The sequence below is a fragment of the Paenibacillus assamensis DSM 18201 genome, from assembly GCF_000422445.1.
Lineage (GTDB): Bacteria > Bacillota > Bacilli > Paenibacillales > Paenibacillaceae > Paenibacillus_B > Paenibacillus_B assamensis.
On sequence record NZ_AULU01000012.1, the window covers coordinates 57,672 to 173,014 of the forward strand.

A 115,343-nucleotide genomic window follows, 5' to 3' on the forward strand; every position below is an offset into this window, starting at 1 on the left:
AGACGGTATGTCCGAAGATGACTGGGATGGTTGGAAGTTGCTTACTGAGAAATTGGGCGACAAAGTTCAACTCGTTGGTGACGACTTGTTCGTTACAAACACAGAGCGTCTAGGCAGAGGTATCGAGCAAGGCATCGGTAACTCCATCTTGATCAAAGTTAACCAAATCGGTACGTTGACTGAAACATTTGACGCAATCGAAATGGCTAAGCGCGCTGGTTACACAGCAGTTATCTCTCACCGTTCTGGTGAGTCCGAAGATAGCACAATTGCTGATATCGCAGTTGCTACTAACGCTGGTCAAATCAAGACAGGTGCTCCGTCCCGTACGGACCGTGTTGCGAAATACAACCAATTGCTTCGCATCGAAGACCAATTGGGTGGCGCAGCTCGCTACGACGGCTTGAAATCTTTCTACAACGTGAAAAAATAAGGTGCTGCCGCGTTAGCGGCTCATCTATAAATAATAAGGGGCTGTCCCATAAGCAGAGTAATCTGCTTATAGGGATAGCCCCTTATTTGTATACAGGCCGCAACTGTTTGCTGTTTATAGCCGAAATCAATCGCATTGAGACAATAAGCACACAGCACACAACAGACTTTACTTTTTGCACCTATTTACGTTCTGTGGATGGATGCTTATTCAAATACTCAATAAGGCGACGCTGCCGACTAGTAGCTCCTGCAACGAGAATGCCTAAGCCATACTGCTTCGCAACATGATAATAAGACAAAGGAAGCTCAGTTTGGTGAAGGAAATCTTCTACGGCTGTCAGCACACCGTTACGAGGTCCGCCTTCACCAATAGCATTGCAGAAGGATGCGTTCATTCCATCTTGCGTAAGTTGGGATTGTTCACGCCTCACACCAAGATTGGCATATTTATGCCGGAATGATTCAGGAATCGTTTCAGGAAAGTAATACATATCTCTACGCGCATAAGGCCACTCCACATCATGAAAAAGTACAACCGGGAACGGATCTATTTTTGTTAGCAATTGAAGCTCATGATAAACGGTGTACCAGTTATGATCACCATCAATAAGCACGACATCACAGTGCTCGATCTTTGGAAGTGCATGCAAACTTATATCTAAAATGGGCTGAAATCGTTCTCCATATTGGTCTTGCACAGCTTGGACATCGAACATGGGGGATGGATCGATAATCGTGAGGCGACGTCGGCTAAATGACATATAGCGCAGCAAATTGTGCGTATTCCATCCTTGAGCACTTCCGATCTCCACGATATGGCGTGGACGGAGAAGACGAAGAATTGGATGTATATATCCTTCCCAGAAATATTTCATGTCACTGCCTCCCCTCTAATAATGACTGGCTTGAGAGTTTTGAGGAACGTGTGAGCAAGTACGGCTAATGTTTGTTCAAGGTTAGACCGTACGTAATATCGTATGTGGAAATGCTAGTTTTGGTGTCAGGCGGTGAAAAGAAGGTGTTGTAGAAGGATTGCTTGGGCAGAGCGACTGCCTGCGTTGGGAATTGTAGAAATAGGGTTGTCATTGTGGAAATGATGTTGTAAAATAATGACAACCGCTATTATTCTATAATTACTACTGAATGATAATGGTATCTGGAATAAGGTTGGAGAAGCGAATGAAAGAAATTGTTCAATTTAAAAAAGGCGTACTTGGTTTGTGTGCAATGATGCTGATACATAAACGGGATCGATATGGATTTGAGCTGGCTCAAACGATATCTGAGCACGTAGATGTGGCAGAAGGGGCTATCTATCCGGTATTACGAAGACTTGTTGCAGATGGCCATTGTTCTACTTACTTACAAGAGTCCACGGAAGGGCCGCCGCGCAAATATTATCGTTTAACACCAGAAGGAAAGATCTATATGGAGCAGTTAGTTCATGAATGGGGACGATTTGTGTCCAATATTAATGGGTTGATCGAATCATACGAGACGGAGGTTGAATGATGAACAAGCAAGAGTATTTGGCGTTGTTACGATTCTATTCTCAACAGTTGGCACCAGAGGTGCAGTCTGATCTTCTATCTGAAGTGGAGGCTCATTTTATATACGGTGAGCAGCAGGGCAAGACGGAGGAGCAAATAGCCGAGGAACTCGGCGATCCGATCGAAATAGCAAAGGAAACAGTAGGTCCTTCCTACAAGGCGCCAGACTTATCTGCCTACCAAGAGAAGTGCCCAACGGATGAATCGTTGAATTATTCTTATTCGCATCCCAATTACGCTGACTATTCTGGTTATTCTGAATCAGAGTATCCAACTCAAAGCTCAGGTCTATTCAAAGCCAAGAAATCGTTATTTACGCTCTTATCAGCGTTTACTCTTATAGTGGTGGGTGGAGGTCTGCTCGTTTCCACTGGTGTTGCATACTTTATAGATGGGCCTGATGAAAAAGTAGCTGCGTCAGCAAGCGTTGAATCGATACTAGAAAATGTTGATAAGCAATTAGAGCATTTAGAAGACTTGGGAGAGTTAGTGAGTAAAGAAGATATAAAAGATATCGTTGAAGCTTCTACTACTTTCGCATGGGATGAGGAATATAGTGAGTTCGAAGGGACTCATTATGAGGGCGTAATCAAAATGGGCAATTCGTCAAAATGGAAGGATCTTATTATTGAAACGGATATCGGTGAAGTTGACATTGAATTCAAGCAAGGTGATCGCAATGAGATTGCTTGGAAAGCTGTTACAGCCCCTAGTGTTGGAGAGCGAATGGAAGCAACGCAACTTAAAAATGATCAAATTATTTTTGAGTTGGATGAATCGGATATGTATGCCAATTATCAGTACTCCTTTGTAGTTACGCTGCGAGACAATTATGAGCTCCGCAAACTACAGTTGGAACAGGAGTTAGGTGAGATCAATGTTAAAGGCGGTAAGTTCGAGAGAGTGGAGATCCAAATGGATAATGGTATATTGCGTGCTAGCGATATTTCCAGTCGCTCTATGAACGTAGAGTTAGAAAATGGCTCTACTGAATTTGAAAGAATTGATTCAATAGTGAACGTAGAGTCTGATAATGGTGAAATAAAAATTTTGGAAACGACAAAGCCTGTAAATATTAAATTGGATCTAGGCAGTGTAAACCTTGAGATGAAGCAGCCCCATAATGTGGATGTGAAAACGAATATGGGTGCGATTGAAATTGAAATTCCACAAGGAGCTAAAGGGAAGTACCTGGCCAAATCAGGCTTGGGTGAAGTGGAAGTGCCTGCCTCATACGATAATGGAACATTCCGTGTAAATGCTAAAACAGATGCAGGGACAATTATTATAAAAGAGTAAGATGGAACACGGGGAATACAGATTATAAACCGAGCATGTGGAATGTATGGACAAACGGCTTTCATTTTGTAATGATACGTGTATGACAAATACACACCTAGCCATGGTGTGCCTAATACAGCTCGCATTATGACTACATGATTGAAAGGACGAACGAAACATGGCAGCAATGAAACCAATTCGTAAAGTACTAACATTAGCAGGTTCTGATACTAGCGGTGGCGCAGGTATTCAAGCTGATTTGAAAACATTCCAAGAGCGCGGTGTATTTGGGATGACCGCTTTAACAACGGTTGTAACGATGGACCCAGACAAAGAGTGGGCGCATGGTGTGTTTCCAATCGCGCTATCGACTGTAGAAGAACAGTTGAAAACGATTCTTTCTATCGGGGTAGATGGTATGAAGACGGGTATGCTTGGTTCTATCGACATTATTGAGCTTGCTGCACGTACTATTGAAAAGCACAATATTCCTAACGTAGTTGTTGACCCCGTTATGATCTGCAAAGGCCAAGATGAGGCTCTGCACCCAGAAACAAATGAGGCTTTGCGTGATATTCTTGTCCCTAAGGCGACCGTTGTTACGCCAAACTTGTTCGAAGCAGCTCAATTAGCAGGTACAGCACCGATCAAATCACTAGATGATATGAAGCATGCGGCTGCGCGTATTCAAGAATTAGGTGCAAAATACGTTGTGGTGAAGGGCGGTTCTAAAATTGGCCTGCCAACTTCAGTAGACGTGGTCTATGATGGCAGCACATTTGAAATCCTTGAAGCAGATCGTATTGAGACGACGTATACGCACGGCGCAGGCTGCACATATTCTGCGGCCATTGCGGCGGAATTAGCTAAAGGCTTCACGGTGCAAGAGAGCATGGCAACAGCGAAGCGTTTCATTACGGAAGCTATTCGTCATTCTTTCGCACTTAATCAGTACGTTGGGCCATTGCGTCACAATGCGCTGCGCTTAACTGAGCATGGAGAAGAGCAGTAAGAAGCAGAGTGCTTGTAACCTTTTGAGGGATATGGTACAATAAAAGTACTGTTTTTATAGGCTTATCTCTTTCGAAGTACGATGTGATAGGCAACCTTAGGAGGTGGAAGCATGGAAGGATTTTTGACTGTATTGCTTGTTATTTTTTCAATCGGATTGATTTGCACGGTACTCTTGCAACAAGGGAAGAGTGCGGGTCTATCGGGCGCCATCTCCGGCGGTGCGGAACATCTATTCGGAAAGACGAAAGCACGCGGAGCTGAGCTGTTCTTACAGCGTTTGACGATGGGATTGGCAGCAGGATTCTTTATTTTGTCGCTTGTCGTTGCTTATTTCATGAAGAACTAATACATGACATATAAGAAGCCTTAATCCGATTCGTTCGGGTTAAGGTTTTTTTGTGTAATCATGTATGGAGTGGGTTGTGAAGGCTTGAACGAATGGATTTGCTCCATGTAAATAATGAGTGATTGAATTATTAAGCATTTAAGATAGAATTGATATAATTCTCCTTGAGGTATGATGCGGTGAGTGAATGGGAACAATCATCACAGTTGCGTGTGCCACTAGGGGTACATTTTGAATGCTGCATGAATGAATCAAGATAAAATATGGCTAGTTAAACGATCCCGTGCATTCGTCTTTTTATAAGGTTTATACCATTCGCCGGGATGGCTGCTTTTGATTTCGTGTATACTAGGTTATATATGAATATACTTGTGGAAGTTGATGGAGCAAGTGTGAGGTGAACAACAGATGATAACGGCACAGCAAATATTAGAGTTTATGCAGGAAACAGCATACAGACCAATGACGTATCAGGAGCTGGAGAAGCATTTTGAGATTGAAGATGCACAGGAATTTAAGGCTTTTCTGAAGACGTTGAACGAGTTAGAACATTCCGGACATATCATTCGTACGCGAACAGATCGCTATGGGGTGCCAGAACGAATGAATTTGCTGCGCGGCCGCTTGCAGGCCCATGCAAAAGGCTTTGGGTTTTTAATTCCAGAAGAGACAGGCCATCCAGACGTATATATTCATGCGAATGATCTTCAATCTGCGATGAATGGAGATACGATCCTTGTTCGTGTGACGAATAAAGGCCATGATGGTGCGCGTTTGGAAGGGGAAATTGTCCGTATTGTAAAACGGGCAGTTGAGCAAGTTGTAGGTGTATTTCAGAATCATGAGTCATTTGGTTTCGTTGTACCCGATGATCGTAGGATCAATCGCGACATCTTTATTGCGCGCGAAGCGATGGCAGGGGCGGTAAGTGGACAGAAAGTCGTTGTCCGTATTGTAAGCTATCCAGAGGGGCGTACAGCAGCTCAAGGCGAGGTTATAGAAGTTCTTGGTCATAAAAATGATCCAGGCGTAGACATTCTATCTGTTATCCGTAAGCATCAGCTGCCTGAGGCATTCCCAGATGAAGTAATGGCGGAAGCAGAAGCAGTGCCAGACTCCATTTCGGAAGAGGAAATTATAAGCCAAGGCCGTCGAGATTTGCGCGGATTCAATATTGTGACGATTGACGGCGAAGATGCTAAGGACTTGGATGACGCTGTTTATGTAGAACAGCTAGAGAACGGAAATTATAAGTTGGGCGTGCATATTGCTGATGTGGGCTACTATGTGCAAGAAGGCTCTGCCTTAGATCGAGAAGCGTATGCTCGTGGCTGTAGCGTGTATCTTGTCGACCGTGTTATTCCGATGCTTCCGCATCGATTGTCGAACGGGATTTGCTCTTTGCATCCACATGTGGATCGCTTAACGCTATCCTGTGAAATGGAATTTGATGCACAAGCGAAAGTGGTCCGTCATGACATATTCCCGAGTGTGATTCGCTCGGTGGAACGGATGACTTATAATAACGTCCGTAAAATTGTTGAAGATCAGGATCCAGAACTGTGTGAACGTTATTCCTACCTTGTCGATAACTTTATGTTGATGAAGGAATTGGCGATGAAGCTGCGTGGTAAGCGTATGCGTCGCGGGGCAATCGACTTCGATTTCCAAGAGTCGAAGGTTATTGTAGATGAGGAAGGAAAAGCAGTTGATATTGTGAAGCGTGAGCGTTCGATCGCGGAGCAAATTATTGAGGAGTTTATGCTCGCAGCGAATGAGACGGTAGCCGAGCATTTCCATTGGCTGCGTGTACCGTTCTTGTACCGGATTCACGAAGATCCGGACAGTGAGAAGCTGCTGACGTTTATGTCGTTCGCAGCGAACTTTGGTTATGCGGTGCGCGGTAAAGGCAATTCGGTTCATCCGCGTGCACTGCAATCGTTGCTGGAGGAAATCCAAGGTACGCGTGAGCAGACCGTTATTAGCACAATGATGCTTCGTTCGATGCGTCAAGCGAAGTATGATGCGGAAAGTACAGGCCACTTTGGTCTGGCAGCGGAGTTCTACTCCCACTTTACGTCACCAATTCGCCGTTATCCGGACTTAGTTATCCATCGAATTATTCGAGAAGTTGCCGATAATGGAGGCTCTTTGACACAGAAGCGACATGAGCTGTTGCATACGCGCATGCCTGACGTTGCGCAGCAATCGTCTGAACGTGAGCGGGTTGCGGTAGACGCTGAGCGAGATACGGAGCAATTGAAAAAAGCGGAGTTCATGTTGGATAAAGTCGGGGAAGAGTTCGACGGAATTATTAGCAGCGTAACGAACTTCGGTATGTTTATTGAATTGGAGAATACGGTAGAAGGTCTAATCCGCTTGAGCGATTTGTCGGATGACTACTACCATTTCCATGAGCAGCATATGATGCTGTTGGGTGAACGGACAGCCCGGATGTTCCGTATCGGTGACGAAATACGTATTGTGGTTGCAAACGTCAATATGGAGGACCATACGATTGACTTTGCACTGGTTGGTCAAGCTCAACGCTTTGGCAGCGGCCGTCAAGGCCGTGAATTTGGCTTTGAGCGCAAGAAACGCGGACGCGGCGATAGCCGTGATGCTGGACGTGGTGGACGTGATGCAGGCCGCGGTGGTCAAGGTGGCCGTGGAGATAGAGCTGGCAGCGGCGGACAAGGTGGACGCGGCGGCGATGCACGTGGCGGAGCTGCGAGAGACGGACGACGAGGTCGAGACGGTGAAGCGTTTGGAGGCCGAGGTGGCCGTGGTGGACAAGGCGGCCGTGGAGATAGAGCTGCTAGTGGCGGGCAAAGTGGACGCAATGGCGAAGTACGCGGTGGAGCTTCAAGAGATGGACGTAGCGGACGCGATGGCGGAGTTTACGGCGGAGGCCGTGGCGAACGTCAACATGCTGGCCGAGGCGGTCAAGGACAGGGACAAGGCGGGCGCAATGAACGCTTTGGCCGTGGCGATGATCCGCGTGGTGGAAAAGGACGTCGCGACCGCAATGATGGTCGAGATGGTCGTTTGCACGATTATAATGCACGCAATGGCCGAGGAGACGGGCCAGGAGCATCTGAATTGGATAATCAGGGAGGACGTTTCCTGTATGCTGGTGCTTCCCCTCAACAAGGTGGCTCTGGTCACGATACTGGTCGTCGCGGATATCAAGATGGATTTGATGATTGGGGCTCCAGCAACCAGGATGGCAGACAGCATGACCACGAAGATGGCGGGGCAAGACGTGATGAAGAAGTATGGTATAACCAAGGGGAATGGCGTGAACGCAATAAGCGCGGTCGTAACCGTCGCGATAGAGGCGATTCAAATGTTAACCCTTATGCTAGACCGTCCCAGCGTCAACGTGGTCAAGGCGGTATTACTTTCGGCAGCAATGAAGCGGGTGCCCGCGACAGTGGCAGTCTCCGTAAGGAAAGAACAGATGCCAATGATGATGCGAACTGGGTAGATCGCCTTGTGAAGGATGCAGAACGTGAGTCTGGCAGCAATCGTTTTGATTTCGGCTCGGGCAAAGGCGGATATGGTCGTCCTCGGGGATCTTCTTCAACTGGCCAAGGGGGCAGCAGAGACGCTGGCTTCGACCGAGGCGGTGACTTCCGATCAGGTCATGGTCAATTAGGCGGCGGCAAGCGAGGCAGACGCAGTATTTCTGAAAGTGGTGTGTTCGTCGGTGAGGATTCGCCTCAAGCTGCACGCAATCGTTCTGGTGACGCCGAGCGGGCAGCGCATAAGCGCGGCAAGTCGAAGAACAACACAGCAAAATTCGTGCGTAAGAAACGATAGCGGCAACTGCTGTATATATTTCATTGCATGAATGGTGTGTAGTAAGGTGCTGTGCCACTGGAGAAACGTTAATGAAATGTCCACTCGAATGTCGGTAAAATAGCGGCTCACTAATGTATATCTGCGGGGCATTGATTGGAAGTTTCTTGATTGGATTCGATTGGTGCAGGTTGATATGGGGTATATAGTTAGTGACCTTAAGTAATAAAGGATTGATGTAAAGAACCTTCAGTTCCACTTCTGTACTTCTGTTGTGGTGTCGAAGGTTCTTTGCATATTGTTATAGGGCTTTCGTAAATGCAGGAAATACATTGAAGACGTTGAAAGTCTTTATGAGCAAATCTTGTAATCGGTATATATTACGAAATTAATACAGGTACTAAATCATTAAATGGATTAATCATTACGATCATATATATGGAAGCAATCATACATATAATAAGAGTGAGAAAAGGAGCGATGCAGCAATGAACCCATGGGTTATCGATTGGTGGCCGTTGACACAGCGACTCGTACTGGCTGCACTGCTAGGTGGTATTATCGGATTGGAGCGGGAACGCAGCCGCCACGCAGCAGGCGTACGTACGCACATGCTCGTAAGTATGGGCTCCGCACTTATTATGCTGTTATCTTTATACGGGTTCTCTATGTTCGTGGACGAAGATAATGTACGTATGGACCCGGCCCGTTTATCTGCGCAAGTAATAAGCGGTATTGGATTTCTTGGTGCAGGGACGATTATTCGCGACGGATTATCTGTAAAAGGACTTACGACAGCGGCATCGATCTGGGTTGCGGCTGCGATTGGATTATCAGTTGGAGCGGGCTTTTATTACGGTGCTTTACTGACATGTGTACTTACGATTATTGCACTCTGGCTGATGAATAAAATGGAGTTTCAAGGTCGTGCAGCGAGTCTGCATTATACGTTTCGCATACGTGGTATGGATGATGGAACATTGCTCCCCTCGATTCGTGAGACACTTGCTTCGATGAAGGTAGAGATCGACCGAGTTGACGTTACGAAGGAGATTGGCGCGCAGTCGCGTAAGGTGTGGCAACAGAGTGAGGTTGGAACTGGTGTCGTCGAAGTGCCGTCTGGAGTAGTTGGAGCAGATGGAAAAGGGACAACAGGCACACAAGGTGCACAGTCTGGAAATGTGGATGGGGTTGAGCTTAAGGAAACGGTGACGATGAAACGTCAAACCTCACTTAAGCTGGAGGTTGTCATTCCACCGAAGGTTGATGCGGTCGATGTGGTGGAGCGCCTCGCGGCCATGGACGAAGTTATTGAAGTCCGCGGCAAGTAAGGGTTGAGGTCATCGAGCTTGCAGGAGGTGTCATTGGGGCGTCTTTGGTTGGCGGTTGGTCTGTTCAGAAGAGGAATAGGACAAGGTTTCGCTTTGAGATGTACTTAGATGTTGTAGGCAACCCCATCCATTTGGTATAATATTATTCTACACTTTGCTGGAGTATCTTTTCTGGCGGGTGATGATTATGCTCAGCAATGGAGGGTAGGTTATGTCGAAGAAGGTTGAGAGCAAGCCGCTGGCTCAGAACAAGAAGGCGTCCCACGATTATTTTATTGAGGATACGTATGAGGCGGGTATCGTGCTGACAGGTACGGAGATTAAGTCTTTGCGCAATGGCAGAGCGAATATGAGTGATGCGTTCGCGACGATCCGAAATGGCGAAGCATTCGTTAACAATTTGCATATCAGTCCGTTCGAGCAGGGCAATCGCCACAATCCGACGGACCCTACACGTGCGCGCAAGCTGCTGCTGCATAAGTCGCAAATTATGAAGCTGCTTGGCCAGACGAAGCAGGAAGGCTATACGCTTGTGCCGCTTAAGATTTATACGCGCAATGGTTATGCGAAGCTGCTGATTGGCCTTGGCCGTGGTAAGAAGAACTACGACAAGCGTGAAACGTCCGCGAAGCGCGATGCACAGCGTCAAATCCAGCGTGCGCTGCGTGAGAAGCAGAAGTATTAAAGGTGGTTGCAACTACCATTCAGTGTTGGTTGGGTTAGATGGGTTAGCATCATGGATATAGAAATGATTACCCCAATCACATTTAGGAAGCTTCTCCAAGGAAGCCTGTAGCAACGATGGCAAGAAGATCATTAACACTTATGATGAGTTTGTGTTATAATAAATTTATCGGCGGCGGTCAACAGAACATGCTGAAGCCGCTGGTACCTTGATAATAGAATAAGGTTTGAGTTTGAACATACGATACATTCTATCGATGCTTCGACTTCCTTAATCTAAAGACGGTAACCCCAGATGGGTGAGCCAGTCGCTTACACTATGGGGGCGTTTTTGGATTCGACGGGGATAGTTCGAGCATGGGTAGCGGGTAGTGGGGACGCGTCCGCTTCATCAACGCTAAAGCCTATTAAACGGCAAAACACAAAACAACTACGCTTTAGCAGCTTAATAACCTGTTAGCGTGCCTCTACTCTCCATCGCCCATGTGGCGGGATAGGGGCTCAACTTTAGTGGGATACGCTGTCACATCTCCGCCTGGGGTGTGCTGAAGAAGATAATCAGGCTGACCTGAAGGGAATCCGGTAACAGGGAGTTCCTAGGGTGACATCAAAACTGTTACTACACCCGTAGAAGCTCATGTGCCGTTATCTTCGGACAGGGGTTCGACTCCCCTCGCCTCCACCAATATGAAAAAGGACACCTCAGAGGTGTCCTTTTTGCGTTGGAGGGGAGTTGAAGGGAGACGAACCCCTGTGAGGGTTCGTCCGTGCACAGGAAGCGGTTGAGAAGCTTCAGAATAACCTTAACATGTTCCTTATAGATGATTACTTTTTCTACAATGTTTAGGCAACATAGATTCCACTGGCATGGTGAGGTTGCTGATCACAAACTTCCACTTCCGTACTTACCCCATTGAAACAGTTGGTTTTGCCGAAATTGGTTGGGACCTTCGTGATTTTACACTGGTAACAACGAATGCGAGTCAAAGATTAAAGAGTGGCGATGTCAGGGTAAGAACTAACTCTCCCTGCGTCAACCCGCGTCAACCCAATCTACTTAATGAATCCTCTAATCATATTTGGACTAATAAGAGGGAGAAGATGTGCGATAGGCGATGCAACAGTTGTGGCAGAGCGATCTGTTACAGATAGAGCTTGATAACATTCAAGGGACCAGCGATACGAACGGAGCCATTGCTGCCAAAAGCCGCTGGTTGGCGGAGTTAATACTTTGTTAATAGTTCATTTATAATTATTCAATAGGCTTCCTGTAATATAAAAGACGAGGAGACGTATCCCTCAATACATATACAGAAGAAGGAGAATTGAAATGAGCCTTAGCAAAAAATCAATGATTGCACTCTCGTTTACGATAGGGGCTTTCATATTCGTTACTACCGCTGTTGCCGATACGATGATTGGTTCCGACTACGACCGGTTCAAAGGGTCCTTACAACATACGACAACGCAAATGGAGAAGGGATTGGACAACTATACAGTTGAAGCGCTATTTACGCTGAAAGAGAATAACAAAACACTGTATCAGTCCACCACGACCAGCAGAAACGATATGGTAAAGCAGGCATTGGAAGAGATTACTTTGACTCAAGGATTAGATGGCAAGACTACACCGAGCTACTCGTACAGGGACAATAAGGTTGCGATAGTTAAATACGGTGATAATGACAAGTATGAAGCACAGGAGACGGACAAAAATGTTACTCGGGGAGAATTGTTTAACTTCACAAACACGGTTGAACAAGATAGCGCGACGCAAATAGTGAATATTATTGATTCTGTGGTCGGCAATCTGAATGATGACGTACAAGTGGAGGAAAAACCGGACGGTGGAAAGGTTTACTCTGGAACTTGGTCGAGAGATCAGGTGCCTGTTTTAGTTGATGCTTTCTCCTTAATAAGGTTTAAGGCCGCGATCGAAATGATGGGATTGGAGTCGGGAGCATCGGTAATTGAGAGTGACTTATTTATTAAAAAGGTTACGGGCACGGCAGTAGAAAATAAAGCTGGATTATTGGAAAATGTCACGGGTAATGTCATTGTGTCAGGGAAAGACAAAGACGGAAAGCAACAAGATCTGACGTTGGATGTGGTCGTCAAGCTTACTGACATCGGAAATACGAAATTTACGATGCCAGTTCTGACAGATACTAACGTCGAGTGGCGAAAACCAGAGTACGCTTTTATTAACAAGAGCCATTATGTAGGGAAATATAAAAATGACATCGTCGTGGATAAAAAAGGTAAGATTGGCGAAAGAACGCTTGAAATCACGAGTATGGAAATGGATAAAGTAGCAGGTAAGTATTACGAAACGGTTAAACCTGGTTACGAGGCACATTATCCGGAAGAAAAGTATAATTTTATATTTGAATTCAATCCTAAAGAGACGGGCAGTTTCTTCACTTATACGAATGCCAAGGGTATGCAGGAAAGTGGGCAGATGGGTGCGGATGATGAAACTATGTACCTTAATCTGAATATAGAGATTTTCGACAAATCCTCATTTAAGCAAAATCCACCTGCTAATTACAACGGTGAATTTAAACGTGTACTTGAACAGTAAAAGCAAAGATGGAAGCCGCACGAGCGGCTTCCATACCATTTGTTGAGGAGTTGCTATCGTTGACAAGTAAGGCAATAGAAATAACTAATTTATCAAAGATATATAAAAACGGTCGCGGTATAAGCAACTTGAATTTGACCGTAAATCAAGGTGATATATTTGGCTTTTTAGGTCCAAATGGCGCAGGAAAGACGACAACTATGCAGATGATAACAGGGCTCGTAAAGCCGGACCGCGGCGATGTGAACATATTCGGCAACAGCATAACAGAAAATTACGTGGATGCGATGAAACATATCGGTTGTATGATCGAGACGGCGGAGTCGTATCCTTATTTGACAGCGTATGAACACTTGCAGCTTGTCGCCAGATTTTATCCTCAGGTGGATCAGCGTAGAATTGATAAATGTATGGAAATTACCGGTATACTGAAATATAAAAATGAAAAAGCTAAAAAGTATTCAGTTGGAATGAAGCAAAGGCTAGGCATAGCGGCTGCAATCCTATCCAGGCCAAAGCTTTTGATTTTGGACGAGCCTCTGAACGGGCTTGATTTCGAAGGAATATTCGATATACGCAGGCTAATTAAGGAGCTTTCTATGGAGGAAGGTACGACTTTTTTTATTTCAAGCCAATTCACTCACGATATGGAACTGACGTGCACAAGGATCGGTGTCGTATATAGCGGCACGCTTGTGAATGAAGATTATACGCAGAACATTCTTTCTAACTACCCTTCATTTGAAAATTATTATGTTAGTGAGGTAGGCAGGAATGAAAGGGTTTAATGCTGCATTTGTTAATGAAGCCGTCAAACTTTTGAAAAAGAAAAAAATGATCTCGGCCGCCATTTTATCCATTCTTGCCGTTTTGGCCGGCCAAATTGCGGTAACGCTGATCAAGAATGATCTCGGCATCAGGGTTGTGGGAGGAAATGAATTTCCGTTATTGGTTCTCTCGATCATTACTTATACGATTTTGCCACTGTTTGTAACTCTTGTGGTGATCGATATGTTTAACGGCGAATTTTCATCCAATACGATGAAATTAACGTTGTTGAATCCTGTTTCCAGATTAGGCGTATTTAGCGCGAAGGTGCTGAATTTAGCTTTGTTTATTTTTGCTAACCTAATGTTCGTCATGATCTTTTCAATGTTTGCTGGGTTCCTGTTTAATTCTGCATCGGTCAGCTTAGTTGGAGTGATCAAGATCATTTTGTCATATTTGTCCACATGTTTACCTGTCTTCGTGTTTGGCCTTCTCATTGTACTGTTGTCTAACGTGTTCGAAAGAGGGTCGGCGGTATTTTTTATGTCCATTATTATTTTTATCGGATTTAATATTTTTGGCTTCTTATTTTCATCCTATTCGAGTTTTTTTATTACATCGATGTTTGATTGGTATACGCTTTGGTTATCCGATTCAATTAATGTGTTCAAAATTATACGACAGATCTTAATCATGTTGGGCTGCGGTCTCATGCTGTTCACCGCCGGCTTTTACCTGTTTGACCGAAGAGATATCCACAACAAAGGTTCGGAAAGGTAATCTCATGCATTTAACCAAACGTTTTTTTACAATGAACGCACTCGCTGTACTGCTTTCTGTTGGCTTGACGGCTTTGGCTGTTATTATTTTTGTTGCCGTCTATGCGAAAATTTTCGGTCACGGTGCAGATATCGACGAACTGAAGCATGCCTTCGAGGTCAGAACCGGGATCAATGAGATTAAAATGAATGCGCAGACGATGAAGTTCGAGCAGCTGTTGGACAAAAAATATAAGGAGGAACTGTCTGCTCATGTCAGGGCATTGGATGCGAATGCGGTAATTTTCAAAAATAGAGAGGTCGTTTATTCCACTAGGAAATTCAATGATATCGATATAGAAAAAAGTCTCGTGCTATCCAGCAACATGCCCGACCAAGATACAATGGAGCTTGATGGCAAAAGCTATGTATTTGCCCGGGCTGATTACAAACTAGAATCTGGCGATACAGGAGTATTATTATTACTTGCACAGGTGAAGCTGAAAACGGACTTGTATATGCTCATTGGCTATTTTACGATCGGCGTGTTTATTGTACTGTTTTTACTTATGAACTTCTGGGTATCGTATACTTTTTCACAAGCGATCATTCTCCCGGTTGCCCGATTGAAAAACGCTGCTGTTAAAATCAGCGAAGGTGATTTAAACGGCGAAATTGCCGAGGAGGGCGAAGGAGAGGTGCGGGAGTTGTGCAGAACGTTGGAGATCATGCGGATTAAGTTGAAGGAATCCATTTATTTGCAGCAAAAATATGACGATAACCGTACCTTTCTCGTGTCGAGCATTTCGCATGATTTGAAGACACCGGTCACTTCCATTATTGGTTATATCGGAGGAATTATCGACGGGGTTGCCAAAACACCTGAGAAAATGGATGAGTATCTAGAAACGGCCCGCACAAAGGCGATTCTGGTCAATGCGATGATCGATGATCTACTGCTGTATTCCAAGCTCGACTTGAACCACCTTCCTTATCATTTTGAAAAAGTGGATTTGGAATCCTATTTCGAAGACTGCGTTGCGGATCATAAATACGAATATGACAAAGCTAGTTTATCGCTTGAGCTTGTTAATGAATTAAATGAGTCTGTTCTTGTATTAATCGATCGTGAAAGGTTCAGGAGGGTTGTTCAGAACATTCTAGATAATGCCGCTGCGTACGTCGATAAGCCGAATGGAATGGTTGTCATTATACTAAGGGAAACTAAGAAATGGGCCATTATCGAGATAAAAGACAACGGAATAGGCATTCCCGAGTCGAAGCTTCCTCATATTTTTGACCGATTCTATCGGGCGGATTCTTCGCGAAGTAATACGGAGGGCAGCGGACTTGGACTCGCCATTGCTAAGCAAATTGTGGAAGGTCATGAAGGGGATATTTGGGCTAGAAGCATTGTAGATGAAGGGACCCGTATCATGATATCGCTAAAAAAAATGTAGGGATGCTGTTCGACGATTAGATTTAAGGATGTGGCTTCCGTTGGACAGAATTATTAAAGATAGGGGAGTAAAATGAAAAAAATACTAATTGTCGAGGACGACCAAAGCATTGCCTACTTACAGAGGGATTATCTTGAGATGAGCCATTATGCGGTGAAAATGGTGAACAGCGGTTCGGAAGCTTTGAAAGTGCTTCGGCAGGAGCAGATAGACCTTGTTATATTGGACATTATGCTTCCGGATATAGACGGCTTCGAAGTGTTGAAAACGATACGGGAGCAGGAGGACATTCCTGTTCTTCTTGTATCTGCTAGAGCGGAGGAAATTTATAAAATTAACGGTCTCGGCCTCGGTGCGGACGATTATATTACAAAACCGTTCAGCTCTGGAGAGTTGGTCGCCCGGGTCAGCGCGCATCTGAATAAATTCGGACGGATGAAGCAGCGATTCGGACAGAACGAAGGAGATAAGATCCAGATCAGAGGCCTTGAAGTTCAAAAGGATTCCAGACGGGTGTTTGTCAACGGGAATGAAGTTACGCTAGCTCAAAAGGAATTCGACCTCCTTCTGTTTTTGCTGCAGCATGTCAATCGGGTATTCGGCAAAGAGGAGCTGTTTGAGCGCATATGGGGAATGGACGCGATAAGCGACGCTTCTACTGTAACTGTACACATTTCTAGAATTAGGGAAAAGATCGAGGAGAACCCATCCAAACCACAATATATAGGGACGGTTTGGGGATCGGGGTACCGGTTTATGGTTTAATCGTTGTTTGATCATAAATGATGACTTAGTGTGGAATGTTTAATGCGCGGTTCTTATTATTGAATTTATCCTATGGAGAACCACCAAACAACCCAACATCACGATTAGGCGAATGGTAGTTTTGCAAAACCGTAGTTCGCCTCCACCATGAAAAACCCGACCGCATGAGGTCGGGTTTTTGTTATGCTTGCAAGCACTTGGGTATGAAGAGCTATAAATTTTGATAATTAGAGAAGATTTTATGAACGCCATTGTTCAGATGTTGAATTTTTCCATTGGTTAGAGTATTCTCTTTCTAGACGCTATCGTACAGAAGAGGAGGTGAGTAGGATTCCAAAAGTTATTGTCACGGAAATTCAATGGATTGAAATCGGGATGAGGCAATTTGCACAAAGCGGAGTAAATGGCTTAGTCATTGAAAAAATGTCATCAGAATTAGGTTGCAGCAAGAGCAGCTTCTATTGGTACTTCAAAAATCGGGATGAGTATATCGCGCGGTTGATAGATCGGTGGGTCGAATTATCGACAGAACAGGTTATCCTAAGTTCCTCTGGGCCTGAGAAGGTAGAGGATCAAATTACGAAGATGCTGATCGAAATGTTCTCTGTGACACGAAAAGGCGATTTCTTGTTTTATTTAAGGAAGCTGAGTGAGGAGGTTCCAGCCTTTTTTACAGTGCTTGAGACGATCGAGCAAACGAGAATGAGCTATGCTGCGGAACTCTTTAGAAAAGTTGGAATGGATCCCGAAGTTGCTGAGCAAAAATCTCATATTTTATATCACTATTATTTGGGCTGGTATGAACGATTCAAGAAGGATCCAGTTACAGATGAAGAACTAGATCGTCATCTTAGAATGCTGAGGGTACATTTATTGGGACTGTAAGGGGTGAGTACGATGGCGAGTGTTTTTGCGGGGATTGTAGGCGTAATTCTGTTTTTACTGAGTGGAATTCATCTGTATTGGGTGGCAGGCGGTAAAGGAGGATTTCTAGCAGCGATACCAAGCGATGGTTCAGAATTAAAGTTTCGACCGACGAAAATGGCTACAAGTGTTGTGGCGGGGGGATTAGCTTTAGCAGGTTTGTTTGTGTTAGAGCTTGGAGAAGTCATGGAGGGGCTGATATTCCCTGATTGGTTATTTCTTTATGGGGGATGGATTTTATCAGGTGTATTCATTTTACGAGCTGTCGGGGATTTCCGCTGGGTTGGCTTTTTTAAGAAACAGAAAGGAACCTTATTTGCCAAATGGGACACATTATTGTATTCGCCATTATGTCTCTTCATCGGGATATGCTTGATTATCGTAACCATTAGTTGATGGGGTGGTTTCTCAGGTGAAATTAAAACCATAGCCACCCCGTAGGAGCCTGTGTGGCGTTATTCGGACAGGGTTCGTCCGCGAGAACAAGCATCCTCTTGTAAAATGTTTCTAATTGTGTTGATTATAATCATGTATTCATACGAGAGTATTAAATACTGCTAGCGCCGGTATCAGGATTACATAATGAACTGTGGATTGGCTGGTGAATCTGAATGAGTGAAAAAATCTGGTTAGTGGTACAATATCCACTGAAAAGTGCCAAAGGCAGTCAACGTGATCACTGGTTAAGAGCTAAAGTAATGGAATACTTGGAAATAGCTCTAGCAGATGCTGGCTTAGGCTATGTTGATGGCTCAGATATGGGGAAATGCATTTCTGACCCGAAAAAGTATGCTCTGAATATATTTTGTGTGGTTACGGAAGAAGAACGGAGTATTGCCTTGGTAAAAAGAGTTTTGAAAGAGAGCAGGCTTGATTATACTCGTATCAAAATTGCTACAATGCCTTATGGAAAAGAAGAAACCTATACGTTGAAATATGCATATAAGAAGGGTGTTACCGACTTTTCTCTATAGGATGACATCAAAACGGTGGCTGCTTCCTTAGAAAGTGGCATTGTCTTATCTATATCGTTTACAATAGGGGTAACGTATAAAGGTAGTGGGGGTACTAGATGAATATGAATACTAGATATCGAATTACGAGAAATGCCGATGGTAATCAACCTGACCAAATGATGTCTGTTGATGAATGTAAAAGCTATTTCGAAACGCAACCAGATTTTGAATATACAAAGGAGTATTCCTTTAAATCGGCTGAAACGACCATGACGATCCAAGGAGATTTTTTTCTTTGGCATGTAGGAGAGGCGACAATTCCATTCCGCTATTATGAGGGAGATCTGTATGTAGCGGTATCGCATGAGATTATTTTTCAAAAGATGTTAGAAATAGCAGATCAATTCAATGCGCAATATGTAGAAGGCTAATGGTAGCTGCGCTTTAGACGGAATCTGAAGTAACGAATTCATTTGGTACGACAACTAGTAATGAATTGACGGTGACGGTTAAATAGCAACATCTTACTAAAAAGAAGACGTATAAGCTTCGAGATGATGGTGGTCTTGAAGTTGTACGTCTTCTTTCCAATCAAGAGTCATTCAAAGGGTCCAGAATCCAGATCTGGGAAGCGGCAGCTCGGTTCAAATTTAAAACAGTTTTTTAATCGATGATAACGTATCTCCTGCTTTATCTAACGTTATTTTTCCTTTCACACCTTCGATTAGTGCGTTAATTTGGTCATTTGGAAGGTCGATACCTATAACAGATTCAATGGCTGAAGCAGGATCATTCATAAATGTAGAAGAGAAGTCTTTATCATTTTTTATTTTAGTAACGATTTCCTCGATTTTAGCTTTAATATCCATGTAAAAATTCCTCCTAGATGTGTACTACAGTTATCCTATCCAAAATAATAAAAACTAATTAATTGATGGAGGATACAACTTTGAATACATGTAACCATAGTAAAGAAACAGAGAGGTTGATTGTAAGATCGCTCCAAAAAGAGGACTATTCCTCTTGGCTTGCTGGATATGAGGGGAGGTTGCCATCACAGCACAAGTATGATGAAGGTCAAATCGACACGAGTATTTGCACGGAAGAATGGTTTAGCGAATTTGTGGATAAGCATCAAAAATTAGCTATAGAAGACAAAGCTTATGTTTTTAACATATTTCGAAAAGAAGATCATGCTCATGTGGGAGAGGTCGACTTCTCCACGTTGATAAGAGATGATTTTCAATGGGCTAGAGCTGGCTATAACATTCACAATCAATTTTGGAGAAATGGATACGGGCAAGAGGCGGTAAGAGCAGCATTAAATATTGCCTTTGAACAATTGTATTATCATCGCATAGAGGCGCACATTAATCTTGATAACACCCCATCTATAAAATTAGCAGAAGGAGTGGGAATGAAGTTTGAGTGTGTAAGACAGGGGTTTATTTATGAGTTTGGCGAATGGACTGATAATTTAATTTATTTTATAAACTCAAAGCAATTGGTGTTGAGCCAATGGGATTGCTAGCATTTCGGTAGTTATATGCTATATCTACCTTCTTGTGTCGTTGGTTTAAGATAAATCTTTAGCAAAGGTAATGAGATATGAAAATTGGTTTGTTTAAACGCCGACCGCATGAGATCGGCGTTTTAGTGCTAAAAAAGAATCACTGTAGCGTAAAGCTTGTTTCGTTACACTACTAACGTTTCATCTCAGACTCTATAATGCCATCGAAAGTTACATATCCTGAATCAAAAGAAACATTCGCGTTGATTGCTATAACGTGATCACCATTACGAGTTGCTCTTACAGCAGTAGTAAATCCATGAGTACTTCCACCATGTCCCCATACGGATGAACCTTCATAGAGCTTGAACTCTTCGATTCCTAACCCGTAGTTCGTATCCCAAGGTGTGTTAACAGTTGTTAGCATTTCTTGTAGTTGCTCAGGCTTTAGTAGCTTTCCTCCTAATAGAGCTTCATAAAAGATAACCAAATCCTCTGCTGTCGAGATCATTTCCCCAGCTGCATTCAACCAAGTAGGGCTATGTTCTGTATAGTCATAGAATTGTTCCTCGAAATGTATGTATCCTCTGGGATGTGCGCAATCAATAATAAGTTCATAGTTCGGTAGATACGTGCATGTAAGCTCCAGTGGGTTAATGATTCGCTTTTCTATATGATAACGATAGGAAAGACCTGTTGATTTCTCAATAATGAGCGCTGCTAGTAATGTATTCGCATTAGAATATGACCATGACGTCCCTGGTTCAAACAGTGGCTTAGAAGATAACGCTTCTTTGATAAGCTCTTTCATCGTAAAGATATGGAAGCGATCCTCAGCAATTTTTTTATAAATTTTCTCGTTGAGATAGTCGGGAATTCCGCTCGTATGATTTAATAATTGCCGAATAGTAATTTTATTACCGTCATAACCGTTACCCTGAACAACTCCTGGGAGCCATTGTTCTACCGTATCTCCTAAGTTTAGTTTCTGTTCCTCTACTAATTGCAATACAACTGTAGCTACAAAAGTTTTGGTCACACTAGCTATTCGAAAGGCGTGGGTTGTCTTAATTGGTTTTTTATCCTCGATGTTTGCTTCCCCTGCTGCATAGGACGCCAACTCGCCATTTTTCTTTGCTATGGCAATAACTCCAGGAACCTCTATTCGATTAGCTACTTGCTCAATGCGTCTTTGAACGAGTTCGGTGCCTGATAACTGAGGAAATATTTTATATTTCTTTCCTATTTGTTTAGAGATAGCTGACTGGTGTTCATTGATGGGAATAGGAGAATTACCGCTGAATAAAAACAGTGAGGCAATTAGCAGTATAATAGATGTAACAGCTCTTCTTCTTTTCCTGAGTTTTTTGATGTTTTTATGTGGTAACGGTAGATCTCCCATTTGGCGCTTCTCTCCCTTTTGCTAGTAGCTGTTATAGGGTAACTTGCTTCGTATCGTCCAGGACTGTAAAATAACTAAACACTAGTTCATATAATCTCCTATTTTGTGGGAGTTAAATAATCTGTAAATGATTCTAACGTAATAGTTCCTCTATTACCATATATACAAAATGTATTATGTTCTTTTTTATGTAGGGTAGAAAAGGGATAGAATCCTTACTTGATTTTCGTCTAGTGAAGGGTAATAAGGCTGAGATGCCTTGCATAAAGAACCCGACCTTGTATAGTCAGGTCGGGAACAATTTTAACTGAGTTACTATTTAGCGTTTTTATCTGGCTGATGAAGACCAAATACATTTCCTTCTGTGTCAGTATAGTAGCCTTGCCATGCCATTCCTGGAAGTGCGTACTTTGGTAGTGCAACTGTTCCCCCAAGATTAACAATCTTTGCTTCAGTAGAATCATAGTCCTCTATTCCAATTGTACATGCATAACCATTCATAGCCTGACAAGGTTCTGGAGGCGGACCTTTCCGCTGCATCAAAGCACCATTGATGCCCATCTCATTTGCTTCGCCTGTCACAGCGCCAAAATACGGTGTCCCCGCATACTCGCTCCAATCCTCAAATGTCCATCCGAATACTTCACCGTAAAACTTTTTAGCACGCTCCATGTCGTCTACATGAATTTCAAAATGAACGATTCTTCCCATAATGTCCTCCTATAGTTTGGCTTCCTTACTAGTTTCCTTAATAAGTTTCTCCTTTCCTTCTATGTTTTATAAAGAATTTTGCAAGTGTTTGAGTATAGCAGCTACGTTCACGTATAGATATCAGTACTAGGTATTTCAACACGTTTAATCCTATAATTTTTATTACGTTAATCACGCAACTTAACCATTTTATGGTATGTTATCATTGATATGGATTCCATGATATGGGAGATGCATAAGCATGATAGGGAACACGACAGAGAAAGAGCAGACGATATTTGATCATGTTGGTAATACAATTAAAACAGATGATCGCGAAATTCGAATTGTTGCGAAGTATGAGGAACCACTGGTTGTTGTATTAGGGAATGTGCTTAGCGATGAAGAGTGCGATGAGCTTATTGAACAATCAAGGGAGAGATTGCAGCGTTCCAAAATAGGTGAAGATCGCTCAGTCAATCAAATTAGAACGAGCAGTGGAGTGTTCTGTGAAGAGAGTGAGACGGTTGCGAGGATTGAAAAGCGCATCTCTCAGATTATGAACATTCCTATTGAGCACGGCGATGGTTTGCAGGTTTTGCAGTATGCACCTGGTCAAGAGTATAAACCTCATTATGATTATTTTGCAGAGACGAGTCGAGCGAGTGGTAACAATCGAATCAGTACGCTTGTCATGTATTTGAATGATGTAGAGGAAGGCGGCGAAACGACGTTCCCTATGCTTAATCTGTCTGTTTTCCCTAACAAAGGTACGGCTGTATATTTTGAATACTTTTATAGCAATCAACAACTGAACGAGTCTACGTTGCATGCAGGCACACCCGTAGTTAAAGGTGAGAAGTGGGTTACAACAATGTGGATGAGAAGACAGACTTTTCGGTAATTAAAAATAGGTGAATATGATTGTGAATAGGGTGGTTTTGAGTAGTGGATAGTCAGCAGTTATTGCTAGTATTAACTTGCTGGGCTATCATCTACTTGCTTGAAAAAAGTGTATAAATGGGAAGAAGTTGATTTTGTTGAAAAAGAAATTGAAATCAGCATTCGTCGCAACTGTCATTTGTGCTACCTTTTTGTCTTCATCAGAAGCATTTGCAGCTACCATTTTATTCACCAATCCAGACACAACAAACAGCAGCTTTAATCGGTCTGCCGTTTAACGGAACAAAAGGGAAAGCTGATTGCACAATTCGAAGAACCGAAAATGCTTAGCTCAGTAAGTGGTGAAGAACTGCTTAGGACGTTTTATGAAGAAACCTATAAATTGAATCAGAAGCTATACCCTGAAAACTTCAAATAATCCCATTCCACTTATCCGTAAAAATAATTAAAACCCCTTCTAGAGACCTCTATAAAATTTCTCTTTTAAAATGATAAAGGTGTAGTTCCTCATATTTTGGGAGAATTGCGCCTTTTTATTTCATAAGCTGTAGTCTTTCATATAAATAAGACCGCTCCGCATGGAACGACATCCGGATAATTAGGCAAGCTAACCATGGGGATGTCGTTCACATAACGCGGAGCGGTTCAAGAAACGTATAACCTAATCCATTCCATAACACTAGCAGTCTACATTAGAAAAGGAGAGAAGACCGAATGCAGATGCTGTCACGATGTTAGTGGACTAATAATATGAATTGCCTAACAGCAATTATTGATTCAAGTTCGGTGCATGAACAGGAACTGTTCTTGCATGTGTTGCTTGCTCGAAGGAGTAAGCAAGGTTAAGCAATTTTTGCTCGCTGAACGCTGTACCGAAGAAGGAAATCCCTACTGGCATGCCTGCTTCTACAGTTCCTGCTGGAACAGTTACTTCAGGGAATCCTGTAGCAGAAGCCATATAGCCTGCTGCATATGTATCATATGCGTTACAAACGTATGTAGGGTCTACTTTATCGAATGTGTTGGAAGCTGGGCAAGACATTGTAGGGAATACAATTGCGTCCAAATCGTAGTCATCCATAATTTCTTCGATTTCTTCACGCGTCTTAGGTACTTCACGTTTCACGATCTTTTTGTACTCTTTGGAGTTCAACGTATCAGCTTTCTCCAAAGCTACTTTCAATCCTGCTACTCGAGCTGGGTTAGCAGGTGTAGCAGAGTTCAACACTTCTGGGGATTCAAGAATAGCAATAACTTCTGCAAGCGTTTTAGGGCCGCCAGCTGGAAGTGTGCTCAAGTATGTTTCGAACTGGCTCTTGAATTCAGCAGTGTCGATTGGTCCAAGAATTGGAGTCCAAAGGTAATTGGTTTGCTCAGAGAATGTTACAGGTACAACTTCTGTTCCCATGCTTTGCATTTTTGCAATTGCTTGGTTTGTAACTGCATCTACTTCAGCGTTGTCACCGAAGAATTCAGTTGCTACACCGATGCGAGCGTGCTTTAACGCATTACCGTTCAATTTGCTAGCATAGTCGCGAGCGTAACGGTTTGCGTGCTTTGTAGCTTTGTCTGCTTTATCTTTTCCAGCCATTTCTGCAAGTATAATGCTTGCATCTTCAACGCTACGAGCCATTGGACCAACAACGTCTAAAGAAAGGGAAGAAGGAACTACGCCAGTACGGCTAGCCAATCCCATAGTAGGGCGGATACCAACTAGACCTGTCGTATGAGCAGGGCCACGCACAGAACCGGAAGTATCTGTTCCAAGACCGAATACAGCGAAGTTAGCCGCTACAGCTGCAGCACTGCCGCTGCTGGAACCGGAAGCATCACGGTTAAGGTTGTAAGGGTTAAGCGTCTGACCGCCAAAAGAGCTGTAGCCCAATCTTCCGTAGGAAGCAGCAAGCTCAGACATGTTTGTTTTACCAATTACGATCGCACCAGCGTCGATTAGCTTCTGTACAACGAATGAATTTTTGCTCGGATATTCATTCTTAAGTGCTACAGAACCTGCTGTTGTCGGCATGCCGACAACGTCGATGTTATCTTTTACTACGAAAGGAATACCGTGAAGTTCGCTTCTTGGTCCTTTCGCCTTGCGCTCAGCATCTAGTGCTTTTGCTTGTTCAATTGCGTTATCGTTAATCATTGTAACGGCGTTAATAGTAGGACCTTGATCATCGAAAGCTTCGATACGCTTCAAATAGTACTCTACTAGTTCTTCCGAAGTAGTTTGATTATTGTTCAATGCATAAGAGACTTCATTGATGCTTTTCTCAAATGGATCAAACGCAGCTTGCTTGCCTTGGGCACTTGCAACGTTCCAAGGTAGAATGGTAGCAACTAGCATGATAGCTAGAAATGCTTTGAAAGTTGTGCTTTTTTTCTTCAAGTGTCTAGCCTCCTGATGTCATTTTTTTGAATAGGTCATAGTACTCATTTTTCTCCCCTATATCCATTATCGTTATTTTCATGGAAAAAATGAATAGAATCCGACAAAATACCTTTTTTTTCGTATTTTTTCGCTTTTTATTTCGACAATATCTAACAAATACGGTTCTTTTGCCGATAGTAAGTAAGAGACCATACTCTATAGAAAATAAAAATGGGGGAGAACCAAGTTGAGAAAGAAAATACAGTGGAATTTAAAGCTTCAGCTACTGATTACGATGGTGATTCTTGTGTTGCTATCAACATCATCGCTAGGCCTCGTAATAAACCAGAGAGTTAGCAGCGATATGAAGGAAGACTTCTATGAAGCTACTCAAAAGGAAATTAAACAAGTCAGCAGTGCAATTGATCTGTACTTTACGACGATAAATGAATCTGTTCAATATTTTGCAAAGAGCCCGCTCGTTAAGCAAATCGACAGTTCTATTACTTCTTATGTAAATATGGTAGGAGCAGATGGTACGATTCAAATGACTCCAGCTAAAAACGGAGGCATAGAAGCTCAAATCTATAAATTCTTCTTGGAGTATTCCAAGACGCATCCAAACGTACATTATATTTATATGGGTACAAAGGATGGAGGATACATACAATGGCCGGATGGTACTTCTGTAGACAAGTTTGATCCGAGAACGAGATCATGGTACACCCAGGCTGTTGCGAATCCCGACAAAGTTCAACGTTCGGGCGCTTATGCAGCCCTTACAACAGGGGTTCCTATCGTCAGCTCTTCTGTGACGATTAAGGATGGCAAAGGAAATGTTGTGGGTGTTCAAGGTGTCGATGTAAGCTTGGACTTCTTGACGAAGACTATTAATAACATGAAGATCGGTAAAACGGGCTATGTGATTCTAGCTGACCAGACGGGTACGATTCTTGCTAACCCTAAAAATCCCAAAATGAACTTTAAAAACCTTAAAGATATGGGTGTTACGGAATTAGCAGATATCGACAAGCAAGCAGGTAAAAACTTTGACCTTACTATGGATAAGGAAGAGTACACGGCTAGTGTATTCGTTTCACCGGAAAATGGCTGGAAGTACATCGCGGTTATGGATGAAAGTGAAATACAAGAATCCGTTGATGCCATTCAGAATATTATTTTAATGGTTATGAGTATCATTGCTGTTATCGCTATCATTGCGGCGCTATTTGTCGCAAATGCGATTACGAAGCCAATTAATGCGGCTGTTGAGTACTTGAAACAAATCGGAAATGGTAATTTGACGATTGATATCCCGGCATCGATGTTGAAAAAACGTGGTGAAGTTGGCGAGATGGTACGTGCTATTAAAACGATGAAGCAGGATGTCCAGCAAATGATTGGTGGTATTTCTACTTCAGGACAGATTGTTTCTCAATCAGCGACGAATCTGCAAGACAGCATGGATCAGACGCAAAAGGCTTCTTCCCTAATTACGGAATCGATCATTCAGTTAGCTACTGCTTCGAGCGAAGAAGCCAACAACGTTATGGAAGGTTCTGAGAAAGTTGAGGAACTTGGTGGAGCAATCGATCAAGTAACCGCATCTGCGTCAGAAATTCTAGAAATTGCACGCCGTACAGCGGAGTTGAACCAACGCGGTATTTATATCGTTCAAGAGTTGGTTGGTAAATTCAACACTACCCAAAAGTCATCTGAAGATACAGCACAAGCCATTAATCAAGTGAGTGCAAGTGCGGGTGAAATCAGCAGTATTCTAACGACGATTGTCGAGATCTCACGTCAGACCAACTTGTTAGCACTAAATGCATCGATTGAGGCTTCAAGAGCAGGTGAGCACGGACGAGGTTTCTCAGTGGTAGCCGCTGAAATTCGCAAACTTGCTGAGCAGTCTGCTAACGCTGCGAATAATATCGGCAACATTATTTCGAATGTAAACAGTCAGGTAGGGTCAGCTGTTAAAGCAATTGACACATCGATTGAGCTATTTATGGATCAGGAAACAGCCGTTCGTGAAACGGAATCGATCTTCAATGACATTAAAATATCTGTAGATGCTCAAATGAATATGTCAACAGATGTAGACAATCATATTAAATTAATGATTGAGAAACGTTATGAGCTTTCTGATGTATTTACGAATATTTCTGCGATTACGGAAGAAAACGCTGCAATTACGCAAGACGTGTCTGCGGCAGCTGAAGAGCAGTTGGCTACGATTGACGATGTAGCAGGTTATCTGACTCAGCTTAAGGAACTTTCTGAAGACTTGCAGGAAAACATTAAGAAGTTTACGATTAGTAATCAATAAGGAATTTCTGTTCAGTGCAGGAAATCTTATAGGGGAGCAAGATAGCCCTACAGAATCGTATACGATAAGTATCCAGTCCGGAGGAGCTCAGACTTCTCCGGGCTTTTTATATATGAAGACGGATTTTCAACATTTCGGCTTGTTGAACTTTTTTTCTATAGTAAGAGGGCACGGAGAATGCCTAGGCGCTAAGAGCTAAGAGCCGATAAAGAACGTGGTTAACGACGAAAATGACTGCGAATGTGCATCTTTTTATGCCTCATTTGAGTTAAATATGAAAATTGGTGCAAATGTGCAGGTATTTTGGCTCATTTGCTTTTCCTGATGCTCGAATTCGAAAAAAACTGCATATTTGCAGGCATTTTCTTTTATCATCTAATATTAGCTTTGAAAGCATGCATTTTAGCAGCTTTTCAGAATATTACACTTCGTAGCGACTGTTTTCATCCCCTTCAATCATCTTCTCCAATATGTTTTCTGACAATTGTCATATGCACGTTCTGACAACCTACACTAATTGCCCTTGCCATACTTTTACTACAATAAAGACATGAAGAACAACGACGAACACAAAAGCAAAGGCACGCATCGAGACGGATGCAAGATGTGCCCTTAACCATAACCATTACATAGCGAAGGATGATAAATGATGATACAAGTAAATGCGATTGAGTGCAGAAATTTAGTAAAGCAGTTCGGTGACTTCCGCGCCGTTGACCATATGAATCTAAACTTTGAAAAAGGTAAAATCTCTGCTCTTCTCGGGCCAAATGGTGCAGGCAAGACAACGGCTATCTCGATGATGCTCGGATTGATGAGACCAACCTCTGGCGAGATTCAAGTACTGGGTATGTCAGCTGGCACGAAGGAACTAAGGCAGCGGGTTGGAGCGCTGACTCAAGACGTAAGGGCAGCAGATGGACTTACGGTAAAAGAAGTATTGGAACTGTTCCGCAGTTACTACCGGAATCCGATGTCGCTAGAGCGTTTGCTAGATATCTCGGGCCTACACGGTGACGTGAAGCGAAGAGCAGCGTCTTTATCAGGTGGGCAACGTCGTAGGCTGGCATTCGCACAGAGCTTGGCAGGCAATCCAGAGCTTATCTTGCTTGATGAGCCTACAGTAGCGATGGATGTCGAAGCAAGAGGTCGCTTCTGGGAGACGATTCGAGCGCTAGCGAGCGATGGACGTACCGTTTTACTAACGACCCATTACTTGGAGGAAGCGGATGCTGTAGCGGATCATATCGCGGTCATTGCCAAGGGACGAGTAGTAGCAGAAGGAGCACCAGAGCAATTAAAAGCCCAAACGGCGCTGCGTACGATTTCGTTCCGAGCGACGAATGCACCGGAAGAGCAAGTATGGCTCACGCTGCCTGGCGTAGAAAAGGCGGAGTGCAACGGAGAGCGGGTTCGCCTTCATGCACAGCAAACGGATGAATTGCTGTTTACATTGATGCAGTCGAAATGGGGAGTTACCGATATCGAGGTGCAATCGGCAAGTTTGGAAGATACATTCCGCAGCCTTACAACTTCTTAGGCTGGACATAGGTTAGGCAACATAACTGGCGAGCTAGTAAATAAATAGAAAATATTCTAGGAGGAATATAGATATGTTGAAGATGTTCATCGCCCAAACGAAAGCAGAAAGTATTCGAATCGTACGCAGCCCATTTTTCTTACTCTTTTCCATTGCAATGCCATTGGCCTTCTACTTCTTGTTCACAAGCATGTACGGCACAGATAAATCGATTGAAGCGACAACATGGGGTGTGTTCTCTCTTATGTCCATGACCGCATTTAGCTTGATTGGCACAGCAGTTAGCCAATTCGGAATTCGTCTTTCTTTTGAACATCAAGATGGTTGGGTGCGCTTGCTTCGCCTGACTCCGCTAACGCCAGCAGTGTGGCTTGGTAGTAAGCTTGTTGCGCAAATGGTCATCCACTTAGTTGTCATCGTCATTATCTTCTCTTCTGCTGGTGTTGTTCATAATATTCAACTTACAGCGATGCAGTGGATTACTTGTGGATTGTGGTTATGGATCGGCAGTATTGCTTTCTTGGCACTTGGCGCTTTACTAGGGACACTAAAAAATGCGAATACATCTGTAGCAATCGGAAATGTGCTGCAAATGGGTCTTGCGATCCTCGGTGGATTGTGGATGCCGCTTAACGGTTTGCCTACATGGATGCAAGCAATTGGAGAATGGCTTCCGTCCCACCGTTACGCGAATGGAGCATGGAATATGGTTGCTGGACAAGCACTAGAAGTGATAGATTTCATAATTTTGGCAGGATTTGGGGCCGTGTTTATGGTAGTATCGGTTTATATCTTCAATAGACGGGAAGCGGTATAAATGAACAAAGAGAGATGGCGCCTGTTTCCGAAGTCAGAGGGAACAACTCCCTATTTTTCACTAGCCAATATAATTATCCCAACTTACTTTCTGTTACAAGAGCCACCGAACTTACGGTGGCTTGGTTTTGTTCTATTTATTTTATACGTCGTTCTGTTTCGACAAATGCACTTCTATACCAAATGGGCTGCACATCTCCTGTTTGCTCAGGTAGGCGTACTGCTTGTTCTAGCAGCTATGCTCCATCCTGTATATGTGTTTCTCGGATTTATGATAGCCCCGTCGCTTAGTAAACTTAAGCTGCCGCTATTAATTGCTACCACCGCTGCGTTTGTTATCGGGTTAGGAGTGAGTATAGCTCCTTATTGGGAGCAAGGTGGCGTCCAACTATGGATTGGATTATTTACACCGCTATTTGGCGTCTGTGTGCTGCCTTATATGATTCGAGCGTCCAACCTGTATCAGCAGAAGTCTTCAAGACTGAGAGCGGATGCGGCGGGTCGAACGGCACAGCAGGAAGAGCGTCAGCGCATTGCTAGTGAATTGCATGATACATTGGGACACACGTTGTCTTTAATTGCTTTAAAAGGGGAAGTTGTTGAGAAGCTAATCACTCGCAATCCTGAGAGGGCACTGCAAGAAGCGCGTGAAATACGTGAAACGGCACGTGGGGCACTAAAGCAAATGCGTGAACTAGTTACCGAGATGAAAGTGGCATACTTCGTTGATGAATATTATCATGCCTTATCACTTTGCTCGGCAGCAGGAATTTCATTAACCTGTTATTATCAATCCGTATCAAACGGAGGCAATACCTCTACGTATATGGGAAAAGAAGCGGTCGCGGAAATAACGTTACCGTTAACTCCTCTTCAGGAGACGATATTGGCAATGTGCTTCCGAGAGACAGTAACCAATGTAGTTCGTCATAGTCGAGCTTCAAGTTGTCAGATTCATCTGGAAATTGACGACGGGGAAGTTCGAGCAATTGTAAAAGATGACGGGGTCGGGGCTGATCCGGAGAAACTTTATACGAGCAGCAATGGGATGGCAGGACTGCGACAGCGGCTCCTTTTAATAGATGGCCAGATGTCAATGACTTCATCTCCAGGGAAAGGAACAGCAATCACGTTACATATTCCACGAGTCATTCGCAACGAGAAGGTAGGTGCAGGGTAAGTGATTCGCATTATTTTGAGTGAAGATCAGAAGTTATTGCGGGGAGCACTGGCGACGCTGCTCTCTTTGGAAGATGATATCGAAGTTGTCGGACAGGCTGAAAATGGGGAAGAGGCACTTTCTCTCATCACACAGCATCAGCCAGATGTGGCGGTTATGGATATTGAAATGCCGCTAAAGACGGGATTGGATGTCGCAGAGGCCATTCAGAAATTGGGCTCTGATTGCCGCGTTATTATTTTAACGACGTTTGCTCGTCCCGGATATTTTCAACGAGCCATGCAGGCAGGGGTGTATGGATACTTGCTCAAAGATACGGGCAGCGATGAGCTGTCTGATGCAATACGCAAGGTGCATCAAGGGAAGCGGGTTATTAATTCCGAGTTATCACTCGCTGTATGGGAAAATCCCTGTCCATTGTCGCCTCGTGAAAAAGATGTGTTGAAATTAGCCGCTCAAGGTCTAACTCTTCAGGAGATCGGAGCGCAGTTGTTCCTTTCGTATGGAACGGTCCGCAACTATATGTCTGAAGCGACTGGGAAACTAGGAGCAAACACGAGAATTGAAGCGATTGAAATGGCGCGCAGCAAAGGATGGTTGGACTAAGAAAAGGATGGAGCATCCACAACCGTCGTGAACTGCTTTCCAATGTTAGATGGTGATTAACAATGGGGCAGCTCATATGGTTGTGGATTTTGTTTACTTTATAATGTTTTCTCAGCGATAAACTTTTTTATATCTTCAAGTGTTTTTGCGTGAGCGAGAGAGGTATAAGTATCTTTAGAGAAAATAAGCCCCGCATCTGTTTGTAGGAAAGCAAATCTCTCGCCATCTAATAATCCGTGACTGCTAATATCCTTGAATACGAGTGTTTCCCCGTTTTCTTCTCTTTTCTCTGTCCCATCATATTTAACAGGCAGAAAAATGCCAGTCATGCCTACTCGCATGGCAGAAACCACGTTAGTATCTTCAACCCATATACCGGTACCGATAGAAGTAGGCAAGAGAACTTGGATCAGCTCCCCAGCTTTTTCATTACCTTGATACCTCTCTTCTACTTTGATCGTGGCAATTGCATGGTAATATGCATTCCCTTTTCCGAGTTCGACTTTTATGTTTTGTATGGTTTCAATTGTACCTTTGAACATAGACAAGTTGGATTTGTTGAAAATTTCGTCCTCAGTAAGCGGCACTAAGATGGTACTGACTTGCCCCATAGGGGCATCATTTACATAGTGGGCAGTGACTCCACCGGATGAATGATGCAAGGGGATACCTGAACCCTCATTTAAAAGGGAAGTCAACAAAATGAAGGCAACAACCGCGACTGACGCTAGAGCGGCGCCCCAAATGTTCGTTCTTTTTCGTATAGGATGAACCTCCTTACGTTGAACACGATCGTTAGATTTGGATTGAAGCAACGCTAGTGTTCTTTGCTCAAAGTCTTTACTGGTTCGTAAGCTTTCAAGTCCAGCTTTATAGTAAGATTCATTCATGTACAATACCTCCTATTTCCGTCTTTAATAAATGCCGCCCTCGGGCAAGCCGTGTTCCGATCGTTGAGGCATTGGTCTGTAAAATCTCCGCGATTTCTTGTATCGAATATCCTTCGTAGTAAAAAAGGTGCAGGGGGATACGGTATTTTCGATCTAATAGCAGGACAGCTTGCAATAATTCGCCTTCTTCTTTAGGGAGATAGCTGAGATCGTCCGGTATCGTTTTCTTGGTTCGAAACCATCCAGATTTCAAGAAATTTTTGCTTTTATTGATAGCAATTCGAATGAGCCAAGCTTTTTCGTGTTCTTTATTTTCGAATACAGGCTGCTTTTGCATGTACGTTAAAAATACATCTTGTGCGATATCTTCTGCATCTTGCACATTTTTGACATAAGCAAATGCAATGCGAATCATATTTTTGGAATAAGTCGCGACAGCTTGTTGAATGGAATCATTGAGCTCAAATGAATCATTCAAAGGTTCACCCACTCCTTTCATTTACAATACAATTCGGAACGTCATTATTTCTCATAAACGTTTGAAAAGTTTTATTAGGCGATAAAGCGGCAAGTGGGGGATAAGCGGAAGAATAGAAGGATAATTTAAGTTGTCATGAACAATCGAGGCTCCATGTGACAAAGGTAGATAGATTACGACACAATCTTATTTACTAGTTAAGAATGAAATAGTTCTAAAGACATTTGATTAGGATGAAATCGATAGATTACTATTTGTGTATTACCAAATGAAAACCAATTTGAATGGTAGTTTTCAAATTTGGTAATCATCCTTTGTTTATTATACAACCTCATTACTCCATCTTTTAACGATTACGCCTATCATATAGTTGCCCTTTTTAACCTCTATAGGCAGGATCCCACTATACTTTCACGATGAAGCGCAGTGTCTTCCATTATGCAGTCATACAAAGCCGATATGAGTTGGATTCAATTATGGATTCATGATTATCAGAGATATGGTAGTCAAGTTTGAGCTGCAAGAAAAAGCTATGCGCCTTAGTAAGTCAGCGAAGCTGATTTTATGAAAGGGGGCGGTTTCCATGTGAGGTTCAGGGTATGTACCAACAACAGGAGTGAAGTAAGCAGTCCTATTCGTTCACAACTAACTATTTGAAAAAGGAGAATCGAACTTATGGAAACGATCCGACGTGAGGGAAAGATTCGGAACAAACTGGCTAAAATGATGTTGATTCCTACTGCGATGATGGTTATATCATTGTCCGTTACCCCTCCAGCTTCAGCAGCCTCCGTGAGCTTATTAGGATGGGATCTAGTTGACTCAGGAAAACGCATGGACTGGGATGGAAGTTCAGCTTATATATCTCAATTCAATTCAGGCGTTAGCATATGGAATAGCTACAAGAGCGGAGTAATTCGTAAAGATACGATTACAACGATTCAAGATGTAGCTATTTCCGATTATTATGAGGTCAGTTCGACTGCAGGTGTAACGAGCTCAGCAGGCACGATCCGATTTAATAACTATCAGATGACGGGCTACACTTCTACCAAGAAATTAAACGTAGCGATTCATGAGATTGGACATGCACTTGGGCTTGGACATAACACAAGTGCAGATGTCATGTACGCTTATGTGTCCAATAATACATCGTTAAGTGCAAATGACAGAGCATCTTATGATGCGGCTTACTTAACTTATTAATAGTGAGGGGGATAAGTATGATGGTCATGAAACCTAAAAAATGGCTGGCTCATCTATTGTTGGTTGCAGCGATGTCAATGTTGTTCGCTGGTTGTACAAGTAATGGACAGGAAAAAAGCGTGAGCAACCTCCCAATCAATTATTTGCATGGTACCTTCTCTATTGATGTACATGATCCGAAGGCGGTTGTGGGCGATGCTGACTATGTATTTGTTGGGCGTGTCGATAAGCTGGTAAATACGGAATATAAACATGCGGTAACCCTAGAAACGGAAGCAGGCACGAAAGAAGTGGCAAGTCCGTATACGAACTATTCCATTACCGTTCTTGAAAATTTGAAAGGTGAATTGCAAACAGGGGTATCGAATCCGGTGCAAAAGTCCGGCGGAGTAAATGAAGACGGTGCTTCAATCGTACTATATGAGGAGGACATTTTGCCACAAGTTGATAACGTTTACATCTTTGTAGCCTACGCACAAAAAGATGGTTCTTTGCTCGTTTCAGGTCCTAACTCTACGATTGCTGTGCCTGCAAATGGTACATTCAGTGAGACTAACTTGGCACAAGTTGCCGAGACGAATGAGTATCAGACGTATTCGAACGCAGTTAACAATGAAAAGGATTCGGTTCGTGAAAGATTCGTTTCAAAGTTTGATACGCAGAACAAGTAGTTCACAAGGATGAAACCTTCGCATTTGCGAGGGTTTTTTTGTTCGTGTAACCTGTTGTTAAGTGGCGAGGAGGATGCGCGTGTGAGGTAACTTCTGCTGTGATGGCCTATGGAAAAAATGGTTTTGGGTTTAAGTGCATTTTAGGCATCACTTCTATGGATAATGAGCGATCCATACGATTACTTGAAAAGCTAGGGATAAAAGATGAAGAAACGGTTCAATCCCTAGTGATGATGAGGAACTGAGCTGTATATCTCTAATGTGGATTAAGTGGAAATATAACCTACATAAAACCATTTTATAGAAAAGAGCCAAATAAAGTAATAAAAAGCGAACTTGCTCTATATAATTTCTGTGTAAGGCATTTACAGAAAAGGAGTGGTTGTTTTTATGAAATTGGTGAAAAAGATTGCAATGGGTGCAACGGTTTCTGCTTTTGCTCTATCTTTGATGGTTTCGTCGGCGCTAGCTCAATCTGGTCAGTCTTCTCAAGCTAGTAATGATGTCGGTGCTTTGAGCCCGATTATTTTTGAAGGTGTTACTTATGCTCCTGGGAATGTAAAGTTCAAGGAAGTTCTGAATAAAGTGAATCATACCGTTGTTGAGAGTGACGGCACGGCTTATGGCTATGTGAACGCAGCTGATGCAGATAAGCACGTTAACGAAATCGTTGCCAAGTTAAGTGAGGAAGTTGGCACATTGGAAAGCAATTATATCTCATCTTTCTGGTGGGATGCGAATTATTCTGGTGCCACATTTGAGCTTGCAAGTGGTCGGAGCTTACCAAGTTTAGGAGCTTGGAATGATGAAATTTCCTCTGTAAAATCAGCAAACCTGAGAGGAACAAGATTATACCAACATAGTAACTACGGTGGTGACTCCATTTACTTAGCTCCTAATCAAAATGAAAACAGACTAAGCGAACGTAATTTTAACGATAAGGCATCCAGCATTAAAGTATATTAATACGTAGAAGATCCCTAGCTTAATAATGTGCACCTTTTAGAATCGGCATTGGAAGCCCTTTGGTTTAACCGATGAGTTCTAGGAGGTGCACTTTGCTGCTCTACCCGCAATATATGACGGCTATGTCAGCTATTTACAGAAAAGGAGTAGATATATGTATGAAAATATTGAAAAAGCTCGCAATGGGTGTGACGTTATCTGCGCTTGCTCTATTTTTGCTGGTATCATCAGCGCTAGCTCAATCTGGTCAGCCATTGAAGGGAAACAATGATGATAATGTTCTGATTTCAATTAATTTTGAAGGTGTTACTTATGCTCCTAGCGACGCCAAGTTCAAGGAAGTTCTGAATAAAGTTAGACATACGGTTATAGAACGCGATGGTAAAGCGTATGGCTATGTAGACGCAACTGATGCCGACAATCATATTAGTACAATCGTTGCTGAGCTAAGCGAAGAAGTAGGTACATTAGCGAGCGACTATGTTTCAACTTTCTATTGGAATACGAATTATTCTGGTGCTCGATTAGATGTAGAAAGTGGTCGTGGTTTAGCTACTTTAGGGATTTGGAATGATGAAATTTCCTCCGTTAGAACAGCAAACTTGAGAGCAACAAGGCTATATGAGCATATTAATTACGGGGGAGTATCCATATTCCTGCCCCCAAATACAAATATAAGTAACTTAACAAGCCTTAACTTTAACGATAAGGCATCTAGCCTTAGAGTGTATTAATCATTAGTAGAACTCCCGGGCCCAGAAAGCTCGGGAGTTTTTTTAGGCGAATAAATATATGTGCTGCAGTTACGTGTGTAGACATTGATATATTTGGTCCCTCTTATATTGGATAAATTCAGGTATACAATATATTTTACATGCTGGGTCTCCCTTGTTGATGCTATGCGTTACATATTGATAGGATCGTATAGGCAAGGACGAGGGAGTTTAGGAGCTGCATATTTGATATGACCTATCGAGGAGGATGCCCGTCAGAGTGTCAACGGATACTTTTTTCATTACTTTCTGAATTTCTTAAATAGTTTTCATCAATTTATCATTACATTGTCATCTTGTTTTAATCGCTCTGTTACTACTCAACGTGAAATCGTTGATATATTTAGGACACAACAACGTAGATGTTAACAACTAGGAGGATACATAAACATGAACAAGAATAAACAAAAGGTTATCGCTATCTTGACTGCACTAACATTCGTACTTCTCGCGGGCTGCACAGACAACAAGGCCGCAGAAACACCAAAGACAACAGAGAAGCAAGTAGAGACACAAACACAGGGGAATCAAGGGACATCTGAAAATAAGAAAGAAGAGCAATTGCAAGATGGGCATGAGAACGAAGCTGATCTTAAAACATTTATCAGCAAAGAAGGTGGATTCTCGTTGGTTCAACCGGAAATGTGGAATGACAACGTGGCTGCGGTTGAAGGCAAAAATGCTGAGATGAAAGCAGAATGGGAAACTTCATTCCACATTCTAGTGGATGGCAAAGCAGATAAGGAATCCAGTGCTCTGATGACGATCACAAAGATGACGAAAGCAAACTATGATGCAATATCTAAAGAAGAAGGCCCTACGATTGGTGACAAATTAGGCGAGAACGATAAGTTCGTTTGGGTGATGTCTACACCACAAGCAAATCCTTACGAAGAGAAGTCTGATGAGTTCAAGAAATTCAACGACATGATGCTGGACTTCGAGTTTGTTAAGAAGAATTTCAAAATGAACAACTAATTGCTATTATTGATCGAGTCTGATACAATCAATTTTGCAAACATCGACATAAAGCAAGTGGTTTCTAACTGCTTGCGTCATATAAATTGGGGGCAACCCCTTATAGCAGAAACTCCTTTTTATGAACTTCATAAGAAGGAGTTTTTGTGTTCTCTGGATAGTGTATATTGCATTGCTATGGTTGTTCACCATTTACACACCAACTTTTAATAGAACTGTTACAACTGATATCCATTGTGTTGATATAGTATTGTATATGAAATGTAAGGAGAGCAAACTATAATGAACAACATGAAGCCCCATCTTAAATCAATTATCGCTATCTTGGCTGTATTGGCGCTCGTACTCGTTACAGGCTGTACGGATGATAAATCGGCTAAAGCTTCACAGATAGAGAATAAGTTATTGAAAGACAATAGCCACGCAAGCAATGAGGAACAGCCTGAAAATAAAGTACAAATTAAGACGTTTGTAAGTAAAGAAGGGGGCTTCTCCTTGAAGCAGCCTGAAAAATGGAACGGTTATGTTGGTGCAATCGATGAGAAAGGTGATCCTATTACAGGTGCAGCATGGGAAACTTCCTTCTATCTCTTAAAAGACGGAAAGCCGGATATAGATGCTGGATCTATCATGACCATAACCAAACTGCCGCGATCACAGCATGAAGCTATCGTAGCGGAAGATGGACCATCCACATCACATATACTGGGTGAGAGTAAAGAGTATGTCTGGGTAATGACTACGCCTCAATCCAATCCTTATGATGAAAAATCAGAAGCATATAAGAGTTTTAATACGATGCTTGTGGATGGGGACTTTATTAACATGCATTTTAAAGTCAATGACTAATATATTTTATTGATGTAATCGAGCTGTTGCTGCCCAACTCCTTCTTATGACTACATAAGAAGGAGTTTTTATTTTTAGTGCATGTGAGAGGAGAGCTATGAGTGATTCAATTTCAGAGTGAACAGGTAACGGTGTTTCAGAGTGTGTTAGATCAGGCAACTTCAACGGTTATCCAAACGATTATAAGAAGAGCGTACGTGTAAAAAAAGACACCTATCCTCCACATAGATAACTTGTATCTGACCGATATTTTTCTCTATGAATGAAATCAACATCGCTTTTATGGGGGGGTAAATCAGCCCATAGATAGTGATCCATGTAAGTATATGCCTAGCAAGTTTTCTTTAAGTTCTTCCTTGAAGCAAGCTACAATTTTGTCCAAATAAATTTGAGTATCCAAGTATATTCCACCTTTAAACATGTTGAAGGACACCATCGTAGGTGTCCTTTTTACATAAATGTGACTAATCTCTCTTCACTAGCAAACCGTTCAATACAATGGCAAGGCTCTGGATAGCCTTAGTCAATTCGTCGTTAGGATTGTCAGAATTAGCGATCCAAAAGGCGCTGTCCATAAGCCCTCCATTTAACATTCGTGCTAATGCTTCATGATCCGTCGTTATAATGACTTGGTCGTTCATCAATTTCTGTAGTGTATTTGCCATCGTTGCTAGACAGTGAGACTGAGAAGATTGCGCATAGGCATTGCCGAGTATAGATGGCGCATCTCTAAGCACAATGCGTTGTATTTCTGGCTCAAGTGCCATAGCGAGATAAGCCTGACAGCGCTCAACGAAACCTTCCCACGTTCCTTCAGCTGCATCTGAAATTTGACCTAATCGAATATCCATTTCTTCGTCGATTTGTTTGACTACGGCTTCTAACAGCCCTTTTTTGTCCCCGAAGTGATGATATAGTGCTCCTCGTGTCAGACCGACTGAAGCGGTAAGATCATCCATCGATGTATGAGCATAGCCAGTTGTCCCAAACGCCCCTCTTGCGGCACTAACTAACTTGGTGCGTGTTTCTGCGATCATTTCCGAACGTGCTTTGCGAGCCATTTGTACACCTGCTTACCTAAGTTGATATTTGAAATTATTAAATTGCACATTGACATACGTGGCGTATGTAATTATATTAATTCACATACGTAACGTATGTCAAATGATTGGAATATCAGCATAGAGGGGAGTTAGAGGAATGAGTATTGTTTTTCTATTTGGTTTCTATTTGGAGGTGCGTCATGGCTAATCCATACCGTGAAATATTCGATGCCCCTGGTACAAAGGGTTTCTCTGCGGCGGGCTTTATCGCCCGGATGCCCATATCGATGATGGGGATTGGTATTGTTACGATGCTGTCTCAACTGCGAGGTGAGTATTGGTTGGCTGGTGCTGTAGCAGCGACTTTTGCGTTATCCACTGCTTTGATAGCTCCCCAAATTTCTCGTCTTGTAGACCAGTTGGGACAATCTCGAGTACTGCTGCCAGCGGCAGGCTTCAGTGTAGCATCGGTTATTTTACTGTTGCTGTGCACGAGATATGAAGCGCCGGATTGGACACTTTTCCTATTTGCGCTGCTAGCGGGATGTATGCCGAATATGTCAGCAATGGTTCGAGCGCGTTGGGCTGAGTTGTATAGGGGTTCGCCAAAATTAAACACTGCGTTTTCTTTCGAATCTGTCATTGATGAACTATGTTTTATTGTTGGTCCTATTCTATCGGTAGGGCTTAGTGTAATGATGTTTCCCGAAGCGGGCCCACTGGTATCATGCGTATTTCTGGCGATAGGTGTATTGTTGTTTACGGTACAGAAGAGCACAGAGCCTGCTGTGCATCCGCTTAGTAGCAACAACACAGCAACTGTTATTAAAATTAGCTCCCTTCAAGTGCTGGTATTGACGCTTATTGCTATTGGAACCATTTTTGGTACGGTCGATGTAGTAAGTGTTGCTTTTGCAGAACATCAGGGGAATACGGTAGCTGCAAGCTTTGTACTTTCTGTATACGCGATAGGTTCTTGCTTGGCAGGACTCATTTATGGCACGCTTCGGTTGAATACACCGCTACAACGCCAATTTTTGTGGGCAGTGATCTTATCGATGATCACGATGTTTCCATTATTGCTCGTAGATAGTATAGGGAAATTGGCGGTAGCCGTCTTTTTTGCTGGGATATCCGTGGCCCCTACCATGATTATTACGATGGGGCTGGTGGAGAAAATAGTACCCGAATCTCAGGTGACAGAAGGGATGACTTGGGCCATTACTGGCTTGGGCATTGGCGTGTCTCTGGGCTCAGCTGCTGCGGGATGGATTGTGGATGGCCTTGGTGCTCGAACGGGGTTTGTCGTAGCTATTGCAGCGGGAATGGTTGCAGTGGCAATCGCGCTACTTGGTTATAAGCTACTGCGTTCAGCATACGATCAAGTTACTCTGAACTCGGATGTTAGTTCGGTAAAGTGCTAGTGTTCCCCACTTATAATGGTTCGTGTTTAGATAATTATTAATTAATTTACAAAAATCCCCTTACTTCGACAAAGTTATTGAGGTACTCTTAATTTGTGGAAAAAAATCATAATAATTAGGAGGTCAGTATGAAGTTGAAGAAAATATTGATGGCATTAGGGCTTTTTGCAACTGTATTTAGTGCATCGGCGATACCTACAATTTCTGCTAAATCAGGATGGGCGGACAATCATTACTCTGCTCAGCCATTGTTTCCTAATCAGGTGCAACTTGGATATCTGGATCCGGGTGGCGACGTGGATTTTTATTCTTACTATAATAACTCAAATGAAATGCAGAATGTTCAATTCGGTGCGAATCCATATGGAAATAACAGCCCTTCTCTAGACTTCGACGTAGTAGCTCACATTATCAACCAGGCAGGAAATACAGTTCACGTATATGAAGTGTACGATAATGGAACAGGTTATGGTGACTGGGCGAGCACTAATCTTTATCCTGGTTGGAAAGTAGCGTGGGCAATAAAACCTAAAAATTCCGCTAGTACAGGCTCACACAATCAATATCGCACACTTGTAAGACTTTATTAACTCCAGAATTTAATAGGCAATGATAGCTTTAGAGTAGGATAAAAGAAGATTTTGTGAGTATAGAGAGTACCTTATGAGGTGCTCTCTTTTTTGTATGAGCGGAATGGAACTTAAAGGACCGATCCTTGTTAAGCAACCAGTCCTTGCACGGGATATTGATGAAGCTGTAATTGCCTCGTAAAAGCATTATTTCAGCGGCACTGTAAACCAAAAGGAATGCTCATTTCCTTCTGAGTGTAATCCTGTTCTACCACCCTGCTGTTCTATGATTTCCTTTACCAGTGACAACCCTAATCCTGAGCCACCTGTATCTCTGCTGCGAGACGAATCCAGCCGGTAGAAGCGCTCAAAGATAAGAGATGTTAGTTCATCTGGGATAGGTTGACCTATATTGGTGACGTTAATTTGATAATCGGTATGGGAGTCGTTCAACTTCCCGACAATGGTCACCCAGCCCCCCTGGTCGTATTGAAGCACATTTGTCAAAAGGTTATGCAGCACTTGTATGAGCCCATCCTCATCTCCGATCACTTGCGCAGATTCCATCTTGTATTGAAGAGAGATGCCTCTATCTTTAAAAGTTAGTGCAAAGTGATCGATGCAGGATTCAATCACTTTATGTATAGGAAGTACCTTTTTCTCGTGCTCATTGGAAATCTTCTTAGCTTGCCATACATTTAACTGGTGCAGTTGCTCAACTAAACGGGTTATACGTATCGATTCTTCATGAAGAGACTCATACATCTCTTTACTGCCTTGAATAATTCCTGTGCTTAAAGCTTCCAAATAGCCATTCATATTCGTCAGAGGTGTACGCAATTCATGGGCAATATCGGACAGCATTTTCTTTCTTAGCTCATCCACCTGTCGCAATCGCAGACTTAAATGATTAAAGTCTTCTGTTAATTGTCCAATTTCGTCACGTATTTGCACGGATAATGGTTCAGGCATCTCGCCTTGGGCCATTTGTCGCGTAGCTTCGCTCAACTTTTTTAGAGGAAGAAGAAGTTTTTTTACAAAATAAAAATGGAACACGCCTGCAATGACAACGGCCAACAGACTGGCCTTGATTAAGAAAGCTTGCATCGTTTGGGTAAAGGCAATGCTGTCTGCTGGACTTACAGAAGGGTAGTTGGAAAATAATAGGCAGGCATAGTCTTTTACCGAAACCCCTGCTAGCCAGATAGCGATACCAATGACGGCTACATTGATAATAATCAATTTCCACATGACATTGATTTGTATCGGATTATTTTTAAAAGGCAACAAAGCGATACCCCATTCCCCGGATGGTTTCAATGAGTTCGCTGTCCCCATCCCACTTCAATTTTTCCCTCAGCTTGCCAATATGCACATCGATCGTTCTTTCGATAACGACCTTCTCATTATTGGGATACAGTTCATTAATAATTTGTTCTCGTGTCAAAATATGATTCGGATGTGTCATTAAAAAATACAGTAGGCGAAACTCATGTTGTGTCAGCACAATGGGCTCTCCGTTGTAGTGGACTTCTCCCCTTAATGTTTTGATCGTGAGGCCACGATATGTAATTTTGCTGCAGCGCTGACCCGTTCTCCTTAGGACAGATTCTACGCGGGCAACCAATTCAGCAGGACTGAATGGCTTCGTAACATAATCATCGGCCCCAGACTTCAATCCATCGATCCGATTATGCTCGGCTACTTTAGCGGTTAACATAATGATTGGAATCTGTTCTTTTAAATCTGCCCGAATACTTCTACAGACTTCCTCTCCACTAACTTTGGGAAGCATTAAATCCAGAATGACAAGACAAGGATCGTGCTTTTTAAAAAGTTCGAGGGCTTCCTCCCCATCTCCAGCTTCATATACGTCATACCCTTCCTTTTGAAGATAAAGGACGATGAGCTTACGGATCTTGATATCGTCCTCTACCACCAGTATCCCTGTCCCCATTGCAGTCATTCTGAATACCTCCAACTTTACTAATTTATTTCAGTAATCATCTTTTCCATCATTTCATAATGCATCGGTCCTGTAATCTTTTGCTGAATGATTCCATTTGAATCAATGACATAACTTGTCGGAAGCATATAGGATTGATATATTAAGGCTATTTCACCTTTAGGGTCTAATGCAACGGGGAACGTAATCCCCATTTCATCTAAAAATGTAGGAATGTTATCTACATTCTTCTCCGTTTGCGTCATATTTACAGCTAGAATGGTCACATTTTCATCTTTGTAATTATCGTATATTTTTTGCATATCTGGCATTTCAACTCTACAAGGTGGACACCACGTTGCCCACATATTTAAGATTACCTTTTTTCCTCTATAATCGGAAAGCTTGATGCTTTCGCCTTCTAGTGTCTTGAGCTCAAAGTCGGGGGCAAGGTTGCCTTGGTTAATGCCAACTTCAAGCGAAGACTCATCCACTTTATTTTTAGCCTGCTCCGTGTTAGCGAGGCTTTCCTGCTTCATATTGTTTTTCTTGATTGTATCGTAGATACCCCATGAAACTAATCCGAACAGGATGGCGACAATGAATATAGTCTTTTTCATAGATGTTTGCATCGTATAGTTATCCTTTCTAGCTTAAAGAATTGGCGGCGCAATAGCGGCGAGCCAAGCACTTAGTTTTTGTAGTTGTCCGGTAAATAGCAGCAAGCCCAGCACGATTAGAATCCATCCGTTTATCGCAGACAGCCGCGGAAGCAACTTGTTTACCTTTGTCATGACTTTAAGAGATTTGGTCAGCAGGAATGAAATCAGTAGGAAGGGAATGCCTAAGCCTAATGAATAAAAAAGCAAAAGGAGGATTCCGCTGGACATCGTTTCTGTAGATCCTGCTAGAAGTAGAATCGAAGATAAGGCCAGTCCGACACAAGGTGTCCATCCGGTTCCGAATGCCAGTCCTACGACAAATGAATGCCAACTTCCTTTTGAGCCTTTCGTTTCCCACTTCTTTTGAAACATAAGAAAGCGAAGGTTTAAGAGCCCTGCCGTTTGCAGGCCGAACATAATAATGAGTAGTCCGCTGACCTTTTCAATGATTCCTCGATTTGCAGCGAAAGCTTGTCCAATTACACTAGCCGAAGCACCCATCATCATAAATACCACAGTAAAACCGAGAATAAAGAGGATGGAGCGCATAATAAGTGTTCTTTTGGAAATAATTAATTTATCCCCGCTCACATAGGAGCCTGTCAAATTAGCCACATAGGCAGGCAAAAGCGGAAAAATACAAGGCGAAAGGAAAGAAAGCATGCCCGCTGCTACAGCAAATAAAATTGAGATATCATTCATTTATATATCCTCCAGCTAAATAATCCTGTGACGAAAGAGCGGTGCTACTTAGAAACATGAAAGTCGCTCTTCCTTTTGAAGTTTTGCAAAAATAAGCAGCTCAGTACAAGAACGAAAAAAATAAGCTGTTCTATGGATAATCCCATAAACACGGCTGCCCGATAATCTTGTAGAAAGGCACTGAGTATTTGGCCGATACTGAACCAAACTATAAGCTGATACATTTCAAAGGGTTGTCTAAAGTTCTCTTTTCTGATGTACAGCCAAATGAGTAGTGTGAACGATATAACGAAAGGAACGAGATCCGACATTATCGATTGTGTCGTGCTGCTGAACAAGAGCTGGAACAGAGCATCCATCAGTTTGTAGGTTAATAAGCCAGTCGTTACTGTTGCGATATAGACCCAACCTGAAATTTCTCGTTTTTTCGATTTAAAGCTGAGGAAGATAAGGGCCACGATAGCTGCCAGCCATATTCCGCGTTCGCCTCCGTTAAAATAAAGCAGGTAGTAAGGGTTCTTGAAAACTTGAATGGGGTTAAAAATAACCACACTGAATTTCCATAGGAATAAACTCCAAAATGAAACGTTAGTAATATCATCTAGAATGGGAGTACTTACTTCATTCATGTCTTTCAACCAATATTTCATGGCGGTGTAAGCAGCTAGTGCAGAAAGGGCAAAAACGATATACGAATACTTAATAATAAATGGGCCCAATAAGAAAGCATCTTGCATATTCGTCCTCCTTGTAATATTATGTACTTGCAACATTACAGTCTGATTGTTAAGTTTCGTTAAACTTGAACAGGCTAAGAACATAAAATTTTACGATTTTGTGGTCTTTTATTTAATTCCAATATCTATTTTCGTGGAGATGTGTTATGATAAGAATAATGATATAGAGACCCAAACGAATTCACATAACGTAGAGGGCTATTGATACTTTAATAACCTTGTACAGTATGTGGATTTTTATTTTTTGCATAAAGAATAAGAATGTCATATAACATTTAATTAAAGGTGGTACTTATCAATGGAACAAGGTATCGTAAAATGGTTTAACGCAGAAAAAGGTTTCGGTTTCATCGAAGTTGAAGGCGGAAACGATGTATTCGTACACTTCAGCGCAATCACAGGCGACGGCTTCAAGTCTTTGGACGAAGGTCAACGCGTAGAGTTCAACATCGTACAAGGCAACCGTGGTCCACAAGCTGAGAACGTTGTTAAACTTTAATTTTTAAAGATGAAAAAGCTCTGAACTTCGGTTCAGGGCTTTTTTATTTGCTCATTTCTCATCTCCCATCAACAAAGTATTCCATTCACGGTCTCCGATACGGTGTAATGCTTGAATCGTTGCACCAACTTCACAACAGACACATACAATAGCCTAAATCAAAAATCATGGGGGATAACGATGATTCTGATTCATGGTGTTAGTGCTGAACAAATCAATATGCTACCTTTATCTTTCTTAGAAAGAAGTATATTGAACAAGAAACAAAACAGCCCTGTCGTTTATCGTTACGATTCCCTTGGCGCTCTCCATTTTGAACTAAAGACAAGAGCTAGTATTGTGGAAGCGGCCAAAGCCCTTGATGCTAGTGGCGCAGACTTTGCTGACTTCGATAAATCGCGATGCAATGAGCAATTTTGGACTCGTATGGAAAATGGGGGGTTCCAACTGCGGAGCGATGTACTGCCTTCTGATGGAATTAACGATATTTTCCGAAATGGCAAACGATATGCATTCGAATGTTCGATGGCTATCGTGATGGTGTTATATAAAGGCATATTAGATATACTTCCGAAGCAAACCTTTAATAGGCATTTTCAGGATATCATTTTATATGGCTGGCATTATGACAGGGATTTGCCGTTGCGGAAAATAGAAAGTGGTCTAGAGGTTTACCCTGGCGACGTCCAATATTTTAAAAATCCGGACTATGATCCTGAAACACCGGAATGGCAAGGAGAAAATGTGGTTGTGCTTGCTGACAATTTGTATTTTGGGCATGGTATCGGAATTCGAACATCGAGAGGGATGATCGATGCTTTGAATAAAGCAAGACGACCATTTAGCTACACTTCAGCTTACCTCATGGATGAAGTCGTTATTTTGGAATATGAGTTGCTTCGAACGCTTCCATTGAGGGAGGAGCGTACCGAAACGGATAACGAAGATGTAGTTATTGCGCATATTGGATCAAGGAAGTGTAGTTATCCCAACCGTTAGTTCTAGGTATGGGTATCGTTAAGTTGCTTATAGTCTATGTACCTTCAAGTACGTCATGGCGGCGTATTTGAAGGCTTTTTATTTTCTGAAATACAGGCAATTATCCATAACTTTACCTTAATCCGTTCATCTACTGTAGAAGTGGGAAAGGAGAGGTAGGCATGGTGAAATATTCAACTGGCATTTTACGTAAGGCACCAAGGACGAACTATGCTTTGGTAGATGTGGTGAACGTAAATAATCGTCATAGTCGAAGCGTTACAGTTCAAGTGTTTGATTGGTCGGACGGAAATCCTGTTCCGTTAAAGTTAGTTCCGTATAGTTTGAGAACTTGCAGGATTAGAGTTGGACCTAATAAATCGATATATGTGTACGCGGATGTATCAAAGGTAAAATTTAAGTACGAGGTTCGTATCACACAGTCAGATGCGCGTGATTTGATTTCCAACGTAACAGGCGTTACGAAAGTTACCTTTGCCCCACAGGCAGGAGACACCGTGCTTCAGCATAATTTGGTGCGGATTTCATCGTGAAGGTTGGTTGGAGCTAGTATCTAGACCGGTTAAGTTCGGCATTCAGAACAAACCAAACACAGCAGAAACTGGCGTGTTGATTTAAATGCTGTGTTTGGACTGTTCTTAGGTTACTGCAAATGTTTATTGATGTGTGTTGGTTATCATAGTTGTGAATGGTATCGTCCATCTATCTTAATTTGCTAAAAAACGTTCGTATTTTCTCCGCAAGCATTCTTGGCTGCTCAGCGGCTACGAAATGTCCTCCTGTATGCAGCTCCTCCCAACTCAAAATGTTAGGAAACATTCGCTCCACGTATTCTTTTGGAGGACGTTCATGTGCTTGTGTTGCGGTTAGAGCAACACCAAGTGGTACTTGAGAAATGTCATGCTCGTCTGGCCATTTCGTATGCTTGCCTTCAAAATAAAAGCGGTTGGATGCATTCATCGTTTGGGTGAACCAATACAAAGACACATTTGCCAGTAAGCTTTCTTTATTAATATGTTGCTCTAGATTTGCGTTTTGTGGCCCTGTCCACAAGTACCATTTCTCTAAAATAAATGCAGCGAGCCCCACAGGGGAGTCATGGAGCGAGTAGGCTAATGTCTGTGGCTTTGTGCCAAGTATATGCGCATAACCGCCTTCTTCGTTATACCACTGCTTACAGCAATCAAGGTATTTTTGCTCCGCCTCAGATAGAGCGGTATCCTTTGCTATGTAAGGGCTTGGATTGCCTGGGGAAGTAGTGTGATAGCCGATTACGTATTCAGGATAGTCCAAGCAAAGTAAACCTAGAATGCTCGCTCCAAGATCATAGCCATGGGCAGCAAACTTATGGTAGCCCAATCCGTGCATTAACTTTACAAGGATATCTGCTGCCTGCCGATCCTCAAACCCAGATGATACAGGAATGTCTGAGAATCCATGCCCTGGAATGGAAGGGATTACCACATCAAAGGAATTCTCGGGATTGCCGCCATACCGTTCAGGATTAGTCAGGTAAGGGATAAGATCTAGCATTTCGTAAAAGGTGCTTGGCCAACCATGAGGAAGCAAGATCGGCATCGGATTACGACCGTTTCCGCGAACATGGACATAGTGTATTTCAAGCCCATCAATTGTCATTTTGAAATTAGGATGCGAGTTGATTTTGGATTCCACTTTACGCCAGTCGAACTCATGTCTCCAACAGCTGACCATTTCTTTTACCCAATTTAATGGAGTGCCGTATTCCCACTGAGAGTTAGAGATTTCATCTGGCCACCGAGTTAGATCTAGGCGTTGATAAAGGTCGTCAATTTCTTTGCGATCGATGTTTACCGTAAAAGGTGTACCGTTCATAGATGACACTCCTTGTCCATATGAGGTTGTAAATGATGATAAGAAAATCTGATATTTCTGAAATTAAAATACATAGACATATGAAACTGAAAATTAGGTTGAACGCTGTGATAATCGGGAGTACTCTGATAAACTTTTGTTACATAGATTCGTAAGATCTGCTTGTGTAATTGCTGCCATTAAGATGAGGAGATGCTTCTAGTTGTGGGCGGCATGTTGGAAATCGTTCATTCATTTACATGTTATTATATGACCGTTTAAATTAATTTACTGGTTAATTAACCGTTAAAACTATTTTATTGGTTAATGTTGGGCTAGTCAATAGAGGTGTTGACGATGAATACAGCGTATAAGGAACTTGAGCTTCTCGCGGATTTTTTTAATACATACGATAGAAGGACGCGCTTTGAAGGGGATGTTGGAGTAGAACATTTGCAGCATTCACAGCACTTATATGCTTGGTTGCTTGAGCATCAACTGATTGGTGAACAGGATGAAGTGACGGAGCAAGTGCTGGAGCGGGCATTGGAATTGAGAATGAAAGCTAGAAAAATGATCGTAAACAATGAGTTCGACCAGGCAGGGGATGGATGGGAAGCTGTGAATGAGCTGATGCACCAATTTGCGTTTACGATTCGTTTCTGTAAGGATTCTGCACAGCTGCATCCTGCTCACCATGATGGAATGAATGGGGTAGCGAGATTAGTCGGGCTTATTTTTGAGCTAAAAAGAAAGCAGATGTGGCATCGAATTCGAGTATGTTCGGCTCCGGACTGCCAGTGGGTATTTGTAGACCATTCACGTCCGGGAACGGGGAGATGGTGCACGATGAAGGCCTGCGGCAATCGTGCGAAAAATAAGGCATACCGTGATCGCAGTAAGCAATTGTAGGATGAGTATGAATTGAGCACTGCCTGTGAGCTGACTTCATACTTTTTTACTTCGAGAAATCACGCACTACATATGGAAACTTGAAATCTTATGCTATTTTAGTTACAAAATAAAGAACAACCGCCTGCTGTGTAGTAGCAGGCGGTTGTGTTATGGAATGAATATTATGATTTCAGCCATTTCTTGCGTGTTACTAGCAATGCAGCACCGAGCAGCATCAATACGAAGCCTGCTAGCTGCATAGGCAGGGAGCTTTCTTCTCCTGTCTTAGGTAGTACATGGTTAGAAGATTTATCTTTCGTCTTGTCAGGTGTTTCGTTTTTACTCGAACCACCGTCAGAAGGGTTGTCAGTACTGTTGTCTGAACCACCGTCAGAAGGGTTGTCAGTACTGTTGTCTGAACCACCGTCAGAAGGATTGTCAGTGCCGTTATCTGAACCACCGTCAGAAGGGTTGTCAGTGCCGTTATCTGAACCACCGTCAGAAGGATTGTCAGTGCCGTTATCTGAACCACCGTCAGAAGGATTGTCAGTACCGTTATCCGAACCACCATCAGAAGGATTGTCCTTATCGTTGTCTGTGCCACCATCTGGTTGTTCTGGTGTCTCTTCACCACCATCTACTGGTGGGATAATGATTGGCGGCTGTGGTGGAACAGGTTTGCGTTTGTTCTCCACCGTCACAATTGTTTCTTGTTCAGAAACAATTGTGAATTCCGTAAGTTTCTGCTCAATGAGATAGCCTTCTGGTGCTTTAACCTCTTCAATAAAATATTTCCCAGGCTTAAGCGTCGGAATGAGCAATTGCCCGTTCTTGTCTGTAGACATGAATGCGAGCGGCTGACCAGCTTGGTCTGTTACTGGCTGTTGATTCGCATCCAGTAATCTGAATTGTGCATCTGCCAGTGTAACCATCGGTTTGCCTGACTCTATCTTGATGAGCTTCAACGAACCTGCAAGCGGTTCGAACTTATTCTCTACCGTTACAACAGTTTCTTTTTCACTTACGATCGTGAACTCGGTTAATTTGTTCTCGATGAGATAGCCTTTAGGCGCAATTACTTCTTCAGCAAAATACTTGCCAGGCTTCAGAGCAGGAACCTTGATTACTCCATCAGCATCGGTTGTCATCAACGCAAGCGGCTGCCCAGCCTTATCAATAACTGGCTGCTGATTCTCATCCAAAATTCTGAACTGAGCGTCCGCGAGTGTAACCGTTGGCTTGCCCGTTTCAATCTTAATGAGTTTCAAGGAACCTGGAAGCGGCTCAGGCTTGTTCTCAATGTTGAGAACTGTTTCTTTCTCGCTAATGATAACGAATTTTGTTAACTTCTGCTCAATAAGATAGCCATCTGGTGCTTTTACTTCTTCCACAAAATACTTACCTTGCTTCAGGGCAGGAACCGTTAGTTCTCCGTTAGTACCCGTTGTCATAAGTGGAAGCGGCTTGCCAGCCTTGTCGGTAACTGGCTGTTGATGCTCATCCAGCAATCTGAACTGAGCGCCTGCAAGTGTAACGGATGGTTTGCCCGTTTCGAACTTGATGAGCTTCAGGGAACCTGGGAGTGGTTCACGCATATTTTCTATGGTGACCACCGTCTCCTTGTCACTCACAACATGGAACTCAGTCAAGTTTTGTTCGATGAGATAGCCTGTTGGAGCTACCACTTCTTCAGCAAAGTACTTACCTGGTTGTAGAGCAGGAATTGTCAGCTGCCCATTCGTGCCCGTCGTTAGTAACGGAAGCGGCTTACCAGCCTTATCGGTAACTGGTTGTTGGTGCTCATCTAGCAATCTGAACTGAGCGCCTGCAAGTGTGACCGTTGGTTTACCAGTCTCGATCTTGATTAATTTCAAGGAACCTGGAGACTTGTTATTTTCGATAGTGAACGTTAGCATCTGTTCATCCACAATATTGAATTTCAATGGTGTTGGATCCAGAACATATCCAGTTGGCGCTTTCGTTTCTACTAACTGATAGCTTCCTACAGGAAGATTGCCTATAGGGAGTCTCCCAGATTGAGCAGTCGTCAATCCACTGCGCAGCGCCTTACCAGTACGATCTTGCAGCTGGAATACAGCACCAGCAAGTGTCTTGCTAGTATCGCTCGCATCGACTTTCGTCAATTCAACAGAGCCTCTGATCTGCTTATTTCTAGCTGTTAATGTCTTAGATTTTTGTTGATTGGAGTCAATGGTAAACTTGATTGGTGTGTTATCAAGCTTATAGCCTGTTGGTGCCGCAACTTCAATGAGTTGATAGTTGCCTGGCTTTAAGCCTTTTACGTCAATCTTACCTTTAACTGTTTTCAAATTCGTATGGCCAGCTACATCTTGATAGCTGCCGCTGCCATCGTCTGCTTGAAGTTTGAACACGGCGCCATCTAGAAGCTTCGCAGGTGCATCGGCATCAACTTTCGTCAACTCAACTCCCCACTCATCTTTCGTGTTCGGCACTGTAACTGGTACCAATGCTTGGTTTACTTGAACGCTCTTTCCTGTGCCCGTATATTGTGGATTTAATATATAGCCAGCCGGAGCTTCTAACTCTTTAATGATATACTCGTTGTATTTAAAGTTGGTAAAAGTAGCTTCGCCATTTGCGTCGGTTACGACTTCTTGCAGCAGCATGCTGCCGCTCTTATCATAGAGACCGAACTTAGCACCGGCTAGTGGTTGCTTCGTAATTTTGTCTTCTTTAAGGATTTTGATATTTCCTTTTTGAACAATGGTACCGCCGCCGCCAGCTCCGGAAAATTCAACCGTTATATTTTCATTTTTGTCCTCATTAACGGTTCCTGTAGATTGTCCCTTAAAGGAAACGTTATTTTTAATTTCCTCTTTATCACCTGCATTAATAAAGGAGGTATATTCGAGCAAATAAGCAGTTTCCATATCTTTGTTGAACGTAAGTGACAGCGTATTGTCTTTTACATCTAGTGTGTAATCAGCAAGATTAACGGCACTTCCTTTAGTTACGTTTCCGTTGCTATCTACTTTATAATGATAAAGTTTCACGCTGTCGGGTAGTAAAATCTGATTTGTTGACAACGTATCTGTCAACGTGGAGCCTGCCGTAATATACGATTGGCTGCGGTTAATATGCACTTGCCAGTAAGCGAACTCAGACTTAGCATCTTTGCCCTGCTGGCCGTTTTTGAACACATATTCTTTTTGGTGCTTCGGTGTAACTATAGCTGTTTTTTCAAATAAATTTTTTGTTGGGTTGGACCCATCATGCAAGGTAGCCTGGTTACTGTATGAACCTTCAACAGCAAGCCCTTTAAGGCTTGTCTTATACGTAATACGGTAAGCAGAATGAATCGGCTGATTGAATCGCAGTTCAAAGCCTTTATCACCAGCTGCATTTGTCACCGTGCCATCAAACGAATATTCGGAAGGAGGCACGAGTGCTCCCGGTGTAACCGTATTTTGATTACCGGACAGTGTTAGGTGCTGCACTTTGAAAGAATCCTGCAAGAACGTTTGCTTGCCTTTATAGAAGTCGCGAAGAACAGGATCGTTAACCGTGTGGAGATTGTAGTTAATATCAATCGTCCACGTAATTTCTTTGGTTGTTGCATCATAAACGCCTGTCTTGTTTCCGTTATCCTGTGTATAGCTGTCAGGTGTAACGGTAGCCGTTTTCGTAATGGAAGGCTGTGAAGCGCCGTTTTCTTCCCAACTCAAGGTAGCTTTGTTCGAGTATCGCAACTTGTTGGCAGTCGGATCAAACTTTGTCTTATATTTGATTGTAAGTTTCTTATCAATCTGTTTAAGGAAAGTAAGGGTAAATCCTTCTGAATACTGCGCGTTAGGTGCGATAGTATAATCTTTATTTTTCGTAAAGCCTGATGCAGTCAAGCTATCGACTAGGCTACTCTCAATGAACGTCAACTCTTGATTAGGGAAGCGGTCTGTAATGACCACTTTATCCATCGTTTTTTCATCAAAGTTCACCTGAAGCTGCCACTCAATCGTTTTGTCCGCATAGTTAGTGCCTACCGCAGATTTATGGAAGATGGCTTGAGTGAGCGTTTCTCCCGCCGTAATGTTGTCATTATTGTCGGGAATTACAACCTTGTTCGTAATGTTTACATCTTGGTGTACACGATGGATTGCCTCTGTCTTGTACTTGATTTCATAGGCATGCTCAATGTCTTTAAGGAATTTCACAGTGAAGCCGTGACTAACTGTGTCATCGACGACGTAGTCCGTCCCTGCGACGAGCGGAGCGCCAACTTGTGTCGCTTTGCCATTGTCATCAATGATCATCTGCGTAACGACTACATCGCCTGTTCGCTTCATCTTCGTCTTGTCAAAATGATCTTCGATATAGGCTTTCGCTTGGCCGATACGCTGCTCATTGTAGTTATATTGGATGGACCAATTAACCGATTGCGTATCGCGATCGTATTTTACCTTTGTTTTGCCGAGTGGCTTGCTGTACTTTACCTCTACAGTTGATGTTCCCACTAGCGACTTACTCAGATTTGTGCCCGTAACCGTTGCCTGATTTTTATAAGAGGCATCTACCGTTCCGTCAATTTTCGTTGTATACGTTACGCGGTAAGCATTATGTATATCGCCTAATTGTAGTTCGAAACCATCTGCCGTTTGCTGTGGCGTAATGCCTGGAATCGGATTTGTCTCAGGAGTGAGCGTACCGTCCAGCTTAACATCCACTTTGTACAAGCGAATGGAACTGAGGTCGATCGTAAGGCCGGCAGGCAGCTTATCTGCAAATACAGCTTGATCGATCTTTTGCTCGCCAGTGTTAATATCGACGATCCAGTTTATCTCGCTGGCGTTCATACCTTTGTTGCCTTTTCCTTGCTTGTTCATATCCCCATTGTCTTTACCTTTGAAATGAACGGGGATAATGATGGAATCCGCTTCGAATACAAATTCAATATTCTGATGCGTCCCACCTGTAAACTTGTCTTTGTTGAAATATCTCCATACAAAGAAGTCACCTTCTATCTCCTGACCGCCTTTAATGAGGTCGTTAAAGGTGAAGGTTACTTTTCCTTCAGGTGTTACGACATACGTTCCGACGTTACCGTCCAATTGACCTTCTAATTTACGATCTACTTTGAACTTGTCTGGAAGTTGGAACGTAAAGGTGGAACCATTCCCGTATGGATGACCAGCAGGGAGCTTCCAAGTTAGATCGACCTGTACTTTTTCATCTAGGTTAGGTCTGACTTGGGTAATATTATTCCCGTTCTCATCGGTGATGGTTACTGAGGTGATGATGTTCGTAGAAATAACACCATAGGTACTGCCTGTGACACTAGTATGGTTGCCGTAGGTTGCATTCGAAACCGATTGATTAGAATGACTGTTTGTTGGGAATAGGGAAGTACCCTGTCCTGAGTTTGCAACAACTAGTGAAGGAGGCAGCACAAGATTCACCAGAATTGAGATGACCAGTAGGCCACAGAAAAACGTTCTAGTGTTGTGCCTATGCATAGATTCTCTCCTTTTCTTGTGTAGTATTTTATATGAAATTGATCAGTGGTTTTTCCAGTTGATCAATAACTATAACGGATTTCTATTGTGATCGGATGGATATGGGTTTGTCAAATTTAATCGATTTTTGTCGAATTAGTTTCTTCTTCCATAAATGCTTTTACGATCAGTCTGTGGGTGGCTGTATCAATCGGATCACACGTAATGAGTGTTAATTCGCGTTCGTGTGTATTTTGGTCTAGCACAGACAAATCCTCTGGAGTGACAATGCTTTTGGAACGAACCGTATAGGTGAACGTTCGATCGGCGGTCTCGACTTGAATGGAATCTCCAATTGCAAGTTCATCCAATCGATTATAATGCCGTCCGAACTTCAAGCTGCGATGGCTTGCCAAGACGTAATTTCCTAACTCGCCAGGCGCCCTGCCAGGCACAACGCTTCCGCTGCCTACTTTTAATGATTGTGGGGTAGCGCCTTCTACGATCGGTTCGCGTAGGTCGATCTTATCGATGGCAATCGTGCCGTGCACAGGAATTCCATCTAGTAGCTTTGGCTCCATAGCTACTTTGGTTGTAGTCGTGGATGTGGTCTGCGAAGCATTAACAGATTGTCCTGCTTGGGGCTGTTCTTTCAAATACGCATCCCATTCCGTCAGCAGCTGTAGTTCTCGTCGTTCTTCCATATAGGTATTCCATTTTGGATAAATGATTAGGAGGAGTCCGCTAAGTAAGAGCATCAGAGCTGTTAACGTCAAGACAGACTTCTTGATTTGATAATACTTTGAAATAGTTTCACTTCCTTTCTTTCATTTTCATGTTTGTAGTTAACGTACTTTATCGGCTGTTGTTGCTGGAAAATGTATAGTTAACGAAGAGATCGAAAATCTCTTTTGATTATAATTGCTTCTACTGAACGATTTCTAAACAATTAGCAACTGAGTCTACTGTTCATAAGAAAATGTACCGGAGTTCTCGCTCATGGACTTTCTACTGAAGTGAACACAATAAAAGGCTATCCAGTGAAAGCTAGATAGCCCGCTTATACCCTTACCCCGTTGTTCTACAAGATAAACAAGAAAATGCACTGCAAATTCCTATTTTACACTAGTTTTTCATGTAAAAGGTTAAATAATGTTATGAAATTTCAATTGATTGAGCATATAACGGGCACGCTCTTTGTAGCTATGCTGCTGTACAGCATGCATACCTTGCTGGCGGATTTGCTCGCGTTCGTTAGGACGATTTGAATAATAATGGATTAGCTGTCGTGTCTCGAAAGGGGAGCTGGATACAACGAGATCTCTACCGGGCATAAATAAGCGACGAATTTCTGGCGTATCGCTCGTTATTAAAAATCCTCCGGAACCAAGAATTTCGTATGTTCGCTGCGTAACTTGAGCTAGGTGATTTTGTGGGCCGATAATCATGTCAGCAGAGCTGTATACTTTTCGTGCTTCTGTATAGTGCAAATAGCCGTGAATCCAGGCAGTGGGCACTTGAATGCCGAGAATGGGCTTCATTTGACTCCAATGTCTTCCCCAAAAATCAATTTTTGTTCCATCTTGCAGAAGAGGTACGATTAAATGCTGCAAGGAATGGATTCGATAATGATCAGGGTACTGCTTCAATATTTTTGAATAACCGTTTGCGACAACTGCGATGCTGCTTTTATATTTTGTCTCGATTTTTCCACGCTGGTGAACGCTGTGATGAAAGCCGAAGTCCATGTGCGCCGCAGGAATTCCCATATGGATATAGTCGCGCACTTTTTCAGCACTAATCGTAAATACAAAGTTCGGCCGAACTGCGCTTACATAGGGAGCTGAAAAGGTATGGTGATGGGTCGGATCTTCCGTCGCCCAGAAAACATGCGGGACTCCTGATTTTTTAACATATTGATGTACCCATTTTCGCTTTATTGCACTGTGCTCGGCTGTCCATCCTAGGCTAACAATAAGGTCAGGGCGAAAGGTGCGAAGCAAATAAGGGATTTTGTTTTTTGTCAGCACGCCCGAAATTTTTACGTTGTGTCCTAAGTCACGGAAGCCGTTCGGCAGACCATGAATCCACATCGGATGATTTTCTAGAAATAATACCTTCATCTTATCATCCTCCTTGTCTTGTCTACGTTGAGAAGAAGTTAAATGACTCCGTGTTTTTTTAAAATGGAAAGCATGTAGCGTGCTCGATTCGTATAGTTATGCTTGGATATTGTCTGCCGTCCATTTCGCTTTACTTGTTCACGGGCATGTGCATTTGCCAAATAGTAGCGGGCAAGCTTCAAAGTTTCCGCCGGGGAAGAGGATAAGGCGGCATCACGGCCTGACTTCAACAGTTGTCTCGTAGCTGTGGTGCTGTTTGTTAATAGAAATCCACCCGAGCCGATTGCTTCATAGGTGCGCTGTGTGACCATGTCCGTATAATTTTGCAATCCTAATATAATTTTTGCTGAGCTGTACACTTTATTTGTATCTTTGTAGGGAATTGGGCCTTTGAGGAATTTTTTCGGAATCGCTTTGCCAAGATACGGTTTCATCCGTGCCCAGTTGCGCCCATAGAAGTCAATTTTGGCACCACTTTTAAGGAGCGGTTTTATAAGGATGTTTAGGGATGTGCGACGATATAATTTGGGGTATTTGAGCAGTACATCTGGATAAGCGTTGGCGACTACAGCAAAGTCTGCTTTATATTTGCGAAGGAGCTGTAGTCTTCGATGTACGTTAGGATGGAAGCCGAAATCCATATGGGCTGCTGCATAGCCCTTTTTACGGAACACGTCGACGGTTTGAGGTGAAATGGTAAATACGAAGTCGGGCTTCAATCTGCTTAATAAAGGCAGCGTGAACACTTTTGTGAAATTGGGGTCCTCGGTAGACCAGTAAATCAAAGGTATTTTGAATGATGTCGCTAACTCTCGCATCATGCGTTCGTTTTTTGGTGTATGGTCAAGACCCCAGCCAACATTAATGAGGAGTTCTGGTTTGTAGGTGGTCAACAGAGCAGATAGAGATTGCCTTGTAATGGGGCCTGATGTGCGTACTTCATGTCCAAGATCTCTAAGACCGTCGGGTAAGCCATACGACCATAGCTTTCCGCGTTCTAGAAATAAAATTTTCATGACAACCACCTTTTGTCAGCCATAGTTGCGCGATAATCATTTTGAACAGCGGGCGTAATGACATGCTTTTGCTATCACTATATTCAGGTATCCAATAAGGGAGCAGGGCTTGAACCTAGCAAGGGAAAAACGCATATGAAAAATGACCACATATAGGTACCTTTATGTATACAGTAATTTTCCAAGGGCTAAAGAGATTGTTGCTGGTAAAATAAGATAGGCTCCAATTTGCCGAGATCTACGTTAAGCGATATAATTGGGGTGACTGTGCACATTTAAATGTGGAAAGAGAGCGAGATTAGTATGGGTCGTAAATGGAACAATATTAAAGAGAAGAAGGCATCTAAAGATACGAATACGAGTCGTATCTATGCTAGGTTCGGTCGAGAAATTTACGTGGTCGCGAAGCAAGGGGAACCAAATCCTGAATCCAATCAGGCGTTGAAGTTCGTTATCGAGCGTGCCAAAACATACAACGTACCAAAAGCGATCATTGACCGTGCTGTTGAGAAAGCGAAAGGCGGCTCTGATGAGAACTATGAGGAGCTTCGCTATGAAGGATTTGGGCCGAATGGTTCGATGATTATCGTAGACGCATTGACGAATAACGTGAATCGTACCGCATCTGAGGTGCGTGCTGCATTTAACAAAAATGGCGGCAACCTTGGTGTTAGCGGATCTGTAAGCTATATGTTTGACCAAACAGCGGTTATCGGCTTTGAAGGCAAAACAGCGGACGAAGTATTGGAACTGCTTATGAATGCTGACCTTGATGTTCGTGACATTCTTGAAGAAGATGATGCTGTCATTATTTATGCGGAGCCCGATCAATTCCATGCGGTGCAAGAGGCGTGCAAAGCTGCTGGCGTTACAGAATTTAGCGTAGCGGAATTGACGATGCTGCCGCAAAACTTTGTTGAAATTGATGCTGATGCTCAGCCGCAATTCGAGAAGTTGATCGATGCATTGGAGAATTTGGATGATGTGCAGCAGGTATATCACAACGTAGAGGGCGACGAATAAGTCGGCTCGCTCATGTGTGATGAGATAAGATCAAGGATTTACTGAGAAGATTGTCCATTACAAATTCGAGAATCAACACACCTTATATAGGTTGATTCCGTCGTACAGAGTGCACTTTACACGCGAGATGACCGCCATACTCGCGTGTGCCTCTGCTTCGATTTCACTCCATATTCACTTCCTTTTCCTCTAATGATACCAAGGCTAATATCCCCTAAAAATTTTTAATTAAATCAACGACCTAAGAAATCAACAAAAAAGCAACCGCGTGTTATCGCGATTGCTTAAAAGATATGCTTGTCTTTATATAGAAAAGCTAAAGTCTCAATTATCTTGATGACCAGTCGCTCGTCAAATATTTCTCAGTCAAAATAGACAGCAATTGAATGCCGACTTCATTTTCCCCGCCTTCTGGGATAATGATATCAGCATATTTTTTAGATGGTTCGATAAATGCCTCGTGCATCGGTTTAACCGAGCGCAAGTATTGCTGATGAATGGACTGGATCGTACGACCGCGCTCCTCAATATCACGCAATACGCGGCGAAGAATGCGAACATCCGGGTCTGTATCAACGAATACTTTAATATCGAGCAGTTGACGCAAGTTCTCGTCGGACAATACGTGGAGGCCCTCAATGATGACGATATTGTTCGGCTTAAGTGCGACAGTCTCGTCCGTTTTGCGGGAGTGTGTCGTAAAGTCATAAACAGGTGCATAAGCAACTTGGCCTGACTTCAACACATTCAAGTTCTCAATTAATACCTCGTTGTCAAAAACGAATGGGTGATCGAAGTTGATCTGCTTGCGTTCTGACATGCTGAGGTTAGAGTGGTCCTTGTAATAGTTATCCTGCGATATAAATGTCACTTTGTCTGAACCAAGACGATCAATGACGGATCTTGCTACAGTTGTCTTGCCTGAGCCGGTGCCGCCGGCGATACCAATAATAAGCATGGTGTTTGAGTAAACCTCCCTAGTGATGACTGCCGATACGAATTGTGAGCATTCAGATCCTTTACTCTAAAAAGAGCTCGTACTGAATGCACAATTATAGTATTTTAGCACAGCTCACGTTTATTTTCATCTGTGAGGCCTTATAGCTGCTGAGTTTTTCGATATTCATTAGGCGAGACACCAACTTGTTTCTTGAATACTTTGCTAAAATATTTCTCATCTGGAATACCTACCATAGCCGCAACTTGTGAAATGCGTAGATGCGGGTTCATAAGCAGCAGCTTCGCTTTCTTCGTGCGTATCGCTGCGAGATAGTCAGACAAGTTAATACCGAATTGCTGCTTGAACTTACGCGAAATATATTCGCGGCTTACAAAGAAACGCTGCGCCATCTCTTGCAGCGAAATGTCCTGCTGGTAATGCTGCTCGACATATTTAGCGATGTCGAAGATGATGTGCTGCTCTTGGCCCTGCTGCATATAGCAGGCATCGGCCAACAGCGTTAGCTCTTGCAGCCATAAGCGCTGCCATGCATCCAGCGAAAATGGCTCTGCGATATGCGGTGAAGCATGCGCTTGCGCCGTCTGCGACGGATATTGTCGCAGCAGCTGTTCTGCGGCTTCACCAACTGCTTCATGAGCAATATTGGCGCGAATTGTTTCCCATTCGCGATAACTGGCATGAAGCAGCTTCGGGGTTAAATATCCCGAAGCCCGCACTGCTTCCATAAAAGGCTGCACGGCCTCCGTCATTTGAGCGGCACTGCCGCTAAGCACGGCTAGCTTCCAGCTCTCTTCGTAGGCGGATAAGCGAATTGACTTCACGCTCTCTGCAACATGCCCGGATATAGACGCAACTGCTGAGTCTGCTGCTCCTAGTGCGCTGGTCGCAATACCAACGTGTGAGCTGCTTGCAGGTATCGTTCCACTTCCAGCAGTTGCAATGGTGGAAGCTGTTGCTGGGACGCTATGAAGATAACGGTCCCCAAGCAGCAAATTGCGCTCAAGCAATGCTTGCTTCGCTTCGTCATAACATTGCGCCATCCCTGCTGGGAAATGCCGAACGCCGCTGCATCCAAAATGCAGTCTGCGATGCAAAGTCCTGTATAACGCTTCGTTTATATCTTGCAGCAATATGTCCAGTACTTCTGTTTGCTTCCATAGCACGATTGCGATCTCACCAGGGGAGTTCCAGCGGCGAAACACAACGCCGCGCTGGCAGCTGTCATTTACATACTCAGACATAATGTTGACGAGTGAGAAATACAGCAGGTCGCGATGATGCCGGAAGCGATGTTTGAAAGCTTCGTCATCTGCGTCTACATACACAAGAGCTAAGCGGATATGCTCAATGTCGAAGGGCAGTTCAAAGCTCTGCTGAATACGGCGTACCGTAGACAGTTGTGCATGAGCGCTAGGGTCATCAATTAAGCTTGACCATAGTTTCTCGCTGACGACCGGTTTGAATTCATTCATTTGAATTTGCTGCTGATTGCGCTTGCTGCGCTCTGCTTCTTCCTTATTCCATGCCTCTACAGCTCTTCCGATTGCTTCATTAACGCCATCTGGTTCGATCGGTTTCAATAAATAATCGATTCCCCCGTGCTGGAGCGTGTGGCGCACCAAGTTGAAGTCGCCATGTCCACTAATCGCTATTAGTTTGGTAGTAGGACTATGCTCGTTAATCCACTCCATCAGCTTCATGCCGTTCACATTTGGCATCATCATATCGGTCATAACAATTTGCGGTTTGTGCTGCTCTATATAGGCAATGGCCTGTTCCCCATCAGCGGCTTCATCAACTTGTTCAATACCGTGCTTCTGCCAATCGACGAGCAGGCGAATCGCAGCTCTTACATGTGTTTCGTCATCAACGATCAGTACCTTCATGCCGTTTCTCGTCCCACTTTCAATAAGATCTTTACGCTTGTTCCGTGCGGAATGACAGCCTCCAACTGCATGGATGCAGGGTAGCGATTAAAGAGCTGGAGCCTTGTCATTACGTTAACAAGACCGATACCGCTTACGCTTTCTTCGGATGAAGCATCGCCATCCATATATAAAGACTTCTCTTCTTCTTGGCTAGAGAGTAGATGATTCGGCTCGTACATAATGGTGCTTCGTTTCGTTGGTACAGGTGCGCCTGCTGCTTGCAGCTTCTCATTAAGAAGCATGAGCTTTTCTGGTGCAATGCCGAAGCCATTATCTTGCACGCTAATTTCTAATGTATCAGAAGTATGCCATCTGCTTGTTATTCGCAGCAGTCCACCTTGGACCGTACGATCGAGACCATGTTTGAAATAGTTTTCGACGATTGGCTGCAACGTCATCTTCGGTACGATGACTGAGAGCGTGGACGGATCAATAGCCATGTCTACTTCAAATGCATGCTCAAATCGTTGTCCTTGCAGCTGTAAGTAGGCTTTTACATGCTCGACTTCTTCACGTAAAGAGGCCGTACTTTCGTCATTATACATGCTGTAACGCATCATCTTCGCTACCGCTGACAGAAGAGAGTAGATGTGCGGCGCATCATGCTTCAGTGCTAATGTACCGATTGATTGCAAGGCGTTGTTCATAAAATGCGGATTGATTTGCGCTTGCAAAGCTTTGAGCTGATTCGTTTTATTCGCAAGCTCCAGCTTATATTCTTGAACGATCAAGTCGTTAATCGTCTTCATCATATCGCGGAACCGTTTGGACATCATGCCGATTTCATCATGGCTGTCCACTTGGATATTGACGTTCATTTTGCCTGCTTGAATTTGATTCATATAGCGCATAAGCTGCGCAATCGGCTTCGTCATTCGAATCGATATCCATAGGGTAGCTCCGATAATAATAAGCGTGGATATCGATAGCAGGGCCATATTAAACATCAGGGTCCGATTCGTATTTTGAAGCAAGTATTTTTTCGGCATTTCTTTTACTAATGTCCATTGGGCGATGGGTGAGTCTATACTTTCATGGACAAATAAAGCGTTATCATGTTCAAAGTTGCCTTTCGATTCAGCTGTTAGCAAGTTATCGCTTAGCCATGGCTTTTGCAGTGGCTTACCGAGCAACGTCTCGTCATCTGTGTACAGCACCATGCCATTTTGATCAACAATATAAAGTTGTTCCTTGTCTTTCTCATATAGCTGGTCAGTTATTTCTGATATAGCCTCCAGCTTCACATCAATAGAAAGCATGCCTAATTGCTTCGTAGACGGCACCTTGTAAATGGGACGGTGCAGCGTAAAGACGGGAACGCTTGGCTTCCACTGGGTAGAAGGTGCAAAGCCATAGGTCTCACTCCTATAAGTTGGCTGAATTTGAATCCCTTGCTTCGCATAGTTGGCCGCAGGCTCATACGGTTCTGACTCGTATTTGCGGTGAGGCAGGCTTTGGGCGACTAGAATGGCTCGCTTCACCTCATTGCGGTACATATACACCTGATGGACGTGGCGCATCGAAGATTCTATATTTTGCATGACGGCATAAGCTTGCGCTTCCATATACGTATCATCATAGCCTCGTTCTAGCATTTTAAAAAATTCAAAGTTCGTATAGACGAACAGGGAAGATTGATTCAAATCATGCAGCATATTTTGCAAATTGTGCTTTCCTTGATAGATGAGCTTCTTGTTCTCTTCCAATGTACGCTCTTGCAAAGATTGATAGTTATTTATGTAGGTAATGACCATCGTTGACATCGTCGGTACGATCGTGGCGATGAGCAGCAGCGTGATCAGCTTTGTGCGAATACGGTTCCACCTCATGTTCGAACCCCCGGTCAATATTTTACACCAATCCGTTCATATCCATCGGTGTTGTCTCATTCTCCATCCATTCATAATGAGAATATCACAGGATATTTGAAAGGATAAGCAGGAAAACGATCAACGGTAAATTTGGATCGTATCGTCCTAGTTCACAATAAAGGGGTGTAGCGGATGTCACGCAAAGCTTGGTCACAGCTAGGTCAACAATTGTTCTTCGTCGGACCAGCAACCTTCTTCTTTATGATTATCGTTGGAATTCCATTCTTAATGGGAATGTACTACTCGTTCACCGATTGGAATGGTGTAGCTGGAACGGTAACTTGGATCGGGCTGGATAACTTCAAAGCGATCTTCAGCAGCGATTCCGATTATTTTGCAGCGTTTTGGTTCACGGTTACATTTACGGCAGTCGGTGTTGTACTTACGAATGTGATGGGTTTTATTATTGCCTATGTGCTTACGAAGCCGCTTAAAATGCGAAACGCACTGCGAACGATATTTTTTATGCCCAATGTCATTGGAGGCCTGCTGCTCGGATTCATTTGGCAGTTCATCTTTGTAAAAGGATTCGCTACTCTCGGTGAATTAACCGGTTGGTCCTTCTTTAATCTGCCGTGGTTAGGAGATGAAAAGACAGGTTTCTGGGGTATCGTTATCGTTTTTGTGTGGCAAACAGCTGGATATTTAATGGTTATTTACATTGCAGCATTAACCAACGTACCGCGAGATGTCATGGAGGCGGCAGAGATTGATGGTGCATCTCGTATGCAGGTATTGAGAACGGTCATTATGCCGCTCGTTATGCCAGCGGTTACGGTATGTTTGTTCCTTGCCATTTCTTGGTCGTTTAAAATGTTTGATTTGAACTTGTCGCTTACGAAAGGTGGACCTTTCAAGTCTACAGAGTCGGTAGCGCTCAACATTTATTTGGAAGCGTTCCAAAATAACCGCTACGGCTTAGGTGCAGCGAAGGCCTTTATCTTCTTCGTTATTGTAGCGCTTATCACGCTTATTCAAGTACGCATCACGAAGAGCAAGGAGGTTGAAGCGTAATGAAAAAACTGCGCAGAAACTATTCGGGCAAAACGTTTATCGTCGAAATCATCATGATTTTAATGGGGCTGCTGTTTCTCGTTCCGTTCTATTTCCTACTCGTCAATTCGGTAAAGTCGTTCGGTGACTTGCTGACGAATGCGGCTAGCTGGCCGACAACGTTCGAATGGGGCAACTATAAGCGCGCATGGGAAATTACAGATTTCCCTGAAGCTTTTATGAACTCCTTGTTCATAACGGTAGTAAGTATATTGCTCATTGCTCTGATAAGCTCGATGGCTGCGTACCGCATGGTGCGACATAACAGCCGTTTCAATAAAGTACTGTTCATGATTTTTGTGGCTGCAATGGTCATTCCATTTCAATCTGTGATGATTCCGCTCGTGAAAGTAACGGGCTGGCTTGATTTGGCGAACACTCGCACAGGGCTTATCATTTGTTATCTTGGATTTGGTGCTCCGCTTTCTATTTTCTTGTTCCATGGATTTATTAAGTCCGTGCCGCTAGAGGTAGAGGAGGCGGCAGTTGTAGATGGCTGTACGCCATATTCGGTCTACTGGAAAATCGTATTTCCATTATTAAAGCCGATGCTCGTCACCGTCATTATTTTGAACAGCCTCTGGATCTGGAATGATTATTTGCTTCCATCCTTAATGCTGCAAAGTGATGCGCTGCATACAATTCCGATAGCGACATTTGCACTATTTGGGCAATACACGAAGCAATGGGATTTGGCGTTGCCAGCATTGACACTGGGTATCCTGCCGATTGTTATCTTCTTCCTAGCGATGCAGAAGTACATCATTGAAGGGATTACGGCTGGTTCGGTAAAAGGATGATACGAGTGCAAAGTCGGTAAACGGTTGGATCGTACACGCTGTTAATTTTTTAGCATATTAATCTTTTGATTAAACAATCCGATCAATGATTTACACCTTAATGGTCAATTCTGTTGGTGTAATCGCTTTCAATAGAGCAGTTATACTAAGTTTGTAAATAAGATTTGTATTTATCGGAGTTGCCATTTTATTGGTTTACTAAATGGTAGTGCAAAGAAGTCGGCTGCCATAAGCAGTTGAACGGGAGGGCTTACGGATGAAGAAGTTCGCAAAATTATCGTTGTTAATGCTTGTAGCAGTTTCGGTCATGTTAGCAGGATGTGGATCGAAAGATTCTAAAGAGAGCACAGCAAATAACGGAAATAGCACGAAGACGGTTAACATATTCCAATTTAAAGTGGAAATCGCGGATGCGATGCAGCGTATGAAGGCAGAATTTGAGAAAGAGCATCCAAACATTAAGCTGAACATTCAAGCCGTGGGCGGCGGTGCCGATTACTCTGCTGCTTTAAAAGCGAAGTTCGCTGCTAATGATGCGCCTGATATTTTCAACAACGGCGGATTCCAAGAGATGGAGACGTGGATGGAGCATTTGGAGGACTTGTCCGCAGAGCCTTGGGCGAAAGACGTCATTCCACTTGCGAAAGAGCCCATGACGAAGGATGGCAAGCTTTACGGGCAACCGATGAACTTGGAAGGGTACGGCTTTATTTATAACAAAGACTTGTTTGCCAAAGCAGGTATTACTGAGCTGCCTAAGACATTGTCCCAGCTAGAAGATGCAGCGAAGAAGCTGCAAGCAGCAGGCATTACTCCATTCGCCAACGGTTATCAGGAGTGGTGGATTCTAGGTATTCACAACTTAAACGTTGCTTTCGCGCATCAACAAGATCCGAATGCATTTATTCAAGGATTGAAGGATGGTTCTGCGAAAATGACGGGCAATAAAGTGTTCCAAGATTGGACGAAAATGCTTGATTTGACGATTCAATACGGCAATAAAAACCCATTGACGACAGACTACAATACGCAAGTTACGTTGTTTGCGAAGGGCGAAACAGCGATGATGCAGCAGGGGAACTGGACGCAAGTACAAATCGACGGCATTAACAAAGACTTGAACTTGGGCGTTTTGCCAATGCCAATCGATGAAGATGCAGCGAAAAATGACAAGTTGCTTGTAGGTGTACCGAACAACTGGGTTATTAATAAGAATTCCAAAGTGAAAGAAGAAGCAAAAATCTTCTTGAACTGGCTTGTATCTTCCGAAACAGGCAAGAAGTATATTACGAAAGAATTTAAGTTCATTCCAGCATTCTCTACGATTACAGCGACAGCTGAGGACCTTGGCGATATCGCAGCTGATGTGATGAAGTACAGCCAAGAGGACAAAGCATTGAGCTGGAACTGGTTTAAATACCCGGACGGTGCAACGCAAGAGTTCGGCAGCATGATTCAGGCGTATGTAGCGGGTAAGGATGATCAAGCGAAGTTGTTAGAGAACTTCCAGAAGGCATGGGATAACTTGAGCAAGAAATAAGTGCAGCACAGCTATCCACGATTAGTGGGTAGCTTTCTTGCATTTATTAAGGGGGATAATGCATGTTGTTATCAATCAGACCTGTAGTAAAATGGATATAAATATAACAGTAAATGGGAGGAATGTTTGATGCGAAAGATGCGGCATGACGTGCTTCGTACACGAACAGAACGCTTATTAAGTCGTTTTAAAACGGTAACCATACTCGTTGTTCTACTTGCAGCTCTCTCAAACCATTCTGGTGTACATCGTGCATATGCCTCAGAGAAACATCTTGTTCACACTATAAGTAATACGAAACAAGATAATAAAGGCAGCATAGACATAGCAAGTAAAGAGATCGATCCAGAGCGTAAGCGGCAGCTTTTGGAGGAGTATGGTTTAGAATCAGAGCGGCCTTCGAATAGCTTTCAAAGTGGGGACTTTGGATTCTCCGTAAGCGATAATCCGAATCAGGATACGCTCGTTATGTATCTGCTGAAGCTGCTTTTCAGCTTCATAAAGTCGCTGTAACCTTTACGTATTAACATACAAGATTGGATGAATTTACATCATTTCTGATCAATAACTTGCCTACTGAACCATAGGTCACTATACTAAAGATAGTGTATACTTTTACACAAATACTAGATTTCATTGAGGAGGTGGCGTCAGTTATGGACGATGAGCCAGGGGAAGCGGGTAATAGGATTCAGGCATTATGTGTAATCAATAAGATCAAGATGCGTTTAAAAACAAGCTATTATCGCCGGAATTAAATCATGTATTCCAAACTCATGGATATCGATGGTTATAGGAATACTTGAAAATGATGATGGAGGATGAATAGTGTGTTTACGGAAATTTTGATACTTTTGATACTCATAGTGCTAAATGCTTTTTTTGCAGCCTCAGAAATTGCTCTTATTTCATTGAATGACAACAAAGTTAAGTCTATGGCGGAGGCAGGGCATAAAAAAGCAAAACTATTGCACAGTCTTCTGAGCGAACCGAGCCGTTTCTTGGCCACAATCCAGATCGGTATAACGTTAGCGGGGTTCATGGCGAGTGCATTCGCCGCTGAGAGCTTTGCTGGCAGGTTGGCACAATATCTTTATGAAGCAGGGGTACCTATTCCGAGAACGATTTTGGAGACGGTATCAGTCATTTTGATTACGATTATTTTGTCTTATTTCACGTTGGTATTTGGTGAACTAGTACCGAAGCGATTGGCGATGAAAAAGTATGAGCCGATTGCGATGTTCGCAGCTGTGCCATTGACGGTTCTATCTAAGGTTACTGCGCCATTTGTTCGATTACTTACAGGATCAATGAACTTGATTGTACGTATCCTCGGTGTTAACCCGGATGAGAACAAAGAGCAGGTAACAGAAGAAGAAATTCGAATGATGGTCGACGTTGGTAACGAAAATGGTACGATTCAAGAAGATGAGAAAATGATGATTAACAACATTTTCGAGTTGGACAATAAGACAGTGACGGACATTATGACACATCGAAGCAGCGTGATCGGCATTTCGATGGATTCCTCACTTAAAGAAGTTGCGAAGCTAATTAATATTGAAAAATATACGAGATATCCTATATATGAAGGTGACATCGACAATATTGTCGGTATCCTGCACGTGAAAGATATTATTAAATATCTTGAAACAGACGCAGATGATTCCTTTAACCTGAAAGATCTCATTCGCGTTCCTTATTTCATCCCGGCTTCTAAGCGTATCGATGATTTGTTCAAAGAACTGCAGAACAATAAAGTTCATATCGCTGTGGCAATTGATGAGTACGGCGGTACAGCAGGAATTGTAACAGTCGAAGACTTGCTGGAAGAGATCGTGGGTAACATTTTTGACGAACACGATGATGAGGAAGAAGAAAAAGAGATTGAGCAGGTTGAAGAGGGCGTCTGGGTTGTAGACGGGACGATTCAACTGCGAGTGCTTAATCCAATCATTGATGCAGATTTCCCTACGGATGATTACGACACATTAAGTGGCTTCGTTATTGGTCAGCTAGGAAGAATTCCTGAGCAGTCGGAGAAACCTATTGTTACGTTTGACGGCTTCGTATTTGAAGTGCTTGAAGTGGACGAGAAGCGAATTCATAAATTGAAAGTGCTTCGTTCAACTGCGGAAGTATCTTCTGTTGCTGAGCCGATATTGGAAACGTAATGAAATAGCTATACGAAATAAAAATACCGCCATTGCGCAATCCAAGTGCAATGGCGGTATTTTTGTGAACGTTTTACACAAACACACTTCCTGGTCTGCCCATCCATACATAAATAATCATTAGTGTGAAGAGTAGGGCACTGAAGTTGATGGCTATAAATGTACTGCGTACCTTTGGCGAACGAAGAAACTTGAACTTGAGCATCGTCTTTGTCTCGTCTGCGCCTTCAATGATAAACATGACGAGAAGCGTATGTACAACCATATGTCCTACGATTTCTTTTAGGCCAAATACTGTTGTAGTCATAAGGAATACGCTTGTCAGTACGAGTGCGGCAAATCGATTCATCATTCCTACAATAAAGGCCCAAGCGATTCCAATCTCAATGAAAGCGCTAATAAGAACGAAGTCCTCAATCGTAAACCCTAGGGAAGGAAGTCCGTAATCATGAAAAAGAGAGCACGCGAGTTTAGCTATAGTAATTTTCTCAATCGCAAGCCATGCCAAGGATAGTCCTGTGCTTATAAAAAGGGCAGATGTTGCTGTGTGGCTCCATTTTGTCTGAATAACGAATAAATAATAGATGATTCCAATATAAAACATATAATCGAGTGCATGAAACAGGCCGTATATCATAACGGCATGGATGTAAAGGAGTGTGAGGGCGGATGCACTGATGAAGAGTGTTTTGCGATGCAACAATCCTAATAGGGCGACGGTAAGGACGACGTAAACCCACCATTGATTCGAAACAAGGTCGGGTGCCAAATACGATCCAGTACTAAGTTGTAGCAGCAGCCCAATTCCGAGTCCAGCACGCAGAATAATCGAATTAAAGCGTTTTAACCCATGTAGATGACGATGAATGCGGCTTACAACGCCGACATTTCGAATTGATTCATTGAAGAAAGCTAATATAAGTAAGACTATGGTGGTAAAGATAAGCCAGAACAAAAATGTAGGGGTAATTACATTGGCAATAGGTGAAGGGATCCAATCTTGATCCTCAGTAAACCATTTTACATGCATATACTTGCTGCTCCACGAAGGAAGCCATGAATTCATAAATTCGCCTCCATTTGCTATTTAGTAGGGTAAAGATAAGTAACGGAATGTTCACCACCTTTTTATCGTATACCTGTTGTAGATGTAAAAGCAGCACGCCCTCAACATCTACGTATCGCATGGATACTTGTACATAATGATACTATATATTCCAATTCATAGTACCACATACCAACAGATTGATCGACAATTTTTGTCTTTTATCGGCTATCTTCAACATTTTCTTTATAGTTCCTTATGAAAAAAATTAAGGAAAAAAAGGTTAAGCGTATTTATTTTACCATTGTTCAGGAATATATGGATGAGATGAATGTATTTTGTAAAGCGCTTACAATACATTCATATTACTAACAGTAACCGTAGTTTCATGACTATTGATATTTTATTGACTTCTTAAACAGGTGAAGTATTATGTTAAAGCGCTGATCTAATTAGAGCGTTATAACATTGTCATGAAAGCGATTAAGATACCGTATCCTTGGTATGATATAATACATTTAATTATTGTAGGTTTTGGAGGATTTCACATGCTTAGTTATGAAGAAAAATCCGCAATTGCGGACTCATTCACCGAATTGGAACGCAGACAAGTATCACTAGGTCGCGCCAATTACCATTATGAACAGAGTGTATACGACAAAAAAACAGTCGTATATCATTTGCACCCGAACGGTAATGGATTTGTATACGCGGGTTTGTTGCAAGGTTATGAGAAGGATGATAAGGGACTTGTTAATATTCGTGATTTCACAGCTGATGAGCTGCGCACAATTATTGAGCAATCCATTCACTCCTTGTCTGCAATACCTCAATCCCTTGAGTCCGTTGACTCTCATGACTCCGATGAGTCTACAGAGGAAGAACATTGGACAAATGCAAGTAATCAAACGCTTACTCTGCAATTCGAAGATGAAGATCAAATGTGGTACATTTATGCAGGTTTAAACTTAGATACTGTTTTTGAAACGTATGAGGAAGCGAAGGAATATCTCGAAGAAGAAGGCTTCAGGCCTGCAATGAAAAAGTAATGACATCATACGAATAGAAATGGGTGCGCAATGACGAAGAAAATTGCTTGGATAACGGATAGTACCGCTTATTTGCCGGATAACTTGAAACATAACGAAGATGTGTTTGTCATTCCAATGGGCATTGTATTTGGCAACGACGTTTTTGACGATGGCATCGATCTCACGACAGAGGAGCTCTACCGTCGTATTCGCGAGGAAAAGGAAATGCCGAAGACGTCTCAGCCGCCAATCGGTAGATATGCGGCGTTATTTGAACAGTTGAAAGATGCTGGTTATGATTGCGCAATTGCTATTCATGTATCAGAAAAAATAAGCGGAACGTTGGCATGTTGTCACTCTGCTGCAGACCTTGCGTCGTTTGATGTCGAAGTTGTCGATTCGAAGGCGATGTCCTATGTTCTTACCACGCTTCTCTACAAAGGGCTGGAGCTTGCTGAACAAGGCTTCAGCTATCAAGAGATCGCAGCTCAATTGCGGCAGGAAGCAAATAAAGCAGAGAATTATATTGTATTGGGCAATCTGGACCAATTCTACAAAGGTGGAAGAATGTCAGGTACGCAATACTTAGTCGGTTCTCTTCTTCGTATTAAGCCAGTGCTCCGTATCCATGACGGCGCGTTCGAACTATTTGATAAAGTACGTTCTGAGAAAAAGGCATATGCACGCTTAGTTGAGTTATTTCAACAGGCTTATGAACGGAATCATGTCCAAAGCATTCAAATTATGCACGGAAATGTGATCGATAAAGCAGAATCATTGAAGCAGCAGCTCCAAACGCTTTTCCCTCAGCTTGAGGTTGTAATCGGTGAAATCAGCTCTGCCATTGCTGTACATGCTGGCGAAGGAACTGTGGCTGTTATTTGGCATAATGAGCCGAAGAACTCATAATAATTTATAAATTATTACTCCAATATGCAAGTACGCAAAAAAGACTGTTCTCAGGCCGCAAAACGGACATGGGTTCAGTCTTTTGTTTCATTCAGGGAACCATACCTCTTTTAAGCGCTGTATTCCTTCATCTATTAACTCCACTGGGATTCCGCCGAAACCGATTATGAAATGAAGCTCATTACGTCGATAGGGTATCCACCATGTAAAAGACATAGGTGTTACTCGTATATCGGCTGCTTTAGCTAGCTCAACAAGCTCTTCTTCTGAGCGCTGATCATGAACGTTCAAAAGAATATGAAAGCCAGCGTCTGTTCCTGTTACGACAGCACGACCTTGAAAGTGCTCTTGAATTGATCGGATTAAGATATCGTGCTTTCTCTTATATAGCTGACGCATTCGTCGCAGGTGCTTCTCGAAATGTCCTTTTTCCATAAACTGATGTAGAGCAAGCTGATTGATTCTAGAAGCGGAGTGCTCTAGGTACAGCTCCCATTTTAGTTGATGGTAAGCAGGTAGTAAGCGATTAGGCAGAATCATGTAATGAATGCAAAAAGTAGGTGCAATCGCCTGAGAAAAGCTCCCTAAGTAAATGACGGGACTATTTTCGATCAGCCCTTGGATGGATGGAATGGATCGACCATGATAGCGGAATTCACCGCCATAGTCATCTTCAATGATGAAACCTTGTGAATCGTTGGCCCATTCCAATAGTTGAATGCGCTTAGTGATTGATGTCATCAGCCCTGTTGGAAACTGGTGCGAGGGGGCTGTGTAGACGATATTTATATTCGAATTGTACAATGGCTCGATCTGAATTCCGTTTTCTTGCAGCGGGATGGGGACGATTTCATATCCATGATTTTTAAAAGTGGCTGGCACCAGATGATAACAAGGATCTTCGATGCCTAGTCGATTGCCACTGCCGCTATGTTTGAGCAGTAAGCTCAACAATGAAGTAAGTATGTATTGGTCCGCACCGACTATGACTTGGTCAGGCGTGCAGCGAAGTCCTCGGTAGCGGCGCAAGTATGTCACAATGCTTTGTCGCAGTGCAGGTTCTCCTTGTGGATTACCATACTGTAAGCCATCGGTGTGATCGATTGCATCGTGTAATAAACCCCTCCAAACACGATGCGGAAACGTGGAAAAGTCATTTTTTGATATATGAAAATCATAGCGATAACAGTGAGGATCTCGTGCTGTTATCCGATGCGTTGATGGTTGTTGAGCAGATGCTGCGTACTTATGGTAGATAGGGTGCAGCGCTTGAACATAGTAACCACTCTTTGGCCTGCTCTTTATAAATCCTTCTGCCACTAACTGCTGAAAGGCAAGCTCTACAGGAGTCGTACTCACATTAAGCTGCTCTGCAAGTTTACGCAAAGAAGGCATACGAGTATTGGGGGATAGATTTCCTAGTCGTATTTCTTGTTTGAAGAACTCGTATAGCTGAAGATAAAAGGGCGTTTTGCTTTGCTCATCAAGCTTAGGAGCTATGAACATGAAGTTGTCCTCCATCTGTCCTTTTTTTTTTAACGATTCTGTCTATTTAGAAGTATACAGTTGTTCACTACGATAGGTATATAACGAAAAGGGGGATTATGATGACTATCGCTACAACTCAACCCAAATTGCTGACAGGAAGCCGTGTATATTTGCGTCCCATTAATGCGGAAGATGCAGGAATGTATTATGAACAACTGTATGTGGAAGAAACGAGAAGACTGACGGGTACGCATAGGTTTGCAACCAAGGAGCAGATTTCTCGTTATATCGAGGCCAAATCACAAGATAATTCAAGTGTATTGCTGCTAATTGCATTAAAGGAATCAGATGAAGTCATAGGTGATATTGCGCTTCAAGATATTGATACCATTAACCGCAGTGCGGGCATTCGCATCGCGATTAGTTATGAGAAACATCAGGGTCAGGGATTTGGACAAGAGGCAATGCCATTGCTGCTCGAGTATGGATTTGGTGTGCTCAATTTGCAGCGAATTGAACTCGAAGTGTTCACTTTCAATCCACGCGCTGCGCATGTGTATGAGAAATTGGGCTTTGTACGTGAAGGGATTAAGCGTAAGGCACTCTATTATCATCATCAATACCATGATGTTATTACGATGAGTATGTTAGCAGATGAATATCGTACGAAGTATGGCCTATCAGAGTTATGAAATGGTTGTATAAGGAGATAGTATCTCAGCGTTAAAGGGCGGCGAATATCAGCAAAAGTATCAATATTAGTTAGGAATTGATATTTGTAAGTAAATGTTCATAAAATAGACACAACTTAAGCAGGAAAACATGAAACATTTTCCTTACTTTTCGACTCTTTACATATAGGTAAAATTCGCCTTATTAAGTCGATCAGGAGGATGCAAGTATGAGGAAAATGCGAGTTCTGTTATCTGCGTTATTAATTGGTAGCTCATTATCCTTATTTTCAGCGCAAACACATGCCGCACCAGCTATAAAAGTTTATATTGATGGGGAATATTTATCCACACCTCAGCCGCCTATTGTGGTAAACAGCAGAACGCTGCTTCCACTCAAATCCGTATTCGAGGGGCTAAATGCAACGGTTCATTATGATGCTAAGACAAGAACAGTAACATCAAGCAAAAGCGGAACGACTGTTGTATTAAAGCTAGGGTCCAAGATTGCAAAAGTAAATGGTAAAAATGTTACGATGGATGTACCTGCGCAGACGATAAGGAACAGAACGATGGTTCCTGTCCGGTTTGTCAGCCAATCCTTTGGTGCGTTTGCTGATTACGAGCCATATAGCAGAACGGTACACATCACGACTTCGGATGGTTCTGGCAGCAACCCAGATCCAGGCACGCCGCAAAATCCAGACCATACTTCCTTCTCGGCTGTTCGAAATGTTAGAGCTGAGATTACAGGTAAGTCAGGTGACGCAAGCGATATTACGGTTCACTTTGATAAATCTTCCACCGAGGCAAATGTGAAGAACTATCGTATTTTAGTTGTTAAAGCTGACAATTCTAGCAGCTTTAACGAATCGAGAGCGAAGTCAGCATCGCATGGCAATTATACAGAAGTGAATACACATGGCATTAACCAGTCCGTTAATTTGCCAGCAAGTTTGCGTGATGTTGATGGAGATGTTATTCGATCGAATCAGTCCTATAAGGTGTATATACTGACGCAAGGTTTGAATCAGAGATCTGGGCTATCGTATGCGTCTTCTACGGTGAAGATCCCAGAGAGTGCAACAGGAATCACGGTTACAAATGTGAAGGCAACGGATGTAAGTGATTACGGAGATGGACGCGATCTATCGGTTAGTTTCTCAAGACCGTACAATGATGACCTAGTGTCCAATTATCGCGTAATGGTTGTTAAGACGAAGGATGCACATCGTTTTGATCTCAATGCGGCAAATGCCGTTCCTAGTCAGCATTACAGTACGGTATATAAGAATGGATCTACCCTTACGGAGAAGTTGAATTCGACAGCGAAGGATACAGCAGGCGATTACATTCGTAATGGTGAATCCTACACGGTATTTGTATTGTCAGTGAGCAACAATTCCTACGCTTCGCCTAACAAATTGTCTACTGGATCTGTGATTACATTGGAAAGTGCTTCTGGTCTGCCAGTCATCACTAAGGTTGAAGATGTAAGCAACTATGGAGACGGGCGTGACTTAGAAGTAAGCTTTAATCGTGCCGATGATGAGTCTACCGTCAGTCAATATCGTGTCTTTGTGGTCAAGTCAAGAAATGTGAGCAGTTTTGATCTTGCCCAGGCAGGTAAAGTATCGTCTGGTAGATATATAGAAGTAAGTAAAAACGGCTACTATAACTATAAAGTGAACCTTACTTCTAGTGCGAGAGATGTGGACGGATCATATCTTCGTAATGGGGAAAGCTATCACGTGTTCGTCATGGCGGTGTCTTGGAACAAGGATAGATTGTCTGCTCCATCTCAAATGATGACGTTATCTAATAATAATCATTCGAATGCTCCGACTAATGTAACAGTAAGAGATGTAAATGATTATCAGGATGGTCGAGATTTAACGGTTTCCTTTAATAAAGTGTATGATGAGTCCAGTTTTAATCACTATCGAATTTATGTAGTGAAGTCGACACAAGCACATCATTTCACTTTACATCAAGCGAATAGTGTGGGAACAGGTAACTTTACGTACGTAAACAAGACGGGTGGAAATATTAGTCAAACACTGACTTCCTTTACACGTGATATCGACGGTGTACCGATTAAAAGTGGAGAGAGCTATAAAGTGTTTGTAATGGCAGTCAACAATAATCAGCATTACAACGTTTTATCCACTGCTTCCGATTCGATTACGTTGTCGGGCAACTCAAGTGTGCAAGCAGCTTCAAATGTTCATGTACGTGACATTAGCGATTTCAACGATGGACGTGATGTGCAGGTTTCCTTTAACCGCGCGGGGGATGAGTCGAATATCAATCACTATCGCGTTCTAATCGTGAAAGCTCACCAAGCTGCAAATTTCACATTGGCTCATGCGAACAATGTAAATAGCTCTTATCAAGCTTATGTGAGTAAGACAGGAAAACATATTACACAAGCGATGCTTCCTGATATGAAAGATGTTGATGGAAACCCAATCCGAAGCGGTGAAAAATATCGAGTTTACATCATGTCCATTGGTTTATACGGCAACACGTTGTCTGCACCATCGGGTGAATTTACGTTATCTGGTACGCTGAACACTAGCCCTGTAACAAATGTAACGGCTCAAGTTGTGAACCAGCATACGACAAATCGTAAAATTGATATTAGTTTCATTACGAACGGCAACGAATCTAATGTGAAAGAATACCGGATTGTGCTCGTTCGTGCTGAACAAGCACATGTAATTAATGCGACGACTGCCCTGAGTGTCGGGGAGTCCAATTTTACGAGAGTTGCTAAGCAAGGTGTATATGCAAAGCAGCAAATTTCAGATACGGCTAAGGATATGTTTGGAAACCCACTAGTGAAAGGTATTTCGTACCGTGCGTATGTGCTTACCGTTGCTAGCAATAATCCACATCAAACAAGTTCGCTGTCTAATGGTTATGCTGAGTTTACGTTATCTGAGCAAGCAGTGCCTGCTGTAAATTATGTAGCTGCATATTCAGATGGCAATGGATATAGCTTTAAATCTGTATTTGAAAAACCAACGAACTCCAATCAAGTCGCTTATTATGCGGTGATGGTCGTTCCGACATATGCAGCAGGAAGCTTTACGTTGGAGCAAGCTAACCAAGTTCATTCTAATCGCTATAAGTTCTCAAATGGCAATGGAGACAACACGATTACTTGGTCAACGAGTGACGTTGACATATATGGAAGCTCTATTCAAAGGGGCGTAACATATAAAGTGTTTGTGTTATCTATTTCCAACGGGGCTAACGGAACAGGCAATGCATTGTCTTCCGCTTCTAATGAGATTGTGTTGTAAATAATAAAAGGGCTCTCTTGCCGTCGCAATTGACGGACTAGAGAGCCCTTTATATGTTCCCACTTGATAATTAAGCTTTCATGGTGTGTAGTAAGCAGTACATAGTGGCATGTCAGCATCGATCTTTGCATAGTTAAACTACAGTAGGTACGATCGATATAAGGACGGCTAGAAACACCGTAACAACTGCTAAACAACCTATCGTAATGAACACAAATGGAGATTGTTTCTTCTGATAAGCCATAACCATCAGAGCGGCGAATAGCATAGCTATGATGGTTAGTATTAACGTGTAACTATTAAAGGCTAAGTCCACCCGCCAGTAGATGCTCCAACCCCCTTGGTGCAGCAGTTCAAACCATTGCGATACACCATCCGTTTGGAGTACTTGTGCTACATCACGGGGTGAAGCGGAATGCGTCATAAATGCGGTCACTAGCAAAATAATAACAACGACGATTGTCTCTGCGCGCAGCCATTTTATATGCATTTTCTTTCTAAGTAAAAATCCATTGATGAATGCTAGGCTTATTAATACAGCATATAAGAGATGCTTCAACAACAGTGCTTGTCCGTAAGGCAACAGCCAAGAATCCCAATAAGCCGGCGTAATATATTCCATTAGGATAAGGCCTGCTGCTGTAATGGCAGTCATACATCCAATGGCTAATGGTGAGTACCAGTTCATGAATGTGTTCCAGCGTGATTCGCTGGTAGAGAACCAACTAACTATGAGCAAAATGCCAAACCACAGGCATACGGCGGCAAAATGAACCCAGTGCGCAATAAATCCTCCTATCGCATCCACGGATGAAGCATGACTCGTCCAAGCGATTAGGACACTCAGTAGTAAGCTCCAGACGAATGCAGTAGTAGCTGCACCTCTAGAAGCTTTTATATCGATAAGCTGAATAAATACTGCTAACAGGATCGCAGCTAAGCCAAGTGTCAACCATTGAATCCCCATATCGGAACTCAGAAGATAACGGAATAGTGAGAACGTTTGCCCCGATTGTTCCGCTAGAAAATCCAAAATAGGAATAAGTGGTGTAAATGATAACAGAGCTATTAATAAGCTGCTGCCCGTTAATAAACAAGTAGGCAGTGTATAGGATGGACGAGTGCGTTCGGGTAGACAATATAGAAATAGTCCCCCAATTAATATAGCGAAGCACACGTATAAAGCTGCTTCGGTAACGGTCAACAGCCCAATCATGAATTAGCGTCTTTCTTTTTCATAATAAAGAACAATACGATAACTGCGATTCCGAGCACGACGACGATAATAGGGAGCAATAGACTGTCACCGTCAAGTTTGGATGTATTTTGTTGCTCGTCTACAGAGGTAGCTGCGTCTGTAGTGGTAGTTGTCTGTTTCTTATCATCGTTAGCTGCGGTTTGCTTATTTTGTACCGTAAATTGGTAGTTCCCGTGGATAAGATGACCGTCTGCTCCGATGATAGACCAGTTTACTGTTATTTTTCCATTAGGCAATGGAGCTGATGTCGTACCTTTCAAATGAGGTCCATCAATTTGAATCGTGTCTACAGCAATGGTTTGCCCAGCTTCATTTGCAAGGGTGAACGTACTTCCTTTGAGTATGTCTGTATTAAACGTTAACTGAAGTGCTTTGACATCTTCCTTCACGACTGCATCTATAGCAGGAATCGACTCCGTAAGATTACTGTGAGCCCATACTTGAGTAGGAACTAGAATAAGGTAGAGGCTTAGTATACATGCAAAAAATTTTCTCATCTGTCAATGCATCCTTTCCTTGTGTGTGGTCATGATGTATGATTCAAACTTGTTGGGAACGTATTCATTTTAACGAAAAATAGGTGGGATGAACACCTTTTTCACATTAATCCTATCCGAATAAAGGAAATGTTGTGACAGTATATTCACATTCATAATAGAGGCTGTGTGTAGTTCAATTCCTTAGTGTTAAACAACTAAGTATGCATGGAGGTTTACGTGTGGTAAGGTAAGGCGATAAGAAGTAAGGAGTAATGTTTACGTAAAGGAGAATGAGTGTGGCTAAGCAGAAGTATTATGTCGTGTGGGTTGGGAACACACCTGGTATTTATACGAACTGGAATGAATGTCGAGTACAAGTTGAGGCATTTAAAGATGCCAAATATAAATCGTTTACGTCTAAAGAAGAAGCAGAACAAGCCTATAAAGATGGATGGGCTCGTCACTATGGGAAGAGTAGCAATCAGGCATCAGAGAAGAGGCGGTCTGCTTCATCTGTAATTCATACGACAGCCGAAATTGATTATAATAGTATCTCGGTAGACGTTGGCACGAAGGGCAATCCGGGCCCTATTGAATATAGGGGTGTAGATACGAAGACAGGGGCAGTTCTATTCGCTCACGGCCCCGTTCAGAACGGGACGAACAATTTGGGGGAATTTTTAGCAATTGTTCATTCATTGGCATACTTAAAGAAACAAGGCAGCAACAAGACGGTATACAGTGATTCTCAAACTGCTTTGAAGTGGGTGCGTGAGAAGAAGGTAGCTACGACACTGGAGCGGAATGAATCAACAAAGGAAGTGTGGACGTTGGTGGATCGAGCACTGCAATGGCTGCAAGCAAATAGCTATGAGAATAAGTTGCTGAAGTGGCAGACCCAACAGTGGGGTGAGATTAAAGCGGACTACGGTAGAAAATAAAATAGACACAAAAAAACACGGATAATTAGAAATCCGTGTTTTTTGTTGAAATAGCCATTTAGCGACGGAGTTGTCCGCGAATTTCTCCATTCGGATGCTTAACTGTGTGAACGTTAACGTAAGCATTGCCGCTTTTGATCTCAGCGATTAAATCCGCGATCGTTCTGCCAGCCAGAGGCCCGACTAGATCGTTGCTTGTTAATACACCTGTAACGAAGCCCTTTTTAACCGATATTGGATACTTGGTAGTGCCGAATAAAAATGCGACAACCGGTCCGTTAGCTCCTTTTCGTCCAAGATGAATGTGTGCATCACGCAATTTGGAAATGTTTCGAACGGCAAGACGGAACCTGATTTGTGTTCCACTGTTAATCACCTTAAGTACTGCAATTCCTGATGCTTTCGTTTTGACTGGTGGAACTTCGTTACGCCCTTTTAGGACGGCCTTGAACGCTTTCGAATGTTTTAAAGTACCGATGAGTACCCACTCCCTTTATGTGAAGTTGATTTAACTTATTCTGTAGGAAGCGGGAACGGCTGTGTTTCTGACTAGAGAAATGAAATAATTACCGAAAAGCTGTCATGTTTAACGAAGCATGTGCATATGATATCAGTAGTGGCCTCAATCTCATCGCTCCTGATCATGCAAAAGATTGGTTGCCATAAAGGGCGTTGGAAAAATTTTTTTCTACTGTGAAAGATTTGCGCTCAAATGTGTTATAATACAACTATCGAAGTTATTGCACGCTGAAGTAAGTGCCCCGAACATAGCGTTTGGGGCACTTATTGTATCGCATGTGAATCTTGAAAAGAAAGAGGGATGGTTCATGTATAATTCACGTAAGAAACCTCAAGATGACATTCCTGAAGAAATCACATCCATATGGGCTTGTACAAGTGAGGACTGTAAAGGTTGGATGAGAGATAATTTCGTCTTCTCATCTGAGCCAACGTGCGTTCAGTGCAACTCTCCAATGGTTAAGAGCGAAAGAAAGCTGGCCGTGCTGGTGAATACAAGTCCGAGTCAGTCAAAGAAATAAGATAGAAGGTTAGTTGGTACTGTCCTGTAGCGAGGTGATTGTTTGTGCAGTCAATTCCATGTGGGTTTGGTACCTAAAGTTTTTTTTAAAAATCACCCAGTAGGGTGGTTTTTTTCTTTATAGATAATAATCATAAGAGAATGAAAGTCTAGACATACTGTCTCTATATGCATGATGAAAAATGTTAAGAAGTGCTTGAACTTGATATCTAAAAGGAGTATATTGGAAATCAAAGGGTGTAACAGGATATAGAAAAGTATCCAGTAGTTTTATGAATGTTCTCATTTTGGATGTAATTCGCATCTAATTACCAATTGAAATGGTGAATGGAATTTGGATCATTTCTCAGCTAAGTAAAATGATAACCCTATCTCAATCCCTAATGTAACATCTTGCTGAAGGAGTTTTTTTGTAACTATTTATTGATGTATACATATGTATTTAATTAATAATATCATTCTTCGCATTTGATACTCCGATAACGCTTACTACCTTTTCGTTTTTTTAATGTTGGTACGACAACTACGTTCAATTGTAATTGCATCATAATATCTTCTCTTACTCCACTGCCTATGTCATTTGTATTAGAAACTAACCAGTTTTAATTTCGTGCTTCTATGGCTGCTATAATCTATAGTAATTCGGTACGCTTTCATCCAAATATTGATCATAAATACTAATTACAATTTTTATACCACTATGTACATAAATGCTTTTCAAACTAACAGTGGCGTCTCCTCTTCTGGTGGCGGTGGAGGAAGCTACTACCTAGATACGATTCGCAAAGGAACATTCTCCTATCAACTAGCGCATACGTATGCATTTCTTCATGGTCATATGGAGAACTACCACTCTTGTAGCACCATCGTAGAATCTGCAATGCAGACTTAGGCGTTTTTTATGGCAATATTGATTCAAAATGTAATAAAGATGATATCTAGCCATATCATAAATTCATTATGAAGGAGATTAGTAGATGAAAAAAATACTGTTCTTAACATTGTGTGCATTGATGTTAATAGCTGCTCCACTACAGGCAGCAGCTGGTTCTACGAATCAGCAATTGGATCAAATCGTGTCCTTGCATGGAAATGGTCTAACCAAAGAAGATTTGAAACAAAGTATTGTGGAGTTAACAAAGCACTCAGGTCTATCAGAACAGCAAATTACTACTCAAATTTTGAATGAACTCTTAAGTCAGCCGGAAGATGTTATTGCGTATGGTTCACCGGTTGATGGTGGAACTATTCAGTTGGATCCAAGTGCTAAAGGTAACTTGTTCTATCAGCCAGCTTCCTTTGCTGGCGTTGAGCATGGACATGTAGGTTTGTACTACACTCCTAGCACGATTGTTGAATCATCTAGCCCGAAATATGGTGTTATTCTTGCAGCGGTAGCCGATCGTAAAGTAAAGAGTGGCGCTCGCATTATGCAAGTAAACGTCACATCTACTGCACAAAACCATAGTGCAACAGAATGGGCAAAAGGAAAAGTGGGACTGGATTATGACATCCAATTTTTCCACAACCGTTTCTGTAACGTTAATTCCTTCAACTGTTCCCAGCTTGTATGGTGCGCTTTTAAAAGCGTAGCGAATATTGATCTCGATAAAAACGGCGGTTTGGGTGTATATCCAAAAGATATCCGTGACTCCAGCTTAGTTAAAACGCTTAAATTTTATAATTAATCCTTCCTATAGCTATATGTGTGAGTACAAGCAATGAAAGAGGTTCAGTAATTATGAACCTCTAAATCTACATTCTGGGAGACTGCTAATACAAATGATATTTCAAGCGAAACGAAGGTCTTTTCGGGTACGGCTTACTTTGTTGATTGCTATCATGCTGCTCATTGTGACGGCTTGTACAGACTCTGCTACGAATAAGGAGGTGGCTCCAGAAACAGTAAAGCTTAAAGATGATCCGCATGCTATTGTTTATTATTCTACCGACCTTCCGCATGAGCGAATAGGAGATGGCTTGAGTTATTTGTTTCTGATTGATAAGCAAGGAAAGTATACGAAGATTAAGAAGCGAGGCTTGGAGTTAAATTCAGTCATTCCGCTCGGGCAATCGTTACTGCTTAATCAGAAGGAGCAAATGCTGACTATTCAAGCTGATAACAATATTCAAACAACCCCATACAAAGAAGATTGCAAAGTGCCGGCAGGTTACGGGCAGTCATCAGGGAAATTAAATGGCGGAAAAACGTACTATTCCATTTTCAATGGAAGATTTAGTGACGACATGAAGTATTACATTTCTAAAGTACGTTGGGGAGACGAAACGAAGCATTACTGTAAAGACATTCGTGAATTTGTTGAAGCAACAGGAAATGATGGCAAGCATATTTATTATATTTCCTCTGATGTGGAGGATCCTTCTAAGAAGTTTTTCCATAAAGCTTCAATCCAAGGCGATCAGCTGAAGTTCGACAGTAAAACACTTCTAGAAAAAAGCACCGAGGAAGGCAGGTTTATGTTCACCAAGCTGATTGCTGTGGGTGATGACATGGTAGGTGTCTACGCTGATCTTATAGGCAATAAGGTTGAGCTGAATCTGATGCAAGTAGCGAAGGACAACAAGACTCCTTTTAAGAAGCATCCTTTACTTCAATACGATGGTTCTAACACTAAGTATTATTTCTTCAATAAGGAAAGTATTTACCTCAAAGATGGACAGGTCTATTTCGTTGATGGATATGGGGACGTGTACACCTACAACTTAGAAACGAAAAAGCTAAATAAAAAATTCCACCTCAATGATTATCAACGTGATGAAAAACTCCAGGATGAAATCGTCTATTTCCATAATGATCATTTGTATTTCTATCACTTCCATGAGAAGAGCAAATCCCATCAGATTGAAACGTACAATTTGGAAGGCAAAGTAGTAAATACTTTGAAATTACCCGATTTGAAAAAAGAAATAGGAAGGGATTCTGTTTATTTATATGATTTCAAAATTTTACACCACTAAGTCTAAGTGTATCTAATGGCAAGAACCATTACATTATTTAACTTGTATCGACTATAAAACGGAGTGAGGGATTAATATGAACTTTCAAGAACAATTTGATGCAGAAGTTATACAGCACCTTAATAGCTTGCCGGATACGCTAAACGAACAGCTTCGTCACGATTTTTCAATGAATGATATGGTCGTATTCGAGGCGATGTTGCCGGAATCATTACGGATCAAAATGGAAGATGAGGCGTTATCGATCCTTCACCACTATGGTGTGCGGAGGGATCTCGTTATTAAAGAAACAGGAAATACGCCGCGCAATTTTAATAGTGTAGGCCGAGATGCGATTGCTCAGCATGGTCAGTATATTCCGGCTTTCTTTGCTTCGGAGCCGATTAAGCAATATCTCGCATCTATTAATAATAATCAAGCTATACTTCCAGTACCGTATCAACCTGAAGAATATATTATTAATAGTCAACAAGCGACAGGTGATACACATGGCTGGCATTGGGACGACTACACGTTCGCGCTTATCTGGATTGTCGAAGCACCGAGGCCAGAAGAGGGGGCTTTAATCGAATATATTCCTCACACGGAGTGGGATCAAACGGATAAAAAAAATTGTGTGCAAAAGATATTGGATACACATACGGTAAATTCCAAGTATATCCCGCAAGGGAAATGCTACTTTATGAAGGCGAATACAACTTTGCATAGGATAAGTCCATTGGTAGGATCATCTAGACGCACCGTTATCGTATTCACATATGCGACGGAAGAAGATATGACCAAAGATATTTCTCATGAAACCATGGAACAAATTTGGGCGCAAGAAATTAAACAGAATGATCCTCAGCCTATTGGTAACTAGAGAGAACGGTTAGGTTGGCAAAATAGAAGTAGACGACTTTTAGGCTCAATGATGAGTGTGAAAGTCGTCTTTTTTTACATTCATGTTTGCTTTCTGCTCAAAAAAGTAAGTTCTTCAGTCTCTCCTCTTAGGCCCTTCCTTTTTTACCGTCTCGGCTCACATGCCCAGTCAGCTTCATAATTTCAGCAAGTTCTTTATCAGTCAAATCACGCCATTGTCCTTTTTTCAGGCTGCCCAGATGAACGTTCATAATACGGATGCGTTTCAGCTTCACGACCTTAAAGCCGAACACTTCGCACATGCGGCGAATTTGGCGATTCAATCCTTGCGTCAGCACAATATTGAACATACGCTCACCAATTTGGGTCACTTGGCAAGGCTTTGTTTTTGTACCTAGAATTCGAACGCCACGGGACATGCCGTCCACGAATGTTTGATTAATAGGCTTATCCACGGTTACGATGTATTCCTTATCGTGATCGTTCTCTGCTCGTAAAATTTTGTTGACGATATCCCCGTCATTCGTAAGCAAGATCAACCCTTCAGAATCTTTATCAAGACGTCCAATCGGGAAAATGCGCTCTTTGTGATTTACGAAGTCAACGATATTGCCTTGGACATGATGCTCGGTTGTGCTCGTAATTCCTACAGGTTTATTCAAAGCGATGTATACGGTTTTTCTTTTATTTCCGATTGGCTTGCCATCTACACGAACATCATCGCCGTCTTCTACTGTGCTCCCTAATTCGGCTACCTTGCCGTTAATCGTAACACGCTTGGCATCTACCCACTTGTCAGCTTCGCGTCTGGAGCAGATGCCTGTCTCACTAATAAATTTATTAATTCTCATCGGTAATCCCTTTCTATGTCGCGGCGAATTCGTATTTGCTCCTAACGTCATATCGAATTCCCTTTATATACAGGTTTGAGTAACGATCATAACTTCAACATGCTCTATTATACTATATTTCTTGCTCGCGGGACGGTTATACATTTGAGCCTTTATTAGGCAAGTTGTGCGAGTGGACATACACATTTTCACGATCTGAGATGGCATGCTGCACATAAAAAACCTTCACTCCATATTGATGGGGAAGGTTCAGTATGTTTATTTAACAATTTAAATCGAGCGCTGGTGTAAGCAACCCTTTACTCCTCTTTCTCACCTGTAAAATACTTTAGGCTATCGAGAAACGACAGTAGCTCTTTGTTGAACTTCTCGCGTTCATCGTAGAAACTGCCATGCCCGGATTGTACAAATGGGACAAGATGTGATCCCTCTATACCTTCATTCATGACAGTAGCCAGTGAAAACGGGGTGATTTTGTCCTGCTTGCCGTGGAAAATAGCAGTCGGGACATAAATCTTGCTGAGATCGTCTCGCAGATCCTCATCTCGTAGCGACTTTAACGTTTCATAGGTTGCATGAGAGTCAGCTTCTAGCCCGAGCATTTGGAACCAATTGCGGAAGCTGTCGCTGATCGGCTGGGCAAAAAAGATATTTCCGAAGTCGCTCAGTAGTTGCGGGCGGTCTTTATCCACTTGCTCCAGCAGATCATCAATTTCAGCTTTAGGGAGCCCATGAGGGAAGTCAGGCCTTTGGGTAAAGGCGGGAGCAGCAGCACCTGCTAGTACAAGCTGTGATACTCTTTTCCCTGCATGGCGCGCCATATAACGAATTGCTATGGCGCCTCCCATAGAGAATCCAATGAGCCTTACATTGTTCAATTGGAGGCTTTCCAACACTTCATGAATATCATCCGCCATCCGATCATAGGAATAGCCATGCCATGGTCGATCAGACTTGCCGAATCCTCGCAAATCAATACCTATTGTCCGATAGCCGTGCTTAGGCAACTGCGAAGTTTGGTACTCGAACATATGGTGATTGACAGGCCATCCATGGATAAAGACGACTGGAGTGCCGGCGCCAACATCCTCTACATATACATTTACATCTTTTTCAACGGTTACGTAATATCCCATCGTGAATCACTCCTTTGTTTTGTTACATGCATGATGTTTTCAACTTATAAGAAAAAAGGATTGTAATAGGTTTTATCTCAAGTTGAGCCATTCTTCCGATTCGACTGCGGCACAAGGCAAGGAAAACGTGAAGGTCGAGCCAGCACCAACCTCGCTGGATACGGTAATCATACCGCCCATTAACTCTACAAGTTTTTTGCAAATGGCAAGCCCAAGTCCTGTTCCGCCATATTTGCGATTAATGGCAGGGTGTAGCTGGGTGAAGGATTGGAACAGCAAATGCTGCTTGTCCATATCGATGCCAATCCCTGTATCCTGAACGGAGCAAATAAGCAGCATGTCACGATCATCCGCGCCTCTCGCTATTTCGATGGTAATGCCAATGCTTCCTGATTCAGTGAACTTGATTGCATTGCTCGTCAGGTTGAGAAGCACTTGCTTAATCCGTGAAGCGTCTCCTAAGAACAACGGGAGATCGCTATCGATGGAATACGTTAAGCCAAGTTGCTTCTCTGCCGCTCTTGCACGGAATAAGTTCATAATCGTATCAATGATCGATTGCATGTGTACCGGCTCATGATGAAGATCCATCTTGCCGGCTTCAATTTTGCTGAAATCAAGGATCTCGTTAAGCAGGTGGAGCAGGGTGTCGCTGCTCTGTTTTACGATTTCGGTATACATGTGCTGTTCTTCTGTTAACTGGGTATCACTTAGTAAATGAATCATACCGATAATGCCGTTCATCGGGGTGCGCAGTTCATGACTGACAACCGCTAAAAATTCAGATTTGGCACGATCCGCTTGTTCAGCAGCCTCCTTCGCCTTAAGGAGCTCTTTCGCATTCGTAACATCGTGAAATGTCACGACAGCCCCTTTGCGTTCACCTTTGTCATAGATCGGTGTAACTTGATAACTGGCTAGGAAGCTGGTGCCATCTTTGCGCCAGAAGACCGCTTCATTTGCATCTAGTGATATTCCTTGGTGGAGCGCTAATTCGATCGGCGTCCCATGAACAGGATAATAGCAGTTATCCTGACCTATTTGCTCGATCCAGCCAAGATGATTGCTTCCGCACCACTCCTCTTGGGTGAAGCCAAGCATGGCTGCGCCAGAAGGGTTAATAAACATGGAGCGACCATCCAGATCGAGTCCAAATATGCCTTCCGTTACGGAGTTGAGAATTAGAGCATGCTCATTGCTCAACTTCTCTATTTGCTCGATATAACGCATTCTTTCAGTAATATCTGTCGTAATACCGTACACGCCGACAATTCGATCATCCAAAATAATCGGAACATTAATAACATCGACATCAATTCGATGACCGTCACGATGCTTAAGCCCAATCTGATACATTTGCGGCAGTCCTTGTTTGGCGAGATTAAAGTGATACGATGTTTTTGCTAAATCTTCCGGGTCAACGAGCGGTCCAAAATGACACTCGATTAGTTCCTGCTGCGTATACCCTGTCAGCATTTCTTGACCATAATTCGCGCTTAACAAATTGCCTTCCAAGTCAAGTGAAGCAACACCTGACGGATTGTATTCAAATAAGGACTTATACTCTTGGAGTTGCAGGTCTAATCGCTTGCGTTCCGTAATATCACGTGAAATGGCGATTAGTTCTTGTACTTGTCCATGCTCATCATACATACATTGACTGGTCGTCTCGAACCACATATACGAACCATCATGACGACGGAAGCGGAAAGAAACGGGTTCAGATTCTTTTCCTTGCCCAATGTCCGATAAATAGTTGCGGAACGAATCTGCATCTTGGGGATGAACATAGCTTGTCCCTGTGGTGCCTATCATCTCTTCTGGCTCATAGCCTAGCATGCGCCGACAGATTGGCGAAGCATACAGAAAAGTCGCATCGTTATCAGGTGCATGACGGGAAATAAAGTCGAGCGCATATTCAGATATGCGTCGATAGTTCTTCTCGCTTTCCTGCAGCCGTTTCTCTGTTCGTACCCGTGCTGTAATATCTTGAACCATCCCGATGAGTTGAATCGGTTTGCCGTTCCCATCCTTGAGTATTTCCCATTGCGCATGAACGGTCTTCGTGACTTGTCCGGGAAGGTTGATGCGATGGACAACATCACCTGATTTGCCGTGAACAATTGCTTCATGAATACAATGTTCGATATTGGCATAATCGTCAGGATGGACGAACTGCGAGAAAGGAATTTCATTGAAATAAGTTGATTGAAGCATATGATCAAAAATAAGCCGAGCTTCCTGAGAAAAGTGCAGGCGATCATTGGTCAAATCCCAGTACCAGGAGCCCATATTGGCAATGCGAAAGGCTTGGGACATAGACTGGTACAAGCATTCGTCATCTGTATATATTGGTTTCGCAGATTCCAGGTTCATTTTTCGGGCACTGATATCAACGGCTTCTTGAACCAGATACATAGGAACTTCCGATTCGGGATTAGTAAAGATCGAAACCGTAATAGCTGCCCATACTTCATGCCCATCCTTATGCAGGTAGCGCTTTTGAAACGTATATTTTTCTTTTGGAGAGGTTCGAATCTGAGCTAATATAGATTCCACCTCGCATCGGTCTTGATCATCAGGATGCGTTAGCGTTTTGTCTGTTACACTCATCAGTTCAGTTGGCGTATAGCCAAGCATATTACTGTATGCAGGATTGATGCTGATCCATGTCCCATCGGTAGGAGACAAGAGCGCGAGACCGTTCGAAGCTTGATTAACCATATAAGCAAATACTGTACTGTCCATTTGACCTGTCATGATTGGGCTGCCTCACTTTGAAAGTTGAATAGGTATAGACTTCTCATTTACGTGAATAGGGGTCCGTCCGATTGGTTCATTTCATGAAAATGAAGTCGATACGTATTACTTAACCCATTTACTTGATTTGTATCAGCAGAAGCAAAATAGATAAATAAGAACAAGTAGAAGAAAGGATCGCCTATGAAGCATCTATACTCCATAAACGATCCTGCTACAACGTCTTTATGTTGTCTCCGGGTCAAGATTCCATTGAATGAGGAGTCCAGCATACGTTAACCCGCCACCGAACCCGAACAGAATGAGATGGTCCCCATTTTGCAGTTTACCCTGTTCAAGCCCAACTTGAATAGCAAGTGGAATCGAAGCCGTAGAGGTATTTCCGTAATATTCAATGCTTGATAGAAAGCGCTCGATCGGAACATCGATGCGCTCGCTGATCGACTCTAAAATGCGTTGGTTGGCGCTATGTGGGACAATCCAGTTAATCTTTTCTAAAGAAAAATCGGCTTGTTGAACAAGCGCTTGAATGCCCTCTGATACGGTTGTCGTTGCCCAGCGGTACACTTCTCGTCCATTTTGCCACATTTTATTCGGGCTATTCATGGGCTGTCCGTCGATCGTCTGAGACAAGCCTGATAAATATACATGCTTACCACCTTCACCTTTTGTTCCTTGAACCGCGCTAATGAAGCTAGGATGTTGGGCATCGCGCTCTACAAGGGCAGCACCAGCTCCGTCTCCAAATAAAATGCAAGTCGTACGGTCTGTATAATCTGTAATCTTGGTTAGTGTTTCTGCTCCAATGACGAGCACTTTGTTGTGAAGTCCTGATGTAATTAAAGAGTTAGCTAAGTGAAGACCATAAGCGAATCCCGCACAAACTGCATTAATATCTAATGTGCCGCAGCGCGAAATGCCAAAGTGAGCTTGCACACGAGCGGCTACACTTGGAAAGCCATAGTCAGGTGTTATCGTACATACGAGAATAAAGTCAACGTCATCCACTTGCTTTTGAAATCGATCGATCAGATTTTGAACCGCGCGAATGCTCAGGTCGCTCGTATATTGATGCTCATTAGACTTTCGTCTCTCCACAATTCCCGTTCGTTGTACAATCCATTCATGTGAAGTGTCGACCAGTTGCTCCATGTCAGTATTCGTTAGTCTTTGCTCAGGAACATAATAGCCTAGAGAAGTGATTCTAGCCTGAGATAAGAGTTTCGTCATATTTCTACTTCCTTTCCCTGCCCATTCAGAATGGAATGGTTTATCTATTGTAGAAAAAAAGCTTGCGTGTAGGTTAAATTCATGATTTTTTTCTTGTTCGCTATTCGAGAAATATCATAACCTTTATATGGAATATTGGGCAAGCAGATAGACGTGAGTGTATACTACGATTATTTTCGTTTACTTAATATAACTTAATATAAAAGAAGCAAATATTCATTGTTTAAAATGGGTTGACCTTTACGCAGCGTCAATGTGTAGGATGAAAACATCACTAGTGAGCAGCGAATTACAATTAGGCGTTAGCAGCAGCGGGTGGCTCACAAGCGCATCTATTTGCATCTATTCGTACTTTCGGTAAGATAAAGGGATAGAACATGCAGTCATATGCAGACATTTAAGGAGGTACTATGCTGCACCGATTCGGTTATTCCCAATATGAAAGTAAAGTGTACGAGACGTTAGCTACGAGCGAGCAAGCGATGGATGCAACGTCCATTGTGAAGTATTCCGGTGTACCAAAGGCAAAAATATATGAAGTACTAAGCCGTTTAGCAGAAAAAGGGATCATACTTGATGCAATCTCAGGTAAGAAGCGTACGTATGCTGCACTTCCGATTCAAGTCGTTATAGATAAGCTGACTCGTGAATTTGAGCAGGATATTACGCAGCTTAAAGCAAGTGTCGTACGTCGCAATTATGGTGATGATCAAGTATGGACCCTGAAGTCTCAAAGCTCGATCGCTGCTTATTGTAAAGAAATGATTGCTGGGGCACAGCAGTCGATCGTCGTGTCGATGTGGGCGGATGAGTTTGCAGGTTATGCGAGTAACTTTGAGCAAAAAGAGCAAGAAGGGGTTCAAGTCGAGGCGTTGGTCATTGGTACTGATTCTGTAGATATCGAGTTATCTAAGCTGCATTTTCTTACACCTGCAGAGGGAACGGCCCATATGGAACGGTTTACTCTAGTCGTAATTGACGGCAAGCAGGTATTGTTTGCAGGCATGGAGGATGGCAGCTGGCAGGCAATACGGACTCAGGCACAGCCGTTTGTGAAGTTCTTTACGGAGTTCTTCTATCATGATGTAGCTCTTGCGAAAATATCACTCAAATATGTAGACGAGCTATTGCAGGATGATGAAATGCGCTCGCTGCTCATGCGCCTGCGCTATTAATTAGAATCGTAGTGATCGGTACTTACGGTGCAGAGTGAATGGAAATATGGTTTTGGTAAATGAAAAACAGGTCCTGCTATTCGTATAAATTGATGTGAATAGGGGACCTGTTTTTATTATCAATCTACACTTTAGCTGCAAGCTCCGTCGTCGCCAACGGCTGCTTACCTGCACGTGAACGGCGGCTAAGTGAGAATAATGCGCTTGCTAGTCCAAGCATGGCGATGCCTCCGCCGATCCAAGGGTTCATTGCGACAGATGCGTTATTAATCGCGATCCCTCCAATAAAGGAACCACAAGCAATACCAAGGTGCATGATGGACGTATTCAAGCTGAGCTGAATGTCCGCTGTTTCAGGCGCCGATTGCATCAAGTACGTTTGCTGTGCTGGTGAGATGGCCCAACTCAGTGCACTCCATACCATAACGACCGCCAAGAAGACGTAGAAGGAAACCTGTGCAGCCAATGGCAATACAAACATAGACACAGCGAAGCTTGGTACGATAATCAGAAGTGCTTTGTGTGTACCTATACGATCTGCAATCCATCCGCCGATGCCGCCGCCAGATACGGCTGCGATGCCGAACAAGAAGTAGATAATACTCATCGTGCTTGCACTAACGTTAAAGTTCGATTGTACATAAGGTGCGAAGTAAGCATACAGCGTTAGATGACCCGTTAACAGCAGGAATGAAATCAATTGACCGCTGACAATTTTGCTGTCCTTTAACGAAGCAAGCTGCTTGCGCAGCGGAATAATCGGATTCGGCGCTGTCTTTTCCATCAGCAACTGTATACAAATCATCGCGATTGCGCTTAGTGCAGCAATGAAGAAGAATGGAGCTCGCCATCCGTAAGCATTGCCTAATACCATGCCAAGCGGGACACCTAGTACAAGTGATCCACTAATCCCCATAAAGATGGTGCCGATTGCACGTGCCTTATGGGAAGGTGGGACAAGTTGAGAGGCCATCATAATCGACAGTACGATGATGATCGATCCACTCATGGCGGAAAGGGCACGAGCTGCAAGAATAATATTGTAGCTGGAGCTCATGGCAACGATTAGATTGGCGATCATGAACACGAATAGGGAGATCACATATAGCTTCTTCCTGTCCATTTTCGCCGTGACATTCATTAATATAGGGGCAGATACAGCAAAGGCTACTGAGAATACCGTTATAAAATGACCAGCTGCACTAACGGATACGTTCAAGTCAGCTGCGATCAGTTCAAGAATACCACCGACGATGAGCTCCACTGTGCCGACAACAAAAGCTGCAATAGCTAAAATATATACGCGAAACGGCAAAACGACACATCCTTATCTTTAAAAGTTACTACTATTATAGTAACCTTTTTGGAATGGATCAATGTTTTATTTTAAATTGTGAGGAATACGAGCGGCATGATAATTATAGGTACAGTATGATGAGGAGGATAAACGACTATGATCACTAGGTTACATACTTCACCGGAGGTGAAGTTAGCATTTTATCGATCCGAGCATTTAGCTTCATTGCAGCAGTTTAAGCTGCCTAAGGAGCAGGAGAAATTCACGGCATTGCCAGTAGATATGTTGGAAGTAGTGACGGAAGGACAATATCTTGTCGTCATTGAGCATGCCTCAGATGCAGTTGGTTTTTTTATGCTGCATGCGACGAAGCGAGTGATGCAATATACTGACAATCCACACGCGATGCTGCTAACCGCACTATCGATCGATCATGCTCAGCAAGGAAGAGGGTTTGCGAAGCGGGGAATGAAGCAATTAAGTGCGTTTGTACAAGAACATTTTCCAACCTGCAATGAGATTGTTTTAGCTGTCAATTATCGAAATACGGCCGCACAACAGCTTTATTTAAATGTGGGGTTTGAGGATAGCGGGAGGAGAAAGGAAGGTCCACTAGGAGAGCAGTGGATTATGAGTTATTTGATTATTAGGGAATGAATAGACATATGACACACAAAAAAGGCTGCCATTGTATGAACGTTTCGGTTCGTTAGATACTTCTAACGATTTGGATGTGTTCATAAACATGGCAGCCTTTTCGTTTGCGACTATATAGATTGCAACTAGCTTGGCCTAGCAATGCCGCTTTGCTTCATTAATTTACTCATCAGTGGGCTGCTTTGGTTCAGCAAGCGTGTATGTCTGCTCACCGATACGAATACGTGTACCAGCTTGCAAATCCCTCTTCTCTGCAAGTGGAAGCTTCACTTGATAGGGTGCTGCATCACAAGAAGCTGTCGGTGTCCTGATGGACAACGATTGCTCTTGAGCTTGCTCGTTGACAGGCAATATACTTGCGCTGGCAGGCTTAGATTGCTCTAGCACTTTGCAAGGTTCGGTGGTATCAAATTCGAATACAAGCTGTGTTGTATCGTTACTCGTAGCTGTACTCGATTCGCTTGAATTGCTACTCGTATCGTCCTTTACCTGTTCCGCATACACGGCAGAAAGACCTGGTATATCAGACGGTTCAGTTGTATGAGCTGAATCCGTTGGAGTCGCCGGATCGCCTGTATTGGGGTCCGCGGGTTCTGCCACAGCTCCGAGAGCAGAATCTGTTGTTGCAGTTGGAGCTTCAGTAGTTCCAAGCACACCACCAGCATACAGCGCTACAGCCGTACCGACTACAACCACAGCTGTACCGACCGAGAACAAGACAACATTTTTTCGGTTGCTAAACAGTCTAGCCAAAGGCGATGACAATTCATAGCGTGCTTTTTCATATACAGGTTCTAATGCTGGTCCAGCTTGTTCAAAATATTGCTTCCGATATTGGCGAGACTTAAACGCATCGCGATCATGACGTTTAAAGTAAGTAATAATTGCTGCCGCATAGTTCGGATGGAGCTTGCGAGCTCTTATAAAGCTTGGGTGCGTTTCAGACCAATTAAAGAACTGGTATAACGTCTCCCGATCTTTTGCATGTGTATGAATAAACTGCAGCATCGTTCCATACTCCACAACGCCCTCATCGGTATCCTGACAAAATGCCAATACGAGTTTATCGAATTGTCCGTTTTGTAGATCTTGCTGAAGCCAGCGCTGTCCAAGCTTTTGAACATGGTCAAGTTCAGAAGGGGACAAGTTATCAAATATCGTTGCGTCTGGCTTGGTAAACGAGAACCACTGATACGCTGCCAACATCACAGCAGCCTTAGCGCGTATACGTTGGTCGTAGCGAGTGACCCAGGCGCGGAACTCAGCGGCTTCCTCTAGGAAGCCTACTTGCAACAACTGCTGCTTGGTTACCTGATCCAAGTCCAGCTCTGTGAGCAGGAATTGGTTTGCAGCATACAGCAGCTGTAGCAACAATGGACTGCTGCCTTCCTGTTCGTGCTGCTCTGTTTGCGACGGTTTAGTCGACGCAGCATGAACTTGCAGCATTTGCTCTAGTTGGTGGATTTGTTCTAACACACTGTTCACAGCTGTAACGAGATCTGGAGCGTGACGAAGTTTATCCTCCAAATGATAGTGAGCCATCTCGCTATAAGCAGGCAAGCTTAGCAGTTGATAATGTCGTAACGTCCAATCGTGCAAGATCTGCACGGCTTCCTCCGCTGAACTCGTCTGCTGAAGTTTATGATGAAGAAATGGCATAAATAAGCTTCCTGCCAATCCTCCGTTCAGCACTTTATCAAATAAAGGCTTGCTTATCTCATTACTGCGCTCAATCAACGCATAGATAGCATTCGCTTCTTGCGTACGTTGAGCTGCCAAGGCATGATTAAGGGCGCTAATTAAGAAGCCGATAAATGCTTCACGTATAGAAGTTCCATTTCGCTGGTCGTATTCTTTAAACCGCTCCACAACAGCAAGTTCTGGAACATGACGCTGCTTAACGGCCTCGTATTCGCGCTGAAATAGCTGCACAAATAGGTTGTTGAGCTGCTGTTTCTTCTGTAGAGCTCCTTCAGGTGCCAAATAGTCCAGTAGCGTCTGCAGCACAGGGATTCGATTCTGCTCATAAAGTGAATGTTTGCCTTCTTCGATTTGGAACAAGACCGCCAATTCATGATAGCTTGCTAATGACATTCTGCGTGCTGGCCCCATGTCGGCGAGCATATGCTCCGCATAGGTGTAGAAGCTTGCAGCGCGCTCTACGCGATCAAGATTTCGCCAAGCGAAGTCAACATACGGCTGCTGCGCGAGATCGGCTTCTACGTTCGTAACGCGCTGAGCTGCTAGATCAAACGTATAGTCCTTTTCAATTGCACGATCTCCTGGACGCAGGCTGCCCTTTTCTACGAACATCACATGAATGCCTTTTTTGCTCTGCGGTTCTTTCGCATAGGATAGGAAGCCAAGCTGTGCACGGAAAGCATACGGCATACTTGCATATAAAATGCCCAGCAGCTTCCTAGCAATAGCCGAAGTCTGGCTAATGGGCACGTCCAATGCGATATAGACCTTTTTCTTGTTCGCAATAGCTGACATTACCGCAAACAGCATCTGCTTGAACATGGTTTCGTCTATCCCCAGTTTAGCCAATACAGAGCGCATGGCGGCAGGGCTTGCGATGTTCCATTCCTCTTGCACTTCTGCGGCGCTCGCAGTTGGCAACTCAGCAAGTTCAGGCAGCTCGGAACCATTTTCAAATTGATAACCGCGAACGAATGTTGCATTCAACCAAGATACATAGTCGGTTACAAGTTGTTGCGAGCGCTCCGCAGGAATGACATAGTTATGTGTAAAAAAAGCACTGCGCAGACCTGTAAAGTCCGCGGCTTGATAGACGCTGCAACCAAGCACAATCTGACCGCCCTCCGTATGGACCAGATGGACAGCTTCAGGATATTGCGATTCATCCTTTTCCCCGACATTGCTTAATTGAGCGGGTGCATCGTACATACAGAACGGATGCAGAATCTTTTTAATAAAAGCAGGGTCTAGACCATTGGAACGGGCAATCGTATCATAGCCTTCCGTCGATCGGAAAATGCCGCTCCGCTCACGAGTGTACATTTGCTGCTGAATCAACGGGGGAGTGGACCGATTCAATGTTCTTCTCTCCCCTCAATATAGTTGAGCTTGTGCAGCAGCCAGACGAACGGCTCATCGACCCGAATTGGGTTGACGACGCCTTGCAGCTTCTGATTGACCGGGTTGCTGCCTAGTGCAGATACGGCGAAATAGGACGTGTTCGTAAAGTAAACGTCCATCGTGCCTTTGAATGGGCGATCTACTTTTTCAATAAAGCGACGTACTTCGCCATCGATATTCGCTTGCTCTGTCAAATTAAGATATTTACGATGAACCATGTTGTTGAAAATATTGCTGTTTGGCTTCAAATAGTCATCGCCTTCATCCGCCAGGGTATGGAGCATATCGCTCTTTGTTAGTACAACAGCCGTTGGGATATCGGTCTTCGTATTTTGCTCATACGCAATAAAGTCGCCGAACATCGTTAGTACAACATCTCGCGGCTCATCATATTGAGATACCCATTCACCAGGGTTGTCGCCAATGTTGATACGAATCTTCTCGCGAATCGAACGAATTTGCAGCGGATCGACCATAAATAAAATGCCCGCTGAGTTTTTGATGTGCTGACCGTGCAGACCAAGATAATCTTGATCAACCATACCTTCTCCTGCAACATCGAAGAACACCAGCGTTAGCGGCGGTTTCGTTTCATCTTTGAATACGAATTGGAAAATGAACGGCTCCTGCATCTTCTCTTTTTGAGTCGACGCAAGCAGATCTCCACGCTCGAATAACGGCTCTTCGTACATCGTACGGAACTTACGGCTAATTTCCGCATTGAGCGGCATACAAGCGGCATCAAAATGATCGGCCGTTCGGTGCTGCAATGTATGGATGAGCGATGTCATATACACGGACTTACCAACTTGGGAAGCACCGATAATAGAAATAATATTGCTAGGCACTTTGCCCGCCGTAATCGGCAATTCATTGTGACACGTCGGACAAAGCCTGCGGCGAGTCGTAACTCCATAACGATCGTTGAGCCCCAATAGGACGTGATCGGAATAAATATGATGCTCCTCTGGAATATCACGTGGATACAGGATTGCCTCCATGTCGTAGACGGAATCAAGGCCGAATCGCTCCCTGTATTTATTCAACGGTTCATCTTCCCGAAGGGCATAATCTTCATCGTCTTCGCGATGGTGAGTCGCACGGAATACAACCTCATCAGGTGTGAATTTGCTGAAGCAGTAGGGACATACAATATCGTAAAAAAGCGGCTTAGGCGCAGCTTGCGGTTTCTTTTTGAAAAGATCAAAAATACCCATGTTGTCTTCCTCCTTATTCCGGAATTAGTTCATATACCTGACCATAGTGGCGTCCGTCGGTAAAGAAGAGCCGGATGTAGTCGTCCTTGCCAACTTCGATAATTGGCAGTATGGTCTTGCCTGCAACGAATGACTCTACGAACGGATAGACGGTGCCATCTTCTTTGTTGACAGGGGAGCCGCCTTGCTTTTTGACATAACAGAGGACGTCTTTGGCCAAGGGTACTTCGGTTGTGACTTGAATTTGCACGGTTTTGTAGCGCTTGAACCATCCGCTGCTCTGGCGTATGGAGTAATAGATACGAGCTTTGCCCGTACTCATTAAAATACGGTTTCGTCCGTCAGGCTGATGAACGAGTGTTATTCCTTCGTCAGTATTTAGGCTGGCGTATACCGTGTAGGATAGCCTTCCGATTTTGTCGATTCGTTCATGATAGCCGTTGTTGGCTTTGTATTCATTTTTCGTGTACAACTTAAGGCTGCTTAGCGACGGAGCTTCCTGTTCTTGTCCGTCAGCAGGCGCTCGCTGAATATATACCGCTTGAACACCGTCAGGCCAGAGCCAGCGCAGCGTACAGCGGTCTTCATCTATTTTGTAGGTAAGTTCACGGATGACGGGTGTCGTTGAATCCGCATCAATAACGTGCATATGTGTTAGCCCCCTGCATATGACAGTGTGACGTGTTTTTTTATAGAGCAGCTTTAGAGCATCCAGCATCTAGCTTCTTTTATAACATTGATACAGCAAAGGAATCCATTTCATAAATCGTACAACCATAACTCGCATAAATTACGTAATTCGCATAACCTGCGTAACCCGTATAACCCGTATAACCCGTATAACCCGTATAACTCGTATAACCCGTATAACTCGTATAGCACGTATAGCTCAAATAATCGGCATAACTCACATAACTCGTCATTCGCATAACCGACAGTGGAATGGACAAAAATGCAGTTATTTTAAGTGCGAAACACGTTTTTTGGGTATGTTTGGACAAAAGTGCAGTTATTTTTCTCGATTAGGCACGTAAAAGGGGCTAGGGAACCCAAATAACTGCATTTTTGCCGATAATACCCCAAATAAGCATGATTTTCGAATCAATAACTGCATATTTGTCACAATCAATACGAACAGCCGCCCACTTCATACAGCCCGTCTGGCTGCACGAAGCCGTTGATACGAATGTATTGACGAGTATGCGTGTGCAGATACGAATGACATTGATGACATTGATATAAAGTCTTATTTCATTCGCTTAAAATCCGTGACTGCGGCTGTCTCTTGGCTTCTCAGTAAACTCTTCACTGGCGCCTCTGCCTGCCGAACGGCTTGGACGGTGCGTATTATCGCGCAGTGTGTAATTTTCCTTAATCGGAACCACTAGCGTGAATACGGAAATGATGCCAGCCAGCAGCAAGTCAGCAATCAATCGGACCACACTATCTAGCACGATAATACCTGTTAGGCCAGCCTCCAGAACGAGTCCCGCGAATAGGCCGGCGACTGCACCGCCAATAGCGAAGCTGCGCGCCAAATAGCGATTGTCGAACATAAGCCCGAGCGCTAGGCCAATCGCTGCCCCAATCAGCACGATCGCAATGACGCGTAAAATGCTGTAGTAGGTGTTATCTGCAGTCGGACCTGTACGCTCGGTAATAAGCGTGCGATTGTCTATTTTCTCGTAAATGTCTTGGAAAACGAATGATAGTTGATTCGCTTCGGAAACATCATAGTATTGGCCGCCTGTACGATCCGCAATTTGCTGCAGCAGGTTAGAGCCTGCCTTTTCAACGAGACTAAGTCCGATTGTGTTTACAGCAATATGCTGCGCCGCATACTCGGAAGTAGCAGCATCCAAGTTCATTTCACTCACACCATCTGACAATAGAACGACCATCGTACCACGCATACTGTCAGCTTGCTCTTTAATATGCTGCATCGCTTCATCGAGCGCACGCGCAATGTCTGTTCCACCATCTGTCGTCTTTTGCGCATCCAGTGTGGCATAGATGCTATCTTTGGCTGCTTGATCTTTCACTTGAATAAATGGCTGTAGAACATCCGCTTGATCGTTAAATTCTACGATCGCAACTCGTTTATCTGCATCCATTTGTGCGATCATGCGCTTGGCCGCTTCATTGCGATCGTTGTTTGGGTCTGTTCGGTTCATGCTGCCCGAGTTGTCGATGACGAGCACGATGTCGTTGACCTTCTTAGCGCCTCCGAGTTGAAGCCCATAGATAAATTGTAGGGTAAGTCCAACAACGAACAACAGAACCAATGTAGCTGGAGCGATATATTTCCATGACGCGCCTGCATAGCGTTGGCGCCATGAGGCACCGTTAAGGCGAGGGGACATCAGCTCAGCAATAAGGGCACCCAGTCCGATACATAACGCGAGTACGCCAAAGTACAAGCCGACTAGCACCGCGTTCGGTACTTCACCAGACAACTGGTACAACAGCACCTCACCTAAAATGAAGCCAACGCCGCCGCCGATAAGGCTGAACAGCACTAGCATCAAGTTCAATTTACGCTGCATCGTAACATTTCCTCTCTATTGAATAATGGCGAGAGCAGGGAAGACACTGTGAAGCGCCGATCCTGCTCTCGCTGGTAAAGGTTGCATGTATTCGCTTTATGCCTATTTAATAGAAGGCACACAAGTGTTATGACATAATGATCAATCGGTTAGCTGCTGCTATCCATCGGCGGATCGACGCACTGTGCGAGCAAGCTAGTATCTTCACGTGTATTTCCTCTAATTGTGCTCGACACTCCATATCATGCTTAACGAAGTGCAGGAAGATTGGCAGGATCGATGCCGTGGAAAGTATAGCCGTTCTGCACGTAGCTGTCGTAGTACACTTTACCGTTTCGGTAATACATAAGATCCTCCACATGGAAGCCGCCCATCAGATTCAACTTCTCCACGCCGCTGCTGCGCTTCTCGTGTACAGTTCCGAGCTTATACAGCCTTGACCCTTCGTCTGCTTGCTGCGCGTAACGGATAAATTCGCTCGTGCAATCGCCGAAGAAGTATTTCTCTTCATAACGATGCTCATGCGTGTAATCTAGGAGGCGAATATGAATGTTCGCTTGTTCCTCAAGTGTACGATACAGGCGCTTAAACAGCTCTTCTTTCGAAAGAACGTCCTTATCATCGTACGAAATCGTGACATTGGAGCGGCGCAGCAGCTCTTCTTCGAACGTTTGATGGAAGGGAGTTGCCGTTAAAATATGTGTACGGCATACTTCCATCAGCTTGAATAGGAGATGGTCGCTCCCAACATGGAGCAAGTCAGGCAAATGTCCTACGTATCGCTCATCAAAAAATATCATCGCGCCGCGCTTGGCTTCAATTTCTTGCATTACATCTGAAGTAACTCGCTCATAGTACTCCATAATGTTCTGCCCGATATAGTCATCTGCGGTTCGAATGCTCTCCAGCGCTGCTTCATGGAGCGTGCGCTCCAATTTCCGCATTTGCTGTACTTGGTGAGCCGATTCAGTATGAAGTTGCTCTAACTCTGCTTCATAGCGGCGCATGAACTGCAACTCGGTTTCGGTATAAAGCAGTTCCAGCTTCTTGCTATAAATCGTCTGGCAGAAGCTGCGCACAAAGCCGCGTACATTGTGCTTGTCCATGAACGGAAGGCGCTGGAAGGATAGGCTGTCTGCCTTCTCCGTATAAAGCTGATCAAGCTCGGCTTGAGCCAGCTCTAGCTCACGAGATAAATCGCGAATGCGCGCACGCACGTCTTTCCATACACTTGCCGTTTCTTCTTGCTCATTCGTCCATTCATACCAATGAAAGACGTTAAGATTCGGGTGCTCGGCAGCTTGCTTTTGCATCGTAGTCCGCAATTTGGTACGTACATCCAACTGCTCCATATAGCTGCTCGCCGGACGGACAAAGTTGTCGCGGAAATAAAGCTTGCATCCATCACCGAACAACGCTTCCTCTGCTTCTCGCAGTGATAGCTGCTTCAAACGGGAGAAGCTTACCTCATGTGTCATGATGCCATTCATATCGTTGATGCGGCTAGCATCTGGAATGGCTTCATTGACTTGGCTAGCGACCTTGTCGGGTGACAGTCCGAGTAAGGCGAGCTTTTCACGGCTGCTCCAGTCAGGTGCTGTCTGCAACCGCTCCAGCAGCTGCTTGTAAAAATGATAGAGCACCGTCAGAGCGATAGATTCATTAGGCCGCTTTACTTTGGCGAAGCCAGCTGACACGCAGCCTTGACGTCCATCTTCCGTCATCATGTTATTTTTAAATGCTGCGTTGTTATAGCTCGTTGCAAAGCTTGCATATTGATCATAGGCGGCATCTTTCGACTTGCGGTTTTTCAACAAGCTCATATGACAAATCATTTCATAATTATCCTGCATGTCAGATGCTGCTGAAATACCTCGCTCATTCTTGTCAGACAAGACGTAAACAAGATCGAATAATGGTGCAGGCCCGTGCGAAATAGGAATGCGAATGCCGTCTTCCGTAACATGAAGCGGAGCGGACAACGCATAATCAGCTGCCTGCATATGCTCCAGTTCACGCAGGAATGCCACGCCATAACAACTGCTTGTACCGAAAGCATCAATCTGATCACGCTCGCTGAGAAGCGCGTACATGTCCACTTGAACGGACTTGAACGATTGGCTGAAAATCGACTGTGCCAATAGCGTCATTTCCGGGACGAGCACATTCATAGGATCATCTACTCTTGTAACGACTGCCAAATGGATGCGGTCGAAAGAAGAGTAGAGTCGTCCATAGTCTGAAATGTGACGGCTCACTTGTCGCAGCGTACGATTCATCTCAAATAGCTGCTGTTCATCTTGCTGCCAATCCCCATAAATGGCTGGGCGCAATGACTTGGCTTGATTGTGCTGCAACTTATCAAGAGGCAGCGTAATACGACGTATACTTGAGCCGATTGAATCTTGATTAAGCTGATCCTGGCGAGGAGCCAGGAGTTGAGCCTGATTTAGGCCCAACTCTGTTTGCTCCTGTCCTTGATCCATCTGTCTGTCTACGCCTCGTGTATGCGAGGGCTCATATCGTCCATGTTCCCGCTGTCCGCGACGCTCCTCTTCCTGCTCCGAAGCAATATGAACATACATAACGCCCGCGCTATTGTCCCACTTCTTTGCATTAATGCGTGCGATCTGTTCAACCGCTTCTGCCGACTTGTCACCGATGAACAAGAACAGCGTAGGGTAGTGAATGCTGCTCTGATCATCGGCCAGTCCGCTTAATTTTTCTTCTGCACTTGCATATTCATCAGCAAAACGCTGTAATAGCTGTTTCATAGGCTTACTTCAACTTTCTACGAATCGTATTCAGCTTGCTCGTAAGCTGCTTGTAGAACTGGTACGCTTCTTCACCATTCGCCAACTCGATCTTTTCATACTCAAGACGATCACGAGCGTCAAGGAAAGCAGAATACAAATCCTCTAACTTCTCTAGCAGCGGCGTTACGTCTTCCGATCCAGTTAGCTCTGCATCGCGACGGGAAGCTTTGCGCAGCATGGTACTGCGGCTCTTATCATCGAGCTTGCGGAACTGCTCGAAAATTTCGAACTCCACATAGTCGCGAATCTTCATTAAATTAGCGAATGGCTCCCATGCTTCCTCTTCCTCATCACGGTCGTAGACAAAAAGAGCGCCTTTCTTCGTAATCGTGCCTGTGTACATCACTTCGATGAACTGATCTTGCAGCTTCTCTTCATCTTGATGAAGGCTTAGCAGCTTATCGAATTCAGCCACTTTGCTTGCAATCGCTTCGTACTTCGCAATTTCCTCACGAACACGGCGAGTCAGCTCAGGGGTGCGAATCAAGTTTTCCTTCGCCAATTCTTCATTAATACTGCCGAAAATATCTTTCGAAGCCTGCTGCGGCAATCCTTCTGCTAACAGACGCTTCAACTCAAGCTGTGCGCGCTTCACTTCGCCAAGATTCGGCTTCGCTGCCTTCAATTGCAGATCATAGCCGCTCAACAATTGCTCTAGATCGAACGAAGGTGTAAGCACGACCGCATAGCGGTTGCTCGTATTGTGGTCGATGTCTTTTTCCACCACGATCTTATAGCCTTGTGCCTTCTCAAATTCACGACGTACGCGTTCGTTGTAGCTGCGTACACGAGCATTGGCATACGTATCGCCCCAAGACTGCTCAGGAATCGGTGAAGGCAAGTACGTCCAGTTAACCTTATCCGTCTGCACGAGATGGCGTCCGATACCTTCTTTATCAAGAATCGTGCGCTCATAGCTTTCCTCGTACACTTTAAGCGGTGTATAAACGAACAACGGCACACCGTTGCGCGTGTTGAGCCAGAAAATACGGTTCTTCACTTCGCTCTCTTTTACCGTAAAATGAGACTTACCAACCGCATTATTTTGATAGTTTTTAATACCCTTCAAAATGCTAGGTGCCTTAACAGGTACGGATACGAAGCCCCAAGAAGGGAAGTACATGCTGCCAGAGCTGTTGCTCAAATGGAATACAGGCACCGCTTCGTCATCCAGCTTGCTAGCAATATTGCGCTCTACAAATTTCTCAATCGACTCTTCTTGACCGAATTTCATAATCAAAAATTCTTCCATCGACTGTGTAATCAAGTCACCGAACTTGTCGGACAAGAAATCGGAAATAGAGCTGACAATATCAATCTCATTCTCCTTAATCCATTGATCGGAACGGTTCAGCAACTCCATCGTAAAGTCGCGAATCAGATCGTCAACTTCCTTTTGCTCCATTACTTTGCTTATCACTTTAGAAACGTCCGGTACACTAACGATATTCCAGTAGTAAGAGCGATTACCTTTATAGTCGGTTTGCTCATCACCGTTAATCAGAATATCCCCGTTTTTCTCGAAAATAGAGTTCAGTGCATTCAAAATTTCCGTAAATACGCTGTAAATGCGATTGTTCTCTTTGTTCAACAGCTCGTACAGATCTTCATAGAACTCGATCATTTGCTCGGTACGTTCTAGATCAGCATGAAGCCAATACTCGTTAATTTTTGCTTCGATAAATACGTTCTTCTTCTTATCCTTCGAGATGAAGGCGCTCTTGGCATCGCCTAGACGATCATGTGCTTGATCCTGCGCTGACTCGATGTCGCGCGGAATACGATGCAAGCTCTCACGCAGCGTCTCGATGTAAGAAAGGATCATTTTCAACAAGCAGAAGCCTTTCTCGGTATAAATAAGACGAGATACGTAGAACGGGCCTTGTTCTGGATGCAGGAAGAAGCGGCGCAGCTGTTCGCTAAGCTGCTCGACGATTTGGCCTGGCATCTGCTTCTTGGCCTTAATATATTCTTCGCGTGCACGCGCTAGGAAGTTCTGCTCCAACTCCGTGTCCATATTAACGACTTGCATCTTAACGACGTTGCTGTAACTGAGTCGCTCGCTGTTCTCGTAGCCTGGCAATGGCTCAGGGACGCGCGATTCGAACGTCTTTATCATAGAATCAAGATCAATGCCTAGCTTACGTGCGAACTTCTCGATATCCTCTTGGCTTGGTGCTTTCTCGAACATTTTGTCCATCTTCTGGAACAGTCGATAGCCAAGATACGTTGTCATCTCTTCAATTGGCAGTACCGCAGAGGAGGCGCCGATAATGTTGTACTCATAATTGGCTGGGTACGCTTTGTTCATTTGGGCAATATTCGTACGGATATTGCTAATATAGTCATGGATCGCGAACTCTTCGCCAGACTGCTTCTCTTCACTTGCCATAAAGTTCGTAATATTTTCTGCTGTTACGTTCATGCAGTAGTCATACGCATTCTCCAGCAGCTTGCCTTCTGTATTCGTAGCCGAGATCAGATGACAGAGATTAAACGGCGGCAATGGTGAATTAACACTCAAAATATTGCCGTATTTCTGCTGGAATCGTTCGCCGCGGCTATCTACGTTCATCCAGTAATCAAGCTCTTTTAGAGCGGCATAGCCGTTCTTCTTGATGTACTCGCGCGTATGCTCGCTCAAGCTCTTGTTTGCCAAGTTTACGTCTGGCGTGAACAAGTAACCGAGTGTATTCACACGGTCGATACCTGCGGAGCCGTGGTCGCGCTCAATAATACCGCGCACGATATAGGAAATATCGAGGAAGCATCCGCTTCCTGTACCACCGGATAAGCCGGACAGCAGGAATACCATCAGTTTCTTATTGGTACCGACAGATAAAGTCTTAATCTTCTTGTCGATCGCCTGTACAACTTGGTTAATCTTCGTGAATAACAATAGTCGTCCAGCTTGGCGGACACCAGCCGCACCGTTCATGCCGTCTGTAATCGATAGCTCAGGGGACAGCCATTCCGTAATGTACGGCTCCAAAATACTGCGATTTTGCAGCAAGCCGCCAACTTCTGCGTTTGACAGTAGAACGAATTCATTTAAAGGATCAAGGCCGATGCCTTTGTATTTTTTCGCACGATCTTGTTCATTCGTTTCAAAGGCCAAGAACTCAACGTTCGATGGCTTCTCCATTTTGCGCTTTGATACCGGATCTTCCGGCAGCTTGAAGCGGCGGTTAATTTGATATTTCAAACGGAGCAGGGCATCAATCCCTGTTCCGCCTAGGCCGATAATTAAAATGGGATTGTCGATGGTATCGACGCGAATCTTGTCACTGACTATACCTCCACCGAGGGAGACGTCCAACTGCTGTATATGTTCACGAACTACTGGTTTCATGTTACTTTGACCTCCTTAGCGTTAAACGCTGTTTCTCTATATACGAAGCAACGCATGTACGGTTTATGCACTTGATATGCTGAAACTGTTTACTATTTGTTGCTCACTATTTACTGTCCAAGGACACATCTAATCGTCTATACGAGATACTCGATCATAATCGTCTTATCTACACTAGCAAGTGGAACGGTAATACGGTCACCATTTTTCAACTCAACTCCGTTGCTTGCTTGAACCGCGCGGCCTGATTTCTCGATGGTGCTGTCTCCATTGCTGCGGATCATGATTCGGTCTTGGTTGCTCGGCGTAAATACAATCTTGTCCGTTTCCTTCAACTCTGGCGCCAACTGCAATACTTGATGCAAGGTGAACTTACCGCGGAAGCCATTCAGCTTCTTATACTGCGGGTAGCTCTTCTCGCCCGTATTCTCGTCTTTAATTTCAATGACAAGTTGTCCGACAAATGCTCGATTGGCTTGTTTCATTGCCTTCATGATGAAGAATGCGGCAGCAGCCAATGCAGCAGCTCCAAGCACTCCACCTACGACGAGCAGGGTAGGGAAGGGCTTGTCTTCCGGCGAGTCACCTGACTCTGTTGGCGGAGGCGTTGTTACTTTGCCTGACTTCGCATCGATCTGGACTGGTTTCGTTTCACGATAGAAGCTCTTGTCTTCGGCTTTGACGATTAATTCATAAAGATGCTTGTCTTTAATCGAAACTTCTCCTGTGAAGCGATCGCCTTTGTTGTTCAAAGGCACCTCGACGGACTTGCCTGTGTCGATATCTTTCAGGAGCGCAACTGCCTTCATGTTGTTATACAGCTCTTTGTTGTCGAGCGGCTGACCGTTGCTGATCAGATACGACTCAATATCTATCGTGTCACCTGGTTTATAGCTCTTGGACGGAATCGGTTTCATCGTTAAGGCCAAGTCATAGTTAAAAATCAGGTTAATATCGATCTTGTCCTTCGCGACACCTTTCACTTGCAGCGTCCAATCGCCTTGTTCAGGCTGCATCAATTTAAGCAAGGAATAGCTCTTGGATTTGGATTGAAGCACATCAGCTGATGGAATCGGAACGCTGTTGCCAGTTGGATCAATCAATCGAACTTCGACTGGCTTCTCCGACATAATCGAAATGTTGGCTTCCAATACATTTGCGTTCGGTACATTAATTTTGACATCTTGATACTTGCCGTTCGATGTAATCGAATCAATTGGCACGACTTTCAATTTCAGGTGACTTGCAAAAATCTCACTCAATATTTGCGGTAGATCGTCTGCAGAATCGGTGACGAAGGATTTGCCTCCGGTCTTACTTGCGATTTGATCCAATACAGACTTGTTCAACTGGCCATCCGCATTAAGTCCAATCGTATAAATGGGGATGCCCATTTTCTTCGCATCGGCTACTGCCTGATTGAGCTCTTGATCGGATTGAGCCTGTGTACGGCTGCCGTTCTTGTTCAAGTAGTTATTGCCGTCTGCTAGCAGTACGATCATTGGCTCATGTGCGGGATCTGCACCGTTCTCTAGCACTTTGACAGCTTCCTTAACCCCAACCGCGATATCTGTGTATGCACCATGATTGATCTGGTCAATAAACTGCTTCAAATCCTGCTTGTCTGCTTCTGACTTAATATCGAGCAGTGCTTTCTCTCGCTCAATTCGGTCAGTGTAGGCGACGATGCCTACTTTATCCCCTGTTGGCGAGAGCATGTCGATGAACATTTTCATTGCCTCATTAGCGAGCTTATTGCGATCACTCTCTTTCATCGAGTTACTCACATCAAGCGCGAGTACCGCATCAATCTGTGAAGATGGCGCTGCTGCATACGCTGTAGGCTGCGTGCCGAGAAGCGGTATAACTATGATCGAAAGTGCTAGTAGTATGCGAATTGAGATAGAGATGTTTTGTTGCATAAAATGTCTCCTTCTGATGTATTGAGGCTGTTCAACGGTTATAACGATTAAATTAGGTTAAACGTCCTACAAGTCTATCATTTCTATTGTATGTTAAAATTCTTAAGATTGTATGAAGTTTATCTCATAAATGTCCAGCAATTTTCAAACATTGACAGTGGACAGTTGATTTCTGACTGAATCCGGCATTACACTTGCAATGTGCCGCTAGTAAGTGTTGGCATTCGACATGGGTCGAATTTTGCTATTTTATTGTTTAAATATAATTGAACTCGATCTTCATTGATCTTGTTCAAATAACGACATACAACCAGAGGAAAGGAATATTCCTATGATCGCATATGGATGTCTTGCCATTCTTATCGTATACGCTGCTGTAATCAGCATAAAAGCTTACATGCAGCGCAAGCGAGTACCAACCTCAGAAGAAGTGGATGAAGTACTGCTAACGATACTAAACCGTGGACGTGATACAAAATGAACCATAAACAACCAGTTCAGCTTAAGTCTTATAGTATAACGAGATACGGCTATCAAAAGTTAAGAGTTTGCAAACATTGTAAAAATTTCACGATGCTATCGGAAGACGGCTGCCGTTACTGTGACAAAAACAAGCTTGTTTCACTAGATGAGCATGCCTCTTCCCTTGTTCGTCATTCGCATATAAAAGTGCTATTGATCGCTCTATTGATCGCGGTCGCTGCCGTACTATTCGGCGACTCGACAGAACAACGACTCATTTGCGGTACGATAGGGCTCATAGTCATCGTCGTTCTATGGAGAGTCCAAGCTATGCTGCGGCCGCAAGCGGTGTCTAGGCAACTGCTAGAACTGATCAAGCAGGAACAGCAAGTAATCGTGAATGGTGTGTTCCGCGATTGGGAAGCAGCCATTGAGAACTGGAACAAGGACAAGCCGTTAACGTACGCAATGCTTCGCGAGATTGCAACATTGATGCACAATGATACGATTCGGATGCAGCAGTTGCATATGCTTGATTCATTTATTTTGCGAAAAGACATGGATCTCGAATTGGACCCTCTCTTGTTAAGGCACTTCGAACCGCTGCTTGCCAATTACATCGGTGAAGTGGCTAAGCTGAAGCGAGAATTGATCCGTGATCGAACGCTTCGCTATGTGCTGCGTCATGAACATTCCATCCTTCGTCTTGAGTCAGGGCTTGCGATTATGACGGCGGTCGTCGGTGCATCCCTTCGGACGAAGCATTACGTTGCATCGTATGCACCGCTCGTGCGGCGCTACGCTTTCAGTCTGCCAAAGGATCGTTTCCTGCGGCTGTATCGCATGCTAGCAGAGTACCCAGATCACGATTGGGGTGGGTTGCAGGATGAAGTCTACCGCATCTATCAAGAAAAATACCGCTGGGATGCGGACTTTCACTGACGATTACTAGTTGCGATGAGTGGCAATAACGCCAAGAAGCGACCTGCAACAAACCTGCTGGGTTATATGACGCAAGTCGGTTGTGTAACACCTTCAAATCGTCGTTGGAATATCTCGACTGTTGTCGAATTGATGCATGTAAAAAGAGTATAAGACGATAAATGAGTTCACGAAAAAGACCTTCCTTAACACCTTCATTTTGATGATGGTAGGGGAGGTCTTTTTACATCGTTATGCAAATTTTCTCCATTTTACGTTCTATGTTCAATACTGCCGCAAAATTTTAACCCGCTTGCCATTCTCGTATTTGCTGAACGTATGAACTTTTCCGTCTTGGTAGTGATACACTTCGCCATGCAGCTTGCCGTTTCGGTAGGTTCCATTAATAGCGATATTTCCTAGCGTGTCGTAGGTTATCCCTTTACCATGCAGCTGATTGTAACGGAAGTGGCCTGAATATCTCGTAGTACCATCAGGACGATACCATACCCCGGCGCCATGAAGTTGATTATCTCGGAAGGTGCCGGCGAGGATAAGATTATCCTGATCGTCATAAGCCTCTCCTTGGCCATTAGCAGCAAAGCTGACAATGTTTCCTTGGTAACGATATATTTGGTCGTTAAATGTAATGGTAAGATCAGTAGGGTTATCTTTATGGTTACCTTGCTCTGGGTGATACCAAGCCTTCGTAATGGTTGCATCGAGTGCAGCGCGCTGCGCATCTGCAATGTGATAGAGCTTAAATGCGAACAGTATCGTAAATAAGCCTGCCATGAAAATAGAGGTTAAGCCGGGGAAGTATGAGCGTCCTTTCTTGTAAGCCACGGTAGCTGTTGTGATGCCTAGTAAAATAAAAAAAATGATCATGCCTAATAAAAACCAATCCATAAGATCGAATCGCATTATGCGCCCCCTGTTGTAGGTATAAATATGTGTATGTCATAAGGGATTGATAAAGTAGATAGGTAACAGAATTGGGATATTACTATGGGATATAACTATATGTATATTGTTTGTACGTATTATCCTTATTGTACCAAATTTAGAAGGGTGGTGGAAGAACAAAATAACGCCCCGCCCTTGGATGGGTTATTACTTATATCGTATATTTTCCTAGTACCTATAATAGCAGCGATATAAAAAAACAGGGGCTTGCGTCGGAGGTAGAATATCTCACTCCCGAAACAGCCCCTGTTGTGCTGAATCTCGCAGATGATACGAAATTACAGCATCCTATGTTCAGTCATCCTTTGTGAACAGCTTAGCCTTCCAACAACAAGGACTCTGGATCTTCTAGCAATTCTTTCACTTTCACAAGGAAGCTAACTGCTTCTGCGCCGTCTACGATACGGTGATCGTAGGAAAGGGCGATGTACATCATTGGGCGGTTCTCCATGCGCTCTTGATCGATAGCGATTGGACGCCATTGAATCTTATGCATGCCGAGAATGCCGACTTGTGGAGCATTCAAGATTGGCGTGGACAGCAAGGAACCAAATACGCCGCCGTTTGTAATGGTGAACGTACCGCCTTGCAAGTCAGACAACGCAAGAGAATTCGTGCGTGCTTTGCCTGCAAGATCAATGATCGTTTTCTCGATGCCAGCGAAGCCAAGACGATCTGCATCGCGTACAACGGGTACGACAAGACCTTCCTTCGCGGATACCGCGATACCGATGTCGTAGTATTTCTTCACGAGCAGCTCGTCACCGTCGATTTCAGCATTCAACAATGGGAATGCTTTCAATGCGCCGATAACTGCTTTTGTGAAGAAGGACATGAAGCCAAGATTGACTTCGTTCTTCTCTTTGAAAGAATCTTTGCGGCGCTTACGAACGTCCATAATCGCAGTCATATCAACTTCGTTGAACGTTGTCAGCATCGCAGCTGTTTGTTGCGCTTCAACAAGACGCTTCGCGATCGTTTGACGACGGCGGGACATCTTCGTGCGTTCAACAGGCTTGCCGTTCTCAGCATCAGCTGCACCCAATTGCGGAGCTGGAGCTGCGGCAGGACGTGCAGCAGGAGCCGGTGTCGCAGCAGCAGGTGCTGCGCTTCCGTTGCGGCCTTGTGCTTGCACATCGTCTGTTGTAATGCGGCCGATTGGATCGCGTGTTTGCACTTGAGCCAAGTCGATGCCATGCTCGCGAGCAAGCTTGCGAGCAGATGGCGTTGCATGTACGCCGTCCGCGCTAGGCGCTGGAACTGCCACTGCCGGAGCAGGAGCTGTTGCTACTGCGGATGCCGCAGCAACTGGAGCTGGCGTTACAGCTTCAGGTTGGCTTGCAGCTTGTGCTGGAGCAGGTGCAGCAGCACCACCAGCGTTGATGATTGCGATGACGGAGCCAACGAGTACGTTGTCGCCCTCTTGAGCAAGAAGCTCACCAACAACACCATCTTCGTCCGAACTAATTTCCAAGTTAACTTTATCCGTTTCCAATTCAGCTACGATATCACCTTGTTTGATTGCTTGACCTTGTTGAACGTGCCATTTGTGCAGCGTTCCTTCTGTGATTGATTCTCCCAAATCAGGCACTCTTACTTCTGTCACGGTAGCTTCCTCCTTTAGCACGGTACATTCGGATTATTTATTTCAAGTTCAACGCTTGTTCGATAATGTTGCGCTGCTCGTAGCTGTGCACATCTGCATAGCCGCTTGCAGGGCTGGAGCGCTCAGCGCGTCCGTTGTAAGTTACTTCTGCACCTTTAGGCATAATTGCGCGAAGGCGTGATTCCATAAACGTCCATGAACCCATGTTGCGAGGCTCTTCTTGTACCCACATGATCTCTTTGAGACCTTTCATACGGCCAATCACTTCAGCGATAGCTTCTGCTGGGAATGGATAAAGCTGCTCGACACGGATAATGTGCAGCCAGCTCCAGTCTTTGTCTGGATGGTTATCGAGTTCTGCTTGCAGCTCCAAAGTGATCTTACCGCTGCAGAGAACAAGGCGATTAACCTTAGCAGGCTTTTGACCTAGCAATGGTTCTTCAACGATAGCTTGGAACGAACCGTCAACAAGCTCAGCAGCTGGAGAAGCACTGCGCGGGTTGCGCAGCAAGCTCTTCGGTGCCATAACAACCAATGGACGTGCTAGGCGCGTACCGCCGATTGCTGCCTGATGGCGAAGCAAATGGTAGTACTGAGCTGCACTGGACAAGTTCGCTACCGTCCAGTTGTTGTCCGCTGATAGCTGCAAGAAGCGCTCCAAGCGTGCACTGGAATGCTCTGGTCCTTGGCCTTCATAGCCATGCGGCAGAAGCATAACCAAGTTGGAATACTGATGCCACTTCGCTTGGCCAGCCGAGATGAACTGATCGATGATGACCTGAGCCGTGTTGGCGAAGTCACCGTACTGTCCTTCCCAGATAACAAGCGTTTCTGGCGCGAATACATTGTAGCCGTATTCGAAGCCAAGTACAGAAGCTTCAGACAATGGGCTGTTATGGATTGCGAAAGATGCTTTTGCTTCTGGCAAGTGGTGCAATGGGCAGTACGTATTGTTGTTCGTATGATCGTGCAGTACAAGATGGCGATGAGCGAACGTTCCGCGCTCGGAATCTTGACCGCTAATTCGAATCGGTTGTCCTTCTGCAAGAATCGTAGCAAAAGCAAGTGCCTCCGCGTTAGCCCACTCTACCTTTTCACCTTCATCAAGTGAAGTTGCGCGGCGCTTCAAGATACGCTCAAGCTTCGGATACGGTTTAAAGTCTTCTGGAGTTTCCAGCAATCCGTTGTTAATCGACTTCAACTGCTCCAATGTAACTGGCGCGC

97 protein-coding genes, 1 other RNA gene and 2 pseudogenes (2 of these 100 cut by a window edge) are annotated in these 115,343 nt (G+C 43.5%); 59 read left to right on the plus strand and 41 right to left on the minus strand.

What is annotated here, in order from left to right:
* Positions 1-433, plus strand: the end of a protein-coding gene (gene eno, locus H580_RS0108550) for a phosphopyruvate hydratase (RefSeq protein WP_028594404.1). Its footprint begins 854 nt before the window's first position; the window shows 433 of its 1,287 coding nt (coding positions 855-1,287); its start codon lies off the left edge, out of view; the stop codon is at positions 431-433.
* 181 nt (positions 434-614) lie between these two features.
* Here eno and H580_RS0108555 read toward each other — a convergent pair whose 3' ends face one another.
* The gene (locus H580_RS0108555) at positions 615-1,310 is read right to left on the minus strand and encodes a class I SAM-dependent methyltransferase (protein WP_028594405.1); all 696 of its coding nucleotides are present in this window, start codon (positions 1,308-1,310) and stop codon (positions 615-617) included.
* A gap of 304 nt (positions 1,311-1,614) precedes the next feature.
* Here H580_RS0108555 and H580_RS0108560 point away from each other — a divergent pair, with 304 nt between their 5' ends.
* The 18 genes and pseudogenes from H580_RS0108560 to H580_RS0108635 all read left to right on the plus strand — a co-directional run bounded on the left by H580_RS0108560 (position 1,615) and on the right by H580_RS0108635 (position 19,091).
* Positions 1,615-1,947, plus strand: coding sequence for a PadR family transcriptional regulator (locus tag H580_RS0108560; protein WP_028594406.1), 333 nt, complete (start codon positions 1,615-1,617; stop codon positions 1,945-1,947).
* Positions 1,944-3,284, plus strand: a complete 1,341-nt coding sequence (locus H580_RS0108565) for a DUF4097 family beta strand repeat-containing protein (protein WP_084509086.1) — start codon at positions 1,944-1,946, stop codon at positions 3,282-3,284. The genes H580_RS0108560 and H580_RS0108565 overlap by 4 nt, the downstream gene beginning before the upstream one ends.
* A gap of 169 nt (positions 3,285-3,453) precedes the next feature.
* Positions 3,454-4,278, plus strand: coding sequence for a pyridoxine/pyridoxal/pyridoxamine kinase (gene pdxK / locus H580_RS0108570; RefSeq protein WP_028594408.1), 825 nt, complete (start codon positions 3,454-3,456; stop codon positions 4,276-4,278).
* Positions 4,279-4,389: 111 nt separating this feature from the next.
* Positions 4,390-4,626, plus strand: a complete 237-nt coding sequence (secG, locus tag H580_RS0108575) for a preprotein translocase subunit SecG (protein WP_028594409.1) — start codon at positions 4,390-4,392, stop codon at positions 4,624-4,626.
* 408 nt (positions 4,627-5,034) lie between these two features.
* Positions 5,035-7,429, plus strand: a pseudogene (gene rnr / locus H580_RS0108580) (ribonuclease R); the annotation flags it as partial.
* A 1,489-nt stretch (positions 7,430-8,918) separates the two neighbouring features.
* On the plus strand, positions 8,919-9,761 hold the full coding sequence (locus tag H580_RS25795; protein ID WP_036604926.1) for an MgtC/SapB family protein: 843 nt from the start codon (positions 8,919-8,921) through the stop codon (positions 9,759-9,761).
* Positions 9,762-9,972: 211 nt separating this feature from the next.
* Positions 9,973-10,446, plus strand: a complete 474-nt coding sequence (gene smpB / locus H580_RS0108590; RefSeq protein ID WP_028594411.1) for an SsrA-binding protein SmpB — start codon at positions 9,973-9,975, stop codon at positions 10,444-10,446.
* 320 nt (positions 10,447-10,766) lie between these two features.
* Positions 10,767-11,130, plus strand: a transfer-messenger RNA (tmRNA) gene (ssrA, locus tag H580_RS25800).
* A 430-nt stretch (positions 11,131-11,560) separates the two neighbouring features.
* Positions 11,561-11,683 carry a hypothetical protein gene (locus tag H580_RS26800; protein ID WP_281167964.1) on the plus strand — a complete coding sequence of 41 codons (123 nt, stop codon included), beginning with the start codon at positions 11,561-11,563 and terminating at the stop codon, positions 11,681-11,683.
* A gap of 92 nt (positions 11,684-11,775) precedes the next feature.
* Complete coding sequence (locus H580_RS0108595; protein ID WP_028594412.1) at positions 11,776-13,029, plus strand: hypothetical protein; 1,254 nt, start codon at positions 11,776-11,778, stop codon at positions 13,027-13,029.
* A 59-nt stretch (positions 13,030-13,088) separates the two neighbouring features.
* Positions 13,089-13,817 (plus strand): ABC transporter ATP-binding protein, encoded by a 729-nt coding sequence (locus tag H580_RS0108600; RefSeq protein WP_028594413.1) that lies wholly within the window; start codon positions 13,089-13,091, stop codon positions 13,815-13,817.
* Positions 13,804-14,577: an ABC transporter permease gene (locus H580_RS0108605; RefSeq protein WP_028594414.1), complete on the plus strand. Its 774-nt coding sequence runs from the start codon at positions 13,804-13,806 to the stop codon at positions 14,575-14,577. Before H580_RS0108600 ends, H580_RS0108605 begins: the two co-directional genes overlap by 14 nt.
* Before the next feature lie 4 nt (positions 14,578-14,581).
* Positions 14,582-16,015 (plus strand): sensor histidine kinase, encoded by a 1,434-nt coding sequence (locus H580_RS0108610; RefSeq protein WP_028594415.1) that lies wholly within the window; start codon positions 14,582-14,584, stop codon positions 16,013-16,015.
* A gap of 72 nt (positions 16,016-16,087) precedes the next feature.
* On the plus strand, positions 16,088-16,780 hold the full coding sequence (locus tag H580_RS0108615; protein ID WP_028594416.1) for a response regulator transcription factor: 693 nt from the start codon (positions 16,088-16,090) through the stop codon (positions 16,778-16,780).
* A 321-nt stretch (positions 16,781-17,101) separates the two neighbouring features.
* On the plus strand, positions 17,102-17,665 hold the full coding sequence (locus tag H580_RS0108620; RefSeq protein WP_051217348.1) for a TetR/AcrR family transcriptional regulator: 564 nt from the start codon (positions 17,102-17,104) through the stop codon (positions 17,663-17,665).
* Positions 17,666-17,677: 12 nt separating this feature from the next.
* Positions 17,678-18,100, plus strand: coding sequence for a DUF3995 domain-containing protein (locus H580_RS0108625; RefSeq protein WP_028594418.1), 423 nt, complete (start codon positions 17,678-17,680; stop codon positions 18,098-18,100).
* Positions 18,101-18,315: 215 nt separating this feature from the next.
* Positions 18,316-18,678 (plus strand): hypothetical protein, encoded by a 363-nt coding sequence (locus H580_RS0108630; protein WP_028594419.1) that lies wholly within the window; start codon positions 18,316-18,318, stop codon positions 18,676-18,678.
* 98 nt (positions 18,679-18,776) lie between these two features.
* Positions 18,777-19,091: a hypothetical protein gene (locus H580_RS0108635; RefSeq protein WP_342663183.1), complete on the plus strand. Its 315-nt coding sequence runs from the start codon at positions 18,777-18,779 to the stop codon at positions 19,089-19,091.
* Positions 19,092-19,310: 219 nt separating this feature from the next.
* Here the strand turns inward: H580_RS0108635 and H580_RS0108640 are convergent, their stop codons facing one another.
* Entirely contained in the window at positions 19,311-19,529 is a 219-nt protein-coding gene (locus H580_RS0108640; RefSeq protein ID WP_028594421.1) for a hypothetical protein, read from the minus strand.
* Between the two features lie 65 nt (positions 19,530-19,594).
* Between H580_RS0108640 and H580_RS0108645 the strand changes: the two genes are divergently transcribed.
* Positions 19,595-20,191, plus strand: a complete 597-nt coding sequence (locus tag H580_RS0108645) for a GNAT family N-acetyltransferase (protein ID WP_051217349.1) — start codon at positions 19,595-19,597, stop codon at positions 20,189-20,191.
* Positions 20,192-20,363: 172 nt separating this feature from the next.
* Here the strand turns inward: H580_RS0108645 and H580_RS0108650 are convergent, their stop codons facing one another.
* Positions 20,364-21,572, minus strand: a complete 1,209-nt coding sequence (locus H580_RS0108650) for a serine hydrolase domain-containing protein (RefSeq protein ID WP_051217350.1) — start codon at positions 21,570-21,572, stop codon at positions 20,364-20,366.
* Positions 21,573-21,887: 315 nt separating this feature from the next.
* Positions 21,888-22,283, minus strand: coding sequence for a VOC family protein (locus H580_RS0108655; RefSeq protein ID WP_028594424.1), 396 nt, complete (start codon positions 22,281-22,283; stop codon positions 21,888-21,890).
* Between the two features lie 241 nt (positions 22,284-22,524).
* Between H580_RS0108655 and H580_RS0108660 the strand changes: the two genes are divergently transcribed.
* Together H580_RS0108660 and H580_RS26170 are read left to right on the plus strand one after the other, a co-directional pair.
* Positions 22,525-23,166, plus strand: coding sequence for a 2OG-Fe(II) oxygenase (locus tag H580_RS0108660; RefSeq protein ID WP_028594425.1), 642 nt, complete (start codon positions 22,525-22,527; stop codon positions 23,164-23,166).
* A gap of 133 nt (positions 23,167-23,299) precedes the next feature.
* Positions 23,300-23,443, plus strand: a complete 144-nt coding sequence (locus H580_RS26170) for a hypothetical protein (protein ID WP_169449360.1) — start codon at positions 23,300-23,302, stop codon at positions 23,441-23,443.
* 491 nt (positions 23,444-23,934) lie between these two features.
* Here the strand turns inward: H580_RS26170 and H580_RS23780 are convergent, their stop codons facing one another.
* The gene (locus H580_RS23780; RefSeq protein ID WP_051217351.1) at positions 23,935-25,557 is read right to left on the minus strand and encodes an amidase family protein; all 1,623 of its coding nucleotides are present in this window, start codon (positions 25,555-25,557) and stop codon (positions 23,935-23,937) included.
* 229 nt (positions 25,558-25,786) lie between these two features.
* Between H580_RS23780 and H580_RS0108675 the strand changes: the two genes are divergently transcribed.
* From H580_RS0108675 to H580_RS0108695, 5 genes are all read left to right on the plus strand, one after another.
* Positions 25,787-27,871, plus strand: coding sequence for a methyl-accepting chemotaxis protein (locus tag H580_RS0108675; RefSeq protein ID WP_028594426.1), 2,085 nt, complete (start codon positions 25,787-25,789; stop codon positions 27,869-27,871).
* A 646-nt stretch (positions 27,872-28,517) separates the two neighbouring features.
* Positions 28,518-29,411: an ABC transporter ATP-binding protein gene (locus H580_RS0108680; protein WP_028594427.1), complete on the plus strand. Its 894-nt coding sequence runs from the start codon at positions 28,518-28,520 to the stop codon at positions 29,409-29,411.
* A 73-nt stretch (positions 29,412-29,484) separates the two neighbouring features.
* Positions 29,485-30,228 carry an ABC transporter permease gene (locus H580_RS0108685; RefSeq protein WP_036604928.1) on the plus strand — a complete coding sequence of 248 codons (744 nt, stop codon included), beginning with the start codon at positions 29,485-29,487 and terminating at the stop codon, positions 30,226-30,228.
* Positions 30,229-31,407: a sensor histidine kinase gene (locus H580_RS0108690; RefSeq protein WP_028594429.1), complete on the plus strand. Its 1,179-nt coding sequence runs from the start codon at positions 30,229-30,231 to the stop codon at positions 31,405-31,407.
* On the plus strand, positions 31,408-32,013 hold the full coding sequence (locus tag H580_RS0108695; protein ID WP_028594430.1) for a response regulator transcription factor: 606 nt from the start codon (positions 31,408-31,410) through the stop codon (positions 32,011-32,013).
* Positions 32,014-32,111: 98 nt separating this feature from the next.
* Here the strand turns inward: H580_RS0108695 and H580_RS0108700 are convergent, their stop codons facing one another.
* Together H580_RS0108700 and H580_RS0108705 are read right to left on the minus strand one after the other, a co-directional pair.
* Positions 32,112-32,903, minus strand: coding sequence for a hypothetical protein (locus H580_RS0108700; RefSeq protein WP_028594431.1), 792 nt, complete (start codon positions 32,901-32,903; stop codon positions 32,112-32,114).
* Positions 32,896-33,381, minus strand: coding sequence for a sigma-70 family RNA polymerase sigma factor (locus H580_RS0108705; protein ID WP_028594432.1), 486 nt, complete (start codon positions 33,379-33,381; stop codon positions 32,896-32,898). The genes H580_RS0108700 and H580_RS0108705 overlap by 8 nt, the downstream gene beginning before the upstream one ends.
* A gap of 675 nt (positions 33,382-34,056) precedes the next feature.
* Between H580_RS0108705 and H580_RS0108710 the strand changes: the two genes are divergently transcribed.
* From H580_RS0108710 to H580_RS0108740, 7 genes and pseudogenes are all read left to right on the plus strand, one after another.
* Positions 34,057-34,587 carry a matrixin family metalloprotease gene (locus H580_RS0108710; RefSeq protein WP_245583524.1) on the plus strand — a complete coding sequence of 177 codons (531 nt, stop codon included), beginning with the start codon at positions 34,057-34,059 and terminating at the stop codon, positions 34,585-34,587.
* Positions 34,588-34,604: 17 nt separating this feature from the next.
* A complete protein-coding gene (locus tag H580_RS0108715) occupies positions 34,605-35,258 on the plus strand; it encodes a hypothetical protein (RefSeq protein WP_157282797.1) in 654 nt (217 codons plus the stop codon).
* Positions 35,259-35,332: 74 nt separating this feature from the next.
* Positions 35,333-35,503: pseudogene (locus H580_RS26990) on the plus strand (GNAT family N-acetyltransferase); the annotation flags it as partial.
* 145 nt (positions 35,504-35,648) lie between these two features.
* Complete coding sequence (locus H580_RS0108725; RefSeq protein WP_028594435.1) at positions 35,649-36,224, plus strand: peptidase inhibitor family I36 protein; 576 nt, start codon at positions 35,649-35,651, stop codon at positions 36,222-36,224.
* A gap of 158 nt (positions 36,225-36,382) precedes the next feature.
* A complete protein-coding gene (locus H580_RS0108730) occupies positions 36,383-36,958 on the plus strand; it encodes a peptidase inhibitor family I36 protein (RefSeq protein WP_169449361.1) in 576 nt (191 codons plus the stop codon).
* Between the two features lie 429 nt (positions 36,959-37,387).
* On the plus strand, positions 37,388-37,975 hold the full coding sequence (locus tag H580_RS0108735) for a hypothetical protein (protein ID WP_028594437.1): 588 nt from the start codon (positions 37,388-37,390) through the stop codon (positions 37,973-37,975).
* 282 nt (positions 37,976-38,257) lie between these two features.
* Entirely contained in the window at positions 38,258-38,824 is a 567-nt protein-coding gene (locus tag H580_RS0108740; RefSeq protein WP_028594438.1) for a hypothetical protein, read from the plus strand.
* A gap of 464 nt (positions 38,825-39,288) precedes the next feature.
* On the opposite strand, the gene H580_RS0108750 is transcribed toward H580_RS0108740, so the two are convergent.
* Complete coding sequence (locus H580_RS0108750; protein ID WP_028594439.1) at positions 39,289-39,885, minus strand: TetR/AcrR family transcriptional regulator; 597 nt, start codon at positions 39,883-39,885, stop codon at positions 39,289-39,291.
* Positions 39,886-40,067: 182 nt separating this feature from the next.
* Here H580_RS0108750 and H580_RS0108755 point away from each other — a divergent pair, with 182 nt between their 5' ends.
* Complete coding sequence (locus H580_RS0108755) at positions 40,068-41,291, plus strand: MFS transporter (RefSeq protein ID WP_028594440.1); 1,224 nt, start codon at positions 40,068-40,070, stop codon at positions 41,289-41,291.
* Between the two features lie 128 nt (positions 41,292-41,419).
* Positions 41,420-41,881: a hypothetical protein gene (locus tag H580_RS0108760; RefSeq protein ID WP_028594441.1), complete on the plus strand. Its 462-nt coding sequence runs from the start codon at positions 41,420-41,422 to the stop codon at positions 41,879-41,881.
* A 186-nt stretch (positions 41,882-42,067) separates the two neighbouring features.
* On the opposite strand, the gene H580_RS0108770 is transcribed toward H580_RS0108760, so the two are convergent.
* Genes H580_RS0108770 through H580_RS0108790 form a run of 5 tightly spaced genes read right to left on the minus strand, consistent with a single transcriptional unit; the run spans position 42,068 to position 45,906 of the window.
* A complete protein-coding gene (locus tag H580_RS0108770) occupies positions 42,068-43,180 on the minus strand; it encodes a sensor histidine kinase (RefSeq protein WP_028594442.1) in 1,113 nt (370 codons plus the stop codon).
* On the minus strand, positions 43,137-43,826 hold the full coding sequence (locus tag H580_RS0108775) for a response regulator (protein WP_028594443.1): 690 nt from the start codon (positions 43,824-43,826) through the stop codon (positions 43,137-43,139). The genes H580_RS0108770 and H580_RS0108775 overlap by 44 nt, the downstream gene beginning before the upstream one ends.
* A 20-nt stretch (positions 43,827-43,846) precedes the next feature.
* Entirely contained in the window at positions 43,847-44,437 is a 591-nt protein-coding gene (locus tag H580_RS0108780; protein WP_342663184.1) for a TlpA disulfide reductase family protein, read from the minus strand.
* A gap of 21 nt (positions 44,438-44,458) precedes the next feature.
* Positions 44,459-45,169 carry a cytochrome c biogenesis CcdA family protein gene (locus tag H580_RS0108785; protein ID WP_028594445.1) on the minus strand — a complete coding sequence of 237 codons (711 nt, stop codon included), beginning with the start codon at positions 45,167-45,169 and terminating at the stop codon, positions 44,459-44,461.
* Between the two features lie 44 nt (positions 45,170-45,213).
* The gene (locus tag H580_RS0108790; RefSeq protein ID WP_028594446.1) at positions 45,214-45,906 is read right to left on the minus strand and encodes a hypothetical protein; all 693 of its coding nucleotides are present in this window, start codon (positions 45,904-45,906) and stop codon (positions 45,214-45,216) included.
* A 298-nt stretch (positions 45,907-46,204) separates the two neighbouring features.
* Here H580_RS0108790 and H580_RS0108795 point away from each other — a divergent pair, with 298 nt between their 5' ends.
* The 3 genes from H580_RS0108795 to H580_RS0108805 all read left to right on the plus strand — a co-directional run bounded on the left by H580_RS0108795 (position 46,205) and on the right by H580_RS0108805 (position 47,937).
* Entirely contained in the window at positions 46,205-46,405 is a 201-nt protein-coding gene (locus H580_RS0108795) for a cold-shock protein (protein ID WP_028594447.1), read from the plus strand.
* A 180-nt stretch (positions 46,406-46,585) separates the two neighbouring features.
* A complete protein-coding gene (locus tag H580_RS0108800; RefSeq protein ID WP_028594448.1) occupies positions 46,586-47,404 on the plus strand; it encodes a protein-glutamine gamma-glutamyltransferase in 819 nt (272 codons plus the stop codon).
* 161 nt (positions 47,405-47,565) lie between these two features.
* Complete coding sequence (locus tag H580_RS0108805) at positions 47,566-47,937, plus strand: hypothetical protein (protein ID WP_036604929.1); 372 nt, start codon at positions 47,566-47,568, stop codon at positions 47,935-47,937.
* A gap of 169 nt (positions 47,938-48,106) precedes the next feature.
* Here the strand turns inward: H580_RS0108805 and H580_RS0108810 are convergent, their stop codons facing one another.
* Positions 48,107-49,258 (minus strand): epoxide hydrolase family protein, encoded by a 1,152-nt coding sequence (locus tag H580_RS0108810; protein WP_028594450.1) that lies wholly within the window; start codon positions 49,256-49,258, stop codon positions 48,107-48,109.
* A gap of 336 nt (positions 49,259-49,594) precedes the next feature.
* On the opposite strand from H580_RS0108810, the gene H580_RS0108815 reads away from it, so the two are divergent.
* Positions 49,595-50,149: a CGNR zinc finger domain-containing protein gene (locus tag H580_RS0108815; protein ID WP_028594451.1), complete on the plus strand. Its 555-nt coding sequence runs from the start codon at positions 49,595-49,597 to the stop codon at positions 50,147-50,149.
* Between the two features lie 164 nt (positions 50,150-50,313).
* Here H580_RS0108815 and H580_RS25430 read toward each other — a convergent pair whose 3' ends face one another.
* The 4 genes from H580_RS25430 to H580_RS0108835 all read right to left on the minus strand — a co-directional run bounded on the left by H580_RS25430 (position 50,314) and on the right by H580_RS0108835 (position 58,741).
* Complete coding sequence (locus H580_RS25430; protein ID WP_051217352.1) at positions 50,314-55,623, minus strand: SpaA isopeptide-forming pilin-related protein; 5,310 nt, start codon at positions 55,621-55,623, stop codon at positions 50,314-50,316.
* A 116-nt stretch (positions 55,624-55,739) separates the two neighbouring features.
* A complete protein-coding gene (locus H580_RS23790; RefSeq protein WP_245583525.1) occupies positions 55,740-56,306 on the minus strand; it encodes a class D sortase in 567 nt (188 codons plus the stop codon).
* A 441-nt stretch (positions 56,307-56,747) separates the two neighbouring features.
* Entirely contained in the window at positions 56,748-57,725 is a 978-nt protein-coding gene (locus H580_RS23795; RefSeq protein ID WP_036604931.1) for a CgeB family protein, read from the minus strand.
* Positions 57,726-57,763: 38 nt separating this feature from the next.
* Positions 57,764-58,741: a CgeB family protein gene (locus tag H580_RS0108835; protein WP_028594452.1), complete on the minus strand. Its 978-nt coding sequence runs from the start codon at positions 58,739-58,741 to the stop codon at positions 57,764-57,766.
* 303 nt (positions 58,742-59,044) lie between these two features.
* Here H580_RS0108835 and H580_RS0108840 point away from each other — a divergent pair, with 303 nt between their 5' ends.
* Entirely contained in the window at positions 59,045-59,764 is a 720-nt protein-coding gene (locus H580_RS0108840) for a YebC/PmpR family DNA-binding transcriptional regulator (RefSeq protein WP_028594453.1), read from the plus strand.
* 328 nt (positions 59,765-60,092) lie between these two features.
* Here the strand turns inward: H580_RS0108840 and udk are convergent, their stop codons facing one another.
* From udk to H580_RS0108855, 3 genes are all read right to left on the minus strand, one after another.
* Positions 60,093-60,722, minus strand: a complete 630-nt coding sequence (udk, locus tag H580_RS0108845; RefSeq protein ID WP_028594454.1) for a uridine kinase — start codon at positions 60,720-60,722, stop codon at positions 60,093-60,095.
* Positions 60,723-60,862: 140 nt separating this feature from the next.
* The gene (locus tag H580_RS0108850; RefSeq protein ID WP_028594455.1) at positions 60,863-62,611 is read right to left on the minus strand and encodes a response regulator; all 1,749 of its coding nucleotides are present in this window, start codon (positions 62,609-62,611) and stop codon (positions 60,863-60,865) included.
* A complete protein-coding gene (locus H580_RS0108855; protein ID WP_028594456.1) occupies positions 62,608-64,482 on the minus strand; it encodes a cache domain-containing sensor histidine kinase in 1,875 nt (624 codons plus the stop codon). Before H580_RS0108855 ends, H580_RS0108850 begins: the two co-directional genes overlap by 4 nt.
* 174 nt (positions 64,483-64,656) lie before the next feature.
* Here H580_RS0108855 and H580_RS0108860 point away from each other — a divergent pair, with 174 nt between their 5' ends.
* The 5 genes from H580_RS0108860 (at position 64,657) to H580_RS23800 (ending at position 70,091) form a co-directional block, all read left to right on the plus strand.
* The gene (locus H580_RS0108860) at positions 64,657-65,538 is read left to right on the plus strand and encodes a carbohydrate ABC transporter permease (protein ID WP_028594457.1); all 882 of its coding nucleotides are present in this window, start codon (positions 64,657-64,659) and stop codon (positions 65,536-65,538) included.
* Positions 65,538-66,377 carry a carbohydrate ABC transporter permease gene (locus H580_RS0108865; protein WP_036604933.1) on the plus strand — a complete coding sequence of 280 codons (840 nt, stop codon included), beginning with the start codon at positions 65,538-65,540 and terminating at the stop codon, positions 66,375-66,377. The genes H580_RS0108860 and H580_RS0108865 overlap by 1 nt, the downstream gene beginning before the upstream one ends.
* 256 nt (positions 66,378-66,633) lie before the next feature.
* Positions 66,634-67,917: an ABC transporter substrate-binding protein gene (locus H580_RS0108870; protein WP_028594459.1), complete on the plus strand. Its 1,284-nt coding sequence runs from the start codon at positions 66,634-66,636 to the stop codon at positions 67,915-67,917.
* 129 nt (positions 67,918-68,046) lie between these two features.
* Complete coding sequence (locus H580_RS0108875; RefSeq protein WP_028594460.1) at positions 68,047-68,430, plus strand: hypothetical protein; 384 nt, start codon at positions 68,047-68,049, stop codon at positions 68,428-68,430.
* A 317-nt stretch (positions 68,431-68,747) separates the two neighbouring features.
* Positions 68,748-70,091, plus strand: coding sequence for a hemolysin family protein (locus H580_RS23800; RefSeq protein WP_051217353.1), 1,344 nt, complete (start codon positions 68,748-68,750; stop codon positions 70,089-70,091).
* 73 nt (positions 70,092-70,164) lie between these two features.
* Here H580_RS23800 and H580_RS0108890 read toward each other — a convergent pair whose 3' ends face one another.
* Positions 70,165-71,157 (minus strand): hypothetical protein, encoded by a 993-nt coding sequence (locus tag H580_RS0108890; RefSeq protein WP_028594461.1) that lies wholly within the window; start codon positions 71,155-71,157, stop codon positions 70,165-70,167.
* A gap of 527 nt (positions 71,158-71,684) precedes the next feature.
* Here H580_RS0108890 and H580_RS0108895 point away from each other — a divergent pair.
* Together H580_RS0108895 and H580_RS0108900 are read left to right on the plus strand one after the other, a co-directional pair.
* Complete coding sequence (locus tag H580_RS0108895; protein WP_028594462.1) at positions 71,685-72,185, plus strand: hypothetical protein; 501 nt, start codon at positions 71,685-71,687, stop codon at positions 72,183-72,185.
* Positions 72,186-72,215: 30 nt separating this feature from the next.
* Positions 72,216-73,076, plus strand: a complete 861-nt coding sequence (locus H580_RS0108900; protein ID WP_028594463.1) for a DegV family protein — start codon at positions 72,216-72,218, stop codon at positions 73,074-73,076.
* Positions 73,077-73,163: 87 nt separating this feature from the next.
* Here H580_RS0108900 and pdxR read toward each other — a convergent pair whose 3' ends face one another.
* Positions 73,164-74,582 carry a MocR-like pyridoxine biosynthesis transcription factor PdxR gene (gene pdxR, locus H580_RS0108905; protein WP_028594464.1) on the minus strand — a complete coding sequence of 473 codons (1,419 nt, stop codon included), beginning with the start codon at positions 74,580-74,582 and terminating at the stop codon, positions 73,164-73,166.
* A gap of 98 nt (positions 74,583-74,680) precedes the next feature.
* On the opposite strand from pdxR, the gene H580_RS0108910 reads away from it, so the two are divergent.
* Complete coding sequence (locus H580_RS0108910) at positions 74,681-75,256, plus strand: GNAT family N-acetyltransferase (RefSeq protein WP_028594465.1); 576 nt, start codon at positions 74,681-74,683, stop codon at positions 75,254-75,256.
* 209 nt (positions 75,257-75,465) lie between these two features.
* Positions 75,466-78,546 carry a copper amine oxidase N-terminal domain-containing protein gene (locus H580_RS0108915; RefSeq protein WP_028594466.1) on the plus strand — a complete coding sequence of 1,027 codons (3,081 nt, stop codon included), beginning with the start codon at positions 75,466-75,468 and terminating at the stop codon, positions 78,544-78,546.
* A gap of 133 nt (positions 78,547-78,679) precedes the next feature.
* Here the strand turns inward: H580_RS0108915 and H580_RS0108920 are convergent, their stop codons facing one another.
* Positions 78,680-79,762 (minus strand): copper resistance D family protein, encoded by a 1,083-nt coding sequence (locus H580_RS0108920; protein ID WP_028594467.1) that lies wholly within the window; start codon positions 79,760-79,762, stop codon positions 78,680-78,682.
* Positions 79,759-80,301: a copper resistance CopC family protein gene (locus H580_RS23805; RefSeq protein ID WP_028594468.1), complete on the minus strand. Its 543-nt coding sequence runs from the start codon at positions 80,299-80,301 to the stop codon at positions 79,759-79,761. Before H580_RS23805 ends, H580_RS0108920 begins: the two co-directional genes overlap by 4 nt.
* 278 nt (positions 80,302-80,579) lie before the next feature.
* Here H580_RS23805 and rnhA point away from each other — a divergent pair, with 278 nt between their 5' ends.
* A complete protein-coding gene (gene rnhA, locus H580_RS0108930) occupies positions 80,580-81,224 on the plus strand; it encodes a ribonuclease H (protein WP_028594469.1) in 645 nt (214 codons plus the stop codon).
* Positions 81,225-81,282: 58 nt separating this feature from the next.
* Here rnhA and H580_RS0108935 read toward each other — a convergent pair whose 3' ends face one another.
* A complete protein-coding gene (locus H580_RS0108935) occupies positions 81,283-81,702 on the minus strand; it encodes a CHRD domain-containing protein (protein WP_028594470.1) in 420 nt (139 codons plus the stop codon).
* Between the two features lie 349 nt (positions 81,703-82,051).
* On the opposite strand from H580_RS0108935, the gene H580_RS0108940 reads away from it, so the two are divergent.
* The 4 genes from H580_RS0108940 (at position 82,052) to H580_RS23810 (ending at position 86,104) form a co-directional block, all read left to right on the plus strand.
* Positions 82,052-82,264, plus strand: a complete 213-nt coding sequence (locus tag H580_RS0108940) for a cold-shock protein (protein ID WP_028594471.1) — start codon at positions 82,052-82,054, stop codon at positions 82,262-82,264.
* A 976-nt stretch (positions 82,265-83,240) separates the two neighbouring features.
* Positions 83,241-83,951 carry a hypothetical protein gene (locus H580_RS0108945; protein ID WP_028594472.1) on the plus strand — a complete coding sequence of 237 codons (711 nt, stop codon included), beginning with the start codon at positions 83,241-83,243 and terminating at the stop codon, positions 83,949-83,951.
* 94 nt (positions 83,952-84,045) lie between these two features.
* Positions 84,046-85,242, plus strand: a complete 1,197-nt coding sequence (locus tag H580_RS0108950; RefSeq protein ID WP_028594473.1) for a hypothetical protein — start codon at positions 84,046-84,048, stop codon at positions 85,240-85,242.
* 76 nt (positions 85,243-85,318) lie between these two features.
* Entirely contained in the window at positions 85,319-86,104 is a 786-nt protein-coding gene (locus H580_RS23810) for a HalD/BesD family halogenase (RefSeq protein ID WP_036604935.1), read from the plus strand.
* A gap of 127 nt (positions 86,105-86,231) precedes the next feature.
* Here the strand turns inward: H580_RS23810 and rluF are convergent, their stop codons facing one another.
* The 4 genes from rluF to H580_RS0108975 form a co-directional block, all read right to left on the minus strand.
* Positions 86,232-86,954, minus strand: a complete 723-nt coding sequence (gene rluF, locus H580_RS0108960; protein ID WP_028594474.1) for a 23S rRNA pseudouridine(2604) synthase RluF — start codon at positions 86,952-86,954, stop codon at positions 86,232-86,234.
* A 299-nt stretch (positions 86,955-87,253) separates the two neighbouring features.
* The gene (locus tag H580_RS0108965) at positions 87,254-88,090 is read right to left on the minus strand and encodes an alpha/beta fold hydrolase (protein WP_028594475.1); all 837 of its coding nucleotides are present in this window, start codon (positions 88,088-88,090) and stop codon (positions 87,254-87,256) included.
* 72 nt (positions 88,091-88,162) lie between these two features.
* Positions 88,163-90,850, minus strand: a complete 2,688-nt coding sequence (locus H580_RS23815; protein ID WP_051217354.1) for a PAS domain S-box protein — start codon at positions 90,848-90,850, stop codon at positions 88,163-88,165.
* Between the two features lie 225 nt (positions 90,851-91,075).
* Positions 91,076-92,080, minus strand: a complete 1,005-nt coding sequence (locus H580_RS0108975) for a ketoacyl-ACP synthase III (protein ID WP_028594476.1) — start codon at positions 92,078-92,080, stop codon at positions 91,076-91,078.
* A gap of 410 nt (positions 92,081-92,490) precedes the next feature.
* On the opposite strand from H580_RS0108975, the gene H580_RS0108980 reads away from it, so the two are divergent.
* Positions 92,491-93,255, plus strand: a complete 765-nt coding sequence (locus tag H580_RS0108980; RefSeq protein WP_028594477.1) for a TrmB family transcriptional regulator — start codon at positions 92,491-92,493, stop codon at positions 93,253-93,255.
* Between the two features lie 124 nt (positions 93,256-93,379).
* On the opposite strand, the gene H580_RS0108985 is transcribed toward H580_RS0108980, so the two are convergent.
* The gene (locus tag H580_RS0108985; protein WP_028594478.1) at positions 93,380-94,570 is read right to left on the minus strand and encodes an MFS transporter; all 1,191 of its coding nucleotides are present in this window, start codon (positions 94,568-94,570) and stop codon (positions 93,380-93,382) included.
* 138 nt (positions 94,571-94,708) lie between these two features.
* Between H580_RS0108985 and H580_RS0108990 the strand changes: the two genes are divergently transcribed.
* A complete protein-coding gene (locus H580_RS0108990) occupies positions 94,709-95,209 on the plus strand; it encodes a GNAT family N-acetyltransferase (RefSeq protein WP_028594479.1) in 501 nt (166 codons plus the stop codon).
* Between the two features lie 162 nt (positions 95,210-95,371).
* Here the strand turns inward: H580_RS0108990 and H580_RS23820 are convergent, their stop codons facing one another.
* From H580_RS23820 to H580_RS0109025, 7 genes are all read right to left on the minus strand, one after another.
* Positions 95,372-98,269 carry a GAP1-N2 domain-containing protein gene (locus H580_RS23820; RefSeq protein ID WP_051217355.1) on the minus strand — a complete coding sequence of 966 codons (2,898 nt, stop codon included), beginning with the start codon at positions 98,267-98,269 and terminating at the stop codon, positions 95,372-95,374.
* Positions 98,266-99,528, minus strand: coding sequence for a hypothetical protein (locus tag H580_RS0109000; protein WP_028594480.1), 1,263 nt, complete (start codon positions 99,526-99,528; stop codon positions 98,266-98,268). The genes H580_RS23820 and H580_RS0109000 overlap by 4 nt, the downstream gene beginning before the upstream one ends.
* Before the next feature lie 13 nt (positions 99,529-99,541).
* A complete protein-coding gene (locus tag H580_RS0109005; protein WP_028594481.1) occupies positions 99,542-100,177 on the minus strand; it encodes a hypothetical protein in 636 nt (211 codons plus the stop codon).
* A gap of 610 nt (positions 100,178-100,787) precedes the next feature.
* Positions 100,788-102,074 carry a vWA domain-containing protein gene (locus H580_RS0109010; protein ID WP_028594482.1) on the minus strand — a complete coding sequence of 429 codons (1,287 nt, stop codon included), beginning with the start codon at positions 102,072-102,074 and terminating at the stop codon, positions 100,788-100,790.
* Between the two features lie 248 nt (positions 102,075-102,322).
* Positions 102,323-104,848, minus strand: a complete 2,526-nt coding sequence (locus tag H580_RS0109015; RefSeq protein WP_028594483.1) for a hypothetical protein — start codon at positions 104,846-104,848, stop codon at positions 102,323-102,325.
* A gap of 4 nt (positions 104,849-104,852) precedes the next feature.
* Positions 104,853-108,242: a tubulin-like doman-containing protein gene (locus tag H580_RS0109020; RefSeq protein ID WP_028594484.1), complete on the minus strand. Its 3,390-nt coding sequence runs from the start codon at positions 108,240-108,242 to the stop codon at positions 104,853-104,855.
* Positions 108,243-108,379: 137 nt separating this feature from the next.
* Positions 108,380-110,164, minus strand: a complete 1,785-nt coding sequence (locus tag H580_RS0109025; protein WP_028594485.1) for a vWA domain-containing protein — start codon at positions 110,162-110,164, stop codon at positions 108,380-108,382.
* A gap of 331 nt (positions 110,165-110,495) precedes the next feature.
* On the opposite strand from H580_RS0109025, the gene H580_RS26175 reads away from it, so the two are divergent.
* Positions 110,496-110,645, plus strand: a complete 150-nt coding sequence (locus H580_RS26175) for a hypothetical protein (RefSeq protein WP_157282806.1) — start codon at positions 110,496-110,498, stop codon at positions 110,643-110,645.
* Positions 110,642-111,568 (plus strand): hypothetical protein, encoded by a 927-nt coding sequence (locus tag H580_RS0109035; protein ID WP_028594486.1) that lies wholly within the window; start codon positions 110,642-110,644, stop codon positions 111,566-111,568. The genes H580_RS26175 and H580_RS0109035 overlap by 4 nt, the downstream gene beginning before the upstream one ends.
* 264 nt (positions 111,569-111,832) lie before the next feature.
* On the opposite strand, the gene H580_RS0109040 is transcribed toward H580_RS0109035, so the two are convergent.
* The 3 genes from H580_RS0109040 to H580_RS0109050 form a co-directional block, all read right to left on the minus strand.
* A complete protein-coding gene (locus H580_RS0109040) occupies positions 111,833-112,471 on the minus strand; it encodes a toxin-antitoxin system YwqK family antitoxin (RefSeq protein WP_028594487.1) in 639 nt (212 codons plus the stop codon).
* Between the two features lie 358 nt (positions 112,472-112,829).
* Positions 112,830-114,119, minus strand: a complete 1,290-nt coding sequence (gene odhB / locus H580_RS0109045; RefSeq protein ID WP_028594488.1) for a 2-oxoglutarate dehydrogenase complex dihydrolipoyllysine-residue succinyltransferase — start codon at positions 114,117-114,119, stop codon at positions 112,830-112,832.
* A 37-nt stretch (positions 114,120-114,156) separates the two neighbouring features.
* Positions 114,157-115,343, minus strand: the 3' end of a protein-coding gene (locus H580_RS0109050; RefSeq protein WP_028594489.1) for a 2-oxoglutarate dehydrogenase E1 component. Its footprint extends 1,675 nt past the window's final position; 1,187 of the gene's 2,862 nt are visible here — the last part of the coding sequence; the start codon falls outside the window, past its right edge — the gene reads right to left on this strand; the stop codon is at positions 114,157-114,159.

Coding starts and splice junctions, on each gene's coding strand:
- H580_RS0108910 (WP_028594465.1), top strand. CDS start 74,681: ATGATGACTATCGCTACAACTCAACCCAAATTGCTGACAGGAAGCCGT.
- H580_RS25795 (WP_036604926.1), top strand. CDS start 8,919: ATGAACCCATGGGTTATCGATTGGTGGCCGTTGACACAGCGACTCGTA.
- H580_RS0108835 (WP_028594452.1), bottom strand. CDS start 58,741: ATGAAAATTTTATTTCTAGAACGCGGAAAGCTATGGTCGTATGGCTTA.
- H580_RS0108805 (WP_036604929.1), top strand. CDS start 47,566: ATGGTGAAATATTCAACTGGCATTTTACGTAAGGCACCAAGGACGAAC.
- H580_RS0108700 (WP_028594431.1), bottom strand. CDS start 32,903: ATGAATGAATCTTACTATAAAGCTGGACTTGAAAGCTTACGAACCAGT.
- H580_RS0108790 (WP_028594446.1), bottom strand. CDS start 45,906: ATGCAAGATGCTTTCTTATTGGGCCCATTTATTATTAAGTATTCGTAT.
- H580_RS0108980 (WP_028594477.1), top strand. CDS start 92,491: ATGCTGCACCGATTCGGTTATTCCCAATATGAAAGTAAAGTGTACGAG.
- H580_RS0108965 (WP_028594475.1), bottom strand. CDS start 88,090: ATGGGATATTACGTAACCGTTGAAAAAGATGTAAATGTATATGTAGAG.
- H580_RS0108560 (WP_028594406.1), top strand. CDS start 1,615: ATGAAAGAAATTGTTCAATTTAAAAAAGGCGTACTTGGTTTGTGTGCA.
- H580_RS0108690 (WP_028594429.1), top strand. CDS start 30,229: ATGAACAAAGAGAGATGGCGCCTGTTTCCGAAGTCAGAGGGAACAACT.
- H580_RS0108860 (WP_028594457.1), top strand. CDS start 64,657: ATGTCACGCAAAGCTTGGTCACAGCTAGGTCAACAATTGTTCTTCGTC.
- H580_RS0108565 (WP_084509086.1), top strand. CDS start 1,944: ATGATGAACAAGCAAGAGTATTTGGCGTTGTTACGATTCTATTCTCAA.
- H580_RS0108890 (WP_028594461.1), bottom strand. CDS start 71,157: ATGAATTCATGGCTTCCTTCGTGGAGCAGCAAGTATATGCATGTAAAA.
- H580_RS0108915 (WP_028594466.1), top strand. CDS start 75,466: ATGAGGAAAATGCGAGTTCTGTTATCTGCGTTATTAATTGGTAGCTCA.
- H580_RS0108865 (WP_036604933.1), top strand. CDS start 65,538: ATGAAAAAACTGCGCAGAAACTATTCGGGCAAAACGTTTATCGTCGAA.
- H580_RS0108975 (WP_028594476.1), bottom strand. CDS start 92,080: ATGACGAAACTCTTATCTCAGGCTAGAATCACTTCTCTAGGCTATTAT.
- H580_RS0108685 (WP_036604928.1), top strand. CDS start 29,485: ATGTTGAAGATGTTCATCGCCCAAACGAAAGCAGAAAGTATTCGAATC.
- H580_RS0108555 (WP_028594405.1), bottom strand. CDS start 1,310: ATGAAATATTTCTGGGAAGGATATATACATCCAATTCTTCGTCTTCTC.
- H580_RS0108730 (WP_169449361.1), top strand. CDS start 36,383: ATGAAAATATTGAAAAAGCTCGCAATGGGTGTGACGTTATCTGCGCTT.
- H580_RS0108850 (WP_028594455.1), bottom strand. CDS start 62,611: ATGAAGGTACTGATCGTTGATGACGAAACACATGTAAGAGCTGCGATT.
- smpB (WP_028594411.1), top strand. CDS start 9,973: ATGTCGAAGAAGGTTGAGAGCAAGCCGCTGGCTCAGAACAAGAAGGCG.
- H580_RS0108610 (WP_028594415.1), top strand. CDS start 14,582: ATGCATTTAACCAAACGTTTTTTTACAATGAACGCACTCGCTGTACTG.
- H580_RS0108680 (WP_028594427.1), top strand. CDS start 28,518: ATGATGATACAAGTAAATGCGATTGAGTGCAGAAATTTAGTAAAGCAG.
- H580_RS0108655 (WP_028594424.1), bottom strand. CDS start 22,283: ATGGGAAGAATCGTTCATTTTGAAATTCATGTAGACGACATGGAGCGT.
- H580_RS0108990 (WP_028594479.1), top strand. CDS start 94,709: ATGATCACTAGGTTACATACTTCACCGGAGGTGAAGTTAGCATTTTAT.
- H580_RS0109040 (WP_028594487.1), bottom strand. CDS start 112,471: ATGCGATTCGATCTTATGGATTGGTTTTTATTAGGCATGATCATTTTT.
- H580_RS0108870 (WP_028594459.1), top strand. CDS start 66,634: ATGAAGAAGTTCGCAAAATTATCGTTGTTAATGCTTGTAGCAGTTTCG.
- H580_RS0108785 (WP_028594445.1), bottom strand. CDS start 45,169: ATGAATGATATCTCAATTTTATTTGCTGTAGCAGCGGGCATGCTTTCT.
- H580_RS0108775 (WP_028594443.1), bottom strand. CDS start 43,826: ATGACTGCAATGGGGACAGGGATACTGGTGGTAGAGGACGATATCAAG.
- H580_RS0108950 (WP_028594473.1), top strand. CDS start 84,046: ATGATATTTCAAGCGAAACGAAGGTCTTTTCGGGTACGGCTTACTTTG.
- H580_RS0108760 (WP_028594441.1), top strand. CDS start 41,420: ATGAAGTTGAAGAAAATATTGATGGCATTAGGGCTTTTTGCAACTGTA.
- H580_RS0108630 (WP_028594419.1), top strand. CDS start 18,316: ATGAGTGAAAAAATCTGGTTAGTGGTACAATATCCACTGAAAAGTGCC.
- H580_RS0108875 (WP_028594460.1), top strand. CDS start 68,047: ATGCGAAAGATGCGGCATGACGTGCTTCGTACACGAACAGAACGCTTA.
- H580_RS23795 (WP_036604931.1), bottom strand. CDS start 57,725: ATGAAGGTATTATTTCTAGAAAATCATCCGATGTGGATTCATGGTCTG.
- H580_RS0108645 (WP_051217349.1), top strand. CDS start 19,595: ATGGAGGATACAACTTTGAATACATGTAACCATAGTAAAGAAACAGAG.
- H580_RS0108900 (WP_028594463.1), top strand. CDS start 72,216: ATGACGAAGAAAATTGCTTGGATAACGGATAGTACCGCTTATTTGCCG.
- H580_RS0109010 (WP_028594482.1), bottom strand. CDS start 102,074: ATGCAGCGTAAATTGAACTTGATGCTAGTGCTGTTCAGCCTTATCGGC.
- H580_RS0109025 (WP_028594485.1), bottom strand. CDS start 110,164: ATGCAACAAAACATCTCTATCTCAATTCGCATACTACTAGCACTTTCG.
- H580_RS26175 (WP_157282806.1), top strand. CDS start 110,496: ATGATCGCATATGGATGTCTTGCCATTCTTATCGTATACGCTGCTGTA.
- pdxR (WP_028594464.1), bottom strand. CDS start 74,582: ATGTTCATAGCTCCTAAGCTTGATGAGCAAAGCAAAACGCCCTTTTAT.
- H580_RS0108945 (WP_028594472.1), top strand. CDS start 83,241: ATGAAAAAAATACTGTTCTTAACATTGTGTGCATTGATGTTAATAGCT.
- H580_RS0108740 (WP_028594438.1), top strand. CDS start 38,258: ATGAACAACATGAAGCCCCATCTTAAATCAATTATCGCTATCTTGGCT.
- H580_RS0108780 (WP_342663184.1), bottom strand. CDS start 44,437: ATGCAAACATCTATGAAAAAGACTATATTCATTGTCGCCATCCTGTTC.
- H580_RS0108725 (WP_028594435.1), top strand. CDS start 35,649: ATGAAATTGGTGAAAAAGATTGCAATGGGTGCAACGGTTTCTGCTTTT.
- H580_RS23810 (WP_036604935.1), top strand. CDS start 85,319: ATGAACTTTCAAGAACAATTTGATGCAGAAGTTATACAGCACCTTAAT.
- pdxK (WP_028594408.1), top strand. CDS start 3,454: ATGAAACCAATTCGTAAAGTACTAACATTAGCAGGTTCTGATACTAGC.
- secG (WP_028594409.1), top strand. CDS start 4,390: ATGGAAGGATTTTTGACTGTATTGCTTGTTATTTTTTCAATCGGATTG.
- H580_RS0108640 (WP_028594421.1), bottom strand. CDS start 19,529: ATGGATATTAAAGCTAAAATCGAGGAAATCGTTACTAAAATAAAAAAT.
- H580_RS0108840 (WP_028594453.1), top strand. CDS start 59,045: ATGGGTCGTAAATGGAACAATATTAAAGAGAAGAAGGCATCTAAAGAT.
- H580_RS0109020 (WP_028594484.1), bottom strand. CDS start 108,242: ATGAAACCAGTAGTTCGTGAACATATACAGCAGTTGGACGTCTCCCTC.
- udk (WP_028594454.1), bottom strand. CDS start 60,722: ATGCTTATTATTGGTATCGCCGGCGGCACCGGCTCAGGCAAGACAACT.
- H580_RS0108710 (WP_245583524.1), top strand. CDS start 34,057: ATGGAAACGATCCGACGTGAGGGAAAGATTCGGAACAAACTGGCTAAA.
- H580_RS0108650 (WP_051217350.1), bottom strand. CDS start 21,572: ATGGGAGATCTACCGTTACCACATAAAAACATCAAAAAACTCAGGAAA.
- H580_RS26800 (WP_281167964.1), top strand. CDS start 11,561: ATGCAACAGTTGTGGCAGAGCGATCTGTTACAGATAGAGCTTGATAAC.
- H580_RS0108920 (WP_028594467.1), bottom strand. CDS start 79,762: ATGATTGGGCTGTTGACCGTTACCGAAGCAGCTTTATACGTGTGCTTC.
- H580_RS0108895 (WP_028594462.1), top strand. CDS start 71,685: ATGCTTAGTTATGAAGAAAAATCCGCAATTGCGGACTCATTCACCGAA.
- H580_RS0108940 (WP_028594471.1), top strand. CDS start 82,052: ATGTATAATTCACGTAAGAAACCTCAAGATGACATTCCTGAAGAAATC.
- H580_RS0108810 (WP_028594450.1), bottom strand. CDS start 49,258: ATGAACGGTACACCTTTTACGGTAAACATCGATCGCAAAGAAATTGAC.
- H580_RS0108660 (WP_028594425.1), top strand. CDS start 22,525: ATGATAGGGAACACGACAGAGAAAGAGCAGACGATATTTGATCATGTT.
- H580_RS0108615 (WP_028594416.1), top strand. CDS start 16,088: ATGAAAAAAATACTAATTGTCGAGGACGACCAAAGCATTGCCTACTTA.
- H580_RS25430 (WP_051217352.1), bottom strand. CDS start 55,623: ATGCATAGGCACAACACTAGAACGTTTTTCTGTGGCCTACTGGTCATC.
- H580_RS0108750 (WP_028594439.1), bottom strand. CDS start 39,885: ATGGCTCGCAAAGCACGTTCGGAAATGATCGCAGAAACACGCACCAAG.
- H580_RS0108605 (WP_028594414.1), top strand. CDS start 13,804: ATGAAAGGGTTTAATGCTGCATTTGTTAATGAAGCCGTCAAACTTTTG.
- H580_RS0108800 (WP_028594448.1), top strand. CDS start 46,586: ATGATTCTGATTCATGGTGTTAGTGCTGAACAAATCAATATGCTACCT.
- H580_RS0108595 (WP_028594412.1), top strand. CDS start 11,776: ATGAGCCTTAGCAAAAAATCAATGATTGCACTCTCGTTTACGATAGGG.
- H580_RS0109000 (WP_028594480.1), bottom strand. CDS start 99,528: ATGGGTATTTTTGATCTTTTCAAAAAGAAACCGCAAGCTGCGCCTAAG.
- H580_RS0109015 (WP_028594483.1), bottom strand. CDS start 104,848: ATGAAACAGCTATTACAGCGTTTTGCTGATGAATATGCAAGTGCAGAA.
- H580_RS0108735 (WP_028594437.1), top strand. CDS start 37,388: ATGAACAAGAATAAACAAAAGGTTATCGCTATCTTGACTGCACTAACA.
- rluF (WP_028594474.1), bottom strand. CDS start 86,954: ATGAGAATTAATAAATTTATTAGTGAGACAGGCATCTGCTCCAGACGC.
- H580_RS0108795 (WP_028594447.1), top strand. CDS start 46,205: ATGGAACAAGGTATCGTAAAATGGTTTAACGCAGAAAAAGGTTTCGGT.
- H580_RS23815 (WP_051217354.1), bottom strand. CDS start 90,850: ATGACAGGTCAAATGGACAGTACAGTATTTGCTTATATGGTTAATCAA.
- H580_RS0109035 (WP_028594486.1), top strand. CDS start 110,642: ATGAACCATAAACAACCAGTTCAGCTTAAGTCTTATAGTATAACGAGA.
- H580_RS23805 (WP_028594468.1), bottom strand. CDS start 80,301: ATGAGAAAATTTTTTGCATGTATACTAAGCCTCTACCTTATTCTAGTT.
- H580_RS0108855 (WP_028594456.1), bottom strand. CDS start 64,482: ATGAGGTGGAACCGTATTCGCACAAAGCTGATCACGCTGCTGCTCATC.
- H580_RS0108755 (WP_028594440.1), top strand. CDS start 40,068: ATGGCTAATCCATACCGTGAAATATTCGATGCCCCTGGTACAAAGGGT.
- H580_RS0108625 (WP_028594418.1), top strand. CDS start 17,678: ATGGCGAGTGTTTTTGCGGGGATTGTAGGCGTAATTCTGTTTTTACTG.
- H580_RS23790 (WP_245583525.1), bottom strand. CDS start 56,306: ATGGAAGAACGACGAGAACTACAGCTGCTGACGGAATGGGATGCGTAT.
- H580_RS0108715 (WP_157282797.1), top strand. CDS start 34,605: ATGATGGTCATGAAACCTAAAAAATGGCTGGCTCATCTATTGTTGGTT.
- H580_RS0108815 (WP_028594451.1), top strand. CDS start 49,595: ATGAATACAGCGTATAAGGAACTTGAGCTTCTCGCGGATTTTTTTAAT.
- H580_RS0109005 (WP_028594481.1), bottom strand. CDS start 100,177: ATGCACGTTATTGATGCGGATTCAACGACACCCGTCATCCGTGAACTT.
- H580_RS0108635 (WP_342663183.1), top strand. CDS start 18,777: ATGAATATGAATACTAGATATCGAATTACGAGAAATGCCGATGGTAAT.